We start from the raw sequence: 93730 nt of genomic DNA, 5'->3' as shown, positions 1-93730 counted from the left end.
TCCGCGATCCTCGAAGCCGCCGAGGAACACCGCGCCGACGTCATCGGAATGTCCGGCCTCCTCGTCAAATCCACCGTCATCATGAAGGAGAACCTCCAGGAACTGAACCAGCGCGAGCTGGCCGCCCGGTACCCGGTGATCCTCGGCGGCGCCGCCCTCACCCGGGCCTACGTCGAACAGGACCTCCACGAGATCTACCAGGGCGAGGTCCGCTACGCCCGGGACGCCTTCGAAGGCCTGCGCCTCATGGACGCCCTGATCGCCGTCAAGCGGGGCGTCCCCGGAGCCGTACTCCCTCCGCTCAAGCAGCGGCGGGTCGCCAAGCAGGACACGGCCGTCCTCCAGGTCGCCGAGCCCGAGCCCGGCGGCCGCTCGGACGTCTCCGTCGACAACCCCGTGCCCACCCCGCCGTTCTGGGGCACCCGGGTCGTCAAGGGCATCCCGCTGAAGGACTACGCCTCCTGGCTCGACGAGGGCGCCCTCTTCAAGGGGCAGTGGGGCCTCAAGCAGAACCGGGCCGGTGACGGCCCCAGCTACGAGGAACTGGTCGAGACGGAGGGCCGCCCCCGGCTGCGCGGCTGGCTGGAGCGCCTGCACACGGAGAACCTCCTGGAAGCGGCCGTCGTCCACGGCTACTTCCCCTGTGTCTCCAAGGGCGACGACCTGATCCTCCTGGACGAGGCGGGCAACGAGCGGACCCGCTTCACCTTCCCCCGCCAGCGCCGGGGCCGCCGCCTCTGCCTCGCGGACTTCTTCCGCCCCGAGGAGTCCGGCGAGACCGATGTCGTCGGCCTCCAGGTCGTCACGGTCGGCTCGAAGATCGGCGAGGCCACCGCCGAGCTCTTCGCCTCCGACTCCTACCGCGACTACCTCGAACTCCACGGCCTCTCCGTACAGCTGGCCGAGGCCCTCGCCGAGTACTGGCACGCGCGCGTCCGGGCCGAGCTGGGCTTCGCGGGCGAGGACCCGGCCGACGTCCGGGACATGTTCGACCTGAAGTACCGGGGAGCCCGCTTCTCCCTCGGCTACGGCGCCTGCCCCGACCTGGAGGACCGCGCGAAGATCGCGGAGCTGCTGCGCCCCGAGCGGATCGGCGTGCACCTCTCGGAGGAGTTCCAGCTCCACCCGGAGCAGTCCACCGACGCCATCGTCATCCACCACCCCGAGGCGAAGTACTTCAACGCACGCTGACACGGGGCCGTGCGGGCGCGGACTCCCGACGGAGGCGCGCCCGCCGACCCCGGGACGGACGCGCACGGGTCGCTCCCGGGCCGGGTGTACGTGCGCCGACGCCCGGCCCGACGCCCGGCCCGACGCCCAGCCCGACGCACGCGGGACGGCTCCGGGCCGGGCGGGCCCACGCCGGTCCCGGGCCGGACGGGCACGAGCCGACTCCGGCCCGGCGCGCACGTACCGGCACGGGGTCGCGCGTCCGCGCGCCGACCCCCGGCCGCAGGCACCTCCACCGACCCCGGCCGGACGTACGCGCACCGGCCGGACGGGCCTGTCCGCACCTGCCGGACGGGCCTGTCCGCACCTGCCGGACGGTGACCGCCCGACCCTGGCCGGAATCAAATCCGCGCGCCTTCGGTGATCCGGACGTACACTGGTCGGTCCAGTGCAGGCCGGTCTCCCTCCCCGTACCGGGGAAGGGGGCCGGCCTTCTCGTCCCCCATGGAGGTGTGCCGGATGACCAGTACGGTCCCCGCTTCCCTTGTCCGTACCGACGGCAGCTCCGCCCTGCAGGCGGTCTTCCTCGACATGGACGGGACCCTCGTCGACACCGAGGGCTTCTGGTGGGACGCGGAGGTCGAGGTCTTCGCCGACCTCGGACACCGGCTGGACGAGGCCTGGCGGGACATCGTCGTCGGCGGTCCGATGACCCGCAGCGCGGGCTACCTCATCGAGTCCACCGGCGCCGACATCACCCTCGACGAGCTGACGGTCCTGCTCAACGAGAAGTTCGAGCAGCGCATCGCCCGCGGTGTCCCGCTGATGCCCGGCGCCGAGCGGCTGCTCGCCGAGCTGGCCCGGCACTCCATCCCGACCGCCCTGGTCTCCGCCTCGCACCGGCGGATCATCGACCGGGTCCTGCACTCCCTCGGCCACGACCGCTTCACGCTCACCGTCGCCGGGGACGAGGTCACCCGGACCAAGCCGCACCCCGAGCCGTATCTGACGGCCGCCAGGGGAGTGGGCGCGGACCCGGCGCTCTGCGCCGTCGTGGAGGACACGGCGACCGGTGTCGCGGCGGCCGAGGCGGCGGGCTGCCGGGTCGTGGCGGTGCCCTCCGTCGCCCCGATCGCCGCCTCTCCCGGCCGGGTCGTCGTCCGCTCCCTCGAAGAGGTCGACGTGCCGTTCCTGCGCACATTGATCACCAGGATCTGAGGATTCCCCCGCCTTCCCGGAGGAATGCCTTTTCCGCCGGGAAAGGGATCAGGCCATTCACCGAAAAGCCCCCTGGGTGACCTTGGTCACCCAGAGTGCTCGCCGGTGGGTGGCCTTCTTCTTGCCCCATACCCGGAACGCCCCGATATCGGTGCCCTCATGTGTCCCGATTCGATCACTGATGTCCGCATCCCCCGACGCATGACTATCGAATCCCACGCATTCATCATCACTCTGCGATTACCCCTCCGTACGGTCCAGAACCGCTTCCCGTACGGAAATGGCGACGCCGCCCACTAATCTTTCGCGAGTACTTCGCCGCATCACCACGCGCACCGGCGCACACCCGGGCCGCCGTGCGCGGGACCGATCGTGACAACGGCCCGGTCGTCCCCGCCCCGACCCGGCGGCCCCCGGCGAAGCCCGACCGCCGCACCCCGTGCCGGATGAGGAGATCGTCCCTGATGAACCGCAAGACCCTGGTGCTGCCGGCCGTGGCCGGAATGCTCGCCCCCCTCCTCACCGCCTGCGGCGGCACGGAGAAACAGGGCGCGATCGTCGTCGGCACCACGGACCAGTTCATCGCCACCGCGAACTCGCCCGCCCCGCTCGACCCGGCCTTCGCCTACGACACCGGCACCTGGAACATCCTGCGCCAGACCGTCCAGACCCTGCTGTACGTGCCCCGCGGCGGCGGCGAGCCCGTCCCCGAGGCCGCCGAGAGCTGCGGATTCTCCGACAGGGCCAGCGAGAGCTACCGCTGCACGCTCCGCCCCGGCCTCACCTTCGCCGACGGCACGCCCCTCACCGCCGAGGACGTGAAGTTCTCCGTCGACCGCGTCCTGAGGATCAAGTCGGACAACGGCACGGCCGCCCTCCTCTCGAACATCGACACCGTCGAGACCCAGGGCTCCGACCAGGTCGTCTTCCACCTCAAGGCGCCCGACGCCACCTTCCCGTACAAGCTCTCCACCCCGGTCGCGGGCATCCTCAGCAAGGACAAGTACGCCCCGGGCAAGCTCCGCGAGGGCTTCGACGTCGACGGCTCCGGCCCGTACACCGTGAAGACCGAGCGCGACGGCGGGAAGGCCACCCGCTTCGTCTTCACCAGGAACCCCGCCTACAAGGGCGACATCACCCCGCGCAACGACAAGGTCGAACTGCGCTCCTTCGCCGACGCGGGCGCCATGGGCAAGGCCCTGGAGAGCAAGGGCATCGACATGATGGCCCGCTCCCTCTCCCAGCGGCAGATCAAGGACCTCACCGAGAAGCCCCGGGAAGGCATCGAGCTGGTCGAGGTCCCCAGCCTGGAGATCCGCTACCTCGGCTTCGACACCAAGGCCCCCTCCGTCCGGGAGAAGGCCGTCCGCCAGGCCATGGCCGCCGTCATCGACCGGGGCGCCCTCGTCAACCTGGTCTACGGCCCCACCGCCGAACCGCTCTACTCGCTGATCCCCTCCAGCATCACCGGCCACGCCACCCCTTTCTACGACAAGTACGGCGAGCCCGACCGCGACCGCGCCGCAGAGATCCTCAAGGACGCGGGCGTGCGGACCCCGGTGAAGATCACCCTGAACTACACCACCGACCACTACGGCGCCGAGACCGCCCAGGAGTTCCAGACGCTCAGGAAGCAGCTCGTCGCCAGCGAACTCTTCGACGCCACCGTCAAGGGCGCCGAGTGGTCCACCTTCCGCCCCGCCCAGAAGCGCGGCGACTACGCCGTCTACGGACTCGGCTGGTTCCCGGACTACCCGGACCCGGACAACTACATCGCCCCGTTCCTCGGCCACGACAACTTCCTCAACACCCCGTACGTCAACAAGGTCGTCCGCGACCAGCTCATCCCGCGCTCGCGCCGCGAGGCCGACCGCCCCGCCGCGACCGAGGTCTACCAGCGGATCCAGAAGATCGTCGCCGAGGACGTCCCCGTCCTGCCGCTCTGGCAGGGCAAGCAGTACGTCGCCGCCCGCGACGACCTCAACGGAGTCGAGTACTCCCTCAGCACCTCCTCCGACCTGCTGCTCTGGGAGCTCGGCCGGGGCACCGTCTGACCCGCTCCGACAGGGCGCCCGCACCGGCGCCGGTCGACGGGGCGAGGACCCCCCCACCCGACTCTGCCCCACCCCGCCCGGCCTCCGGCCGGTACGACGAAGGGGGGCCCGGCACCCGCCGGACCCCCCTCCGCCACCACCGCTACTGGCCGTTCGCGCCGGGCCGCACCAGACCGCTCTCGTACGCGTACACCGCGGCCTGCACCCGGTCCCGCAGCCCCAGCTTCGTCAGCACATGCCCCACATGCGTCTTCACCGTCGTCTCGCTGACGAACAGATCCGCCGCGATCTCCGCGTTCGACAAGCCCCGCGCCACCAGCTTCAGGACCTCCACCTCACGGTCCGTCAGGGTGTTCAGCGTGTCCGGGACCTGCTCCTCGCCCGTCGGCAGATGCGCCGAGTACTTGTCCAGGAGCCGACGCGTGATCGACGGCGCCAGCATCGCCTCACCCGCCGCCACCACCCGGATCGCCTGCACCAGCTCGTTCGCCGGGGCGTCCTTCAGGAGGAAGCCGCTCGCCCCCGCCCGCAGCGCCTCCACCACGTACTCGTCCAGGTCGAAGGTCGTCAGGACCAGCACCTTCGCCGGACCGTCCCGCCCCGGACCGGTGATCTGCCGGGTCGCCTCCACCCCGTCCATCCGGGGCATCCGGATGTCCATGAGCACCACGTCCGGCTGGAGCGCCCGCACCTGGTCCTGCGCCTGGAGACCGTCCCCGGCCTCACCCACCACCGCGATGTCCTGCTCCGCCTCCAGAATCATCCGGAAGCCGGTGCGCAGCAGCGGCTGATCGTCGACCAAGAGGACGCGGATCGTCACAAGGGCTCCTTCAGGGGACTCTGCTCACGAGGACGCCGGGGCCACTAGACCACCGGCGGGGCCGGGTCCATTCTGCCCTGCCCCGATTCGCCCGACTCCGCCGGGCGCGCAGAAACGATCTTCAACGGATAGACCGGGGGAGTCCCCCCGAACTCCGGACACACCGCCCGGTGGTCGCACCAGCCGCACAGCTTCGTCGGACGCGCCCGCCAGTCACCCGACTCCGTCGCCGACGAGATCGCCTCCCACAGCGCCAGCACCTTCCGCTCCACCCGACGCAGATCCGCCTCCACCGGGTCGTACGTGAGCACCTCACCACTGCCCAGGTACACCAGCTGCAGACGGCGCGGGATCACCCCCCGCAGCCGCCACACCACCAGCGCGTAGAACGTCATCTGGAACAGCGCGCCGTCCCGGTACTCCGGCCGCGGCGCCTTCCCCGTCTTGTAGTCGACGATCCGCACCTCACCCGAGGGCGCCACGTCGATCCGGTCGATCACCCCGCGCAGCCGCAGCCCCGAATCCAGCTCCGTCTCCACGAACAGCTCGCGCTCGGCCGGCTCCAGACGCGTCGGGTCCTCCAGCGTGAACCACCGCTCGACCAGCCGCTCCGCCTCACCCAGCCACTCCGCGAGCCGCGTCCCGCCCAGATCCTCCGCGAACAGCTCGCCCAGCTCGGGCCTGGCCTCCAGGAGCCGGTCCCACTGCCGCGGCACCATCGCCCGCGCCCGCGGCGCCGTCCGGTCCACCGCCGGATCGTCGAAGAGCCGCTCCAGCACGGCGTGCACCAGCGTCCCCCGGGTCGCCGCCTCGCTCGGCCTCTCCGGCAGCCGGTCGATCACCCGGAACCGGTACAGCAGCGGACACTGCATGAAATCGCTCGCCCGCGACGGCGACAACGACATGGGTGCCCGGGGCTCCGGGGACACCTGCTCGCTCGTACTCATGACGAAGACCCTACGACCCGCCACCGACAACCGGCGGCATACCATCGACCTGGGACCCCGTCGCGCCTCATGATCGAACCGTGACGCACCGACGTGGTCACACCATGCGACGAAAGGAACCCGTGAACCAGGACGAGCCCAAGCCGCAGCGGACCGGAGAGCCCGGCGGAGGCATCCTCATGGGCCGCCCCTTCGGCGTGCCCGTCTACGTCGCCCCCAGCTGGTTCCTCGTCGCCGCCCTCATCACCTGGGTGTTCGGCGACCAGATCCAGCGCGTCCTGCCCGAACTCGGCGCCGCGCGCTATCTCGTCTCCCTCTTCTTCGCCATCGCCTTCTACGCCTCCGTGCTCGTCCACGAACTCGCGCACACCATCGCCGCGCTCCGCTTCAAGCTCCCCGTGCGCCGCATCCAGCTCCAGTTCTTCGGCGGCGTCTCCGAGATCGAGAAGGAGACCGAGACCCCCGGCCGCGAATTCGTCCTCGCCTTCGTCGGCCCCCTCCTCTCCCTCGTCCTCGCCGGTGTGTTCTACCTCTCCCTCTACGCCGTCGAGCCCGGCACCGTCCCCGGTGTCCTCGTCGCCGGACTGATGATCTCCAACCTGATCGTCGCGGTCTTCAACCTGCTCCCCGGCCTGCCCCTGGACGGCGGCCGGATGCTCCGCGCGGTCATCTGGAAGATCACCGGCAACGCCATGACCGGCACCGTCGCCGCCGCCTGGGTCGGCCGCGCCCTCGCCGTCCTCGTCCTCATCGGCCTGCCGCTGCTCACCCGCACCGGCTTCCTCGGCAACTCCACCGCCGACATCGGCGGCTTCGAGACCGTCACCGACGCCCTGCTCGCCGCGATCCTCGCCGCGATCATCTGGACCGGCGCGGGCAACAGCCTCCGCGTGGCCCGGCTGCGCGAACACCTCCCCGAGCTCCGCGCCCGCAGCCTCACCCGCCGCGCCATCCCCGTCGAACCCACCACCCCGCTCTCCGAGGCCCTCCGCCGCGCCAACGAGTCCGGCGCCCGCGCCCTCGTCGTCGTCGACGGCCACGGCGACCCCACCGGCATCGTCCGCGAGACCGCCATCGCCGCCGTCCCCGAGCACCGCCGCCCCTGGGTCGCCGTCAGCACCCTCACCCAGGACCTCGCCGACGGCATGAGGGTCCCCGCCGAACTCACCGGGCAGCCCCTCCTCGACCACCTCCGCGCCAGCCCCGCCACCGAGTACCTCGTCGTCGAGCAGACCGGCGAGATCTACGGAGTCCTCTCCACCACCGACGTCGAGCGGGCCTTCGTGCAGGCCATGGCGCGACCCTCCTCGTAACACCGGTACTCTGGTCGAATGTCTGAACCGACCGGTGCCGCCCGCCGTCGCGGCCCCTTCAAGGTCGGGGACCAGGTCCAGCTCACCGACCCCAAGGGACGCCACTACACGTTCACGCTCGAGGCCGGGAAGAACTTCCACACCCACAAGGGTTCCTTCCCCCACGACGAGCTGATCGGTGCTCCCGAGGGCAGTGTTGTCCGTACCACGGGAAACGTCGCCTACCTCGCGCTGCGCCCCCTGCTCCCCGACTACGTCCTGTCCATGCCCCGCGGCGCCGCCGTGGTCTACCCGAAGGACGCGGGGCAGATCCTCGCCTTCGCCGACATCTTCCCCGGCGCGCGCGTCGTCGAGGCGGGCGTGGGCTCCGGATCGCTCAGCAGCTTCCTGCTCCGCGCCATCGGAGACAGCGGCATGCTGCACTCCTACGAGCGCCGCGAGGACTTCGCCGAGATCGCGAAGGGCAACGTCGAGCGCTACTTCGGCGGCCCGCACCCCGCGTGGCAGCTGACCGTCGGCGACCTCCAGGACAACCTGTCCGACACCGAGGTCGACCGGGTCATCCTGGACATGCTCGCTCCCTGGGAGTGCCTGGAGGCCGTCTCCAAGGCGCTCGTCCCCGGCGGCATCCTCTGCTGCTACGTGGCGACCACCACCCAGCTCGCCCGCACCGTGGAGTCCATCCGCGAGTTCGGCTGCTACGCCGAGCCGCAGCCGTGGGAATCCATGATCCGCAACTGGCACGTCGAGGGCCTTGCCGTCCGCCCCGATCACCGCATGATCGGCCACACCGGCTTCCTCGTCACCGCCCGTCGCCTCGCGGACGGGGTCGAGCCCCCGATGCGCCGCCGCCGTCCCGCCAAGGGCGCCTACGGCGAGGACTACGAAGGCCCCAACAAGGGCTGACGTCCCGACATCCACGGCACGCCGCCGTCGAGTTCCCCGCCCCGCGCGCGGAGACCCGACGGCGGCGTCCTCACGTTCCGGCCCCTGAGCGGAACGGTCCCCGCCGGGCGGGAGACCGTCCCCGCCGGGCCCCACCCCGGATGTTCCGTCCCCCTGTGACGTGTGGCACGATGCCGGGAAACCGCCGCACACCCCCTCAGGAGACGTCTCGCGTGCAGCCCTCCGCCGCCCCGGACCTCGCGGACCTCGCCCACACCCGCGCCCGGCCGGCCCACTGGCTGGCCACCGCGACCGTGACCGCCGCGGTCGTCGCCCTCGCCGGACTGCTCCAGCCCGGTTCCGCCGGAGCGGGCACCGCCCCCGCGGCCCCGCGCCCGGCGCCCGCGCCGCAGGCCGCCGGAGTCTCCTACCCGCTGGAGTGCCGGGGCGCCGCCCACACCGTCGCCCGGCAGGCGTCCGGGGACCTCGACGGGGACGGCGACCCCGAGACCGTTGCGGTCGTGCACTGCGAAGCGGGCTCCGGCACCCCGCCGAGCGGCGTCTACGTCCTCACCCGGGGCAAGGGGGCGGGAGCACCCGCGCGCGTGGTGGCCACGCTCGTCGCGCCGGGACTGCACAAGAGCGTCGCCCGGCTCGCCGTACGCGACGGGGCTGTCCACGCCACCCTGCTCGGATACTCGTCCCTCGACGTCCCCAGCTGCTGCCCCGACGAGGAGGAGCAGGTCAGCTGGCGCTGGAAGGGCGGCGCCTTCGTGCGCTCCGGACCGGCCGACGCGTACGGCGCCTGACCCTCACTCCGCGTCGGGGCCGTACACCTCGACCCGGTCCGTGACCCGGCGCACATGGATGCAGTCGCCGGGACACTCCTTCGCGGAGTCCACCACGTCCTGGAGCAGGGTCAGCGGCACCGGGGTGGTGGCGCCCACGTCCTGGAGCAGTTCGTCGTCCGCGCTCTTCACATAAGCGAGCCCGTCGATGTCCAGCTCGAAGACCTCGGGAGCGTACTGCGCACAGATCCCGTCCCCGGTGCACAGGTCCTGGTCGATCCAGACCTCCAGCGCCTCCTCGGCGTCCGTGGACGGAACCTCGTGCTGCACGGTCATATCTCCTGCCGTTTCTGCTTCGCGTTCTGCTTCTCGCGGGTAAGTCGGGCCGACCCGGAAGGGTGTTGACCTACGACGACGATACAACCGCCCGCTTTCAAGCCGCGAAGGGTGGGTATTCCCCTGGCGAGAGGGGAAGCGCAAGGGTGAAGATCGGACACTCCTCAGAGTCTTTTTGATCTAGGGGTTTCAATCACCACCCACGCAGGTAGGGTCAGGAAGCGTCCAGCTCCCCTTGGAGGAGGTGAGGACCGTGGCAGCCCACGACGACGACATCAACCGCGGCATCCGGCCGGGGCGGGGGTCTGAGGACCCCGCCGGCCAGGTTGCCTATCTCGAGCAGGAAATCGCCGTCCTGCGCCGCAAGCTCGCCGACTCTCCGCGTCATACGAGGATTCTCGAAGAGCGGATCGTCGAGCTGCAGACGAGTCTGGCCGGTGTGTCCGCGCAGAACGAACGACTCGCGAACACGCTTCGTGAGGCCCGCGACCAGATCGTGGCCCTCAAGGAGGAGGTCGACCGGCTCGCACAGCCGCCGGCCGGATTCGGTGTCTTCCTGCAGGCCAATGAGGACGGCACGTGCGACATCTTCACCGGGGGCCGCAAGCTCCGGGTGAACGTCAGCCCGAGCATCGAGCTCGATGAGCTCAGGCGCGGCCAGGAAGTCATGCTCAACGAGGCGCTCAACGTGGTCGAGGCCATGCAGTTCGAGCGTGCCGGGGACATCGTCACCCTCAAGGAAGTCCTTGAGGACGGCGAGCGGGCCCTGGTGGTGGGGCACACCGACGAGGAGCGGGTGGTGAGGCTCGCCGAGCCTCTGCTGGACGTCACCATCCGCCCCGGCGACGCCCTGCTGCTCGACTCCAGGTCCGGCTACGTCTACGAGGTGGTCCCCAAGAGCGAGGTCGAAGAGCTCGTTCTGGAAGAGGTCCCGGACGTCGACTACGAGAAGATCGGCGGCCTGGGCAACCAGATCGAGCTGATCCGCGACGCGGTCGAGCTGCCCTACCTCCACCCGGACCTCTTCAAGGAGCACGAACTGCGGCCGCCGAAGGGCATCCTGCTCTACGGACCGCCCGGCTGCGGCAAGACGCTGATCGCGAAGGCCGTGGCCAACTCCCTGGCCAAGAAGGTCGCCGAGGTGACCGGACAGCCCGCGGGGAAGTCGTACTTCCTCAACATCAAGGGACCCGAGCTCCTCAACAAGTACGTCGGCGAGACCGAGCGGCACATCCGCCTGGTCTTCCAGCGTGCCCGGGAGAAGGCGAGCGAGGGCACCCCCGTCATCGTCTTCTTCGACGAGATGGAATCGCTCTTCCGGACCCGTGGCTCCGGTGTCAGCTCGGACGTGGAGAACACCATCGTCCCGCAGCTGCTCGCCGAGATCGACGGCGTGGAGGGCCTGGAGAACGTCATCGTCATCGGCGCCTCCAACCGCGAGGACATGATCGACCCCGCGATCCTGCGGCCCGGCCGTCTCGACGTCAAGATCAAGATCGAGCGTCCGGACGCGGAGGCGGCGAAGGACATCTTCGCCAAGTACCTGACGGCCTCCCTGCCGCTCCACCCGGACGACATCTCCGAGCACAGCGGCTCGAAGGCGGCCGCCGCCCACGGAATGATCCAGTCCGTCGTGGAGCAGATGTACGCGGAATCCGAGGAGAACCGCTTCCTCGAAGTCACGTACGCCAACGGCGACAAGGAAGTCCTGTACTTCAAGGACTTCAACTCCGGCGCGATGATCCAGAACATCGTCGACCGGGCCAAGAAGATGGCCATCAAGGCCTTCCTCGACCACAACCAGAAGGGCATCCGGGTCTCCCACCTCCTCCAGGCGTGCGTGGACGAGTTCAAGGAGAACGAGGACCTGCCCAACACCACCAACCCCGACGACTGGGCCCGGATCTCCGGAAAGAAGGGAGAGCGGATCGTGTACATCCGCACTCTCGTCACCGGAAAGCAGGGCGCGGACACCGGACGCTCCATCGACACGGTGGCCAATACCGGCCAGTACCTGTAGAACGCCCACCGGCTGCGGATGTCCGGAAACCGGGCATCCGCAGCCGTCGCATTTCCCCTCCGGCAATTCCCGCCGGTCCGGAAAACACCGCAAGTGATCTCCACACAGGCGCGGAGCCGTTCTAGGCTCTTCGGTGAAGCCGAGCCGCGCACAGTGAGCGCCGCCGGGCAAGGAGGGCCGCATGACCGTACGGCGAGTGATGGGCATCGAGACGGAGTACGGGATCTCCGTCCCGGGACACCCGAACGCCAATGCCATGCTCACCTCGTCCCAGATCGTCAACGCCTACGCGGCGGCGATGCACCGGGCGCGCCGCGCCCGCTGGGACTTCGAGGAGGAGAACCCGCTGCGGGACGCCCGCGGCTTCGACCTCGCCCGCGAGGTGGCCGACTCCAGCCAGCTCACCGACGAGGACATCGGCCTGGCCAATGTGATCCTCACCAACGGGGCCCGGCTCTACGTCGACCACGCCCACCCCGAGTACAGCTCGCCCGAGGTCACCAACCCGCGCGACGCCGTCCTCTGGGACAAGGCGGGCGAGCGGATCATGGCCGAGGCCGCCGAGCGCGCCGCGCAGCTCCCCGGCGCCCAGCCGATCCACCTGTACAAGAACAACACCGACAACAAGGGCGCCTCGTACGGCACGCACGAGAACTACCTGATGAAGCGGGAGACCCCCTTCTCGGACATCGTGCGCCACCTCACCCCCTTCTTCGTCTCCCGCCAGGTGGTGACCGGCGCGGGCCGGGTCGGCATCGGCCAGGACGGCCGGGAGGACGGCTTCCAGATCAGCCAGCGCGCCGACTACTTCGAGGTCGAGGTGGGGCTGGAGACCACCCTGAAGCGGCCCATCATCAACACCCGGGACGAGCCGCACGCCGACGCGGAGAGATACCGCCGCCTGCACGTGATCATCGGCGACGCGAACCTCTCGGAGATCTCGACGTACCTGAAGCTCGGCACCACGGCGCTGGTCCTGTCGATGATCGAGGACGGGTTCATCACCGTGGACCTCGCCGTCGACCAGCCCGTACGCACCCTCCACCAGGTCTCGCACGATCCGTCGCTCCAGTACCTGGTCACGCTCCGCAGCGGCCGGACGCTCACCGCCGTACAGCTTCAGATGGAGTACTTCGAGCTGGCCAGGAAGTACGTGGACGAGCGGTACGGTTCGGACGCCGACGAGCAGACCAAGGACGTCCTGACCCGCTGGGAGGACACGCTCAACCGGCTGGAGAACGACCCGATGAGCCTGGCGGGCGAGCTGGACTGGATCGCCAAGCGGGAGCTCATGGAGGGCTACCGGCGCCGGGACGGCCTGGACTGGGACGCGGCCCGGCTGCATCTGGTCGACCTCCAGTACGCGGACGTGCGTCCCGAGAAGGGCCTGTACAACCGTCTGGCGGCCCGGGGGCGGATGAAGCGGCTCCTGGACGAGACCGAGGTGGAGCGGGCGGAGACGGCGCCTCCGGAGGACACCAGGGCCTACTTCCGGGGCCGCTGCCTGGCGCAGTACGCCGATGACGTCGCCGCGGCCTCCTGGGACTCGGTGATCTTCGACCTGCCCGGCCGGGACTCGCTCCAGCGCGTGCCGACCCTGGAGCCGCTGCGCGGCACCAAGGCCCATGTGAAATCGCTCCTGGACCGCTGCCGGACCGCTGAGGAACTGGTCCGCGTGCTGTCGGGCGGATGATCGGGAGCCGGAATCGGGCCTGAAAGGACCCGGTCCTGGGAATCATGGAAGCAGTGCCCGGACGTTGTGGAAACTGCGGGGCCGATGTCGGACCCGCCCTATAGGGTCTGATCTTGAAGGACTCGACCGAGCGGGCCGATTCGAGCGGGGTGAGGGATATGGCGACCAAGGACACCGGCGGCGGACAGCAGAAGGCGACGCGTTCCACGGAGGAGGCCGAGGAGACCACCACGGAGGTGAGCTCCGACCTCCAGGAGCGCCAGGAGAAGCTCAGCGACGACGTGGACTCCGTCCTGGACGAGATCGACGACGTCCTCGAGGAGAACGCCGAGGACTTCGTCCGGAGCTTCGTGCAGAAGGGCGGCGAGTAGCCGCTCCACGCGCCTTGTGGTCCTCCGTCCCCGGAGCCGCGGTGAAAGCCGTGGCTCCGGGGACGGATGACAAGCGGTGGCACGGGTAAGGTCCGTGCACAGCAATCAAGATCGGCCGGCGCACTCACACGGCGGGCCGACTCTCCCACCCGGAAGGAATCGCGTGGAAGCCAATTCTCGTACCACCGGGCGTCTGCCGGCGGCCTTCCTGACGCCGGGCTCGTCCTCGTTCATCGACTTTCTGGCGGACCACTCGCCGGAGCTGCTGCCGGGCGGCAGGAAGCTCCCGGAGGGGATCGTCGAGGCCCCGCACGGGACGACCATCGTGGCGGCCACGTTCGCCGGTGGTGTGGTGCTCGCCGGTGACCGCCGGGCCACCATGGGCAACATGATCGCGCAGCGGGACATCGAGAAGGTGTTCCCGGCCGACGAGTTCTCCGCCGTCGGCATCGCCGGCACCGCCGGTCTCGCCGTGGAGATGGTCAAGCTGTTCCAGCTGGAGCTGGAGCACTTCGAGAAGGTGGAGGGCGTCACGCTCTCCCTGGAGGGCAAGGCGAACCGTCTCTCCACCATGATCCGGGGCAATCTGGGCATGGCCATGCAGGGGCTCGCCGTCGTCCCGCTCTTCGCGGGCTGGGACGAGGCCAAGGAGAAGGGCCGGATCTTCTCCTACGACGTCACCGGCGGCCGTTCCGAGGAACACGGGTACGCCGCGACCGGCTCCGGTTCGATCTTCGCCCGCGGGTCGATGAAGAAGCTCTACCGCTCCGACCTGACCGAGGAGCAGGCCACCACCCTGGTCGTGCAGGCGCTCTACGACGCGGCGGACGACGACTCGGCGACCGGCGGTCCCGACCTCGCGCGCGGGATCTTCCCCATCGTCACGGTCATCACGGAGGACGGATACCGCAGGCTCACCGAGCCGGAGTCCTCGGCACTGGCCCGGTCGGTCACCGAGCGGCGCCTGGAGCAGCCCGACGGGCCGCGCGCCGCCCTGCTCTGACCACCCGCCGCCCGACAGCAGCCCAGAAGAAAGGGACGGACCGCCGGTGTCCACTCCGTTCTACGTCTCACCCCAGCAGGCCATGGCCGACCGGGCGGAGTACGCCCGCAAGGGCATCGCCCGAGGCCGCAGCCTGGTCGTCCTCCAGTACACCGACGGGATCGTCTTCGTCGGCGAGAACCCGTCGCGCGCGCTGCACAAGTTCAGCGAGATCTACGACCGGATCGGCTTCGCGGCCGCCGGCAAGTACAACGAGTACGAGAACCTCCGGATCGGCGGCGTCCGCTACGCCGACCTGCGGGGCTACACCTACGACCGGGACGACGTGACCGCGCGCGGCCTGGCCAACGTCTACGCCCAGACGCTGGGGACGATCTTCTCCAGCGCGGGGGAGAAGCCGTACGAGGTGGAGCTGGTCGTCGCCGAGGTCGGCGCCGAGCCGGACGGGGACCAGATCTACCGGCTCCCGCACGACGGCTCGATCGTGGACGAGCACGGTTCGGTCGCCGTCGGCGGCAACGCGGAGCAGATCAGCACCTTCCTGGACCAGCGGCACCGGGACGGGATGTCGCTGGCCGAGGCCCTGAAGCTGGCCGTGCAGGCGCTGTCCCGCGACACCAACGGCACGGAGCGGGAGATTCCCGCCGAGCGCCTGGAGGTGGCGGTCCTGGACCGCACGCGCCCGCAGCAGCGCAAGTTCAAGCGGATCGTCGGCCGTCAGCTGAGCCGTCTCCTGGAGGCGGACAACGCGGCGGCGACGAAGACGGACGAGCCCTCGGACGAGGCTCCCGAGGAGTAGACGCTCCCCTTCGGAGGGCCCCGGTGCGCCTGTGCGGACCGGGGCCCTCCGGCGCGCCCGGCCCGTCGCTGGAGCCGTGCCGTGCTCCTTCCGGCCGCCGGGAGCCCGCTCGGACGTCCGGTGGCCGAGGCGCTCAGAGAGCCGGTGCGGGCCCCGAGGAGCCGCGCGGGACCAGGGAGACCGGCAGGAGGTCGGGACGGGCCGGTTCGCCCGCCAGGACGGCGAGGAGGGCCGTCATGCCCCGCTCCCCGATGTGCTCGGCGGGCAGCCCCACGGTGGTCAGCTCGGGCTCGACGGCGGTGGCCAGGGCCAGATCGTCGAAGCCGGTGACCGAGACGTCCTCGGGGACGCGCAGCCCCAGCCGCCGCAGGGCCTTGCAGGCTCCGGCGGCCAGGATGTCGTCGTCGCAGACCAGGGCGGTGGGCCGGGGTCCGGGACCGTCGAAGGCACGCTCGACGGCGGCCATCGCGCCGTGCACGTCGAGCGGGGCGCGGACGGTCCGCACCGACACGTCCGCGAGGCACTCCGCGAGCGCGGCGGCGCGGACGTCGAAGGTCCACGACGGCACGGCCGAGGCGAGGTGGGTGAAGCGCCGGTGGCCGAGGGCCAGCAGGTGCGCGGTGACCTGGCGCATCCCGTCGGCGACGTCCAGGTTGACGTGGGCGGCGGCAGCGGCGTCCGCCGGGTCGCTGTCGAGCATCACCAGGGGCAGGTCGGTGCCCCGGAAGGCCTTGAGGGCGTCTGTGGCCATGGACGAGGCGATGACGCCGTCGAGGGCGGCGCGGGCCGAGGCGAAGGGGTCCCTCGCGGGGCCGACGCCGTCGGGGGAGGGGTACAGGACCACGCCGAAGCCGTGCCGGGCGGCGACGGTCGCGGCCCCGGTGTAGACCCGGGCGAAGAACTCGTTGGTGAGGGCGGGGACCACCAGCAGGGCCGTACGCGTGCGGCCCAGCCGCAGATTGCGGGCGGCGAGGTTGGGCCGGTAGCCGAGGGTTCTGGCGGCCTCCCGCACCGATGCGGCGGTGCGCTCCGAGACCCGGCCGCGCCACTTGTCGCCGAGCACCAGGGAGACGGTGGCCTGCGAGACGCCCGCGGTCCGTGCCACGTCCCGGCTGGTGGGGCGGGCGCCGCCGAACGGCTCCGGGGTCTGCGGCTCCGGGATCTGCACACAAGCCTCCGCGTCGGACGTGCCGGGTCCCGGGAGGACCCGGCCCGGTCGCGGGGTGGACCCCCGTACAGCCGACATGGTACGTATGACGTCGGACGTTATACGTAAAACCTCGGAGGGATCCGGGGCGAGGGGAGACCACATGGCCACCGAGGCCACGCCACGGGGCGGCTATCTCGACATACTCCGGGCGCCCCACGCGGCCCGGCTGCTGGCCGGCACGCTCGTGGGGCGCCTGCCCAACGGCGTCGGCCCCATCGCCCTCACGCTCTTCGTCCGCGACCAGGGCGGCAGCTACACCCTGGCCGGCGGCCTCATCGCCGCCTACGGCGTCGCCACCGCCGTCGGCCAGCCCCTCCTCGGCCGCGCCGTCGACCTCAAGGGCCAGCCCCGGGTGCAACTGCCCGCCGCCGTCCTGTCCGCCCTCGGCATGGTCCTGCTGGCCCTCACCGGCATCGGGAACCTGCCCCTCGCCTACGTCGCCGTCGTCGTCGCCGGGCTCTTCACCCCGCCCCTGGAGGGCGGACTGCGCGCCCTGTGGCCGAGCGTCCTGGGCCGCGAGGACCGGGTCCACCGGGCGTACGCCCTGGACGCGGTCGCCCAGGAACTCATGTTCACCGTCGGCCCGCTGCTCCTGACCCTGCTGGTCTCCCTGTGGTCGCCCGCCGCCGCCCTCCTCGTCGTCAACGCCCTGGGCGTCCTCGGCGCCCTCGTCGTGGTCCTCTCCGAGCCCTCCAGGACCTGGCGCTCCGGGACCCGCGAGGCCCACTGGCTGGGCGCCCTGCGCTCCCCGGGCCTGCTGGCCCTCCTCGGCTCCTTCTTCTTCGTCGGGCTCGCCCTCGGCTCCATCACCGTCTCCGCCGTCGCCTACGCGGACGACCGGGGCACCCCGTCCGTCTACGGCTGGCTGATGGCCGCCCTCGGACTCGGGGCGCTCCTCGGCGGCGTCGCCTACGGAGCCCGCCAGTGGGCCGGGACGCCCGAGCGGCGGCTGCGCGTGCTCGTCCTGCTCCTCGCGGTCTGCTACCTGCCGCTGGCGCTCACGCCGGGCCCGGTCGCCATGGCGGGCCTCTCGGTGCTCTCCGGCGTCTTCCTCGCCCCGGTGCTGGCCTGCGCGTTCATCGTGGTCGACCGGCACGCCCCGCGCGGCACCGTCACCGAGGCCTTCTCCTGGCTCGTCACCACCTTCGGCGTCGGCTCGGCCCTGGGTTCGGCCGCGGCCGGACCCGTCGTCGAACTCGCCGGAACGGCGAGCGGGTTCGCCGTCGCCGGAGCGGGCGGTCTCGCCGCCCTCCTGGTCCTCCTCGCCACCGGCCGGGTCCTCGGCGCCGCCACGGTGCCCCCGGTCACCGCCGACACCCCCGGGGACGAGGGACGACACGCCGTGACGGCGGGCGCCCCCGCCTCCGTACACACCGAAAAGAACACGCACTGATCAGAAAATGATCGAAACGGGAACCTCCAACCCGGTTTCAGCACACCTCCTCAGGCGTAATGTTCAGACATGGACCGCCGCATTTTCGGGCTGGAGAACGAGTACGGCGTCACGTGCACGTTCAGGGGACAGCGCCGACTGTCACCTGACGAAGTGGCGCGCTACCTCTTCCGCCGTGTCGTGTCATGGGGCCGCAGCAGCAATGTCTTCCTGCGGAACGGCGCCCGCCTGTACCTGGACGTGGGATCGCATCCGGAATACGCAACGCCGGAATGCGACAACGTGACCGAACTGGTCACTCACGACAAGGCGGGCGAGCGCATTCTCGAGGGTCTGCTCGTCGACGCCGAACGCCGCCTGCACGAGGAGGGAATCGCGGGCGACGTCTACCTCTTCAAGAACAACACGGACTCGGCCGGAAACTCCTACGGCTGCCACGAGAACTATCTCGTCGCCCGCCACGGGGAGTTCTCCCGGCTCGCGGACATCCTCATTCCGTTCCTCGTCACCCGGCAGCTGATCTGCGGCGCGGGAAAGGTCCTCCAGACCCCCCGTGGCGCGGTGTTCTGCGTCTCCCAGCGCGCCGAGCACATCTGGGAGGGCGTCAGCTCCGCCACCACCCGCTCACGGCCCATCATCAACACACGGGACGAGCCGCACGCCGACGCCGAGCGCTACCGCAGGCTGCACGTCATCGTCGGCGACTCCAACATGTCCGAGACGACCATGCTGCTCAAGGTCGGCGCCACCGACCTGGTGCTGCGCATGATCGAGGCGGGCACCGTGATGCGCGACCTGACCCTGGAGAACCCGATCCGGGCCATCCGCGAGGTCAGCCACGACATCACCGGACAGCGCAAGGTCAGGCTCGCCAGCGGCCGCGAGGCCTCCGCCCTGGAGGTGCAGCGCGAGTACTACGACAAGGCCGTCGACTTCGTGGACCGCCGGGGCATCCGCTCCGGCACCGTCGCCCAGGTCCTGGAACTGTGGGGCCGTACGCTCGACGCGATCGAGAGCGAGCGGCTCGACAGGATCGAGACCGAGATCGACTGGGTCATGAAGCACCGGCTCATCGAGCGCTACCGGGCCAAGCACAACATGACCATGTCGAACCCGAGGGTCGCCCAGATAGACCTCGCCTACCACGACATCCACCGCCGCCGCGGGCTGTACTACCTGCTGCAGAAGAACGGGCAGGCGGCCCGTATCTGCAACGACATGAAGATCTTCGAGGGCAAGTCGGTGCCCCCGCAGACCACCCGGGCCCGGCTCCGCGGCGACTTCATCCGCCGCGCCCAGGAGCAGCGGAGGGACTTCACCGTCGACTGGGTCCACCTCAAGCTCAACGACCAGGCACAGCGCACCGTGCTCTGCAAGGACCCGTTCCGCTCCGTCGACGACCGGGTCGAAAAGCTGATCGCCGGAATGTAGGCACCTCGTACGTCCGACCGGGCCCCGCGCCATCGGCGTGCGGGGCCCTCGTCGCGCCCGCACGGTCCCCTAGAGTGTCGGCACAACTACTGTGCCGTCTGAGATCTGAGGAACACGTGCGCCGACTTGCCGGCCTTCTCGTCGTCCCGCTGCTGCTGCTCTCGACAGCGGCCTGCGGCAGCGACGACAAGGGCTCCGATTCCGCTTCGATGAAGAACGGACTGCCCGCCATCACCGCCGGGCAGAAGTTCGGGGAGAAGCCCACACTCGCCAAGGGCGAGGGAGACCCGCCCAAGGAACTCAAGGTTGAGGTCGTCAGCGAGGGCAAGGGTCCGGTGACGAAGAAGGGCGACGCGCTCCAGGTGAACTACCTGGGCCAGTCCTGGGACTCCACCAAGCCCTTCGACAACAGCTTCGACCGGGGCCAGCCCTTCGACGTGACCCTCGGCGCCGGCCAGGTCATCAAGGGCTGGGACCAGGGCCTCGAAGGCCAGAAGGTCGGCAGCCGCGTCGAGATCGGCATCCCGCCGGAGCTCGGCTACGGAGCCCAGGGCCAGGGCGACATCAAGCCCAACGCCACCCTCGTCTTCGTCGTGGACATCCTGAAGGCCGTCACCATCCCGAAGTCCGCCTCCGGCACCTCGGTCGCCCAGGACGACAAGAACCTGCCCAAGGTCGGTACCAACACCGACGGCAAGGCACCCACGGTGACCGTCCCCAAGACCGACCCGCCCACCAAGCTCGTCTCGAACTACATCATCGAGTCCAGCGGTGAGACCGTGAAGGCCACCGACACCGTCGTGGCCAGCTACGTCGCCACCCTCTGGAAGGACGGCAAGGTCTTCGACTCCACCTACACCGCGGGCAAGCCCGCGAACTTCCCGCTCCCGCAGCTCACGCTGAAGGGCCTCAAGGACGGTCTCGTCGGCAAGAAGGTCGGCAGCCGCGTCCTCATCGTCGCCCCGCCGTCCGAGGCCTTCGGCGACGAGGAGAAGCAGGGCATCCCGAAGAACTCCACCCTGGTGTTCGCCGTGGACATCCTGACGAAGATGTAAGACTGTCCCGATCGCGTAGTTCATCAGTATGAGGAGCAGTTCAGTGAGCATCGAGAAGCCCGAGATCGACTTCCCGGGCGGCGAGCCGCCGAAGGACCTGGAGATCAAGGACGTCTGGGAGGGCGACGGCGAGCTCGCCGAGGCCGGCGACTTCGTCAAGGTCCACTACGTCGGTGTCTCCTTCGACTCCGGCGAGGAGTTCGACGCCTCCTAGAACCGGGGCGCCCCGCTCGACTTCAACCTCGGCGCCGGCCAGGTCATCCAGGGCTGGGACAAGGGCGTGCAGGGCATGCGGGTCGGCGGCCGCCGCCAGCTCGTCATCCCCGCGCACCTCGCCTACGGCGACCGGGGCGCGGGCGGCAAGATCGCCCCGGGCGAGACGCTGATTTTCGTCTGCGACCTCGTGGGCGTCACCAAGCGCTGACCCGACGCCGGGCCGGGCACCGTACCGGCCCGTCACGGTCCTCCGAGGGCCCCCGCCGCAACCGGCGGGGGCCCTCGGCTTTGGTGCCCGACACCCCGGGGCGGTACGGTCGGACGTCGGAACGGGATCGGGCGGAAGAGGTGCAGGGCTTCGATGGCGATTGCCAAGTCCGAGCGGCTGATGAATCTCGCGCTGTGTCTGCTCGGGACGCGCCGCCCCCTCAGCAAGCGGGAGCTCCGCGGCTCCATCGAGGCCTACCTCGAAGCGAGCGGCGACGAAGCCTTCAACCGCATGTTCGAGCGTGACAAGGACGACCTCCGCGAGCTCGGCCTCGTCATCGAGACCGTCGAGAACCTGGAGGGCGAGACCGGCTACCTCGCCCGCCGGGACTCCAACCGGCTGCCGCCCATCACCCTCGACGCCGAGGAGGCCGCCGCGCTCGGCCTCGCCGCCAAGGTCTGGCAGCAGGCCCGCCTCGCCGGAGCCGCCAGCGGCGCCCTCCAGAAGCTCCGCGCCGCGGGAATGCCCGAGGCCGGGGACTCGTACGACACCCAGCCCAGCGCCCTCGAACCGCGCATCCCGGTCCACGAGACGGCCTTCGAACCGCTCATGCTGGCCTGCCGCGACCGGCGCCCCGTCGTCTTCGACTACCACAAGGCCAACTCCGCCCGACCCGAGAGCCGCCAGGTCGAACCCTGGACCCTCGAATGCTGGCGCGGCCACTGGTACCTGGCCGGCTGGGACCGCGAGCGCCGCGCCGAGCGAGTCTTCCGCCTCTCCCGCATCACCGGCAAGGTCCGCTCCCGGGCCGGTGCCTTCACCGCGCCCGTGCCCGACGTCGTCACCGTCCGCGAGACCGTGGAGAGCTGGGCGGGCGAGACCGCCACCCGCTCGGCCCGCATCCGGCTCCGCACCGGCTGCGGCTATCCGCTGCGCGCCCGCGCCCAGTCCCTCCACGAGGGCACCGACGGCTGGGACGAACTGGAGATCCCGTACGGGCACGGTCTCGACGCCTGGCTCGTCGAGTTCGGTCCCGACGTCGTCGTACTGGAACCGGCCGACCTGCGGGCCGACGTGGTGGACCGGCTGCGCGCCGTGGCCAAGGGCTGAGGGGAAGACGTACCGCATGGCTGCCAACGCGATCGACCAGACGAGGCGGATGCTCTCGCTCGTCACCTACCTCCGCGAGCGACCCGGGGCGCACGTCGCCGACGTCGCCCGTGCCTTCGGGATCACCGAGGACGAGCTCATCTCCGACCTGGACGTGCTGCCCATGTGCGGCACCAGCTTCCGCGGCGGGGACCTCCTCGACATCGACACCGACGGCGACCGGATCTGGTGGCACAACCCGGACGACGTCGCCGCGCCCCTGCGGCTCGCCGCCGACGAGGCCACCGCCCTCCTGGTCGCCGCCCGCGCCGTCGCCACCCTGCCGGGGCTCCGCGAGAGCGACCGGGAGGCCCTGCTGCGCGCCACCGCCAAGCTGGAGACCGCCGCGGGCGAGGCCGCCGGTGCCAGCTCCCGGCTCTCGGTGACCTTCGAGTCCGAGGGCGGGGTCTTCGCCGAGGTGGACCGGGCGATCTCCGAGCGCCGCCGCCTCTGGGTGCGCTACTACTCGCCCGCCCGCGACGAACTGACCGAGCGCGAGGTCGACCCGATCCGCCTCTTCGCCGTCGGCCACACCTACATGGAGGCGTGGTGCAGGCTCTCCGAGGCGCGCCGCACCTTCCGTCTCGACCGGGTGGCCGAGATCCGCATCCTCGACGAGCACGCGGCGCCGCCGGAGCTGGAACTGCGGGACCTGTCCGCCGCTCTCGTCCAGCCGTCGCCCGACGACCCCGAGGTCGTCGTCGAGGTCGGACCCGGTGGCCGCTGGGTCGCCGAGTACTACCCGCACGACCTGTCCGAGGAACTGCCCGACGGCGGGATGCGGGTCACCCTGCGGACGCCCGACCCGGCCTCGCTGCGCAGGCTCGCGCTCCGGCTGGGCAGCGACGGCCGGATCGTCGCCCCGCCGGAACTGGCCGAAAGTGCCCGCTCGGCGGCGTCGGCCGCGCTCGCCGCGTACGGGAACGAGTGACATTCCCGGCCCGGGAGACGCAGTAACCGATGTGACGGGAGTCAACGTACAGGGTGCGTGAAACCGGGAACGCGCCTACACGGTGCGCGAAACCCCCAGCACGCACGCGCGTGAACCGGCACGACGTACGCACGCACCCACCCGTGAACCGGAACCACGCACCTGAGCGGTGCGAGAGCACGGTGGCCGAGAGACGAGGGAGACGTCCATGACGCACGGCATGACGGCGACAGTGGGCCCGGTCCTCTTCAAGGCCGCCTGCCCCGACTGCCGCTCCCGCTTCGAGCTCGCCGCGAGCGCCATCCGGCTCGCCATCGGCGCGAGCCGCCGCACCACCTTCTACTCCTTCACCTGCCCCGAATGCGGCAGCCCGGTCCGCAAACCGGCCGGGGAACGCATCGTCGAACTCCTCACCGGCGGCGGAGTCCGCACCCTGCGCCTCCACACCGGAGTCTGAGCGTCCCACCGGGCTGCGCCGCTCCCGCCGGGTGGTCCGGCGGGCTCTGTGTCCCCTGGGTCGTCGCGGTCCGCCGGGCCGCACCATCGCACCGGGCTCCGCACCGGGCCGCACCCAGCTCCACACCGGGCCGGTCCGTCGGCCGTACCGTCGGCGTCTAGGCTCATCACATGTTCTGGCCCATGCTCGCCATCGCCCTCGGATTCCTCGGCCTCGTCGTCCTCGGCGTCCTCGCCGTCCGGGTCTTCCTGGAGGTCCAGCGCCTAGGCCGCCAAGTGGCGCACACCACGGAACGGATCACCAGGGCCGCCGAGGAACTGGAGACCGCCGCCGTCGGACTCGCCCGAACCGGCGAATCCCTGCGCTGAGCCCGTGCCGTACGCTGCACGAAGAAGCCCCGCACCGGGCTCGCGGGCCGCAATCGGGAGTATGCACGGGCATTGCCTCGCGTTTACTCCTGCGGGTTACGATCGCAGGCAGCGCGGTGGCCGGACGCATGTCCGACCCGCCGGGCCCCGCAACTCCATGTCGCCTCGGTGAAGAAGGTAAACAGCTATGGGTAGGCTCGGCCCCACCGAGATCATTCTCATCCTCGTCGTCGTCATCCTGCTGTTCGGCGCCAAGAAGCTTCCGGACATGGCCCGCTCGCTGGGCAAGTCGGCCCGCATCCTCAAGAGCGAGGCCAAGGCCATGAAGTCGGACGACCAGCAGAGCGCCCCCGCCGACCCGTCGCAGGCCGCGACCGGGACGACCGCCCCCGCCCAGGACCAGAGCGCCCCGCGCACCATCCAGGCCGCCCCCGGCGACGTGACCAGCGCACGTCCCGTGGCCGAGCCGTCGGACACCACCAAGCGCTGACCCGGTCCGCCGCGGCCGCCGCACCGTGCGGCGGCTGCCGCACGAGATGAGGACGTGGGTTGCTCAAGTCTGCCCGCAAGCAGGAGAAGGATCCCGAGGGCCGGATGCCCCTCGTGGAACACCTGCGCGAACTCCGCAACCGCCTGGCGAAGGGCCTTCTCGCCATCGCAGCGGTGACGATCGTCGCCCTCGTGTACAGCGAGGAGCTGATGCAGTTCCTGACGAAAACCGTGCCCAAATGCGCGGAGGGCGTCACCAGCAACGGCGGAAACTGCGCGATCGTCTCCTTCAACACGCTGATGGCCCCCTTCAGCACGACGATCCAGCTGTCCCTGACGACCGGTCTCGTCGTCGCCAGTCCCGTCTGGCTCTACCAGCTGTGGGCCTTCATCGCACCGGGCCTGCACAAGAACGAGAAGAAGTACACGTACGCCTTCGTCGCCGCCGCCGTACCGCTCTTCTCCGCCGGCGCCTACCTCGCGTACCTCATCCTCCCCATCAGCGTGAAGGTGCTCATCAGCCTCACGCCCGAGGGGTCCGCGAACATCCTCTCGCTCGGTGACGTCCTCGACTTCACCCTGCGCATGGTGCTCGTCTTCGGTCTCGCCTTCGAGCTGCCGCTCGTCCTCGTGATGCTGAACCTGACCGGAGTGCTCAGCGGCCGCCGCATGGCCGGCTGGTGGCGCGGCGTGATCATGGGCGTCTTCGTCTTCGGCGCTGTCATCACCCCCACCACCGACCCCGTCGGCATGATCGCCCTCGCCGGACCCATCACGGTCCTCTACTTCGGGGCTGTCGGCTTCTCCCTCCTCAACGACCGGCGGCGCAGGCGGGGCAACCCCGACGCCGAACTCGACGACGACGAGGCCTCCGCCCTGGACCTCACCCCCGAGGCCGTCGGATCGATCGACCCCGTCGGTGCGCCCCGGGCCCTGCCCGAGCAGTCCACCGGCGCGCACGGCGGGAGCGCCGCCCACCGCGTGAACGGTTACGACGACATCACCTGATCTTGTAGGGTCCCCCCAGACTCCGTCCGGGGGGACCCCCAATGACCAGCGACATCACGCTCTTCGTCAACCCGACCGCGGGGCGCGGACGCGCCGCCCGCGCCGCCGGACCCGCCGCCAGGGCCCTCAGGGAGGCCGGACACCGGGTCCGCACCGTCCTCGGGCACGACGCCGACGACGCCCTGCGACGCGCCCGCGAAGCCGTCGCCGCGGGCACCGGCGCCCTCGTCGCCGTCGGTGGCGACGGCATGATCTCCCTCGCGCTCCAGGCCGTCGCCGGGACCGGAACACCCCTCGGAATCATCGCCGCGGGCACCGGCAACGACTTCGCCCGCACCTTCGGACTGCCCGTCGGCGACCCGGCCGCCGCCGCCCGCGTCGTCGACCGCACTCTCGCCGCCAGCGGCGCCCGGGCCGTCGACCTCGGTCTGATCGAGCGGGGACCGGCCGCCCCCGCCCGCTGGTACGGCACCGTCCTCGCCTCCGGCTTCGACTCCCGTGTCAACGACCGGGGCAACCGGATGCGCATACCCGCCGGACGCTTCACGTACGACCTCGCGATCCTCGCCGAACTCGCCGCCTTCCGGCCCGTCCCGTACCGCCTCACCCTCGACGACGGGCGCGTCGTCGACACCGAGGCCACCCTCGTCGCCGTCGGCAACGGCACCTCCTACGGCGGCGGCATGAGGATCTGCGCCGACGCCCGCACCGACGACGGACTCCTGGACGTCACCGTCGTCGGCGACTGCGACCGCACGACCCTGATCAAGGTCTTCCCCCGCGTCTACAAGGGCACGCATCTCAGCCACCCCAAGGTCACCACCCACCGGGTCCGCTCCCTCACCCTCGACGCCCCCGCCACCACCGGATACGCCGACGGCGAGCCCCTCGGACCGCTGCCCCTCACCGTGACCTGCGTCCCCGGCGCCCTCCGCCTCCTCGCCCCGCCCCAGGAACAGCACCCCCGAACCACCCCCTCCGCTTCCCGTCGATAAAGATCGCGTCACTGTCGGAGGCGGCGGGTAGGCTCGAAGACAAGATGACAGAGGACCTCACACCCGCCCAGGCGTACGCGGCCGCCCGCGCCCGCAACGCCGAGCAGGCCACCGCACTGGCCCCGTTCCGCGAGATGTACGAATTCGGTCTGGACCCCTTCCAGATCGAGGCATGCCAGGCCCTGGAAGCGGGCAAGGGCGTACTCGTCGCCGCGCCCACGGGCTCCGGCAAGACGATCGTCGGCGAGTTCGCCGTCCACCTCGCCCTCACCCAGGGCCGCAAGTGCTTCTACACGACCCCCATCAAGGCGCTGTCGAACCAGAAGTACGCCGACCTCGTCAAGCGGTACGGCAACGACAAGGTCGGCCTGCTCACCGGAGACAACAGCGTCAACGGCGACGCGCCGATCGTGGTGATGACCACCGAGGTCCTCCGCAACATGCTGTACGCGGGCTCCCAGACCCTCTCCGGCCTCGGCTACGTCGTGATGGACGAGGTCCACTACCTCTCCGACCGCTTCCGCGGCGCCGTCTGGGAGGAAGTGATCATCCACCTCCCCGCGTCCGTGACGCTCGTCTCGCTCTCCGCGACCGTCTCCAACGCCGAGGAGTTCGGCGACTGGCTCGACACCGTCCGGGGCGACACCGAGGTCATCGTCTCCGAGAGCCGCCCCGTCCCCCTCTGGCAGCACGTCCTCGCCGGACGCCGGATGTACGACCTCTTCGAGGAGGAGACCGACCACGGCGGCCGGGGCGCCTCCCGCCGCGAGGTCAACCCCGACCTTCTCCGCCTCGCCCGCACCGAGAACACGCGCACGTACAACCCGCGCGACCGCCGCCGCGGCAAGATGGTCCGCGAAGCCGACCGGGAGCGCGAGCGCCGCCAGCGTTCCCGCATCTGGACCCCCGGCCGCCCCGAGGTCATCGAGCGCCTCGACGCCGAAGGACTCCTGCCCGCCATCACCTTCATCTTCAGCCGCGCGGGCTGCGAGGCCGCCGTCCAGCAGTGCCTCTACGCCGGACTCCGGCTCAACGACGACGAGGGCCGCCGCCGGGTGCGGGAGATCGTCGAGGAGCGCACCGCCGCCATTCCCGACGAGGACCTCCACGTCCTCGGCTACTTCGAATGGCTCGAAGCGCTGGAGCGCGGCATCGCCGCCCACCACGCGGGGATGCTCCCGACCTTCAAGGAAGTCGTCGAGGACCTCTTCGTCCGCGGCCTCGTCAAGGCCGTCTTCGCCACCGAGACGCTCGCCCTCGGCATCAACATGCCCGCGCGGACCGTCATCCTGGAGAAGCTCGTCAAGTGGAACGGCGAGCAGCACGCCGACATCACCCCCGGCGAATACACCCAGCTCACCGGCCGCGCGGGACGCCGGGGCATCGATGTGGAGGGCCACGCCGTCGTCCTCTGGCAGCGCGGACTCGACCCCGAGCACCTCGCCGGACTCGCGGGCACCCGCACCTACCCCCTGCGCTCCAGCTTCAAGCCCTCGTACAACATGGCGGTCAACCTCGTCGACCAGTTCGGCAGGCACCGCTCCCGAGAACTCCTCGAAACCTCCTTCGCCCAGTTCCAGGCCGACCGCTCGGTCGTCGGCATCTCCCGCCAGGTCCAGCGCAACGAGGAAGGAATCGAGGGCTACCGCGAAGGCATGACCTGCCACCTCGGAGACTTCGAGGAGTACGCGCGGCTCCGCCGCGACCTCAAGGACCGCGAGACCGAACTGGCCCGGCAGGGCGTCGCCCAGCGCCGCGCCCAGGCCGCGAGTTCCCTGGAGAAGCTCAAGCCCGGCGACATCATCCACGTCCCCACCGGCAAGTTCGCCGGCCTCGCCCTCGTCCTCGACCCCGGCATCCCGGCCGGACGGACCAACGGACACCGGGGCTTCGAGCAGCACGACGGGCCGCGGCCCCTCGTCCTCACCGCCGAGCGGCAGGTCAAGAGGCTCGCCTCCATCGACTTCCCCGTCCCGGTCGAGCCCCTGGAGCGGATGAGGGTCCCCAAGTCCTTCAACCCGCGCTCCCCGCAGTCCCGCCGCGACCTCGCCTCCGCCCTGCGGAGCAAGGCCGGACACATCGACCCCGGACGGCACCACAAGCAGCGCGCCGTGGCCGCCGACGACCGCGAGATCGCCCGGCTGCGCACCGAGATCCGTGCCCACCCCTGCCACGGCTGCGCCGAGCGCGAGGACCACGCCCGCTGGGCGGAGCGCTACCACCGGCTCCAGCGCGACACCCAGCAGCTGGAACGGCGCATCGAGGGCCGCACCAACACCATCGCCCGCACCTTCGACCGGATCGTGGCACTCCTCACGGAGCTCGACTACCTCCGGGGCAACGAGGTCACGGAGAACGGCAAGCGCCTCGCCCGGCTCTACGGCGAGCTCGATCTGCTGGCCAGCGAATGCCTTCGTGACGGTGTCTGGGAGGGTCTCACCCCGCCCGAACTCGCCGCCTGCGCCTCCGCGCTGGTCTTCGAGGCACGCCAGTCCGACGACGCCGTCGCACCGAAGCTGCCCAGCGGCGCGGCCAAGGCGGCGCTCGGTGAGATGGTGCGGATCTGGGGCAGACTCGACGCCCTCGAAGAGGAGTTCAAGATCAATCAGGCGGAGGGGGTCGGCCAGCGGGAGCCCGACCTCGGGTTCGCCTGGGCCGCGCACCAGTGGGCCTCCGACAAGAGTCTCGACGAGGTGCTGCGCGAGGCGGAGATGCCCGCCGGTGACTTCGTCCGCTGGTGCAAGCAGGTCATCGACGTCCTCGGTCAGATCGCGGCGGCGGCGCCCAGGGAGAACAGCACCGTCGCCAAGAACGCCCGCAAGGCGGTCGACTCCCTGCTGAGGGGTGTCGTGGCCTACAGCTCCGTGGGCTGACGGACTCGCTGTCCTCTCTCCGGAGGGCGGACTCTCTGGTTCCTGTTTCCGGGGGACGGGCCTTCCGTCTCCTGGTCCGGGGCGGTCGCTCCGTCTCCTGGCCGGGGGCGGTCGCTCCGTCTGCTGTCCCCCTGTCCCCGATCTGGTGCCCGTGGCGAACACGCCACGGGCACCAGGCGTTCCACCAGCAGGGGCTGCCTCCTCCGTACGGGTGGGTTTCGGTGACGTTGTCCACAGGCCGTTGTCCACAGGGGTGGCGGGCGGGGGACGGTTCCGCTTGCATGGACCCACCGGCAGGAACGGCGAGTTGGGGAGGGGACGTTCATGACCACGCAGGCAGGCCATCCGCAGGCCGGGGTACCGGGCGAGGGGCGATCGCGGGGGGAGGGCGCCGGATCGGCCCCGGAGGGCGCGGCGGCTGCGGAGGGCAGGGCGGTTCCGGGGGGCGGGGCGGCTCGGGGGGAGCGGGCGGCTCCGGGGGACGGGGCGGCGCCGAAGACGCCCCCGGTCGTCGTCGACGGGCCGCGCGGCGTGCCGTTCCTCGGGAACCTTCCGGCCTTCGGCAGGAACCCGCTCGTCTTCTTCGAACAGCTCCGGGACCGGGGCGACTTCGTGCGCTGGCAGTTCGGCGGCAAGCCCTGCCTCTTCGTCGCCCACCCCGACGCCGTCGGTGAGCTCCTCACCGAGGTCGAGCGCACCTTCGACCAGGCGGACCTCGGCATCGCCTTCCGCACCCTGCTCGGCGACGGCGTCATCGTCTCCAGGGGAGCCGACTGGCGGCGCAAGCGCTCCCTGGTGCAGCCCTCGGTCCGGCCCAAGCAGGTCCGTTCCTACGCGGCGACCATGACCGAGTGCGCCGTCGCCCTCGCGGACCGCTGGACCGGCGGACAGCGGGTGGACATCAAGAAGGAGATGGCCGCCCTCACCCAACTCATCGCGGTCCGCACGATCTTCGGGGTCGACACCGCTGCGGACGCCGATGCCATCAGCAGTGCCATGGACATCGCGCAGAAGGAGATCGGGGCCGAGTTCAGCGGCATCGGAGCGGTGCTCCCCGACTGGTTCCCCACTCCGGGGCGCGCCCGGATCAAGCGGGCGGCCGCCGTGATCGACGCCGAGGTCTCCCGTGTCCTCTCACAGCAACGCGACGCCAGGAGTGAGCGGGACGACCTGCTCAGCCGTCTCCTGGCGGCCACCGACGAGACCGGTTCGTCCCTCTCGGACCAGGAGATCCGCGACGAGACCGTCACGCTCTACGTCGCCGGTCACGAGACCACCAGCTCCACCCTGGTCTGGGCCTGGTACCTGCTCTCCCGCAACCCCCATGTCCGGGACGCGCTCACCGAAGAGCTCGACCGGGTCCTCGCCGACCATGAACCGGGGTACGAGGACTACGCGTCCCTGACCTACACCCAGGCCGTCATCAAGGAGACCCTCCGGCTCTACCCCACGATCTGGCTGATCACGGGCCTGGCGAAGGAGGGAGCCACCCTGGGCGGTATGCCGGTGCCGGTCGGCACCCGCGTCTGGTCCAGCCAGTGGGTGACCCAGCGCGACCCCCGCTGGTTCGGCGACGCCGAGACGTTCCGCCCCGAGCGCTGGCTGGAGAAGGAGGACGGGTCGGCCGAGGAGATGCACGAGTATGCGTGGTTCCCCTTCGGCGGCGGCCCGCGCGTCTGCCTCGGCACTCGATTCGCCCTGGTGGAAGCGGTCCTGATCCTCGCGGTCCTGTCCCGCCGCTACCACCTGGACGTCACGGCCGACGAGATCCACCCGGTCCCGAGCCTCACCCTCCAGCCGGACAGAGACGTGCTGGCGACGGTGCGGGCCCGTGCGTGACGCCTGGAGGAGTGCTGGCCGGGAGGTGAGGATTCGGGGGTGACGGCCTGGGGCGGGGACTCGGAGTGAGGGCCTGGGAAGGGGAGGCGCAGCGCCGGGTCGGGCGGTCGGGTGGTGTCCGGGGGTAGCGGCTTCGGTTCGGCACCGCCGCTCAGCGGGGTGACGTGGACGCCAGCGCCGTCGCGAGAGCCCTGAGTTCTTCCGCACGCAGTACCCGGCCGTCGAACCCGGGCAGCGGGACATGGAGGGAGGAAGTCCAGCGGGCGGGGATCGCCGAGGCTCCGTACACGGCGCCCGCCAGCGTCCCGGTGACGGCGGCCACGGTGTCGGTGTCACCGCCCAGGTCCACCGCCGCCACCAGGGACTCCTCCAGGGAGGCGGTGGTGCGGAGCGCCCAGACGGCCGAGCCCAGGCAGGGCCACACCGCGCCGTTGAACTCGGTGGCGCGGTCCGGGTGCCAGTCGGGTGCGAGGACCGTCGCCCAGCGTTCCCGGTGGGCCGGTGCGACTTCGGCGAGGGTGGCGGGCAGGGCGGTGAGCGGGTCCTCGCCGAGCAGGGAGACACGGACCAGTTCGTGGAGGACGGCTGTTCCCTCCCAGGCGGCGCCGTCGCCATGGGTCAGGGCACTGATCCGTCGCCCCGCGTCCATCGTGGCCGCGCGTCCGTGGGCCGCGAAGCGCACGGCGGAGGTGGAGGCCCGCATCAGGGCGCCGTTTCCCGCGCCCCGGCCGTTGACCTGGAAGTGCAGGGCGGCCGCCAGGTCCCAGGGGTCCTCGCCGAGGAGCACCTGTTCGGTGAGGAGGCCGATGTCCTTGGGGTCGGCCGCCGCCCAGCGGCGGAACCGGGCGAAGAGGTCCGGCAGATCGAGGCCGCCGCGTTCCAGCAGGGACTCGCCGACGAGGACCGCCATCTGTGTGTCGTCCGTCGCCTCGCCCGGCTCCCAACCGCCGCCTCCGCACAACTCCCCGGCACCGTCGGGGAAACGCTCCCGGAAGGCGCCGGGAAGGCCGAACTCGAAGGGGGCGCCGAGAGCGTCGCCCACGGCCGAGCCGAGGACGGCGCCCACGGCGCGGTCGGTGCTGAGCATCCGGTCAGCGTAGTGGGACCGCCGACGGACGCGTCGTGGAGTTTCTGGTCGTCCGTACCGCGCGGACGATCAGGAAGAGGGGGAGGCCGAGAGGGGAGAGGAAGATCGTCAGGAGGAGCAGCGGGGACATGAGGAGGGGAGGGACGGCGAGGCGGCGGGCCTCGCGGTACATCCACTGGCCGATCAGCAGGTCCCAGGCGAGGATCTGCGCCCAGATCGCCCCGGCGCCGTTCCCGAGGGCGGCCAGGTCGCGGAAGGCGTCGAGGTTCGGGCTGCTGACCGCCGACCACAGTTCGGGCAGGACGGGTACGGCGAGGACCGCCCAGAGAATCAGGATCGGTACGACGGTGAGGGGTGAGGCCGCGACGCGTTCGGTGATCCGCCAGGTCGGTGCGAGGACCATCAGCAGCCAGACGGGCGCCACCAGGTAGAAGGCCAGGTCGAAGAGGGGGCCGGTCATGCCGGGATCTCCTCGGTGCGGGCGGGTGCCGGGGCGGGCGCGGGAGTGCCGGTCGGCAGCCGGAGCGAGAGGGCGGTGGCGGCGGCGCCGAGCAGTGCGATCGTGACTGCGGCCGCCAGCGTCGTGGCGTCGGGGGAGAGCAGGGCCTGGCCGCGCAGTGCCTGCCAGGTCAGCAGGACGAAGGTCGCCGTGTAGGCGCCCGCCGCCGTGAGGGTGAGCCGGAGCCGGACCCGCTCGTCGGCGAGGCGGGTGAAGCGCGGGGCGAGGGCCGCGAGGACGATCAGGAGCAGCGGGAGCAGTTGCAGCGCGTGCATTCCGAAGAAGTGCGCCACCCGCAGGTCGCCGCCGGTGTCGGCCCAGCCGGTCAGCGGCATGGAGGGTCCGCCGTCCGGGACGCCGACGGAGTGGGCGCCCACGATGGGGGAGTCGGGCCGGGCCAGCTGTTCCGGGGTCGGTTGCACCATCAGGAAGCCCACGGCGGCACCGGCCAGGGCTATCAGGGAGGAGAGGCGGACGGCCCAGGCCATGGCCCGGTCGAGTATTCGGGCCCGGAGCAGCAGGACCGCGATGACCAGGGCGCTGAGCCACAGTACGGCGACGGTGGCGCCCATGAACTGGAAGACGGCGTTGTCGAAGGAGGTGGCCTGGTTGAAGTGGCTCTGGGTGCCCCGGATCACCTGGAGGGTGATGAGGACCATCTCGGTCGTGCCGGCGATGACCACCACCGTCCCGGCCCACCAGCCGACCCGTCGGCCCCGGGGGAGCAGCGACAGCATCCAGGCCAGCGAGAGCCCGTAGGCGATGAAGGAGACGGAGAACTTGAAGGGTTTGGTCCAGATCGGCACCCCGACCAGGACGCGGTCGTCGACGAGGATGCCGATGGCGGAGACGAGGGCGAGGACGCCCATCGAGGCGGCGAACCAGGTCAGTGGCCGGTGCAGCCGGGTGACCGGGACGAGCGAAGGCATAGAGATCCCCCCGTGGGAAACTATGGATAGCGGCACTTGCCACTATCTGATAGCGCCACTATCTATGATGGGGATGCCGGTCGGCAAGGCCGGAGCACGACCTGAAAGGTGAACACGCTTTGCGCATCGGAGAGTTGAGTCGTAGGGCCGGGGTGTCGGTGCCGACGATCAAGTTCTATGTACGGGAAGGGCTGCTGCCGGCCGGGGAGCTGACGAGCCCGAACCAGGCCTCGTACGGAGAGACGCACGTACAGCGCCTCCGCCTGATCCGGGCACTCCTCGATGTGGGCGGCCTGTCGGTCGCGGCCATCAGGGAGGTGATCGTCGCCGTCGACGACGTCGAGAAACCGGTGCACAAGCTGCTCGGCACGGCGGCCAGTCGCATGGTGCCGCGTTACGACCGTGAACCGGGTACCGGCATGGACGAGGCGCGGAAGTCGGTCGCCGACCTCATCGAAGCGCGCGGCTGGCGTGCTCATGCGGACAGCCCGGCAGCCGAGTCGTTGGCGACGGCCCTCGCGGCCCTCGAAGAGGTCGGACACGGAGCCTTCGCCGAAGTCCTGGGCGCCTACGCCGACGCCGCGGAAGGCGTGGCGCGGGCCGATGTCGACTACGTGGCCCACCACGTCGCACGCGAGGAACTCGTCGAGAGCGTCGTCGTCGGCACGGTCATCGGCGACGCGATCTTCTCGGCCCTGCGCCGCCTGGCCCAGATGGACGTCTCCAACCGCGCCTTCGGTCCGGCGACTTAGCGGCGGGAGCCGAGGGGAAGGAGAAGGAGGAGGAGCGGGCGCCCCTGAGCGGGTGGGTGCTGAGGGGGCGACCGAGGGCGGGAGGGAGCGACCCCCGGGGGTGTCAGGGCCCGGGAGTCGACGGAGCCCAGAGGGAGGGGGCGGGCTACGGCCCCCGGGGAAGTGGTGCGCTGGCGGCGTGGCCCGGAGGGGCGGGGCCGCGAGGGTGACGTGCCCCAAGGGTGGGGTGACGTGTCCCGGGAGCGGTGAAGCGCTGTGGGCCGGGTGGCCGGGGATCGCCTGGGGTGATCCAGGGCGGGCGGCCACCTGGGGTGCGCGAGCCTCGTGGGTGTGGGTGTGGGTGTGGGTGTGGGTGTGGGTGTGGGTGGGCGGGGAAGGGGAGGGGGAGGGGGGAGGCCCCCTCCCCGGTCAGTTCTCCTGCTCCTGCTCCACCTGGTCGTTCCACTCGCGCTTGATTGCTCGCCAGGCCTCGTCCGACTTGCCCAGGCGCCAGTAGCCCGAGATGGACAGGCGTTCGCGGGGGATCTCGCGTTCCAGGCGCAGGTGGTGGCGGAGTTCCTTCACAAGCCCCGCTTCCCCGTGTACAAAGGCGTGGACGTCACCCATAGGGAAGTCCAGGGACCGCACCGCCTCGACGAGCGCCTGGCCCGCGGGGCGTTCGCCCCGGTACAGCCAGGTGACGTGGATGCCGTGCTCCGTGGCGAACTTCTGCTCCTCGGCGGTGTCCGAGATCTCCACGAAGGCGTGGACCCGCGCACCGGCGGGCATCGCCTCCAGGGCCACCCCGATCGCCGGGAGCGCGCTCTCGTCGCCCACGAGGAGGTGCCAGTCGGCCGCCGGGTCCGGGGCGTAGCCGCCGCCGGGGCCGAGGAAGCGCACCGTTTCGCCCGCCGTCGCCCGCGCGGCCCACGGGCCGGCGAGGCCCTCGTCGCCGTGCACGACGAAGTCGATGGTCAGTTCCCGGTGGACCTGGTCCCAGGCGCGCACGGTGTACGTCCGCGTGGTCGGCCACTGGTCCCGGGGGAACTCCGCCCGGATCCGCTCCATGTCGAACGGCTCCGGGTAGGAGACCCCCTCGGGGGCGAACAGCAGTTTCACGTAGTGGTCGGTGTGGGTGCCGATCTCGAACGCGTCGAGTCCGGGGCCGCCGAGGACGACCCGCACCATGTGCGGGGTGATCCGCTCGGTGCGCACCACGCGCGCTTCGGTGGCCTTCGGTGCCTTGCGGGGCTGCTCCGCCACGGGGGCCTCCTGACTCGACTCACTTAGGTATGCCTAAGACTTAGGTATGCCTAAGCTAGCATCTCCAGGCTACGTCGCCACAGTGCGCCCCGCGAGGCTCAGTGCCCCAGCACCGGCAGCAGGCGTCCCACCGCCCCGCCCAGCCCCCAGCGCTTCACCAGCGCGTCCAGTGCGGCCGGGTCGTGCGGGGCCTTGGGCAGGGCCGGGTCGAACGCGGGCAGCGGTACGTCCCGGGCGACCCGCACCACCGTCGGCGCCACGTCCAGATAGGCGGCGGCCTCCACGATCCCGCGCCGCTTGGCCGGGGTCAGCTTCGACGTGCGGTCCTCGGCGGCGGCCCGGACGCCCGCCAGATCTCCGTACTCCGTGATCAGCTGGGCCGCGGTCTTCTCGCCGATGCCCTTCACGCCGGGCAGGCCGTCGCTGGCGTCCCCGCGCAGGGCGGCGAAGTCCGCGTACCGGTCGGGTTCCACGCCGTACTTCTCGCGGATCAGCCGCGCGTCGACCAGGTCGCAGTCGCCGACCCCCTTGCGCGGGTACAGCACGCGCACGCCCCGCTCGTCGTCGACGAGCTGGAACAGGTCCCGGTCGCCGGTGACGATGTCCACGGGCCCCCCGGCGCGCGCGGTCAGCGTGCCGATCACGTCGTCCGCCTCGTACCCGGGCGCCCCGATCCGGGCGATGCCCAGTGCCGCGAGGACCTCCTCGATCACCGGCACCTGCGGGGACAGGGTGTCCGGGACCTCCTCCTCGTCCGGGCCGGTCTCCGTCTCGACGGCGACCCGGTGCGCCTTGTACGAGGGGATCAGGTCCACCCGCCACTGCGGTCGCCAGTCGTCGTCCCAGCAGGCCACCAGGTCGTCCGGGCGGTGGTCCTGGACGAGCCGGGTGATGAAGTCGAGCAGTCCGCGCACGGCGTTGACGGGAGTGCCGTCGGGGGCGCGGACCGAGTCCGGCACACCGAAGTAGGCGCGGAAGTAGAGGCTTGCGGTGTCGAGGAGCATGAGGCGTCGAGTCACCTCCCCTATTTTATGGCGCGGACCGACAGCGGACGCCGGAGCCGTGCCGCCGCGGGTCCCCGTGCCGCCGTGGACCCGGGGCCCTGCTCCCTCGGCGCCCCCGCCTTCCGTGGAGCCACCATCCGCGGTCCCCGCTCCCACCGCGCCCTGCCTGTGGCTCCCCGCTTCCGCTGAACCCTTGCTTGTGGCCCCTGCTCCCACCGCGCCCTGCCTGTGGCTCCCCGCTTCCGCTGAACCCCTGCCTGCGGCCCCTGCTCCCATCGAACCCTCACCCCCGAGTGACCCACATCACCTTTGCGTTTGCGCCCTGTGAAGGCGGGCAGGCGCGAGCCCGGAGCGGAACCCGGTACGGGATTCAACCAAGGAATCCCCGTACGTGACGGGCCCGCGGGCCGATCCCGCCCGCTCCACGGCCCGGCCGCGCGGGGGTGGCGGGCCGTTCTCGTCGCTACCCGTGAGGTTTATGTGTCCAGGCTCCAGGCCGACCACCTGTTCAAGGTGTTCGGCAGACGACCCGACGAAGCCGTCCGCAGGCTCGTCGACGGTGCCGACCGCGAGGAACTGCGCGCCGAGGGGACGACAGCAGCCGTCGTGGACGCCGGATTCACCGTCGAGCCCGGCCAGATCTTCGTCGTGATGGGGCTGTCCGGATCGGGCAAGTCCACCCTGCTCCGTATGCTCAACGGCCTGCTCGAACCCACCGCGGGCCGGGTCCTCTTCGATGGACGCGATCTGACCGCACTGTCCCCCCGCGACCTGCGTGCGGTCCGCTCCACCAAGATCAGCATGGTTTTCCAGCACTTCGCTCTGTTCCCGCACCGGAACGTTCTGGAGAACGCCGCCTACGGCCTGGAGGTGCAGGGCGTCCCGCGCGCCGAGCGCGAGACCCGCGCCACCGAGGCCCTGGAGCTGTGCGGTCTGGCCGGCTGGGAGAAGTCCTGGCCCGATGAACTCTCCGGCGGGATGCAGCAGCGGGTCGGCCTGGCCCGCGCGCTCGCCACCGACGCCGACCTGCTCCTGATGGACGAGTCCTTCAGCGCGCTCGACCCGCTCATCCGGCGGGACATGCAGGACCAGTTGCTCGTCCTCCAGCAGCGGCTGAAGAAGACCATCGTCTTCATCACCCACGACCTCAACGAGGCCATGCGCCTCGGTGACCGCATCGCCGTCATGCGGGACGGCCGGATCGTGCAGCTCGGCACCGCGGAGGACATCCTCGTCCGCCCCGCCGACGACTACGTGGCCTCCTTCATCCAGGACGTCGACCGCTCCCGGGTGCTCACCGCCGCCGCCGTCATGGCCGACGGCGCGGTCCCCGCGGAGTGCCCCGCCGACTGCCCCTGCCGTCCCGTCGGACCGGACACGCTCGTCGCCGACCTGTGCGCCGTGGCCGCCCGCACCCCGCACCCCGTGACCGTCGAGGACGCCGACGGCGCCGTTCTGGGAGTCGTCCCCACCGAACGCCTCCTCGGCGTCATGGGCGGTCTCGGCGCCGCCGACATCCCGACGGGTCCCCGTACGGGTTCCCTGACACGTAAGGGCAGGGGCGCGGAGACGAGCGCGTCCCCGCGCCCGGCCCGCACGAGCCCCACCGGACCGGCGAGGAACGCGGACATCGCGAAGAACACCCGCCCCGCGGAGGGCACCGGTCCCGCGAAGAGCACCCGCGACACGTCCGGTGCCCGGCGGACCGCGACCGCCGGGGACGCCCGGAACCAGGAGGAGGTGACCGCCCGTGCCTAGGCTCCCCCTCGGAGAGTGGGTCGACAGCTCGGTCGACTGGCTCCAGGCCCAGTTCTCCTGGCTGTTCGACGCCATCAGCTCCGGTGTCACCGGCCTCTACGACGGCATCGACGCCGTCCTCTCCGCGCCGCACCCGCTCCTCTTCGCGGGCATCCTGGCCGTCGTCGCCTGGTGGCTGCGCGGCCTCGCCGCCGGTGTCCTCGCCTTCGCTGGCTTCGTGCTCGTCGACTCGGTCCAGCTCTGGGACGAGGCCATGGCGACGCTCTCCCTGGTGCTCGTCGCCACCCTGGTGACCCTGGTCATCGCCGTGCCGCTGGGCATCTGGGCGGCCCGTTCGAAGACCGTCAGCGCCGTCCTGCGGCCCGTCCTCGACTTCATGCAGACCATGCCCGCGATGGTCTACCTCATCCCCGGCATCATCTTCTTCGGCGTCGGCGTCGTCCCCGGCATCATCGCCACCATCGTCTTCGCGCTGCCCCCGGGCGTGCGCATGACCGAGCTGGGCATCCGTCAGGTCGACGGCGAACTCGTCGAGGCCGCCGAGGCCTTCGGCACCACCCCGCGCAACACGCTGCTGCGCGTGCAGCTCCCGCTCGCCCTCCCGACGATCATGGCCGGTGTCAACCAGGTCATCATGCTGGGCCTCTCCATGGTCGTCATCGCGGGCATGGTCGGCGGCGGCGGACTCGGCGGCGCCGTCTACCGGGCCATCGGCAACGTCGACATCGGCCTCGGCTTCGAGGCGGGCGTCTCCATCGTCGTCCTCGCCATGTACCTGGACCGGATGACCGGCGCGCTCGGCCGCCAGGTCTCCCCGCTGGGCCGCCGCGCCGCCGCCAGGGCCCGCGCCGCGGCGAGCGCCAGGCGCCCCGGCGCGAAGCTCTGGGCCCACCGCCCGCAGCCCGTCACCGCGCTCGTCGGTGTCGTCGTCCTCGCCCTGGTCGCCGGTGGCACGAGCCTCTTCGGCGGCCCCGCGGGCGGCACGGGACCGAACGGCGCCGACGGCAAGAAGATCAGCATCGGATACATCCCCTGGGACGAGGGCATCGCCTCCACGTACCTCTGGAAGGAACTCCTGGAGCGCAAGGGCTACGAGGTCGACACCAAGCAGCTGGAGGCGGGCGCCCTCTACACCGGTCTGGCCGGTGGCCAGCTCGACTTCCAGACCGATGCCTGGCTGCCCGTCACCCACGCGCAGTACTGGGAGAAGTACCAGGACGAGCTGGAGGACCTCGGCTCCTGGTACGGGCCCACGTCGCTGGAGCTGGCCGTCCCCTCCTACGTCGACGGCGTCGACTCCCTCGCCGACCTCAAGGGCAAGGGGGACCGGTTCAAGGGCCGGATCGTCGGCATCGAGCCCAGCGCCGGAATGATGGGCATCCTGAAGGACAAGGTGCTCAAGGAGTACGGACTGGAGGGCGAGTACGAGGTCGTCGACGGCTCCACGCCCGGGATGCTCGCCGAACTCAAGCGCGCGTACGAGCGCAAGGAACCGGTCGTCGTCACCCTCTGGTCCCCGCACTGGGCCTACTCCGCCCACGACCTGAAGAAGCTCGACGACCCCCGGGGCACCTGGGGCGAGGGCGATGGCGTCCACACCCTCGCCCGTAAGGGATTCACCGGGGACAACCCGGAGGTCGCGGCCTGGCTCAAGGACTTCGAGCTGACCGAGAAGCAGCTCACCGACCTCGAAGCCGTCATCCAGGAGACCGGCAAGAGCAAGGAGCAGGAGGCCGTCCGCACCTGGCTCGACAGCGAACCGGGCCTCGCGGAGAAGCTCACTCCGTAGCGCCCCCGGGCCGGACCGCTCGCCGTCGCGCGGAGCGGTTCCTGTCCGAAAAGGGGTGGTCGCCGAGCGTGTCCGGCGACCACCCCTTTTCGGCACGACGCGAAACCCCGCCCCAAAGCTGCGTAAGGTTCAGGTAACCGCCCGGTACGGGTACGCGCGAGGCACGAGGGAGGGAGCCGACATGGACGAGAAGGAATCACCACGAGTGGGCGCGGCCGTCAAGAGGCGACGCAGAGCGCTCCAGCTCACCCTGGCCGTCGTCTCCTCCCGCAGCGGCCTGTCCGTGCCCTTCCTCAGCCAGGTCGAGAACGACCGGGCCCGGCCGAGCCGCCGCTCCCTCGAACTCGTCGCCGGTGCCCTGGAGACCACGTCCGGCACGCTCCTCGCCGCCGCCGAGGCCGCCCGCACCGTCGACGTCGTACGGGCCGACGAGCGCTCCGCCGCACTGCCGCCCGGCGTCCGGTCCCTGGTCAGGGGCCGCCACCAGCTGCACGCCCTGGAGTTCACCGGGGAACAGGACGCGGGCCGCGAGTTCCAGCACCGCAACGACGAACTGCTCTACGTCGCCGACGGCGCCGCCGAGGTCGAGGCCGAGGGCCGCGCCCACCGGCTGGGCCGCGGCGACACCCTCTACCTCTCCGGCGGGGTCCGCCACCGCTGGCGCGCCACCGAACCGGGCACCCGGCTGCTCGTCGTGGCGATCGCCGAACACGTCGAGGCCGAGGAGGAGTGATCCGGGGCCGGGGCCGGGGCCGAGGGAGGGGCAGGGACCGGGCGAAGGCACCCGGCGGTCGGACCGACCGGACCGGCCGGACCGTCGAGAGGCACCCCGGGGACGCCGTGAAGGCCGTCCGGGCCGTTCCCTCGCGCGGACGCCGCGGGACGACGTCATGAGGACGACCTCACCCAGGACCGTCTCCCCCGAGATCGTCTCCCCCCGGATCGTCTCCTCCGGCATCGTCTCGCCCTCAGGGGCACCACGGGGGACGTCATGAGGGTCGTCTCCCTCGTGCCCTCGCTGACCGAGGCCGTCGCCGTCACCGTGCCCGGGGTCCTCGTCGGGGCCACCGACTGGTGCGTCCGGCCCGCCGGACTCGACGTCGCCCGCGTCGGTGGCACCAAGAACCCCGACGTCCCCGCGATCCTCGCCCTCCGCCCCGACCTCGTCCTCGCCAACGAGGAGGAGAACCGCGCCCCCGACCTCGCCGCGCTGCGGGCGGCGGGCACCGATGTCCTCGTCACCGAGATCCGGACCCTCGCCCATGCCCTGGACGAACTCGCCCGCGTCCTCGCCGCCTGCGGCTCGCCCCGGTCGCCCCGCTGGCTGGACGAGGCCGCGGCCGCCTGGGCCGCCGTCGTCCCGGAGGAGCCGCGCACCGCCGTCGTCCCGGTCTGGCGACGGCCCTGGATGGTCCTCGGCCGTGACACCTTCGCCGGTGACCTGCTCGCCCGGCTCGGCGTGCGGAACCTGTACGCCGACCACCCCGAGCGCTATCCGCAGGTCCCGCTCGACGCGCTCCGTGCCACCGCCCCCGACCTCGTCGTCCTGCCCGACGAGCCCTACCGCTTCACCCGCGAGGACGGCCCCGAGGCCTTCCCCGGGACCCCTGCCGCGCTCGTCGACGGACGGATGCTCACCTGGTACGGGCCGTCACTGGCCGAGGCTCCGGGAGAGCTGGCGCGGGCCCTGCGGGCAGCGCGCCGCTGACGAGCCCGCGCAGGGTGTGCGTCCCGGCCAGCAGCCACGCGGCGACGAGGAGCACGTACAGGCCGACGGCCAGCCACCGGAAGGCGGCGAGCCCGGTGTGCTGGGCGAGTCCCTCGGCGCCGGTCACACAGGTACCGAGGGGGAAGGTGAACGCCCAGAACGTCATCGCGAAGCCCATGCCCTGCCGCCGCGCCCGCAGCACCATCGCCGAGGACAGCGCGAGCCACAGCAGCGCGAAGCCCATCACGGGCACGCCGTAGAGGACGGCGAAGGAGGCGAAGCCCTGCGCGTACGGGGCGGGCAGCACGCCCGGGGCGACGTCGGCGAACTTGTTCGCGGCGGTCGTCGACTGGCCGAGGGGGCCGAGGACCAGGAAGAGCGTGGGGGTCAGCGCGAGCGGCAGCGGCCCGCCGGTCACCAGACGGCCGAACACCAGCGGCAGCATGACGAGGGTCGCGAGCAGACTGACGCCGAACATCGCCCAGCAGGCGATCAGCAGGGTCTGCTGGGCCTGCCCGGCCGGCAGATGGGGCACGAGCAGCGGGCCGAGGGCGGCGGAGACCATCGGCGCGACGACCGGCAGCAGCCACACCGGGGACGCGCTCTCGATCCGGTGGTGCACCACCATCAGGTACGGCACCGCCACCGCCGCCGCCAGTCCGACGGCCGTCCCCACGGTGAACAGGACGGTGTCGAGGGCCACGGCCGCCGGGAGCCCTATCCAGTCCCGGCCCACGATCATCGCGCCGCCGCCGACCGCGAGCAGCGCCATCGAGAGGCAGCCGTAGAAGGGGGCCATCGCCGGGTCGAGGAGATGGGCGCGGGCCTGGTCGCGGTGGCGGACCCAGTGGGTCGCGCGGGCGGCGAGGAGGACGAGCAGCATCGCGAGGGAGAGCGCCCAGACCGCCGCGCAGGCCGTACGGAGACCGGGACCGGCGGCCGGGAGTCCGGCGCCCGCGTTGGCCACGATGGCCGTGCCCATCACGGAGGCGTACCAGTTCGGGCCGAGGTGCCGGACGGAACGGGCGGGGGACGCGGTGGGCCGGGCGCCGTGGACGGCGGGGAGGGCGGGACGGGAGGGTGCGAGGCTTGCCATGTCTCCACCGTCGCCCCCTTCCACCGCCCCCACCAGGGATCATGCGGCTATGACGCCATAAGCTGGCTTTATGAGTGCGAACGGGGAGACGCGGAGCGACGGAACGCACGACGGCGGGACGCCCCTCACGGGGGTGCCCAGGGCAGGGACGCCCATGACAGGGACGCCCGCCAAGGAGGCGGCCGCCATGGAGACGCCCTCCGGGGGGACGGCCGGGGCGCGGGCCGCCGACCGGCGGGCCGGGACGTACGGCGGAGCCCACGACGAGGGGGCCGGGCCCCAGCTCCACCACCGGGTCCCGGACCTCGGCGCGCTCGAACTGCTCCTCGCCGTCGCCCGGCACGGGAGCCTCGGCGCCGCGGCCCGCGAGGTCGGCATCACCCAGCCCGCCGCGAGCAGCCGCATCCGCTCGATGGAACGGCAGCTCGGCGTCGCCCTGGTGGACCGCTCGCCGCGCGGCTCACGGCTCACCGACGCGGGCGCCCTCGTCACCGACTGGGCGCGCCGGATCGTCGAGGCGGCGGAGGCGTTCGACGCGGGCGCCCAGGCCCTGCGCGGGCGAAGGGACTCCCGGCTGCGGGTGGCCGCGTCCATGACGATCGCGGAGTACCTGCTGCCGGGCTGGCTGATCGCCCTGCGCGCCGAGCGGCCCGACACGGCGGTGTCGCTCCAGGCCGGGAACTCGGCGGTGGTCGCGGAACGGCTCCTCGGGAACGAGGCGGACATCGGCTTCGTCGAGGGGCTCGCCGTCCCCGAGGGCCTGGACGGGGTGGTCGTCGCCCACGACCGGCTCGCGGTGGTGACCGCCCCCTCGCACCCGTGGGCCCGTCGGCGCGGTCCGCTGCTGCCCGCGGAACTGGCCGCGACCCCGCTGGTCCTGCGGGAGCGCGGCTCGGGCACCCGGCAGGTCCTGGACGCGGCGCTGTCCGCCCACGGCGGTCTGGCGCGCCCGCTCCTGGAACTGGCCTCCACCACGGCGGTGAAGGCGGCGGCGGTCAGCGGTGCGGGGCCCGCCGTCCTCAGCGAACTGGCGGTCGCCGAGGAACTGGCCTCCCGCCGTCTGGTCGCCGTCCCCGTCGAAGGGGTCCGGCTGAGCCGTGACCTCCGCGCGGTCTGGCCGACGGGCCACCGCCCCACCGGCCCGGCCCGCGACCTCCTGTCCCTGACCCGGGCCAGGCCGACGGGCTGACGGGCTGGCGGGGCCTCCCCGAGAGGCTGAGGGGTTTCCCGGGGAGGGACCAGCCCCGCCGCACCGCCTCCGGACCGTTCCCCCTCCGGACCGTTTCCCCTCCCTGGACCGTTTCCCCTTCCTGGACCGTTCCCCCTCCGGATCGTTTTCCCTCCCTGGACCGTGCTCCCCTTCCCGGACCGTGCTTCCCGTGGACGCACGGTCCGGGAAGGCCCTCTCAGATCTCCCGCGCCCGGTGCGTGATCCGGCCGTCCAGGACCGTGAGCAGTACCGGCAGCTCCGGCAGGTCCGTGGCCGCCGTGGTGAGCGGGTTGTCCGCGAAGACCGTGAGGTCGGCGCGGTGGCCCACCGCGAGCCCGCCTGCCGTCGCCTCCTCGCCCGCCGCGTACGCCGGTGCCGTCGTCATGCCCCGCAGCGCCTCCAGAGGTGTCAGCGCCTGCTCGGGGCCGTGCGGCGGACGGCTGAGGTCGCGGCTCGGGCGCCGGTGCCGTGCCCCGGCCATCACGGCCAGCGGCGGGAACGGCGCGATGGGCCAGTCGGAGCCGAGGACCACGGTGGCCCCGGAGTCGGCCAGGTCACGGCAGCGCCACGCGTGCGAGGCCCGCTCCTCGCCGAGGCGGCGGGACCAGTTGTCGGTGTGGTCGGCGCGGGTGAAGTCGCAGCAGTGGGTGGGCTGCATGGAGGCGAGGACGCCCAGTTCGGCGAAGCGGCGCAGGGTGTCGTCGGGCACGGTCTCGATGTGCTCGATCCGGTGCCGTACCGTCCCGCCGTCGCTCGCGCGGGCCTGCTCCACGGCGTCCAGCGCGTGCCGGACGGCCGCGTCGCCGATGGCGTGGGTCGCGGTCGGTACGCCCGCCCGGTGCAGCTCCCCGATGACACGGGTGTACGCGGCCGGGTCGGGCCAGAACGCGTGCGTGGACTCGCCGTGGCAGTCGGGGCGTTCCAGCCACGCGGTGCCGTTGTCGATGGTCCCGTCCATGAAGAGCTTCACGCCCGTGACCCGCCACAGGTCCCCGCCCGTGCCCTGCTGCTCGATGAGGGCCCGTACCCCGTCGGTGTCCGTGCCGGGCTGGCACCAGGGCGCCACCCGGAGCCGCAGCGGCAGTTCGCCGGCCGCGTCGAGCTGTCCGTACAGCGCGAGGCTCTCGCCGTTGGCGTCCATGGCGTGGCCGCCGGTGAGTCCGGCCGCGGCCATGGACCGCAGGGCCGCCGCGAGCCGCTCCCGGCTCTCCTCGGGGGTGGGGCGCGGAGCGATCCGCTCGACGAGTTCGCAGGCCGCGTCCTCCTGGAGCAGTCCGGTGGGGCGTCCGTCGGTGTCGCAGACGACCTCGGCGGACGCCTGGTCGAAGGTGCGGGGGCCGTCGACCCCGGCGAGTTCGAGGGCGCGGCGGCTGGCGAGCGCCGAGTGGGCGTCGAAGAGCAGCAGGAAGGCCGGTACGCCGTCGAGGACGGCGTCGAAGGGGGCGATGCCGACGGGCCCGCCGCCGAAGACGTTCGGGTCGAGGCCCCAGCCGAAGAGCCAGTCGCCCCGGCCGAGTTTCCGCACCTCCCGGGCGAGGGCCTCGCGGACGTCGTCGAGGTCGGCGCAGTACGACAGGTCCAGGCCGTGGGTGAGCTCGGCGCCCGTCACCGGGTGGAGGTGTCCGTCGACGAGCCCGGGGGTGACCACGGCTCCCCCGAGGTCGACGACGGTGGTCGCGGGGTCCGCGAGCGCGCGGATCCCGCGGTCGTCGCCGAGGGCGGCGATCCGGCCGTCGTCGGAGACGGCGAGCGCGGTCTCCGGCAGGACCGCTCCTGTGCCGGGGTCGAGCAGACGGGCGGAGAGCAGGACGAGTCGAGTGCGCACGAGTACTCCAGGAGGGGGACGCGGGGACGTTCTCAGAGGATCGGGGCGAGCCGGAAGGCGGAGGGAGCGGCCGGACCGGAGGGACGGGGCGGCCGAGCCGGAACACCGGGAGAGGCATACGGAGGAGGGAAGGGGAGGGGATGGGGCCAGGCCAGGTCAGGCCGTCGGGGGCTCCTCCGGCAGCGCCAGATCGGTGAGCGTGCCGTGCGGCAGGCCCAGGGCCTGTTCCGCCGTGGTGACGGGCAGCCGGGCCACGGCGTCCGGCCGGTCGGTCCGGTCGGTGTTGGCGTGGGCGCCGAGGCCGTCGAGCACCACCAGGATCTTGATGGCGGTGGTGCGCGGGTCGTCGGTGTGGAACTCGCCGAGTGCGACGCCCTCGCGGATGAGCTGTTCGAGCCGGTCGTCGGAGGCGAGTTCCTGTTCGGTGACCCGGGTGCGCAGGACCGGCCGGTAGCGGCTGAGGTGCCGGGCGTTGATCCAGAGGCGGCTGATGTCGTCGTACGCCTCGCCGCCCGAGAGGGCGAAGTAGCGCGCGAGGTACTGCGCGGGGGTCCCGTGGGGGCGTTCGGCGGGCAGCAGGGCGTTGAGTTCTCCGGTGGCGGCCACGCTGAACGCCTCGCCCACCAGCTCCTCCACCGAGGGGAAGTAATGGCTGATCAGACCGGGCCGGACGGACAGCTCCTCGGCCGTCCGCCGCAGGGTCACGCATTCGAGCCCCTCGGTGAGGGCCACGCGTGCGGCGGTCTCCACGATCTCGGCCCGACGGGCCTCGGGGGATTTCCGAACTCTCTTCTGCGGAACGCTTGACGGCATACCCGGGATGCTATTGAGTGTGCGACCAATAAGCAACAAGGTGGGCACCACACGCACCCGGAGGGCCGCATGGCTTCCACGATCCCCGATCCGCTCCCACGCAGCCAGGGCGCTCCGGTCGATCCGTCCGCCGCCGGCCGGCCCGGCCGGATCGAGGCCCACGGCATCGACCGCATCCCCGACTCCGAACGCCACGGACACCCCCGTGAGCTGTTCCCGGTCTGGGCGGCGGCGAACGTCAACTACCTCAGCCTCGTCATCGGCGGCACCCTCGTCCTGATGGGGCTCAGCCTCTGGCAGGCCCTCGCCGTGATCGTCGTGGGCAATCTCTTCTGGCTGCTCACGGGCCTGCTCGCCACCTCGGGCCCGGCCGCGGGCGCCCCCAGCGAAGTGATCACCCGGGCGGTCTACGGCGTCCTCGGCAACCGCGTGAACAACGCGATAGGCGGCTGGCTCGTCTCCGTCTGCTACTTCGCCCTCAACCTCGCCGCCGCGGCGACCGCCGCCTTCGCGCTGGTCGAGAAGACCGGTGTCACGGCCACCACCCCCGTGAAGACGGCCGTGATCGTGGTCATCGCCGCGCTGACCCTCGTCATCAGCGTCTACGGGCACGGTCTGATCATCAGGTTGTACCTGCCGATCACCCTGGTCCTCGCCGGGGCGTTCACGGTCGTCGCGTTCGCGGTCCTGCGGCACGCCGACTTCTCGTACGCCCCCGCCGGACGGGTCTCCGGGACCGCCCTCTGGGCCCTGCTCCTCGGCGGCGTCACGATGATCGCCTCGGGCCCCCTCTCGTACACGACGAGCGCGGACTTCTCCCGCTATCTGCCCCGGACCGCGTCGAAGCGGGCGATCGTCGGCTGGACCGCGCTCGGCGCCTTCCTGCCCAGTGTCGTCGTCTGTTCCCTCGGCGCCCTGGCGGCCACCGTCGTCGACATGAGCGACCCGCAGACCGGACTCCAGGAGATCCTGCCCGGCTGGTTCGCACCGGTCTTCCTGCTCGCCCTGGTCCTCGGCACCATCGCCATCAACGCCCTGACCGCGTACAGCGCGGGACTCGCCCTCCAGGCCGTCGGCCTCCGCGTCCGCCGCTCCGTCAGCGTCCTCTTCGACGGGACCGTGGCCGTCGCCCTCACCCTGTACGGGCTGCTCGTCTCCGACTTCCTGGACACCGTCAGCAACGCCCTCCAGGTGATCACCGTGCTGAGCGGCCCCCTGATGACGGTGTACGCCACCGACATCCTGCTCCGCCGGGGCCGCTACGACGGTGCCGCGCTCTCCGACGAGACCCGCTCCGGCCCCTTCTGGTACACCGCCGGAGTCAACCCCGCCGGTGCCCTCGCCGTCATCGCGGGCGTGACCACGGCGGCCCTCTGCGTCGACACCGTCTACACGGGCCCGGTCGCCGCCGCGCTCGGCGGCCTCGACCTCTCCCTGCCGGTGGGCATGGCGGTCTCCGCCGTCGTCTACGTCCTCCTGATGCGCGGCGAGCCCACCCTGCGCGCCGCCCGCGCGACGACCTGAGCCGTACGACCTGAGCCGTACGGCTCGGCCACCCGACCGGCGAGGCCCACGGCCCACGGCCGCGCGACCCGTCCGGGGCAGGTCACCCGGCCCGCAAGGCCCGCAAGGCCCGCAAGGCCCGCGCGTCACCCGGCCCGGACGGTCCCGCCCCCGTCCGGGCCGCTACCGCACCGCCCCCGAGGCCGCCGTGACCAGGCCCCGCATCACCCGCGGGTCCTCGCCCAGCTCCGGGTGCCACTGCACACCGAGGACCCAGGCGGGGGCGGCCAGTTCCACCGCCTCCACCGTGCCGTCCTCCGCGTGCGCCGAGGGCGCGAGCCCCGCGCCCAGCCGGTCCACGGCCTGGTGGTGGTAGGTAGGCACCTCGGCGACCTCCGGCACCAGCGAGCCGTACAGGCTCCCCGGCACCGGCTTCACCGTGTGCCGCCCGATCACCCCGACCGCCTCCGCGTGCCCGTCCAGGTGCTGCGTCAGCGTGCCGCCCCGGGCCACGTTGAGGAGCTGCATCCCCCGGCAGATGCCGAGCAGCGGGGTCCCCGAGGCGAGGGCCGCGTCGATCAGGGCCAGCTCCCAGGCGTCCCGCTCCCTGGCCGGCGGGCCGGTGCGCGGATCGGGCTCGGCCCCGTACCGCACCGGTTCGACGTCCGCCCCGCCCGCGACCACGAGGCCGTCGAGCCGGGCCACCACCGCCGCCGCGGCCCCGGGGACGTCCGGCGGCAGCATCACCGCCAGGCCCCCGGCGGCCCGGACGAGCCGGGGGTACCGCTCCGGCAGCAGCGCGGCCCGCATCTCCCACACCCCCCAACGGGCCCGGTCCAGATAGGTGGTGACGCCGATGAGCGGCTGGGACACGTGCTTCCTCCAGGGGTACGGGACGGCCTCGGGCCGGTACGGCCTCCGGGCGGTACGGCCTCGGGTCAGTCGCGGTCGAGTTCGGCCTCGGCGGCGGCGAGCGCCGCGAACTCCTCCTCCGGGGCCTTGGCCACCAGACGGTGCCGACTGTAGAACGCGAAGTAGGCGAGGGCGATCACGTACACCCCGAGCGCCATGAACGCGGCCGTCCGGTCCACCAGGAAGGTCGCCACCAGGGCGGACAGCGCGAGCACGAAGGCCACCGACGAGGTCGCCGTCCCGCCGGGCGTGCGGTACGGCCGGTGCAGCCCCGGCTCGCGGCGCCGCAGCACGATGTGCGAGAGCGCCATCAGGGCGTACGAGATGGTGGCGCCGAACACCGCGATGTTCAGCATCCGGGCCCCGTCTCCGGTCCCGGCGGCCAGCGCGAAACCGATCGCGCCGGGGATCAGCAGTCCCAGGTACGGCGACTTGCGGCGGCTGGTCAGGGAGAGGAACCGGGGCAGGTAGCCCGCCCGGGAGAGGGCGAAGAGCTGGCGCGAACCGGCGTAGATGAGGGAGAAGAACGACGCCACGAGACCGGCGAGGCCCGCGTAGTTCACGAAGCGGCTGAGCGCGGTCGGCTCCCCGTCCCCCTGGAGCGCCACCACCAGCGGATTGCCCGCGTCCTGTACCGCCGCCGCGCCGCGCGCGCCCGTCGCGGCGAGGAAGGTCACGACCGCGAGCAGCACCAGGACGCCCATGGCCGTGGCCAGCGCCCTCGGCATCGACCGCACCGGGTCCTTCGCCTCCTCGGCGGCGAGCGGCACGCCCTCCACGCCCAGGAAGAACCACATGCCGAAGGGGAAAGCGGCCCAGATCCCGAGGAGTCCGAACGGCAGCCAGGAGTTCGCGCCGAACGCCCCCTCGTCCACCGGGATGTCGTTCAGCCCGTCGAGACGGAAGTCGGTGAGGGCGCCGAGCGCGAAGACGACCAGCGCCGCCACCGCGATCGCCGTCACGACCAGACTGAACCGCAGGGCCTCGCCCACGCCCCACAGATGGATGCCGATGAACAGCGCGAAGCACACCAGCTGGACCGGCCAGCCGGACTCCAGACCGAAGAGGCCGAGGGACTCGACGTAGTCACCGATGAAGATCGAGATCGCGGCGGGCGCCAGGATGTACTCGATGAGGATCGCGGTCCCGGTGAGGAACCCGCCCCAGGTGCCGAGCGCCCGCCGGGCGAAGCCGTAACCGCCGCCCGCGGTGGGCAGGATGGCGGAGAGCTCGGCCAGCGCGAAGACCAGACAGGCGTACATCGCGCCCATCAGGACGGTGGCGACGGCGAGACCCCCGAAACCGCCCTTCGACAGACCGATGTTCCAGCCGGAGAAGTCCCCGGAGACGACATAGGCGACGCCGAGCCCGGTGAGCAGCAGCCAGCCCGCGCTGCCGCGCCGCAGCGCCCGGCGGGCCAGGTACTCGTCCTGCGGCGGTGCCGTGCTTCCGGTCGTGCTCCCGGAGGTTTCGTCGAGCGTCATGGCAGCGTCAGCTCCCCGTAACGGGCCCAATGGATCCCAATGGATTGGAGGCATACCTTTGCGTCGGCCGCCGGGGGAGCGCAAGCCCCGTGCGCCACTTTCGGGTGACACGGGCCGGGTCCGCGGCGCGCCTCGCGGTCCTCGTGGTCCGCGCGGGGCCGGGTCCGGCCCGATGCCCGGTCGGGGCAGGGTCGGGACAGGGTCGGGAGTCGGGTGGGGGCAGGGGCAGGGCCGGAGTCCAGGGCCGGAGTCCAGGGCGGGGGTGCAGGGCCGGAGTTCAGGGTGGGGGTGCGGGGCCGGGGTTCGGGCCGGGGTCAGGTCAGGAAGCCCCGCAGCAGCGCCGCCGTGCCCGAGCAGTGCTCCCGCATCACCTCGCGCGCCGCGTCCGCGTCCCCGTCGAGCACCGCCTCGACCGCGGCGGTGTGCTGGTGCTGGGAGTGCTCCAGGTTCCGCACCAGCAGCGGGATGCAGTCGAGCAGGTCGTTCACGGTCGCCCGGACGGCCGCGTACCGGGCGGTGAGCGTCGGCGAGCCGGACAGCTCGGCGAGCGTGAGATGCAGCAGGGTGTCCTGGCGGCGGTAGTCGGCCAGCGGCGCGTCATGGGTCGCCGCGAGCGCGGCCCGCAGCCGCCCGGCGCCCGCCGCGTCGAGCCCGTGGGCCGCGCACAGCCCCGCCGCGCCCACCTCCAGGACTTCACGGAAGCGGAGGGTGTCCTCCATGTCGACCGAGGCGATCCGGCGGCGCAGCTCGCCCTCGTCGGCCGTCCGGGCGCGCGCGAGCACGAACGTCCCGCCGTACCGGCCGCGTCTGCTCTCCACCAGCCCCTGCTCCTGGAGGACCTTCAGGACCTCGCGGAGCGTCACCCGGCTGATCCCCATCCGGTCCGCCAGCTCCCGCTCGGCGGGCAGCCGTTCCCCGCCGGGCACCAGGCCGAGCCGTACCACCTGGAGGATCTGCTCCAGGGCCTCCTCGAAGCCGTTGCCCGCCCGCACCGGCCGCAGCACGGGCGTCAGCCGGTCCGCCGATTCACTCGTACTGGCCACCTTCGCGTTTCCCCTTCTCCCACACTTCCCAAGTAATGGTCTCACCCAATACCTTATGGCTTCCGGCAGGCCGAAGGAGGAGCAATCCCGTGGCAGACCGCACACCCCCGCTCGGTGTCGAGGAGCTCAGGGCCCTCGTCGCGAGCGGCGAGATCGACACCGTCGTCCTGGCCTTCCCCGACATGCAGGGGCGCCTCCAGGGCAAGCGGTTCGCCGCCCCGTTCTTCCTGGACGAGGTGCTCGACCACGGAACCGAGGGCTGCAACTACCTCCTCGCCGTCGACACCGAGATGAACACCGTCGACGGCTACGCCATGTCCTCCTGGGACCGCGGCTACGGCGACTTCGCGATGCGCCCCGACCTCACCACCCTCCGCCGCCTCCCCTGGAACGACGCCACGGCCATGGTGACCGCGGACCTCGCCTGGAGCGACGGCACCCCCGTCGTCGCCGCCCCCCGCCAGATCCTCCGCCGCCAGCTGGAGCGCCTCGCGGAACACGGCCTCACCGCCCACGTCGGCACCGAGCTCGAGTTCATCGTCTTCAAGGACAGCTACGAAGAGGCCTGGGACGCGAACTACCGGGGCCTCACCCCCGCCAACCAGTACAACATCGACTACTCCGTCCTCGGCACCGGACGCATCGAGCCCCTCCTGCGCCGCATCCGCAACGAGATGACCGCCGCCGGACTCACCGTCGAGTCCGCCAAAGGCGAGTGCAACCCCGGCCAGCACGAGATCGCCTTCAAGTACGACGAAGCCCTCGTCACCTGCGACCAGCACGCCGTCTACAAGACGGGCGCCAAGGAGATCGCCGCCCAGGAGGGCCACTCGCTCACCTTCATGGCGAAGTACAACGAGCGCGAGGGCAACTCCTGCCACATCCACCTCTCCCTCCAGGACGCCGACGGCGACAACGTCATGGCGGGGGACGACGAACACGGCATGTCCGCGACCATGCGCCACTTCCTCGCCGGACAGCTCGCCGCCCTCCGCGACTTCTCCCTCCTCTACGCCCCCAACATCAACTCCTACAAGCGGTTCCAGCCCGGCTCCTTCGCGCCCACCGCCGTCGCCTGGGGCCACGACAACCGCACCTGCTCGCTCCGGATCGTCGGCCACGGCCGCTCCACCCGTTTCGAGAACCGGCTGCCCGGCGGCGACGTCAACCCCTACCTCGCCGTCGCCGGACTGGTCGCCGCCGGTCTCCACGGCATCGAGCAGCGCCTCGAACTCCCCCCGCCCTGCACCGGCAACGCCTACACCGCCGACTACGCGCATGTCCCCCGCACCCTGCGCGAGGCCGCCGAACTCTGGGAGACCAGCGAGATCGCCAAGGCCGCCTTCGGCGACGAGGTCGTCGCCCACTACCGCACCATGGCCCGCGTCGAACTCGACGCCTTCGACGCCGCCGTGACCGACTGGGAACTCCGCCGCTCCTTCGAACGCCTGTGAGGAACCCACCCGTGACACCGGAGAGGAACGCAGTGCTCCAGGTACTGAACCCGGCGACCGAGGAGACGGTCGCCACCGTCCCCGCCGCCACCCCCGCCGACGTCGACGCCGCCGTCACCCGGGCCGCCGCCGCCCAGCGCGGCTGGGCCGCCGCCGCCCCCGCCGACCGGGCCCGGCTGCTCCGGCGCTTCGCCGCCGTCGTCGACGCCCACGTCGAGGAACTCGCCCGCCTGGAGGTCACCGAGGCAGGACACACCATCGGCAACGCCCGCTGGGAGGCGGGCAACGTCCGCGACCTGCTCGACTACGCGGCCGGGGGAGTGGAACGCCTCAACGGACGCCAGATCCCGGTCGCGGGCGGCCTCGACATCACGATCCTCGAACCCCTCGGGGTCGTCGGCGTCATCGCGCCCTGGAACTTCCCCATGCCGATCGCCGCCTGGGCCACCGCCCCCGCCCTCGCCGCGGGCAACGCCGTCCTCCTCAAGCCCGCCGAGACCACCCCGCTCACCGCGCTCCGCCTCGCCGAGCTCGCCCTGGAGGCGGGCCTCCCCGAAGGGCTCTTCCAGGTCCTCCCCGGCCACGGCCCCGTCACCGGCCACGCGCTCGTCACCCACCCCGGCGTCGCCAAGATCGTCTTCACCGGCTCCACCAAGGTCGGCAAGTCCCTCATGGCCGCCTGCGCCGACCAGGTGAAACGGCTCACCCTCGAACTCGGCGGCAAGAGCCCCAACATCGTCTTCGCCGACTCCGACCTGGAGGCCGCCGCCGCCGCGGCCCCGATGTCCTTCCTCGACAACAGCGGCCAGGACTGCTGCGCCCGCACCCGCATCCTGGTCGAGCGGAGCGTCCACGACCGCTTCCTCGCCCTCCTCGCCCCCGCGATCGAGGAGATCACCGTCGGCGACCCCAGCGACGAACGCACCCGGATGGGCCCGCTCATCTCCCGCGCCCAGCTCGACCGCGTCCGCTCCTACGTCCCCGACGAGCTCCCCGGCATCCGGGGCAAGGCCCCCGAGGGCCCCGGCTTCTGGTTCCCGCCGACCGTCCTCACCGACGTGCCCGCCGACGCCCCCCACGCCGTCGAGGAGATCTTCGGACCCGTCGCCGTCGTCCTCCCCTTCGACGACGAGGCCGACGCGGTCCGCCTCGCCAACGCCACCGAGTACGGCCTCTCCGGCTCGATCTGGACCCGGGACATCGGCCGTGCCCTGCGCGTCTCCCGCGCGGTCCGGGCCGGGAACCTCTCCGTCAACTCCCACTCCAGCGTCCGCTACTGGACCCCGTTCGGCGGCTACCAGCAGTCCGGCCTCGGCCGCGAACTCGGCCCCGACGCCCTGACCGCCTTCACCGAAACCAAGAACGTCTTCATCAGCACGGAGGCCTGAACCGTATGACCACCGAAGAGATCATCTGCCGCCGCCTGGCCGGCCGTACCGCCGTCATCACCGGAGCGGGCAGCGGCATCGGTCTGGCCACCGCCCGCCGGCTCGCCTCCGAAGGCGCCCACGTCGTGTGCGGCGACATCGACGAGACGGCGGGCAAGGCCGCCGCGGAAGAGGTCGGAGGCCTCTTCGTCCAGGTCGACGTCACCGACCCCGAACAGGTCGAAGCCCTGTTCAGGACCGCCTTCGAGACCTATGGCTCCGTCGACGTCGCCTTCAACAACGCGGGCATCTCGCCCCCCGACGACGACTCCATCCTGGAGACCGGCCTGGAGGCCTGGAAGCGGGTCCAGGACGTCAACCTCACCTCCGTCTACCTCTGCTGCAAGGCGGCCCTCCCCTACATGCGCCGCCAGGGCAAGGGCTCCATCATCAACACCGCCTCCTTCGTCGCCCTCATGGGAGCGGCCACCAGCCAGATCTCCTACACCGCCTCCAAGGGCGGCGTCCTCGCCATGTCCCGCGAACTCGGCGTCCAGTTCGCCCGCGAGGGCATCCGCGTCAACGCCCTCTGCCCGGGCCCCGTCAACACGCCCCTGCTCCAGGAACTGTTCGCCAAGGACCCCGAGCGCGCCGCCCGGCGCCTCGTCCACATCCCCGTCGGCCGCTTCGCCGAACCGGAGGAGATCGCCGCCGCCGTCGCCTTCCTCGCGAGCGACGACTCCTCCTTCGTCAACGCGAGCGACTTCCTCGTGGACGGCGGCCTCTCCGGCGCGTACGTGACACCCCTCTAGGCCCACCGGACCCACCAGTCCGTTCAGCCCCACATGCCCCACCGGCCGCCGGACACCCGGCGGCCGGACCGGCGCGGAGGACCGGGCCCTAGAGGAACGTGCGGCCCTCGCCCCGGTACGTCGGCACGGTCGCCGTGACCCGGTCGCCCTCCACGAGCCGCAGACTGTCGAACCGCTCGCACAGCTCACCGGCCTTCGCGTGCCGGAACCACACCTTGTCGCCGATCCGCAGATCGTCCGCGGGCGAACCGAGCAGCGGCGTCTGCACCTCGCCCGGCCCCTCCTGCGGGTCGTAGCGCAGCCCCTCCGGCAGATACGGCACCGGCAGCCGGTCCGCCCCGGCCACCCCGGACGCCGGATAGCCGCCCCCGAGGACGGTCACCACCCCGACCCCCGGCCGCCGCACCACGGGCTGCGCGAAGAGCGCCGCCGGACGCCCGCTGAACGAGGTGTAGTTGTCGAACAGCCTCGGCACGAACAGCCCCGAACCCGCCGCGATCTCCGTCACCGCGTCCTCCGCCGCCGTGTGCTGCACACTGCCCGTGCCGCCGCCGTTCACGAACTCCAGGTCCGGCGCCACCGCCCGCACGGCCCGCACCACCGCCGCCCGGCGCTCCGCCAGCTCCCGGCGCGCCGCCGACTGCATCAGCCGGATCGCCCGCGACCGCAGCGGACGCCCCGCGACCGCGTCCCCGACCCCCGCCACATGCCCCTCGTACGCCATGATCCCGACCAGCCGGAAACCCGGCCGCCGGACCACCGAACGGGCCAGCTCCGCCAGTTCGGCGGGCTCCCGCAGCGGGGAACGACGGGCCCCGACCCTGATCCGGCCGCCCAGCAGGCTCAGCGCGGTGTCCAGCTCCAGACAGACCCGGACCTCCTCCGCACCGCCCGCCCGGGACGCGTCGACCAGATCGAGCTGCGCCACGTCGTCGACCATCACGGTCACGGCGGCGGCCAGCTTCGGATCGCGCGCCAGCTCCCCGAAACCCGCCCGGTCCGCCGACGGGTACGCGAGCAGCACGTCCTCGAAACCGGCTCGGGCCAGCCACAACGACTCGTCCAGGGTGAACGACATGATGCCCGCGAAACCCTCCCGCGCGAGCACCCGCTCCAGCAGCGCCCGGCACCGCACGGACTTGCTCGCCACCCGGACCGGCTTGCCCCCGGCCCGTCGTACGAGGTCCTCCGCGTTCGCGTCGAAGGCCTCCAGATCGACGATCGCCACGGGCGCGTCGAGATGAGCGGTGGCCCGGTCGTAGCGGGCCCGGTCGGCGGCACGGGGAGTCATGGCCCGAGCTTGCCAGACAGGTTTACGGGTGGGTAGCCCCTGGGTTCCCGCACCAGGGGGAACAGCCCGTAGAGTGACGGGCATTGTCGACACCAGCAGGGGGACGGGCATGACCGGCGAGCACCGCCCCACGCCCTCCCGCATCACGGACGCGCTGCTCCCCGCCCCGGAACCGGCCGAAACGGAGACGACCGCCCGGCTCCGCGCGGTCCGCCCCGCCGATCGCCCGACGGCACCGGACGCCCGGACGAAGCCCCCCGGCCCCACCCGCCCGGCCCCGGGTCCCGCCCGCCCCGGCCCGACGAAGCCCCCGGCGCAGGCGTCCCCGAGCACGTCCCCGGAACGGGCTTCCACCGCCTCCGCCGCGACACGGGATCCCCTCGGTTCCGCCCCGGCCTCTCCCGGCACCGGCCCGGCACCGGCTCCCCCCGGCCCCGCCCCGGCGCGGCCCTTCACCGGTTCCGCCCCGGCGCAGCTCTCTCCGGGCTCGCCCCCGGTACCGGCTCCCGTCGGCGTCGCCCCCACGGAGCCCCCGGCAGGCCCGCCCCCGGAACAGTCTCCTCCGCCCTCCGCGCCCTCGCGGACACCGGTCGGCCCCGCCCCGGCGCGGCCCCCCGCCGCCGGTCGCCCCGCTCCGAACGGTGGCGCCCCCGCGCCCGTAGAGCCCCGCACCGACGCGGCCGTCGAGTCCGGCGACCTTCGGGGCGGCCCCGTGCCCGTACGGCCCGCCGTCCCGCCCCGGCCGCACACCGCACCCGCCGTCCCGCCGTCCCCCGCGACCGCCGGGGCCTCCGGCACCGCGCTCTCCCGGACCCCAGCGCCTTCCGGTCCCGCGCCTTCCCGGCCTTCCGGTCCCGCGCCTTCCGGTCCCTGGGCCGCGCGGCCCTCCCCGCCCCCGTCCGGTGCGGCCCCGGCCCCCACCGCTCCCCGGCCCCTGCCCGTACCCGGTCCCGTCCTTCCCGGGCGCCCGTCCCCTTTCCCGTACGGACACGGTCAGGACGCTGCTCCGGGGACTCACATCGGCCAGGGCCCCCACACAGGCCACTCGGGTCCCACTGGTCACGAAAGCCCCACCAGCCACGGAACACCCACTGGTCCCACTGGTCCCCAAGTCCATGCCAGCCACGCCAGCCACGACGCTCACCCGGCTCACAACACCCCCGTAGCCCCCAGCAACCACGTGCCCCCCACCTACCTCGCCCCCACCCCCCAGCGGGAGCGGAAGGCCGGGCGGACCGTGGCGGTCGTCGCCTGCGCCGTGCTCGGCGTCGGGCTCATCGGCGGGGCCCTCGCCGGAACCTGGCTCGCCGCCAACGAGCCCGGCGCCCCCGCCGAACCGGTCGGGTACGCCGAGGCCGAGGAGCTGTGGCACAACGCCCCGGTGGACACCCTCTTCCCCCGCACCCTCGCCGGGCCCGGCGCCGGGCCCGGCGGCTCCGCCCGCACCTGGACCAGGATCGTCGTCGCCCCGGACGCCCCCTGCTCGCCCGCCGTCCTCGCCCGGGGCCTGCTCGCCACCCTCCGGCCGTTCGGCTGCGAGCGGGTGCTGCGCGCCACCTACACCGACGCCACCGCCAGCGGCGTCATCACCGTCGGCCTCGTCTTCACCCGCGCGGAGCCCGCCGCGCAGCGCACGCTGGGCCCCGGCCTCACCACCCGCCTCGGCCAGGACGTCCCGCCCGCCCTCTCCGGCCCCGGCACCGTCGCGGCCCGCTTCGGCGCCCCCCAGCGCGCCAGCTGGTGGCTGAACGCCCCCGCCGACCTCCCCGTCGTCGTCACCGCCGTCTCCGGCTTCGCCGACGGCCGCCCCGTCGCCCGCCCCCAGTCCGCCGCCGGTGCCATGGCCCCGGGCCGTACCGACGCCACCGCCCAGTCCGGCCTCGGCCACGAGGCCAAGGGCATCACCCTCCGCTTCGAGAAGCTGCTGCGCACCACCGCCACCGCCGCGGCGAAGGAGAACGCCCGGTGATCCGCGCCGCCCGCCTCCGCGCCCCCGCCGTCCTGCTCGCCGCCGCCTTCTGCGTCCTGCCCGCCCTCACCACGCCCGCGTACGCCGACTCCATCCGGGCCCGCCAGTGGGGGCTCGAAGCCCTCCACACCGAGGAGGCCTGGCGCACCACCCAGGGCGGGGGCATCACCGTCGCCGTCCTCGACACCGGGGTCGACGCCGAACACCCCGACCTGACCGGCTCGGTGCTGCCCGGCCATGACCTGGTCGGCTTCGGCGCCTCCCGGGGCGACCGCGCCTGGGCCCGGCACGGCACCGCCATGGCGGGCATCATCGCCGGTCACGGACACGGCCCCGGCCGCGGGGACGGGGTCCTCGGCATCGCCCCCGAGGCCAGGATCCTCCCCGTACGGGTCATCCTCGAAGGCACCGACAAGGCCCGCGACAAGGCCCGCAAGACCCGGGGCACCGCCCTCGCCGAAGGCATCCGCTGGGCCGCCGACCACGGCGCGGACGTCATCAACCTCTCCCTCGGCGACGACTCCGAGTCCGCCCACGCCGACGCGGGCGAGGACGCCGCCGTCCAGTACGCCCTGGCCAAGGGCGTCTCCGTGGTCGCCTCGGCGGGCAACGGCGGCGAGAAGGGCGACCACATCTCCTACCCGGCCGCCTACCCCGGTGTCATCGCCGTCACCGCCGTCGACCGCTACGGCACCCACGCCTCCTTCTCCACCCGCCGCTGGTACGCCACCGTCAGCGCCCCCGGCGTGGACATCGCCATCGCGGACCCCGACCAGCGCTACTACGAGGGCTGGGGGACCAGCGCCGCCGCCGCGTTCGTCTCCGGAGCCGTCGCCCTCGTCCGCGCCGCCCACCCCGACCTCACCCCGGCACAGATCAAGAGGCTGCTCGTCGACACCGCCCGGGACCGCCCGAAGGGCGGCCGGAGCGACTCCAAGGGGTACGGGACCGTCGACCCGGCCGCCGCCATCACCGCGGGCGCGAAGATCGAGGGCGGCGACCCCAAGGCCGTGACCGCCGGCTACCCGGGCCGCCACTTCGGCCCGGGACCGCTGCCCGCCGCCGAGGAGGACGACCCGGTCGGTCTGCTCGCCCCGCTGGCCGGGGGCCTCGGCGTCCTCCTGCTCCTGACCGCCGTGCTGCTGCGCCGCACCGGCCGCACGACCGCCTGAGGACTTCCGCCGGAGACCGGCGGCCCGGGACCGATCGCCCGCAGCGCACGCCGGAGGCCATGACCCGGCGGCCGTACCTCTGCGGTCGTACCCCGGCGGGCCGGGTGCCCCGCCCGGCCCGTTAGGCTCGTTCCGTGGCGCTCAAGAACATTCCGGACCCCGGTTTCTCCGACGACGACGGCACCGCCGACCCGAGGCTCACCGAGGCCCTCGCGGCCTGGGCCCTGGACAGGACGGCCCACGGCCCGGTCCTGGAGGCACTCGGCGGCGCCCGGCTCCTCGTCCCCGTCGTCGCCGTCCTCGGCGAGGTCGAGACCGACGAGAACGGCCTGCGCCGCGAGAAGACCAGCGACATGGCCGTCCCCACCCTCACGGCGGGCGACCGGCGCGCGCTCCCCGCCTTCACCTCCACCGCCTCGCTCGCCCGGTGGGACCCGGCGGCCCGGCCCGTGGCAGTCCCGCTCCACCAGGCGCTCCAGGCGCTCGCGCACGAGAAGGCGGACACGCTCGTCCTGGACCTGGCGGGCCCCGTGCCCTACCAGGTGACGGGCCCGGCGCTGCTCGCGCTCGCCGAAGGCCGCTCCAGCACCGACCCGCTCGCCGACCCCGCCGTACGGGAGGCGGTCCGGGCCGTGGTCGCCGCCGACCCCGCCGTGCTCCGCGCACATCTGGGGCCGGGCGCCGCCGACGGGACGCTCGCCCTGGTCCTGGCGGGGGACGGCTCGCCCGCCGAGGCCGCCCAACGGGTGGCCCGCGCCCTGGCCGCCGACGACACCCTGCGGGCCCGCCTGGTGCGGGGCCTCGACCTGGCGCTGCTGCCCGCCTCGGCCACCCCGCCGGGCGAGCCCCTCCACGTCAAGGGGCCGGAGACGCCCTGAGCTGGGCGTCTCCGGCCCCGACCGGAAAGAGGACGGTGTACGGCCTAGCCGTACACCGGCCCGGTGTACTTCTCGCCCGGTCCCTGGCCCGGCTCGTCCGGGACCAGCGAGGCCTCGCGGAAGGCGAGCTGGAGCGACTTCAGACCGTCCCGCAGGGGAGCGGCGTGGAAGGAGGAGACCTCCGTCGCACCCGCGTCGAGCAGACCGGCGAGGGCGTGCACCAGCTTGCGGGCCTCGTCGAGGTCCTTGTACTTGTCGCCCTCCTCGGTGAGCCCGAGCTTCACCGCGGCGGCGCTCATCAGGTTGACGGCGACGGTCACGATGACCTCGACCGCGGGGACCTCCGCGATGTCACGGGTCATGGCTTCGAAGTCGGGGGAGTCCGAGGAGTCCGGGGACTCGTTCTGGGGCGTCTCGCTCATGCCTCATACGATATGCCGGTCCTCGGTTAGCGCTGACCCCCGGGTCCTGCTAACCTTGTGTAACGACCGGCCGGACACCTGTGTGCCCGGCCCACAAGTGGAGGCTCCGCTCTCCCACCTGACCACCCTCACGGGTGGCGGGTCACCGGTCAGGTGGTCCCCATCGTTCCGTACGGACGATGGAACTGCCCGATGTGCGCCCCGCGGTTGATCGCGGCGGTGTTCCGGTTTTCCATGGAGCCCCGCTTGTGTCCCGTCCGGGGCTTTTTTCATGTTCCGGCTCGGTTGGTCTCAGCAAACAGACGTTGCGTGTCCGTCCGCCAGGCGGTCGCGTGGTGCTACCGAGGAGGATCCATCAGCGCCGAGCCCCGCATCAACGACAGGATTCGCGTTCCCGAGGTGCGACTTGTCGGACCCAGCGGCGAGCAGGTCGGGATTGTTCCGCTTGCCAAGGCCCTGGAGCTCGCACAGGAGTACGACCTCGACCTGGTCGAGGTAGCGGCGACCGCCCGTCCGCCCGTGTGCAAGCTCATGGACTACGGGAAGTTCAAGTACGAGTCGGCCATGAAGGCCCGTGAGGCGCGCAAGAACCAGGCGCACACGGTCATCAAGGAGATGAAGCTCCGGCCGAAGATCGACCCGCACGACTACGACACCAAGAAGGGTCACGTCGTCCGGTTCCTCAAGCAGGGCGACAAGGTCAAGATCACGATCATGTTCCGTGGTCGTGAGCAGTCCCGCCCCGAGCTTGGATTCCGGCTGCTGCAGCGGCTGGCTTCGGACGTCGAGGAGCTCGGCTTCATCGAGTCCAACCCGAAGCAGGACGGCCGGAACATGATCATGGTTCTCGGTCCGCACAAGAAGAAGACCGAGGCCATGGCCGAGGCGCGTGAGGCCCAGGCCGCACGCAAGGCCGAGCGCCAGGGCATCACCGTCGACGAGACGGCCTCCGCCGAGGAGACCGCGCCCGCCGCCGAAGCCCCGGTCGTCGCCGAAGCCCCGGCCGAGACCTCCGTCGAGACTCCGGCCGAGACCCCCGAGGCGTGACCCGAGGGGCTGCCACCCAGGCAGCCCCGGGCCCCGCCCGGAACCACCACACGAAGAATTGACGCTCCCCGGCAAAGGTGCCCGCACCGGGGGAGCGCCACTGACGAGGAGATACGGCGCGATGCCGAAGAACAAGACGCACTCCGGTGCCAAGAAGCGCTTCAAGGTCACCGGCTCCGGCAAGATCCTGCGCGAGCGCGCCGGCAAGCGCCACCTGCTCGAGCACAAGTCGTCCAAGCTGACGCGTCGCCTCTCCGGCAACGCCGAGATGGCCCCGGGTGACGCCGCCAAGATCAAGAAGATGCTGGGCATCTGAGTTGATCTCCCGCCCTCGGCGACGAGGGCATCCGGCCGAGACCGGGTTCCATCCGTTTTCCGGGTCGTGTGAGGACACCCACGACCCCGCTGCAAGGAGTTAACAAGTGGCACGCGTCAAGCGGGCAGTCAACGCCCACAAGAAGCGCAGGGCGATCCTCGAGGCGGCCTCCGGCTACCGCGGTCAGCGCTCGCGCCTGTACCGCAAGGCCAAGGAGCAGGTCACCCACTCGCTGGTCTACAACTACAACGACCGCAAGAAGCGCAAGGGCGACTTCCGTCGGCTGTGGATCCAGCGCATCAACGCCGCCGCCCGCCAGAACGGCATGACGTACAACCGCCTCATCCAGGGTCTGAACGCCGCCAACATCGAGGTGGACCGCAAGATCCTCGCCGAGCTGGCCGTCAACGACAGCAACGCGTTCGCCGCGCTGGTCGAGGTCGCGCAGAAGGCCCTCCCGGCCGACGTCAACGCCCCGAAGGCCGCTGCCTGATCTTCCAGGCCGCAGTACTTCCGTCCGGACCCGCAGGCGCGCACGCGCCTGCGGGTCCGGGTGCTTCCGCCCCCTGAGGCACCCCCTGAGGCCCGGCCCGCCGGGACACCTCCCCGCCGGGCCCTGTCCGCCGGGCGCCGAGCCCCGTACCAGTGGGTCCGACGTCCGCACCGCCCGCCCGGCCCGCAGCCGTCCGGCCCCGAAGAGAGAACCGCCGCACCCCATGGTCACCCCCGAGCTGATCTCCCCGCGTTCCCCGCGCGTCGTCGCCGCCCGGCGGCTCGCCAAGCGCGCCTTCCGGGGCAAGGAGCGCCTCTTCATCGCCGAGGGCCCGCAGGCCGTCCGCGAGGCCGTCGAGCACCGGGGTCCCGGCGGAGAGCCCACGCTCGTCGAGCTCTTCACCACCGTCGAGGCCGCCGAACGGTACGCCGCCATCGTCGAGGCCGCCCACGCGGCGGGCGCCCGCGTCCACCACGCCTCCGACGCCGTCCTCGCCGAGGTCTCCCAGACCGTCACCCCGCAGGGACTCGTCGGCGTCTGCCGCTTCCTCGACTCGCCCTTCGAGCAGATCGTCGCGGCCCGCCCCAAGCTGGTCGCCGTCCTGGCCCACGTCCGCGACCCCGGGAACGCGGGCACGGTGCTGCGCTGTGCCGACGCCGCCGGAGCCGACGCCGTCGTCCTCACCGACGCCTCCGTGGACCTCTACAACCCCAAGTCCGTACGGGCCTCCGTCGGCTCGCTCTTCCACCTGCCGGTCGCCGTCGGCGTCCCCGTCGAGCAGGCCGTCGCCGGACTCCGGGCCGCGGGCGTCCGCGTCCTCGCCGCCGACGGAGCGGGACAGGACGACCTCGACGACGAACTCGACGCGGGCACCATGGGCGGCCCCACCGCCTGGATCTTCGGGAACGAGGCCTGGGGGCTCCCCGAGGAGACCCGCGCCCTCGCCGACGCCGTCGTCCGCGTCCCGATCCACGGCAAGGCCGAGAGCCTCAACCTCGCCACCGCCGCCGCCGTCTGCCTCTACGCCTCCGCCCGCGCCCAGCGCCCCCGAACCTCTCCCTGAGGGATCCGCTCCGCCTCCCGCGCCCAGTAGAGTGACCGACTCGGGGCCCACAGCGGCCGCGCGGAGGGGTGGGAAACGGGAATGACGGTCGGCACGGACGGTCCCGCACAGACACGGAGCGCCGCCCGGCACGCCCCGGAACCGCCCGGCCCCCCGGACCGGCGGCCACCCGGCGGCACCGGCCTCCCCGGCATCCATCCCGACGACCTGCCCGACGGTCTCGTCGTCGCCGACGAGACCGGCCGCGTCGTCTGCTTCAACGCCGCCGCGGGCCGCATCACCGCCGTCCCCGCCCACCGGGCCCTCGGCCTCCCCCTCGACCGGGCGCTGCCCCTCGAAGACCTCAAGGGCCGCCGCTGGTGGACCCTGACCGACCCCTACGGCGGACTCGCCACCCGCAGCGGCCAGCCCGAGCGCAACCTGCTGCTGCCCGGCGGCCGCGAGGTCCTCGTCTCCGCCCGGTACGTCCGGGAGCACCCCACCGGCCCCGTCCGCCGGGTCGTGGTCAGCCTGCGGGGCACCGAGGCCCGCCGCCGCACCGAACGCAGCCACGCCGAGCTCATCGCCACCGTCGCCCATGAACTGCGCTCCCCGCTCACCTCCGTCAAGGGCTTCACCGCCACCCTCCTCGGCAAGTGGGAACGGTTCAGCGACGACCAGAAGCGCCTGATGCTGGAGACCGTCGACGCCGACGCGGGCCGCATCAAACGGCTCATCGCGGAACTCCTCGACATCTCCCGGATCGACTCCGGACGCCTCGAAGTGCGCCGCCAGCCCGTCGACATCGCCGCCGCCGTCGGCCGCCACGTCCAGGTCCACACCACGGCGGGCCAGCCCCCGGACCGCTTCTTCGTACGGATCAGGCCCGAGCTGCCCCCGCTCTGGGCCGACCCCGACAAGATCGACCAGATCCTCGGCAACCTGCTGGAAAACGCGGTGCGCCACGGCGAGGGAACCGTCACCATCGAGGTGGCACCCACCACCGGCCGCGACGACGGAGAAGAAGGGACGGAGGTCACCGTGAGCGACGAGGGCCCCGGCATCCCCGAGGAGTCGATGAACCGCGTCTTCACCCGCTTCTGGCGGGGCAGCAAGCGCGGCGGCACCGGACTCGGCCTCTACATCGTCAAGGGCGTCGTCGAGGCCCACGGCGGCACCATCACCGTCGGAAGGGGCCCCCGGGGCGGGGCCGAGTTCCGATTCATCCTGCCGGTCGGCCTCCCGGCCCACCTCGTCTGACGCGAACGGACGAGATCACGGAGCCGCCCGGCCGCCCACGGGCTCATGTGTGTCCCCCCGCCCCGTTAGACTCGTCCTTTGGCACGTTTGCGCCCTTGACGTCGAAGCGGGGCCGCCCAGCCAAGCCAACGGAAGCACGGGAAGAGATGTCCGCACCCAATAAGTCGTACGACCCGGTCGAGGTCGAGGCGCTGAAACCCGAAGAGATCGAGCGCATCCGGGACGAGGCGCTCGCCGCCTTCGCCGCCGCGGGCGACCTCGACGCGCTCGCGCAGGCGAAGACCGCGCACACCGGCGGCACCTCGCCGCTGGCGCTCGCCAACCGGGAGATCGGCGCCCTGCCCCCGCAGGCCAAGGCCGCCGCAGGAAAGATCGTGGGTCAGGCCCGCGGTCTCGTCTCCAAGGCGCTCGCCGCCCGGCAGACCGAGCTGGAGGCCGAGCGCGACGCGCGGGTCCTCGTCGAGGAGGCCGTCGACGTCACCCTGCCGTACGACCGCGTCCCGGCCGGCGCCCGCCACCCGCTGACCACGCTCATGGAGCGCGTCTCCGACGTCTTCGTCTCCATGGGGTACGAGGTCGCCGAGGGTCCCGAGGTCGAGGCGGAGTGGTTCAACTTCGACGCCCTCAACTTTGTACCGGACCACCCGGCGCGCCAGATGCAGGACACCTTCTTCGTCCAGGGCCCCGAAGGCGCCACGGGCGACGAGTCCGGTGTCGTGCTCCGCACCCACACCTCGCCGGTGCAGGCCCGTACGCTCATCGACCGGGAGCCCCCGCTCTACGTCGTGTGCCCCGGCCGCGTCTACCGCACCGACGAGCTCGACGCCACGCACACCCCGGTCTTCCACCAGATCGAACTGCTCGCCGTCGACGAGGGCCTCACCATGGCCGACCTCAAGGGCACCCTCGACCACATGGTCCAGGCGCTCTTCGGCCCGGACATGAAGACCCGGCTCCGCCCGAACTACTTCCCGTTCACCGAGCCGTCCGCCGAGATGGACATGCTCTGCTACGTCTGCCGCGGCGAGTCCGTCGGCAACCCCGACCGCCCCTGCCGCACCTGCGGCAGCGAGGGCTGGATCGAGCTGGGCGGCTGCGGCATGGTCAACCCGAAGGTGCTCGTCGCCTGCGGAGTGGACCCCGAGAAGTACAGCGGATTCGCCTTCGGGTTCGGCATCGAGCGGATGCTGATGTTCCGCCACAACGTGGAAGACATGCGAGACATGGTCGAGGGTGACGTCCGGTTCACCCGGCCGTTCGGGATGGAGATCTGATGCGGGTCCCGCTTTCTTGGCTGCGGGAGTACGTCGACCTGCCGGCGACGGTGACCGGCCGCGACGTACAGGCCAAACTCATTTCGGCGGGCCTCGAGGTCGAGTCCGTCGAGCAGCTCGGCGCGGGCCTCAGCGGCCCGCTGGTGGTCGGCAGGGTCCTCACCGTCGAGGAACTGACCGAGTTCAAGAAGCCCATCCGCTTCTGCACCGTCGACGTCGGCCGGGCCAACGGCACCGGCGAGCCCCAGGAGATCATCTGCGGCGCCCGGAACTTCGCCGTCGGCGACAAGGTCGTCGTGGCCCTCCCCGGCGCCGTCCTCCCCGGTGACTTCCGCATCGCCGAGCGCAAGACCTACGGCCGGGTCTCCCGCGGCATGATCTGCTCCGGCGACGAGCTCGGCATGGGCGACGACGGCACGCACGGCATCATCGTGCTGCCGCCGGAGCACGAGATCGGCACTGACGCCACGGTCCTCCTGGAACTCTTCGACGAGGTCCTCGACATCGCCGTCACCCCGGACCGCGGCTACTGCCTCTCGATGCGCGGCGTCGCCCGCGAGACGGCCACCGCCTACGGGCTCCCGCTGCGCGACCCGGCCCTCATCGACGTGCCCGCGCCCAACTCGTACGGCTACCCGGTCCAGATCGCCGACCCCTTCGGCTGCGACCGCTTCACCGCGCGCACCGTCGTCGGCCTGGCTCCCGAGGCCCGCTCCCCGATCTGGCTCCAGCGCCGCCTCCAGAAGGCCGGCATGCGCCCGATCTCGCTGGCCGTGGACGTCACCAACTACGTGATGCTGGAGCTCGGCCAGCCGCTGCACGCCTACGACCGCGGCAGGCTCGACGGCCCCATCGGCGTCCGCCGCGCCGAGGCCGGGGAGAAGATCACCACCCTCGACGGCACCGTGCGCGTCCTGGACGCCGCCGACCTGGTCATCACCGACAACCGCGGCCCCATCGGCATCGCGGGCGTCATGGGCGGCGCCAACACCGAGATCGCCGACCCGGTGACCGACCCCGTCACCGGCGCCGTCACCGGCACCTCCGAGGTCGTCATCGAGGCCGCGCACTTCGACGCGATCTCCATCGCCCGCACGGCCCGCCGCCACCGGCTGTCCTCCGAGGCGTCCAAGCGCTTCGAGCGGGGTGTCGACCCGCAGGCCGCGGCCGCCGCCGCGCAGCGCACCGTCGATCTGCTCGTGCTGCTCGCGGGCGGCACCGCGGAGGCAGGCGTCACCGAGATCAGCGCCCCGTCCGCGCCGCGCACCATCGCCCTCCCGGCCGACCACCCGGACAAGGTCGCGGGCGTCGGCTACGGCCGGGAGACCGTCGTCCGCCGCCTCCAGGAAGTCGGCTGCGACGTCTACGGCCAGGACCAGCTCGTCGTCACCGTGCCCTCGTGGCGCCCCGACCTCAACGAGCCGAACGACCTCGCCGAAGAGGTCATCCGGCTGGAGGGCTACGAGAACCTGCCCTCCACGCTGCCGAAGCCCCCGGCCGGCCGCGGCCTCACCGAGCGCCAGCGCTTCCACCGCCGGGTGGGCCGCGCCCTGGCGGGCGCGGGCTACGTCGAGGCACTGAACTACCCGTTCATCGGCGCGGGAGCCCTCGACCATCTCGGCCTCGACGCGGACGACCCCCGTCGCCACGTCGTCACCCTGGTCAACCCGCTCTCCGACGAGGAGCCCGCGCTCCGCACCACGCTCCTCCCGGGCCTCTTCACCGCGCTCCGCCGCAACGACAGCAGGGGCAGCCACGACCTGGCGCTCTTCGAGACCGGCCTGGTCTTCCGCCCCGAGGGCGAGCCCGGCACGGCCGTCCGGCTGCCCGTCGACCGTCGCCCCAGCGACGAGGAGATCGCCGGGATCAACGCCGCGCTGCCCGCGCAGCCGCGCCGCGCCGCCGTCGTCCTCGCCGGGGCGCGCGAACAGGCCGGCTGGTGGGGCAAGGGCCGTCCGTCCGACTGGGCGGACGCGGTCGAGGCCGCCCGCACCGTGGCCGCCGAGGCCGGGGTCGAGCTGATCATCAGCGCCGACCAGCACGCCCCCTGGCACCCGGGCCGCTGCGCCGCGCTGCACGTCGGGACCGACGGCGAGAAGGTCCTCGTCGGCCACGCGGGCGAACTCCACCCGCGCGTGGTCAAGGCCTTCGGCCTGCCGGCCCGCAGCTGCGCGATGGAGATCGACCTGGACCTCCTGGAGCAGGCGGACGGGGGGCCCGTGAAGGCCCCCCGGATCTCCCTCTTCCCGGTCGCCACCCAGGACGTCGCCCTGGTCGTCGCCGCCGACGTCCCGGCCGCCTCCGTCGAGGCCGCCCTCCACGAGGGCGCGGGTGAACTCCTCGAGGCCGTCCGGCTGTTCGACGTCTACACCGGCGACCAGCTCGACGAGGGCACCAAGTCCCTGGCGTACGCCCTGAGGTTCCGCGCCCCGGACCGCACCCTCACGGTCGAGGAGGCCACCGCCGCCCGCGACGCGGCCGTGGCCCTGGCGACGGAGCGCACCGGAGCCACCCTCCGCGGCGCCTGACCACCCCGCCACCCCGCCGAAGGGCCGCCCCGACACCCCGGGGCGGCCCTTCGCCGTCTCCCCGGCCGGGACCCGTACGCACACCGCGGAGTCGTGCGTAGGTGCCCGTGGCGAAGCCCCGGCGGGCGGTCGTGGGAGACGGGTGATCACTCCTTCGGGTGAGATCGCCGGGGGAGGTTCCGTGGTGGGGCGCGCGGTCGGCAGAATCGACGCGGCTGCGGGGGCGGACCTGTGGGTCGCAGGCCTCCGGGCGGTGTCGGGGCTCGGGAAGGGCCGTACATGATCCGTACGAGGTCGTTGGTCTCCGGTGGCTCCCGGCTCCGCCGGCTGGCCCCCTTCGCGTTTCCCGCCGGGTGGGGCGTGATCGCCGTGGCCTGGAGGTTCGGCTGCCCGCTGGCCCGGCATCAGGGGCTGCCCATGAGGATCACCACCAGCGTCGTCTTCCTCACCGTCGGCATCGGCCTGCTCGTCGCCGCCCGCCGCCGTCTCGTCCGGAAACTGGCGAGGGCGCGCGCCGTCGCCGCTGCCACCCAGCAGGTGCTGCTGCGCCCGCCGCCCGCGCGGCTCCACGGACTCGTACTGGCCGCCGGACAGCTGTCCGCCTCCCGGGGGGCCACCGTCGGCGGCGACCTGTACGAGGCGGTCGCCACGCCCCACGGGGTGCGGATGGTCATCGGGGACGTCCGGGGCCACGGCCTCGCCGCGCTCGGCGCTGTCGTCGCCGTCCTCGGCAGCTTCCGCGAGGCCGCCCACGACGAACCCGAACTCGGCGGGGTGCTGCGCCGGCTGGAACGGGCGCTCGAACGGCATCTGCGGGAGCGGGCGCGGGACGAGCACCCGGCGCGCGCCGGGACGGCGCCCGAGCATCCGGTGGCGGAGGAGTTCGTGACGCTGCTGCTCCTGGAGGTGCGGCCGGACGGACGGCTCGCGGTGTTCAACTGCGGTCACCCGGGCCCGTACCGCCTCGGCGCGGGCGTGGAGCGGCTCCCGGTCGGCGAGCCGCTGCCCCCGCTCGGGGTCCTGCCGCTCCCCGCCGTCCTCACCCCGTACACCGGGGCCCGGCTGCTGCCCGGCGAGACGCTGGTGCTGCACACCGACGGAGCCGAGGAGGCCCGGGACGGACGCGGCCGGTTCTTCCGGCTCGACACGGCCCTGGCGGGGCCGCCGGGCGAGGCACCCGCCGCTCTCGTCCGGCGCGTCCACACGGAGCTGCTGCACCACACGGGCGGCAGGCTCGGTGACGACGTCGCCCTGCTCGTCGTACGGAACGACCGCGTCCGGGTGCCGGCGCAGCCCGCCGAACCCGGGCTGCGCCGCCCCCGGCCCGCCCCCTCCTCCCATCGCTGAGCGGAGGGGACCCGGGCCGCCGCCGCCCACTCCGCCACGGAGCGTCGGGCAGAACGGCGGGCGGGCGGCGTGGACCGGGCGGCCGTCCGTACGAGGGGGAGACGGCGGCCCGGTCGTCGCCTCACGGCGAGAAGCACAGTCAACCGGCACGGCGACGGGCGCGGCAGAGCGCACGGACCGGAAGAACGGGTACTCGGTTCACACCCCGTGCGAAACCGTCCGGCGCGGTGACCGATCCGCCGGAGCCCGTCCCGCCGGTCCGTCCCGTACGAAATCGGTCACCGCTACGCTGAGTTCACCGAGCGACCGGAGCGGCCATGCAGCCCAACACCTTGCTCGACGCCCTGCTGGACGAGGCGGGCGTCTCCCACGCCGGACTCGCCGCCCGGGTGAACCGGGCCGGCCGGGCCAGGAGCCTCGCCCTGCGCTACGAACACACCGCCGTGGCCCGCTGGCTTAAGGGCCAGCGCCCGCGCGGGCAGGTGCCGGACCTGATCTGCGAGGTGCTGGCCGCGCGGCTGGGCCGCCCGGTGACCCTGGACGACATCGGCTTCGGGGTGCCGGGCGGCCCTTCGGACGCCACCGGTTCGCCGCTGTCCGGGTTCGTGGAGCGGGCGGCGGCGCTGTGGCGTTCGGACGAGCAGCAGCGGCCGCACATAGTGGGCGCGCCCGCCGTGACGGGGACCCCCGCGGTGATGCCGGTGTGGGAGTGGGAGAACCCGCCGGAGGACATCGACGTGTCGCGGAGCGGCCGGACGGCGGTGTCACCGGCCGACATCGTCGTGCTCACGGCCGCCCGCACCCACTACGAGCAGATGTACCGGAGGGCCGGGGGAGTGGCGACCCGGGCCCGGATCGTCGGCTTCCTCACGGCCGAGACCGCGCCGCTGCTGCGGGGCTCGTACGGCGACGCGCTCGGGCGGCGGCTGCACCGGGCCACCGGCGGTCTGGTCGCGGTGGCGGGGATCTGCGCGTACGACGCGGACGCCCACGGGCTCGCCCAGCGCTACTTCCACCAGGCGCTGCGGCTCGCCAAGGCGAGCGGTGACCGGGGCCTCGGCGCGTACGTGATCGCGCTGCTGGTCAACCAGTCGCTGTTCATGGGGGAGTACCGGCAGGCGGTGGCGTTCGCGGAGGCGGCGCTGCGGGCGGCGGGACCCCGGATCACTCCGGCGCTCGCCGCGGACCTGACGGCGATGCAGGCGAAGGCGTACGCGCGGCTCGGCGACCGGCCGGCGGCCCTCGCGTGCATCCGGCGGGCCGAGGCGGCGGCGGAGCGGATCAGCCCGGGGGAGGAACCGGCCGAGACGGGCTACGTCCAGCCGGGGTTCGTCAACGTCCAGGTCTCCGGGGCGCTGCTCGGTCTGGGGGACTTCGCCGCCGCCCACGAGCACGCCTCGGTGGCGGTGCGCACGCCCTCGCACGACCGGGGCAGGGTGCACCGGCTGGCGACGCTGTGCCAGGTCGAGCTGAGCCTCGGGGAGCAGGACGCGGCGGCGCGGACGGCCGTGGAGATGACGGAGTGGGTGCGGGGGATGGAGTCGCGGCGGCTGCGGGACCGGCTGCGGCAGGTCCGGCGTCAACTGCTCGCGAGCGGCGGGAGCGAGGCCAGGGAGGCGGCGGAACTCATCGAAGGGACGCTGTGCGTTCCCTTGTGAACCCGAAGGGCTGCGATATTGCCATCAGGCGAGCACCGACCAGGCGGAAGGTGGCAAGAACGTGCAGTGGACGAAACTGAGTGAACGCTCCGTCTATGAGAACCGCTGGTTCCGGGTGAACCTCGCGGACGTCGAACTCCCCGACGGCCGACGCCTCGATCACTATCTGATCCGGCTCCGCCCCGTCGCCGTCGCGACGGCCGTCAACGACGCCGACGAAGTCCTGATGCTCTGGCGCCACCGCTTCATCACCGACAGCTGGGGCTGGGAACTCGCCGCGGGCGTCGTCGAGGACGGCGAGGACGTCGAGGCCGCCGCCGCCCGGGAGATGGAGGAGGAGACCGGCTGGCGGCCCGGACCGCTGCGCCACCTCCTCACCGTCGAACCCTCCAACGGTCTGACCGACGCCCGCCACCACCTCTACTGGAGCGAGCGGGCCACCTACACCGGACCCCCCGAGGACGCCTTCGAATCCTCCCGCCGGGCCTGGGTCCCGCTGGGCCGGGTCCCGGACCTCATCGCCCGGGGGAAGGTCCCCGCGGCGAACACGGCCGCGGGACTGCTCCTGCTCCACCACCTGCGCCTGGGCCGAGCACGCGGGCCCGGCCCAGGCGCAGGTGGTGGAGGACGCCGCAGGGGTGACGGAGGCGGCGGGACAGGGGGTGACGGGTGGCGGGACATGACGGACGGCCCGTACCCGTGCGGGTGTACGGGCCGTCCGGAGAACGGGCGGGCGGAGAGCCGCCGGGAGGATCAGGGGTACGGGTAGAAGCCCGAGCCCGACTTCCGGCCGAGCCTGCCCGCGTCCACCATGCGCTGGAGCAGCGGGGGAGCGGCGTACAGCGGCTCCTTGAACTCGGTGTACATCGAGTCGGCGATCGACGCGATCGTGTCCAGACCGATGAGGTCCGACAGCTTCAGCGGACCCATCGGGTGGGCGCAGCCGAACTCCATGCCGTTGTCGATGTCGTCACGGCTCGCGATGCCCGACTCGAACATCCGGATCGCGGACAGCAGGTACGGCACGAGCAGCGCGTTCACCACGAAACCGGAGCGGTCCTGCGCACGGATCGCGTGCTTGCCGAGGGTCTTCTCCGCGAAGGCCTGCGCCCGGCTGATCGTGCCCTCGGAGGTGGTGAGGGCCGGGATCAGCTCGACGAGCTTCTGCACCGGGGCGGGATTGAAGAAGTGGATGCCGATGACCTGGTCCGGGCGGGAGGTCGCCACGGCCAGCCGCACCAGCGGGATGGAGGAGGTGTTCGAGGCCAGGATGGCGTCCGGGCGGGTCATCACCTGGTCGAGGATCTGGAAGATCTCGGTCTTGACCTGCTCGTTCTCCACGACCGCCTCGATGACGAGATCGCGGTCGGCGAACTCGCCCAGGTCGGTGGTGAAGCTGAGCCGCGCGAGCGCCGAGTCCCGCTCGTCCTCGCTGATCTTGCCGCGTTCGGCGGCCTTCGCCAGCGAGTTGGTGAGCCGCGTGCGCCCGATCTCCAGCGCCTCGCCGGTGGTCTCGGCGACCTTCACCTCAAGGCCGCTCCGGGCACACACCTCTGCGATGCCCGCGCCCATCTGGCCGCAGCCCACCACTCCGACGCGCTCAATGTCGGCCATGGAGTCCGTCACCTCGTGTCTTCTGCTCTTCTCTGGCGGCGGGGCCCGTGTGATTCCGGTGCGTCCGCCCCGACCCCACGACGTTACCGCTCATTAACCGATGATCGATCGCCCGGGGCGGTCATGCTGTCCGGGTGCGTGTGACGTATCCGACACGGAAGGGGTACAAGTGCGGCCTATCGGCAGAAGAGGATTCGTGACCGGGGCGGCCGGGACGGCGCTGGCGGCCACCGGCGCGGGAGCGCTCGCGGGCGCGGGAGCCGGGACGGCGTCCGCCACCGGAGCCGGGCCGGGGAGCGCGTCCGGAGCCGGATCGGGGAGCGGGACCGGAGCCGGATCGGCGGACGGGACCGCGCCGGGGAAGCGGACCGGCCGCGCTCCGAGACCGGGGCGCCGCCGCCAGTTCCGGGGTGTGTGGATCGCCACCGTCACCAACCGCGACTGGCCGTCCCGCGCGGGCCTGAGCGCCGGTGAGCAGCGCGCCCAGCTCCTCGCCCACCTGGACACCGCCGTCGAGCGCAGACTGAACGCGGTCGTCCTGCAGGTCCGGCCCACCGCCGACGCCCTCTGGCCCTCGCCGTACGAGCCGTGGGCGCAGTGCCTCACCGGGGTCCAGGGCCGTGACCCCGGCTGGGACCCCCTCGGCACGGCCGTGAAGGAGGCCCATGCCCGGGGACTGCAACTGCACGCCTGGTTCAACCCGTACCGGGTGGCGAACCACACCGACCCCACCCGGCTCGTGGCGAACCACCCGGCCCGGCTCCATCCCGAGTGGGTGCTGCCCTACGGCGGCAAGCTCTACTACAACCCGGGGCTTCCCGAGGTCCGGCGGTTTACCCAGGACGCGATGCTGGACGCGGTGCGGCGCTACGACATCGACGCCGTCCACTGGGACGACTACTTCTACCCGTACCCGGTGGCCGGACAGGTCTTCGCCGACGACGAGGCGTACGCGCGGTACGGCGGCGACTTCCCCGACAGGGCGTCCTGGCGGCGCCACAACACCGACCTGCTGGTCTCCTCGACCGCCGCCCGGATCAAGGAGATCGACCGGCACGTGGACTTCGGCATCAGTCCCTTCGGGGTCTGGCGGAACATCGCCACCGACCCGGAGGGCTCGGACACCCGCGCGGGCGTCCAGACCTACGACGACCTGTACGCCGACACCCGCAAGTGGATCAGGGAGGGCTGGATCGACTACGTCGTCCCCCAGCTGTACTGGAACATCGGCCTGCCCGCCGCCGACTACGCCAAGCTGCTGCCCTGGTGGGACGCGGTCGTCCGGGGCACCGGCGTCCGTCTCCACATCGGCGAGGCGCTCTACAAGGCGGGCGACCCCGCCCAGCCCGCCGCCTGGCAGGACCCGGGGGAACTCTCCCGGCACCTGGACCTCGCCGCCCGGTATCCGTCGGTCTCCGGGCACTGCTACTTCGCGGCCAAGGAGGTCGCGGCGGACCCGATCGGAGCGATGGCCACCGTGGTGGCCGACCACTACCCGACCAGGAGCCGCCCGCCGAGATGAGGGGGACGGGTGAGGGGCGGCCGCCCCTCACCCCGTACGGCCGCCTCGCCGGGGGCGGGGGCGGGGGTGGAGTGGGGGCCTACGGGCATGCCTGCGGAGGGGCGGGCGTCGGGCGGGAGTGTCGGCGGGCGCGCGGGCCGCAGGGCCCGCCGTCGGAGGGCCCGTGTCGCAGGCCCCGTGGCGGCTCAGTAGACCGGGCCGACTTCCGTCCCGGGCCGATGGCGTACGACGGTGTCGGGGCCCGGCGACATCAGTGCCTCGTGACCGTCGTCCTCGAACTTCACGCGGTACGGGGGCAGTCCGTTCTCGCCCAGTACCTGAAGGACCGCGGCCGTACGGTCGTGGTGACCGACGGTCCGGCCGTGCACCAGCAGTGTGTCGCCCACGTTCGCCTGCATCGGGATACCTCCCTCGCGAGCGGGCCTTTCCTCATCAGAGCCTACGCCTGTCCCGGTGCCGCGTCGCGTCCCGGAGCGGCACCGGGACCGGCGTCCCCCGGCCCGGCGGTACCCGGGTCAGGGGGGCGCTCGGGGCCTCCGGTGTCCGGGCTCTCAGCTCTTGGCCCGCTGGGTCACCGCGATGCAGACCAGGACGGCTCCCGCCGCGAGCGGGGCGGCCAGCGGCAGCTCCTCGCCGAGGAGGGAGACCGACCAGAGGAGCGTCAGCAGCGGCTGCGCCAGCTGCAACTGGCTCGCCTTCGGGATCCCGATCGACGCCATGCCCCGGTACCAGACGTACAGGCCGAAGAAGGTGGAGCCCACGGCCACCCACACCAGCCCCACGATCCCGTGGACGCTCAGCCGTACCGGTTCCACGGTGAGGGCGACGGCCGAACCGGCCACCATCAGCGGCAGGCACAGGATCAGCGCCCACCCGATGACCTGCCAACCGGGCATCAGCCGCGCGAGCCGTCCGCCCTCCGTGTAACCGGCGGCGCACACGAGCAGCGCCCCGAACAGGTACAGGTCACCCTGCGACAGGGCCCCGCCGCTCTGCTGGAGCGTGAAGACGATCACCACCACCGCACCGGCCACGGCGGCGCACCAGAACGTACGGGACGGGCGGCGCCCCGTCCGCAGGGCGGCGAAGACCGCGGTGGTCAGCGGCAACAGGCCCACGACCACGGCGGCGTGCGAGGTGGTGGACGTCCGCAGGGCCAGGGTCGTCAGGAGCGGGAAGCCGACGACGACGCCCCCGGCCACCACGGCGAGGCCCGCCCAGTGCCGCCGGTCCGGCAGCGGAACCCGGCCCACCAGGAGGAACACGCCCGCGATGAGGGCGGCGAGCGACGAACGCACCGCCACCAGCGACCAGGGACCGAAACTCTCCAGACCCCACACGGTCGAGGGGAAGGTGAGAGAGAAGGAGACGACGCCCAGGACGGCGAGCAGGGTGCCCCGGCGGACCGGGTCGACGGTCGGCGGAGTGCTTGCGGGAGTGCTCTCAGGGGTGCTCTCAGGCGTGCTCGCGGAGGAAGCGTCCTCGGCACCGGTGGCGGTGGCCGCGCCGGTCGTGGCCGGGTCGCTCGGGCGGGGAGTGTCCGTGGTGCTCGGTGTGGAGGTACCCGGGGCCGGGGCGTCCTGGACGCTGGCGGTGGCCGGGGGAGCGGCCGGGGCCGTGGCGAGGGAGACGGCCGGGTTCCCGCCGGTGGTGCTTTCGCCGCCGACCGTGACCGCTATCGTCGAAGGGGCGGTAGCGCTATTGTGTGTTCTCATGAACGAGCGTAGCAGTGTCGCGGAATTGGCGCAGTCCCTGCGTTCCGAGCTCAACCGCTACTCACCTGGTGGAAAGCTGCCGTCGAGTCGCGCACTGGTCGAGCGCCACCGGGTCTCCCCGGTGACCGTCGCCCGCGCCCTCGCCCAGCTCGCCGCCGAGGGGCTCGTCGTCACCCGCCCCGGCGCGGGCGCCTTCCGCACCGAACCCCGCACCGCGAACCCCGCCGCGGGGGACACCTCCTGGCAGGAGGTCGCCCTCAGCGCCGACGCCGCCACCGAACTCGTCCCTCGGGCCGTCGACGCCTCCGGGGTCCTCGTCACCCTCGCCGCGCCACCGCCCGGTGTGATCGAGTTCAACGGCGGCTACCTCCACCCCGCCCTCCAGCCCGAGCACGCCCTCGCCGCCGCCCTCGCCCGTGCCGGGCGCCGCCCCGGAGCCTGGGGCCGCCCCCCGACCGACGGCCTGCCCGAACTGCGCGAGTGGTTCGCCCGCGAGATCGGCGGCGGCGTCACCGCCGCCGAGGTCCTCATCACCGCGGGCGGCCAGTCCGCCATCACCACCGCCCTGCGCGCCCTCGCACCGCCCGGCACCCCCGTCCTGGTCGAGTCGCCGACCTACCCCGGGATGCTCGCCGTCGCCCGCGCCGCCGGGCTCCGGCCCGTCCCCGTCCCCGTCGACACCGACGGAGTCCGCCCCGAACTCCTCGAAGCCGCGTTCCGGGCCACCGGAGCCCGTGTCTTCGTCTGCCAGCCCCTCTTCCAGAACCCCACCGGAGCGGTCCTCGCCCCGGAACGGCGCCACGAGGTCGTCCGCATCGCCCGCGCCGCCGGAGCCTTCGTCGTCGAGGACGACTTCGCCCGCCGTCTCGTCCACGCGGACGCGCCCCCGCTGCCCGCCCCGCTCGCCGCCGACGACCCGGACGGCGTCGTCGTCCACGTCTGCTCCCTGACGAAGATCACTTCGCCCAGCCTCCGGGTCGGCGCCCTCGCCGCCCGTGGACCCGTTCTGGAGCGCCTGCGCGCCATCCAGGTCGTCGACAGCTTCTTCGTGCCCCGGCCCCTCCAGGAGACCGCGCTCGAACTCGTCGGCGCACCCGCCTGGCACCGGCACCTGCGGGCCGTCTCCCAGGAGCTCAGGAGCCGCCGGGACGTCCTCGCCGCCGAGGCCGCCCGGAGCCTGCCCTCCCTCGCCCTGCCCCAGGTGCCCCACGGCGGCCAGCATCTCTGGCTCCGTCTCCCCGACACCCTGTCCGAGCCCGCGCTGCTCGCCGCCGCCCTGCGGACCGGCGTCTCCGTGGCCCCCGGCCGCCCCTACTTCTGCGCCGAACCACCCGCCGGCCACATCCGGCTGAGCTTCGCGGGTGTCGCGGGCCCCACCGAGATCGCCGAAGGCGTCCGCCGCCTGCGCGCGGCGATCGAAGAACTCACCCCCTGACGGCCGGTGCCTCCCGTCAGGGCCCGCCCCCGTCCGCCCACGCCAGAATGTCCGCCGCCCCCCTGCGGACGGTCTCCTCCGGGTCCCGGGCCAGTTCCCCGCAGATCGCCGCGAGGTCCGGAACCGGAACACCGGGCGGTTCCGCCAGCACGTCGTGCAAGCCGGTCCACAGCCAGTCAGACTGTTGATCGTCGGCCAAGGAGACCGCGCGAGCCACCAGCCTGACGGCGGCCACCGTCCCCGTCCGGGCCAGCGCTTCCGCCGTGGCCCGGGTCACCGCCGTGTCACTGTCGTCCAGCAACAGCCCCACCAGCGCCTCCGCGACCCGGGGAATTCCGGCCAAGGGCGCGAGATCGCGCCCCGCCCGGACCCGCCGCACCCACGAAGCGGAAGACGCCCCGGCCAGGGCCGCCTCCCCCTCACTCGTCATCTCCACCACACCCGGACGATTTCACGCCTCGTCGAGGAACCTGACGTCTCCTGGCACCGCCCCCGGACGCCCTCGGGGCCACCCGCCCCGACATCCCCCGGGGCCCCCGTCCCTCCCCCGTAAATTCACCTGACAAGCCGCGTAGGCGCTGGGAGTCTTCGGCCATGAGCGACTGCGCGACCACGGGTGTCCCCGTCATGCACGGGGTGTACGAGATCTCGGCCGACGCCGGGAGGATCGACGCCGAACGGGTCCATCACTGGCTGTCGACGGACGCCTACTGGGCCCTCGGGCGGCCGAGGGAGACGCAGGACCGGGCCATCGCGGGCTCGCTCAACCTCGGCGCCTATCACCACGGGACCGGTGAGATGGCGGCCTACGCCCGTGTCGTCACCGACTACGCCACCTTCGCCTGGCTCTGTGACGTTTATGTGGACCGGGCCGCCCGCGGCACCGGTCTGGGCACCGCGCTCGTCGGCGCGGTCCGCGACCACCTGGCACCGTACGGGCTGCGCCGGATCATGCTCGCCACGGCCGACGCCCACGGTGTGTACGAGAAGATCGGTTTCACGCCGCTTCAGAATCCGGACAAGTGGATGGCTCTCGGGCAGCAGTGACCCGAAGGCCCCGCCTTCCCCGGGGGACGACCCCTTGACCCGTGATCCCCCGGTCTCACGATCGCGCCCATGCGTCTCGGGGTGACGCTCGTCACGGCGGCACGCGGCTCCTCCCCGCTCACCGAACGCTTCGACGACGACCGGCCTCTCGACCAGGCGGGCGGGTACGACGTCCAGCTCGCCGCGCCCGCGCTCATCCCGCTCGGCGCGGCCGAACCGAACCGCGCTACTGCCCGCCGACCCCGCGCAGCCGCGCCACTGGCACCGCGCAGCCGCGCCACCGACCCCGCCCTCGGCTACGCGCCCCTCGCCCAGCCCGCCCTGCGGGAGTGCGGCATGGGCGTGTTCCGAAAGTCCCGCCTGCCTGGCAGTGCCCGACACGCACGCTCGCGGGCCGCCGGCGCGGACCGACCCTCGCCGAGGTCGCCGCCCTCGGACCGGGCGCCGTCGACGCCTGGCTCACCGACGCCCGTACCGCCCCGCACGGCGGCGAACCCCTCCTCGCCTTCGTCACCCGGACAGGGAACTGGCCCGGCCCCCGTCCCGCCGACGACTGCGCCGTCGTCGCCGTCGCCGAGCCCTTCGTCGTGCGCGCCGCCCCTCGTCCACGCCCTGAAAGCGACTCCCGCCACCTACGGAAACGTCGGCGTACACCCCCTCTTCACCCTCACCCCCATCGGACGGCCCGTGCCCCTGGCACCTCCAGCTCGACGCCGTCCTGCGCCGGCGGAACGCCGCGACCGGCTAGCCTGAGGGCACGATGAACCGTCTGACCACGCCATGGGGAGCCTTCACGCTCACCCGTCACCCCGAGGACCCGCGCGACCAGCTCCGAGCCTGGGACGCGTCCGACGAGTACCTCCTCGACCATCTGGCCGAGAGCGGCACCGACCTGTCCGGCTCCGTCGCCGTCCTCGGCGACCGCTGGGGAGCCCTCGTCACCGCCCTCCACGCAGCCGGTCCCGGCGAGCTCGTCCAGATCTCCGACTCCTACCTGGGCCGCCGCGCCACCCGGACCAATCTGGCGCGCGCCGGAGCCGTCCGGGACTCCGTCCGGCTGCTCACCACGCAGGACCCGCCACCCGAGCGGATCGACGTCCTCCTCGTCCGCGTCCCCAAGAGCCTCGCTCTCCTGGAGGACCAGCTGTACCGGCTCGCACCCGCCGTGCACGAGGACACCGTGATCATCGGCACCGGCATGGTCAAGGAGATCCACACCTCCACCCTCCGGCTCTTCGAGCGGATCCTCGGTCCCACCCGCACCTCCCTCGCGGTGAAGAAGGCCCGGCTGATCCACACCACCCCGGACCCCGCGCTCACCCCCCGCCCCAACCCCTGGCCGCACCGGTACGACCTCCCGGCCGACACCCCCGCGCCCGGCCTCCCCGGTCTCACGGTCACCAACCACGCCGGTGTCTTCTGCGCCGACCGCCTCGACATCGGCACCCGCTTCCTCCTCGCGAACCTCCCCGGGAACGTGGGCGGCGCCAGGGTCGCCGACCTGGGCTGCGGCAACGGTGTCGTCGGTCTCGCCGTCGCCCTCCACGAACCCGACGCGGAACTGGTCTTCACCGACGAGTCGTACCAGGCGGTCGCCTCCGCCGAGGAGAACTTCCGCACCCACATCGGTGCGGGCCGCAAGGCGGAGTTCCTCGTCGGCGACGGCCTCGCCGACGTCCCGAGCGGCTCCGTGGACCTCGTGCTCAACAACCCGCCGTTCCACACCCACCAGGCCACCACCGACCGCACGGCCCGCCGCATGTTCACGGACGCGCGGCGCGCCCTGCGGCCGGGCGGCGAACTGTGGGTCATCGGCAACCGGCACCTCGGCTACCACGTCACCCTGCGGCGGATCTTCGGCAACAGCGAACTCGTCGCGAGCGACGCCAAGTTCGTCGTCCTCCGCGCCGTGCGCAAGCGGTAGTCCCGCCGCCCGGGGAGCGGGGCGCGTGCGGGGGCCGGACCCCCGCACGCGCCCCGCACCCGTATGTTCCGGACGCGCCCGTGGTGGATGACAGCCCGGTCCGTCCGGCGCATCGCCCCCTCGGTCCCGGCGCGGCGGCCTTCGGAGGGTCGTCACCCGCCCGCCGCCCGACCCCGGAAACGGCCGAAGGCCGACTCGGCACGGGGAGTGTCGAGTCGGCCTTCGGCTTCCGGTTCCGCGGGTCCGGGCCCGTCGGATCAGTCGTTGCCGAGTTCCATCGCGGCGCGGTCGAGCAGCTCGTCGTCGTCGGAGACCTCGCCACGGGAGGCGATGGCCTCCGCGCCGCCCTCCGGCATGCTGCCGATCAGACCGGTCGCGGCGGCCTGGGCGGCGCCGATGGCCGGGTTGGAGGTGCCGATCAGGCCGAGGCCCGCGTACTGCTCCAGCTTGGCGCGGGAGTCGGCGATGTCCAGGTTCCGCATGGTGAGCTGGCCGATCCGGTCGGACGGGCCGAAGGCCGAGTCCTCGGTGCGCTCCATGGACAGCTTGTCCGGGTGGTAGCTGAACGCCGGGCCCCGGGTGTCGAGGATCGAGTAGTCCTCGCCGCGCCGCAGCCGCAGCGTCACCTCGCCGGTGACGGCCGTGCCGACCCAGCGCTGCAGGGACTCGCGGACCATGAGCGCCTGCGGGTCCAGCCACCGGCCCTCGTACATGAGGCGGCCGAGACGCCGTCCCTCGTTGTGGTACTGGGCGAGGGTGTCCTCGTTGTGGATCGCGTTGACCAGCCGCTCGTAGGCGGCGTGCAGCAGGGCCAGGCCGGGGGCCTCGTAGATGCCCCGGCTCTTGGCCTCGATGATCCGGTTCTCGATCTGGTCCGACATGCCCAGACCGTGACGGCCGCCGATGGCGTTGGCCTCCATCACGAGGTCGACGGCGGAACCGAACTCCTTGCCGTCGATCGTCACCGGGCGGCCCTGGTCGAAGCCGATCGTGACGTCCTCGGTGAGGATCTCGACCGACGGGTCCCAGAAGCGGACGCCCATGATCGGCTCGACGGTCTCCACCCCGGTGTCGAGGTGCTCCAGGGTCTTCGCCTCGTGGGTGGCGCCCCAGATGTTGGCGTCGGTGGAGTACGCCTTCTCGGTGCTGTCGCGGTACGGCAGGCCGTGGGCGACCAGCCACTCCGACATCTCCTTGCGGCCGCCCAGCTCGGTCACGAAGTCCGTGTCCAGCCAGGGCTTGTAGATCCGCAGGTGCGGGTTGGCGAGCAGACCGTAGCGGTAGAACCGCTCGATGTCGTTGCCCTTGTAGGTGGAGCCGTCGCCCCAGATCTGGACGTCGTCCTCCAGCATCGCCCGGACGAGGAGCGTGCCGGTGACGGCCCGGCCGAGGGGCGTGGTGTTGAAGTAGGCGCGGCCGCCGGAGCGGATGTGGAACGCCCCGCAGGTGAGTGCGGCAAGGCCCTCCTCGACCAGCGCCGCGCGGCAGTCGACCAGGCGCGCGATCTCGGCGCCGTAGGCCTGGGCCCGGCCGGGCACCGAAGCGATGTCGGGCTCGTCGTACTGGCCGATGTCGGCGGTGTAGGTGCAGGGGACGGCGCCCTTGTCGCGCATCCATGCGACGGCGACGGAGGTGTCGAGGCCGCCGGAGAAGGCGATGCCGACGCGCTCGCCGGCGGGCAGGGAAGTGAGGACCTTGGACATGGGAAGAGTATGCATCATCTCGCATGGTCATGCAAAGGCCGATTCTCATGCGATTCACTCGCGGTGCCCGGGCGGAGCGAGCGACACGGCGCCGCCCGGGGCTCCGGCTCCACCGGGAGGCCCTGCCCGGCGGGGCTGTCGAGGTCGGCCGAAGCGGCCTGGTCGGGCGGACTCGGGGGCGGATCGGAGGGGGCCGGGTCGGGCCCGGGGGTGAGCCGGGACCGGACAGGAGTGAAGCGGACCGAAGTGAAGCGGGGGCGGACCCCGCACGAAAGCCCCGCCCTCCTGGCCGCCCCCGCCCCCGCTCCACTGGAAGCCGCCACCCGGCGCTGCCCTCGGGAGGAGCGTCGCCGCAGGATCCGGTCGGCGCGCGCCCCGGCCGCCCGACCCCGAATGCGGCTGCCGCGAGAGTGCCCCCCATCCACTCGATTGCATAAATCTGCAACCGCACGTATAGTCATGCCATCCATGAGGAGGGTACTTCGATGACGGTACGGGTAGCAGTGGCGGGTGCGAGCGGATACGCGGGCGGAGAGCTCCTGCGTCTTCTGCTCGTCCATCCCGGGGTGGAGATCGGCGCGCTGACCGGCCACTCCAACGCGGGTCAGCGACTCGGGGCCCTCCAGCCCCATCTGCTGCCGCTCGCCGACCGCGTCCTCGTGCCCACCACCGCCGACGAGCTGGCCGGGCACGACGTCGTCTTCCTCGCCCTGCCGCACGGGCAGTCCGCCGCCGTTGCCGACCAGCTCGGCCCGGACGTCCTCGTCGTCGACATGGGCGCCGACTTCCGGCTGCGGAACCCCGCCGACTGGGAGACGTACTACGGCTCCCCGCACGCCGGGACCTGGCCGTACGGCCTCCCCGAGCTGCCGGGTGCCCGCGCCGCGCTGGAGGGGGCCAAGCGGGTCGCCGTGCCCGGTTGCTACCCCACCGCCGTCTCGCTCGCCCTCTTCCCCGCGTACGAGAACGGACTCGCCGAACCCGAAGCCGTGATCGTCGCCGCCTCCGGCACCTCCGGCGCGGGCAAGGCCGCCAAGCCCCACCTGCTGGGCAGCGAGGTCATGGGCAGCATGTCCCCGTACGGCGTCGGCGGCGGTCACCGGCACACCCCCGAGATGATCCAGAACCTCAGCGGTCCGGCCGGGGAGCGGGTCACCGTCTCCTTCACGCCCACCCTGGCGCCGATGTCCCGGGGCATCCTCGCCACCTGCACCGCCACCGCGAAGCCGGGCGTCACCGCCGAGACCGTGCGCGCCGCGTACGAGAAGGCCTACGCCGACGAGCCCTTCGTCCACCTGCTGCCCGAGGGCCAGTGGCCCGCGACGGCGTCCGTCCTCGGGTCCAACGCCGTCCAGATCCAGGTCACGCACGACCCGGCGGCGAACCGGATCATCGCGATCAGCGCCATCGACAACCTGACCAAGGGCACCGCGGGCGGCGCCGTGCAGAGCATGAACATCGCCCTCGGACTCCCCGAGGACACCGGACTTCCCATGACGGGCATCGCCCCGTGAGCGACCTCCGCGGGGCCACCGGCCCACGGACGACGACGAAGCCAGCCCCCGCGCACCGCGCGGGCGGAGAAGCGATCGGAGAAGAAGAGTGAGCGTCACCGCAGCGAAGGGGTTCACGGCGGCGGGCATCGCCGCCGGGATCAAGCAGAACGGCAACCCGGACCTGGCCCTCGTGGTCAACACCGGGCCGCGCCGCGCCGCCGCGGGCGTCTTCACCTCCAACCGCGTCAAGGCCGCCCCCGTCGTCTGGTCCCAGCAGGTCCTCGCCGACGGCGAACTGACCGCCGTCGTCCTCAACTCCGGCGGAGCCAACGCCTGTACCGGCCCCCAGGGCTTCCAGGACACCCACGCCACCGCCGAGAAGGTCGCCGAGGTCCTCACCGCCCGGGGCACCGAGACCGGAGCGGGCGAGGTCGCCGTCGCCTCCACCGGCCTCATCGGCCTCCTGCTCCCCATGGACAAGCTCCTCCCCGGCGTCGAGAAGGCCGCCGCCGGACTCTCCGAGCACGGCGGCGAGAAGGCCGCCATCGCCATCAAGACCACCGACACCGTCCACAAGACCTCGGTCGTCACACGGGACGGCTGGACCGTCGGCGGCATGGCCAAGGGCGCGGGGATGCTCGCCCCCGGCCTCGCCACCATGCTCGTCGTCCTCACCACCGACGCCGACATCGACGCCACCGGTCTCGACGGCGCCCTCCGGAGCGCCACCCGGGTCACCTTCGACCGGGTCGACTCCGACGGCTGCATGTCCACCAACGACACCGTCCTCCTCCTCGCCTCCGGCGCCTCCGGCGTCATCCCCGGACAGGACGACTTCGCCGAGGCCGTCCGGACCGTCTGCGACGACCTCGCCCGCCAGCTCATCGGCGATGCCGAGGGCGCCAGCAAGGACATCCGGATCGAGGTCGTCAACGCGGCCACCGAGGACGACGCCGTCGAGGTCGGCCGTTCCATCGCCCGCAACAACCTCCTCAAGTGCGCCATCCACGGCGAGGACCCCAACTGGGGCCGGGTGCTCTCCGCCATCGGCACCACGGCCGCCGCCTTCGAGCCCGACGAGCTGAACGTCGCCATCAACGGCGTCTGGGTCTGCCGGAACGGCTCCGTGGGCGAGGACCGCGACCTCGTCGACATGCGCTACCGGGAGGTCACCATCACCGCCGACCTCGCCGCGGGCACCGAGTCCGCCGTCATCTGGGCGAACGACCTCACCGCGGACTACGTCCACGAGAACAGCGCGTACTCGTCATGACCGGGAACCCGAACGACGACCCGGCCGAGAGCACGACCGGGAACACGACCGGGAACACGACCGGGAACCCGGGCGACGGCGGAGTGGCCGAGGACTCCGCCGACGACTCCACGAACCGGACGCGGAGGCACACCGCGCTGCCCAAGGCGCAGATCCTCATCGAGGCGCTGCCCTGGCTGACCCGGCACCACGGCAGGACGGTCGTCATCAAGTTCGGCGGCAACGCCATGATCGACGAGGACCTCAAGGCCGCTTTCGCGCAGGACGTCGTCTTCCTGCGCCACGCCGGCCTCAAGCCGGTCGTCGTGCACGGCGGCGGCCCCCAGATCAGCGCGGCGCTCGACCGCCACGGCATCGTCAGCGAGTTCAAGGCGGGCCTGCGGGTCACCACCGAGGACGCCATGGACGTCGTACGGATGGTCCTCGCCGGACAGGTCCAGCGCGAGCTGGTCGGGCTCCTCAACCAGCACGGCCCGCTCGCCGTCGGTCTCACCGGCGAGGACGCCCACACCATCACCGCCACCCGGCACCGCCCGTTCGTCGGCGGCGAACAGATCGACATCGGCCGGGTCGGTGAGATCACCGCCATCGACACCGGTGCCATCCAGGCGCTCCTGGAGGACGGCCGCATCCCGGTCATCTCCTCCATCGCCCGCTCCCAGGACGACGGACATGTCTACAACGTCAATGCTGATACGGCGGCTGCGGCACTCGCTGCGGCGCTGGGTGCCGAGACCCTGATGGTCCTGACCGACGTCGAGGGCCTCTACGAGAACTGGCCCCACAGCGACGAGGTCATCAGCAGGCTCACCGCGAGCCAGCTGGAGAAGCTGCTGCCCGAGCTCTCCAGCGGCATGGTCCCCAAGATGGAGGGCTGTCTGCACGCCGTGCGCAACGGGGTCACCACGGCCCGTGTCATCGACGGCCGCGTACCGCACTCCATCCTGCTGGAGATCTTCACCGACGAGGGCATCGGCACGATGGTCGTGCCGGACGGACAGGGGGAAGCATGAGCAACGACGAACTGACCCAGCGGTGGCAGGGCTCGCTGATGGACAACTACGGCACCCCCCGGCTGCCCCTCGTCCGAGGTGCGGGCGCCACCGTCTGGGACGCCGAGGGCACGGAGTACCTGGACTTCGTCGGCGGCATCGCCGTCAACGCCCTCGGCCACGGCCACCCGGCGGTCGTCGAGGCCGTCACCCGGCAGGTCCGGACCCTCGGCCATGTCTCCAACCTCTTCGTGGCCGAACCGCCCGTCGCCCTCGCCGAACGCCTCCTCGGCCTCTTCGGCCGCCCCGGCAAGGTCTTCTTCTGCAACTCGGGCGCCGAGGCCAACGAAGCCGCGTTCAAGATCGGACGGCTCACCGGCCGCACCCACATGGTCGCCACCCAGGGCGGCTTCCACGGCCGGACCATGGGCTCCCTCGCGCTCACCGGCCAGCCCGGCAAGCAGACCCCGTTCCTGCCGCTCCCCGGCGACGTGACCCATGTCCCGTACGGCGACGCCGAAGCGCTGCGGGCCGCGGTCACCGAGGACACCGCACTGGTGATCATCGAGCCGATCCAGGGCGAGAACGGTGTCGTCGTCCCGCCCCCCGGCTACCTCGGGGCCGCCCGGGAGATCACCCGCGCCACCGGCACCCTCCTCGTCCTCGACGAGGTGCAGACCGGCATCGGCCGCTGCGGCCACTGGTTCGAGCACCAGGCCCACGAGGGCGTCGAGCCCGATGTCGTCACCCTCGCCAAGGGGCTCGGCGGCGGGCTCCCGCTCGGCGCGACCGTCGCGTTCGGCCCGGCCGCCGAGCTCTTCGCGCCCGGACACCACGGCACCACCTTCGGCGGCAACCCCATCGCCTGCGCCGCTGGCCTCGCCGTCCTGGACACCCTCGGCGCCGACGCGGCCCTCGACCACGTCAAGGCCGTCGGGGAGCGGCTGCGGCAGGGAATCGAGGCGCTGGACCACCCGCTGGTCTCCCACGTCCGTGGCGCGGGCCTCCTGCTGGGTATCGTGCTCACGGAGCCCCTCGCGCCCCAGGTGCAGCAGGCGGCTCAGGACGCCGGCCTCCTGGTGAACGCGCCCGCCCCCGACGTCGTACGGATCATGCCTCCGCTGGTCCTCACCGACGCCGAGGCGGACACGTTCCTCCAGGGCCTGCCCGGGGTCCTCGACGTGGCGAACGGGAAAGCACGAACCGGAGAATGAGACGACGATGACCGACGCGCAGGAGAACGAGCACGGAGGGCCGTCGGTTCCACAGACCCGTACCGCCCGTCACCGGAGGATCGTCGACATCCTCAACCGGCAGCCGGTGCGCTCGCAGAGCCAGCTCGCCAAGCTCCTCGCGGACGACGGACTGAGCGTCACCCAGGCGACGCTCTCCCGCGACCTCGACGAGCTCGGCGCGGTGAAGATCCGCAACACCGGCGGCGAGCTGATCTACGCGGTCCCCAGCGAGGGCGGCTTCCGCACCCCGCAGGCACCGCTGGGCGAGTCCGCCAAGGAGGAGCGGATGCGGCGCCTCTCCGGCGAACTGCTGATCTCCGCCGAGGCGTCCGCGAACCTGGTGGTCCTGCGGACCCCGCCGGGCGCCGCCCAGTTCCTCGCGTCGGCCATCGACCAGGCCGAGCTCCACGCGATCCTCGGCACCATCGCGGGTGACGACACCCTCCTGCTCATCAGCCGTGACGCCACCGGTGGCCAGGCCCTCGCCGACCATCTGCTCCGCCTCGCGCAGAAGGACCGCTGACCCTCCCCGTCAGCCCTCCCCGGCCCCGCGCGCCCGACCGTCCACGACGGCTCCGGCGTCCGGGGCCGCGCCAGTGGCGCGGCCGGCGGGCAGCGGAGGCAGGGGGAGCGGGAGCGCGGGCAGCCCGTCGAGGCTGGTGGCGATGTGCTCCTTGCGCTCGCAGTACGCGTTGAACTCCTCGTCCGTCTTCCGGTTGAAGTACTCGGCGTGCATCGACCGGTCCTCCCGGTACTCCATCAGCGGGACGGCGAACCCGCAGGCGTCGCTGATCCGCCGGGCGCGCACCACCACGACGGCCCGCGCACTGCCCTGCCCCTCGACCGCCTCGGCCGGGAAGCGGGCGAACAGCCCCTCCCAGCGCGGATCGTCCCGGAGGACGGCCTCCCCGGTCCCGTGCACCCGTACGACGGTCGGCGGCCCGGAGAACGCCGTCCACATGAGGGTGATGCGCCCGTTGCCGGGCTCCCGGAGGTGGGCGAGGGTCTCGGCGCCGCTGCCGCCGAAATCGACGTAGGCGAGGGTCAGTTCGTCGAGCACGACGAGGGTGCCCCGGCGGCCCTTGGGGGAGAGGTTGACGTGCCCGTCGCCGGAGAGCGGCGCGGTCGCGGTGAAGAAGACCGGTTGCTCCTCGATGAAGGCCCGAAGCCGCCCATCGATACGTTCATATGTCTTTCCCATGCCTCCATCCTGCGCGAGCTCCGTCCGCGAGGAAGCGCCGATCCCGCCCGACGGCGGTCACCCGCCGGAGGCGGGTAGTGGCCCGGCGCCCGCCCGGCCCACCGGGACCGCCACCGAACCCCGGACGCCCCTCACCCCACCCCACATTGACAAAACATACGGAGGATTGCATAGTTATGCTGTCGTCGACGTCCTCGCTCCCATGAGGGCGGCGGCACCACCCACCCTCCCGAGGAGCAGCAGCTGTGAGCAGCAACAACGGTGACGTCCGGCTCTGGGGCGGACGGTTCGCGGACGGGCCCGCCGAGGCCCTGGCGAAGCTGTCCGCATCGGTCCACTTCGACTGGCGTCTCGCGCCGTACGACATCGCCGGTTCCCGCGCCCACGCGCGCGTGCTGCACAAGGCCGGGCTGCTCACCGAGGACGAGCTGACCCGCATGATCGCCGGGCTCGACCTGCTGGAGACGGCCGTCGCCGACGGCTCCTTCGTCGGCACCGTCGCCGACGAGGACGTCCACACCGCCCTGGAGCGGGGCCTCCTGGAGCGCCTCGGCCCGGACCTCGGCGGCAAGCTGCGCGCGGGCCGGTCGCGGAACGACCAGGTCGCCACCCTCTTCCGGATGTACCTGCGCGACCACGCCCGGATCATCGGCGGTCTCGTCGCCGACCTCCAGGACGCCCTCGTCGGCCTCGCCGAGGCCCACCCGGGCGTCGCCATGCCCGGCCGTACGCACCTCCAGCACGCCCAGCCCGTGCTCTTCGCGCACCATGTCCTGGCCCACGCCCAGTCCCTCTCCCGGGACGCCGAGCGGCTGCGGCAGTGGGACACCCGTACGGCGGTCTCCCCGTACGGCTCCGGCGCCCTCGCCGGTTCCTCCCTCGGGCTCGACCCGGAGGCGGTCGCCAAGGACCTCGGCTTCGAGCGCGGCTCGGTCGGCAACTCGATCGACGGCACGGCCTCCCGGGACTTCGTCGCCGAGTTCGCCTTCATCACCGCGATGATCGGCATCAACCTCTCGCGGATCGCGGAGGAGATCATCATCTGGAACACGAAGGAGTTCTCCTTCGTGACCCTGCACGACGCCTTCTCCACCGGCTCCTCGATCATGCCGCAGAAGAAGAACCCCGACATCGCGGAGCTGGCCCGGGGCAAGTCCGGCCGTCTCATCGGCAACCTCTCGGGGCTGCTCGCCACCCTGAAGGCCCTCCCGCTGGCCTACAACCGGGACCTCCAGGAGGACAAGGAGCCGGTCTTCGACTCCTGCGACCAGCTGGAGGTCCTGCTGCCCGCCTTCACCGGCATGATGGCCACGCTCACCGTCAACCGCGAGCGCCTGGAGGAGCTGGCCCCGGCCGGATTCTCGCTGGCGACGGACATCGCGGAGTGGCTGGTCAGGCAGGGCGTCCCGTTCCGGGTGGCGCACGAGGTCGCGGGCGAGTGCGTGAAGGCTGCCGAGGCCGAGGGCAAGGAGCTGGACGAGCTGACGGACGAGCAGTTCGCGAAGATCTCCGAGCACCTCACCCCCCAGGTCCGCACCGTGCTCGACGTGCCCGGTTCCCTCGCCTCCCGTGACGGGCGGGGCGGCACCGCCCCCTCCGCCGTCGCCGTCCAGCTGGTCGAGGTCAAGGCGGACCTGGTGATCCAGCACGCCTGGGCCACCGCCAAGCAGAAGTAGCCGCCAGGAAATCCCCCGTCACAGCGCCGCCGCCCACTCCGCGAGCGCGTCGAAGTCCGGCCGGGTCAGCCCGATCCGTTCGTCGACGCGCAGCAACAGGGCGGCGGCGAGGTGGTTCCGCTCCACGTACTCGCGGTCGTACGGGGTGATGTCGTCGTCGATCCAGGCGAACGGGCGCCCCGCCGCGTACTCCAGGAGGTACTGCGTCTTCCAGAAGGTCCCGGCGGGCGCCCTCCCGTGCATCCGGGGCCAGTCGACGAACGGCAGCTCGGGCAGTCCGAGCCGGGGCCCTATCCAGCGGTTGGCCTCGTCCTTCCAGGTCGTCGCCCAGACCAGCTCGTACGCCCCGGCCAGCGCGAGCAGCTCCTCCCCGTGGCCGGGATGGAGCCAGACCCGCAGCGGCTTCGCCCCCGTCCACTCGGTGGGCCTCATCCGGTGGGTTCCGTACCCGGCGGGACGCCGCTCGCGCTGTGCCGCGTACGGATTGAGCGGTCCGTCGACATCGATGAGCAGCAGTGGCTTGGTCATGCGCACACCTTCCCCCTCACCCCCTGGGTGAGGCATTCGAATATCGAATGAGACATCAACGTCTCATTCGGTGTATGGTTGTCTCATGTCAGTCGATCGCACCCAGGTGCTCCGCGCCGCCGCGGCCCTGCTCAGCCGCAAGGCGACCGCCACCATGGACGAGGTCGCCCGCGCGGCGGGCATCGGGCGGGCCACCCTGCACCGGCAGTTCGCCGGGCGGGACGCGCTCGTACGGGCGCTCGAAGACCTCGGCATCCAGGAGATGGAGCAGGCCCTCGAACGGGCCCGGCTCGGCCAGGAGCCCGAGGACGAGGCCCTGCGCAGGCTCGTCGCCGAGGTACAGCCCGTCGCGCCCCTGCTGTCGTTCCTCGTCACCGAGAACCAGCTCTTCGAGGGCGACCAGCAGAACGAGGGCTGGGAACGCCTCGACGAGGAGATCGCGGCCTTCTTCCGGCGCGGCCAGGAGCACGGCGTCTTCCGGATCGACCTGACACCCGCCTGGCTCGCCGAGGCCCTCTACGGGCTCATCGGCTCCGGTGCCTGGGCCGTCGCGGACGGCCGGGTCGCCGCCAAGGACTTCCAGTACATGATCGTCGAGCTGCTGCTCGGCGGAGCACGCAGGAGCGTGGAGAAGTGACCACCAGCACCCTCATGAGCAAGGACCATACCGAGGGCGTGCGCCGCCCCGGCCGGTGGCTCGCCCTTGCCGTCCTCGTCCTGGCCGTCCTCCTCGTGGCGGTCGACGCGACGGTCCTGGGACTCGCCACCCCCTTCCTCTCCGAGGACCTGAAGCCCACCGGCAACCAGCTGCTCTGGATCGGCGACGTCTACTCCTTCGTCATCGCCGGACTCCTGGTCTCGATGGGCAGCCTCGGTGACCGCATCGGGCGCAAGAAGCTGCTCCTGATCGGTGCCACGGCCTTCGGTGCCGTCTCCGTCCTGAACGCCTACGCCACGACCCCCGAGATGATGATCGTGGCCCGTGCGCTCCTCGGTGTCGCCGGTGCCACCCTGATGCCGTCCACCCTGGCGCTCATCCGCAACCTCTTCCACGACCCGCGCGAGCGCAGCCTCGCCATCGGTGTCTGGGGCGCCATGGCCTCGGCCGGTGCCGCCGTCGGACCGGTCGTCGGCGGATTCCTGCTCGAACACTTCTGGTGGGGCTCGGTCTTCCTCATCAACCTGCCCGTGATGGCCGTCCTGGTCTTCGTCGGCATCAAGCTGATCCCCGAGTCCAAGAACCCGAACCCGGGCCCCTGGGACCTGCCGAGTGTCCTGCTCTCCCTCGTCGGCATGATCGGCATCGTCTACGCGATCAAGGAACTGGCCTCGCACGGCCCGTCCCTCGACGCGGGTCTCGCCGCTCTCGCCGGTGTGGGCGCCCTGACCTGGTTCATCCGCAGGCAGCTGACCCTGCCCGCGCCGCTCCTGGACATGCGCCTCTTCCGCAACCGGGGCTTCTCGGGCGCCGTCCTCGCCGATCTGCTGACCATCCTCGGCCTCTCCGGCCTGGTGTTCTTCCTGTCCCAGTTCTTCCAGCTGGTCCAGGGCCGCCAGCCGCTGGAGGCGGGTCTCGCCGAACTGCCCGCCGCCGTCGGCGCGGTCACGGCCGGTCTGATCGCGGGCCTGGTCGCCCGGCGCTTCTCCGTACGGGCCGTGGTGGCCGGTGGCCTCGCGGCGGTCGGCCTCTCGCTGGCCGTCCTGACGACGCTCGACAAGAGCACCGGCTACCCACTGCTCGGCGCCGCCCTGCTGGTCGTCGGTGTGGGTGCGGGCTTCGCCTTCACGGTCACCGCCGACGTGATCCTGTCCAGCGTCCCGAAGGACCAGGCCGGTTCGGCCTCGGCGGTCTCCGAGACCGCGTACGAACTGGGCGCCGCGCTCGGCATCGCCGTCCTCGGCTCGATCGTGACCGGCGTCTACCGGGGCTTCACCGCCCCGGTGGGCATCCCGTCCGACGTCGCCTCGGCGGCCCACGAGTCGCTCGGCGGCGCGGTCGAGGCCTCCGGAGCCCTGGCCCCGGAAACGGCGACGGCCCTGGTGTCGGCCGCCCAGGAGGCCTTCGTCGAGGGCCTGCGGATAGCGGCCGGGGTCGGCGCCGTGGTCCTCCTGGTGACGGCGGTCGCCGCCTGGTTCCTGCTCAAGGGCCAGAAGCTGGAGGAAGGCGTCGAACACTGACGCCCCTCGGCGGAGACGTCCTGACGCCTTCACACGGCGACGGACCGGCTCCCCTGCCCGGAGAGATGCTGACGCATCTCCCCGGAACGGGGGGGGGGGGGGGGGGGGGGGGGGGGCGGCGGGCGGGCCGGGGGGGGCGGGGGGGGGGGGGGGGGGGGGGGGGGGGGA

81 protein-coding genes and 2 pseudogenes are annotated in these 93730 nt (G+C 72.4%); 59 read left to right on the top strand and 24 right to left on the bottom strand.

The genetic code is table 11. The annotated features are described in order from the left end of the window. From ACIRQY_RS22415 to ACIRQY_RS22405, 3 genes are all read left to right on the top strand, one after another. A partial coding sequence (locus tag ACIRQY_RS22415) for a vitamin B12 dependent-methionine synthase activation domain-containing protein (RefSeq protein ID WP_403928274.1) occupies positions 1 to 1191 on the top strand: 1191 nt, incomplete at its 5' end. Between the two features lie 498 nt (positions 1192 to 1689). After that, positions 1690 to 2388: an HAD family phosphatase gene (locus ACIRQY_RS22410; protein ID WP_351792295.1), complete on the top strand. Its 699-nt coding sequence runs from the start codon at positions 1690 to 1692 to the stop codon at positions 2386 to 2388. Between the two features lie 464 nt (positions 2389 to 2852). Next, positions 2853 to 4442 (top strand): ABC transporter substrate-binding protein, encoded by a 1590-nt coding sequence (locus ACIRQY_RS22405; RefSeq protein WP_403928271.1) that lies wholly within the window; start codon positions 2853 to 2855, stop codon positions 4440 to 4442. A gap of 142 nt (positions 4443 to 4584) precedes the next feature. On the opposite strand, the gene ACIRQY_RS22400 is transcribed toward ACIRQY_RS22405, so the two are convergent. Further along, positions 4585 to 5262 (bottom strand): response regulator transcription factor, encoded by a 678-nt coding sequence (locus ACIRQY_RS22400; RefSeq protein ID WP_073915076.1) that lies wholly within the window; start codon positions 5260 to 5262, stop codon positions 4585 to 4587. A 44-nt stretch (positions 5263 to 5306) separates the two neighbouring features. Continuing rightward, a complete protein-coding gene (locus ACIRQY_RS22395; protein ID WP_403928269.1) occupies positions 5307 to 6209 on the bottom strand; it encodes a RecB family exonuclease in 903 nt (300 codons plus the stop codon). A gap of 104 nt (positions 6210 to 6313) precedes the next feature. Between ACIRQY_RS22395 and ACIRQY_RS22390 the strand changes: the two genes are divergently transcribed. From ACIRQY_RS22390 to ACIRQY_RS22380, 3 genes are all read left to right on the top strand, one after another. Next, positions 6314 to 7522, top strand: coding sequence for a site-2 protease family protein (locus tag ACIRQY_RS22390; protein WP_351792309.1), 1209 nt, complete (start codon positions 6314 to 6316; stop codon positions 7520 to 7522). Between the two features lie 18 nt (positions 7523 to 7540). Next, positions 7541 to 8428: a tRNA (adenine-N1)-methyltransferase gene (locus ACIRQY_RS22385; RefSeq protein WP_351792286.1), complete on the top strand. Its 888-nt coding sequence runs from the start codon at positions 7541 to 7543 to the stop codon at positions 8426 to 8428. Positions 8429 to 8598: 170 nt separating this feature from the next. Beyond that, positions 8599 to 9216 (top strand): hypothetical protein, encoded by a 618-nt coding sequence (locus tag ACIRQY_RS22380; RefSeq protein ID WP_403928265.1) that lies wholly within the window; start codon positions 8599 to 8601, stop codon positions 9214 to 9216. A 3-nt stretch (positions 9217 to 9219) separates the two neighbouring features. Here ACIRQY_RS22380 and ACIRQY_RS22375 read toward each other — a convergent pair whose 3' ends face one another. Beyond that, a complete protein-coding gene (locus ACIRQY_RS22375; protein ID WP_351792280.1) occupies positions 9220 to 9531 on the bottom strand; it encodes a ferredoxin in 312 nt (103 codons plus the stop codon). Positions 9532 to 9784: 253 nt separating this feature from the next. Between ACIRQY_RS22375 and arc the strand changes: the two genes are divergently transcribed. The 5 genes from arc to prcA all read left to right on the top strand — a co-directional run bounded on the left by arc (position 9785) and on the right by prcA (position 15417). Next, complete coding sequence (gene arc, locus ACIRQY_RS22370; protein WP_403928260.1) at positions 9785 to 11551, top strand: proteasome ATPase; 1767 nt, start codon at positions 9785 to 9787, stop codon at positions 11549 to 11551. 181 nt (positions 11552 to 11732) lie between these two features. Continuing rightward, entirely contained in the window at positions 11733 to 13244 is a 1512-nt protein-coding gene (gene dop / locus ACIRQY_RS22365) for a depupylase/deamidase Dop (protein WP_403928258.1), read from the top strand. Between the two features lie 158 nt (positions 13245 to 13402). Beyond that, entirely contained in the window at positions 13403 to 13615 is a 213-nt protein-coding gene (locus ACIRQY_RS22360; RefSeq protein WP_351792306.1) for a ubiquitin-like protein Pup, read from the top strand. Between the two features lie 163 nt (positions 13616 to 13778). Beyond that, positions 13779 to 14618, top strand: a complete 840-nt coding sequence (gene prcB / locus ACIRQY_RS22355; RefSeq protein WP_351792272.1) for a proteasome subunit beta — start codon at positions 13779 to 13781, stop codon at positions 14616 to 14618. A 46-nt stretch (positions 14619 to 14664) separates the two neighbouring features. Next, positions 14665 to 15417 (top strand): proteasome subunit alpha, encoded by a 753-nt coding sequence (prcA, locus tag ACIRQY_RS22350; RefSeq protein ID WP_351792269.1) that lies wholly within the window; start codon positions 14665 to 14667, stop codon positions 15415 to 15417. Between the two features lie 133 nt (positions 15418 to 15550). Here the strand turns inward: prcA and ACIRQY_RS22345 are convergent, their stop codons facing one another. Then, complete coding sequence (locus tag ACIRQY_RS22345; protein WP_403928254.1) at positions 15551 to 16585, bottom strand: LacI family DNA-binding transcriptional regulator; 1035 nt, start codon at positions 16583 to 16585, stop codon at positions 15551 to 15553. Positions 16586 to 16727: 142 nt separating this feature from the next. On the opposite strand from ACIRQY_RS22345, the gene ACIRQY_RS22340 reads away from it, so the two are divergent. The 13 genes and pseudogenes from ACIRQY_RS22340 (at position 16728) to ACIRQY_RS22280 (ending at position 31039) form a co-directional block, all read left to right on the top strand. Next, on the top strand, positions 16728 to 18020 hold the full coding sequence (locus ACIRQY_RS22340; RefSeq protein ID WP_403928251.1) for an MFS transporter: 1293 nt from the start codon (positions 16728 to 16730) through the stop codon (positions 18018 to 18020). A gap of 69 nt (positions 18021 to 18089) precedes the next feature. Further along, entirely contained in the window at positions 18090 to 19451 is a 1362-nt protein-coding gene (gene pafA, locus ACIRQY_RS22335) for a Pup--protein ligase (protein WP_351792260.1), read from the top strand. Positions 19452 to 19567: 116 nt separating this feature from the next. Beyond that, entirely contained in the window at positions 19568 to 20506 is a 939-nt protein-coding gene (locus ACIRQY_RS22330; RefSeq protein ID WP_403928248.1) for an FKBP-type peptidyl-prolyl cis-trans isomerase, read from the top strand. A 43-nt stretch (positions 20507 to 20549) separates the two neighbouring features. Next, positions 20550 to 20930 (top strand): annotated as a pseudogene (locus ACIRQY_RS22325) (FKBP-type peptidyl-prolyl cis-trans isomerase). Between the two features lie 153 nt (positions 20931 to 21083). Then, a complete protein-coding gene (locus tag ACIRQY_RS22320; RefSeq protein ID WP_351792252.1) occupies positions 21084 to 22040 on the top strand; it encodes a WYL domain-containing protein in 957 nt (318 codons plus the stop codon). A 16-nt stretch (positions 22041 to 22056) separates the two neighbouring features. Next, complete coding sequence (locus ACIRQY_RS22315; protein ID WP_351792249.1) at positions 22057 to 23010, top strand: WYL domain-containing protein; 954 nt, start codon at positions 22057 to 22059, stop codon at positions 23008 to 23010. 208 nt (positions 23011 to 23218) lie between these two features. Beyond that, on the top strand, positions 23219 to 23467 hold the full coding sequence (locus ACIRQY_RS22310) for a hypothetical protein (protein WP_351792247.1): 249 nt from the start codon (positions 23219 to 23221) through the stop codon (positions 23465 to 23467). A gap of 170 nt (positions 23468 to 23637) precedes the next feature. Further along, complete coding sequence (locus ACIRQY_RS22305; RefSeq protein ID WP_351792244.1) at positions 23638 to 23835, top strand: hypothetical protein; 198 nt, start codon at positions 23638 to 23640, stop codon at positions 23833 to 23835. Positions 23836 to 24022: 187 nt separating this feature from the next. After that, positions 24023 to 24325 (top strand): Sec-independent protein translocase subunit TatA, encoded by a 303-nt coding sequence (tatA, locus tag ACIRQY_RS22300; RefSeq protein WP_366442365.1) that lies wholly within the window; start codon positions 24023 to 24025, stop codon positions 24323 to 24325. 104 nt (positions 24326 to 24429) lie between these two features. Beyond that, positions 24430 to 25332 (top strand): twin-arginine translocase subunit TatC, encoded by a 903-nt coding sequence (gene tatC, locus ACIRQY_RS22295; protein ID WP_403928295.1) that lies wholly within the window; start codon positions 24430 to 24432, stop codon positions 25330 to 25332. A gap of 41 nt (positions 25333 to 25373) precedes the next feature. Then, a complete protein-coding gene (locus ACIRQY_RS22290) occupies positions 25374 to 26327 on the top strand; it encodes a diacylglycerol kinase (protein ID WP_403928242.1) in 954 nt (317 codons plus the stop codon). Positions 26328 to 26371: 44 nt separating this feature from the next. After that, positions 26372 to 29200, top strand: a complete 2829-nt coding sequence (locus tag ACIRQY_RS22285) for a DEAD/DEAH box helicase (protein WP_351792232.1) — start codon at positions 26372 to 26374, stop codon at positions 29198 to 29200. Between the two features lie 324 nt (positions 29201 to 29524). Then, positions 29525 to 31039, top strand: coding sequence for a cytochrome P450 (locus tag ACIRQY_RS22280; RefSeq protein WP_403928239.1), 1515 nt, complete (start codon positions 29525 to 29527; stop codon positions 31037 to 31039). 151 nt (positions 31040 to 31190) lie between these two features. Here the strand turns inward: ACIRQY_RS22280 and ACIRQY_RS22275 are convergent, their stop codons facing one another. Genes ACIRQY_RS22275 through ACIRQY_RS22265 form a run of 3 tightly spaced genes read right to left on the bottom strand, consistent with a single transcriptional unit; the run spans position 31191 to position 33554 of the window. Beyond that, complete coding sequence (locus ACIRQY_RS22275) at positions 31191 to 32126, bottom strand: ADP-ribosylglycohydrolase family protein (protein ID WP_403928237.1); 936 nt, start codon at positions 32124 to 32126, stop codon at positions 31191 to 31193. 4 nt (positions 32127 to 32130) lie between these two features. Continuing rightward, positions 32131 to 32586: an ABA4-like family protein gene (locus ACIRQY_RS22270; RefSeq protein ID WP_403928234.1), complete on the bottom strand. Its 456-nt coding sequence runs from the start codon at positions 32584 to 32586 to the stop codon at positions 32131 to 32133. Continuing rightward, complete coding sequence (locus ACIRQY_RS22265) at positions 32583 to 33554, bottom strand: hypothetical protein (protein WP_403928231.1); 972 nt, start codon at positions 33552 to 33554, stop codon at positions 32583 to 32585. The genes ACIRQY_RS22270 and ACIRQY_RS22265 overlap by 4 nt, the downstream gene beginning before the upstream one ends. A gap of 119 nt (positions 33555 to 33673) precedes the next feature. Between ACIRQY_RS22265 and ACIRQY_RS22260 the strand changes: the two genes are divergently transcribed. After that, a complete protein-coding gene (locus ACIRQY_RS22260) occupies positions 33674 to 34306 on the top strand; it encodes a MerR family transcriptional regulator (protein WP_403928229.1) in 633 nt (210 codons plus the stop codon). Positions 34307 to 34714: 408 nt separating this feature from the next. Here the strand turns inward: ACIRQY_RS22260 and ACIRQY_RS22255 are convergent, their stop codons facing one another. Together ACIRQY_RS22255 and ACIRQY_RS22250 are read right to left on the bottom strand one after the other, a co-directional pair. Beyond that, a complete protein-coding gene (locus ACIRQY_RS22255; protein WP_403928227.1) occupies positions 34715 to 35548 on the bottom strand; it encodes a siderophore-interacting protein in 834 nt (277 codons plus the stop codon). A gap of 98 nt (positions 35549 to 35646) precedes the next feature. Continuing rightward, positions 35647 to 36552 carry a 5'-3' exonuclease H3TH domain-containing protein gene (locus ACIRQY_RS22250; protein WP_403928292.1) on the bottom strand — a complete coding sequence of 302 codons (906 nt, stop codon included), beginning with the start codon at positions 36550 to 36552 and terminating at the stop codon, positions 35647 to 35649. A gap of 480 nt (positions 36553 to 37032) precedes the next feature. Here ACIRQY_RS22250 and ACIRQY_RS22245 point away from each other — a divergent pair, with 480 nt between their 5' ends. The 4 genes from ACIRQY_RS22245 (at position 37033) to ACIRQY_RS22230 (ending at position 41807) form a co-directional block, all read left to right on the top strand. Next, entirely contained in the window at positions 37033 to 38310 is a 1278-nt protein-coding gene (locus ACIRQY_RS22245) for a glycine betaine/L-proline ABC transporter ATP-binding protein (protein WP_403928225.1), read from the top strand. Then, on the top strand, positions 38303 to 40099 hold the full coding sequence (locus tag ACIRQY_RS22240) for an ABC transporter permease/substrate binding protein (protein ID WP_403928222.1): 1797 nt from the start codon (positions 38303 to 38305) through the stop codon (positions 40097 to 40099). The genes ACIRQY_RS22245 and ACIRQY_RS22240 overlap by 8 nt, the downstream gene beginning before the upstream one ends. A gap of 181 nt (positions 40100 to 40280) precedes the next feature. Next, positions 40281 to 40832 carry a cupin domain-containing protein gene (locus ACIRQY_RS22235; protein ID WP_351792207.1) on the top strand — a complete coding sequence of 184 codons (552 nt, stop codon included), beginning with the start codon at positions 40281 to 40283 and terminating at the stop codon, positions 40830 to 40832. 258 nt (positions 40833 to 41090) lie between these two features. Continuing rightward, entirely contained in the window at positions 41091 to 41807 is a 717-nt protein-coding gene (locus tag ACIRQY_RS22230; RefSeq protein ID WP_403928219.1) for a helical backbone metal receptor, read from the top strand. On the opposite strand, the gene ACIRQY_RS22225 is transcribed toward ACIRQY_RS22230, so the two are convergent. After that, a complete protein-coding gene (locus ACIRQY_RS22225; RefSeq protein ID WP_403928216.1) occupies positions 41734 to 42903 on the bottom strand; it encodes a TDT family transporter in 1170 nt (389 codons plus the stop codon). The two genes, ACIRQY_RS22230 and ACIRQY_RS22225, sit on opposite strands and share 74 nt — an antisense overlap. Positions 42904 to 43057: 154 nt before the next feature. Between ACIRQY_RS22225 and ACIRQY_RS22220 the strand changes: the two genes are divergently transcribed. Beyond that, the gene (locus ACIRQY_RS22220) at positions 43058 to 44092 is read left to right on the top strand and encodes a LysR family transcriptional regulator (RefSeq protein WP_403928214.1); all 1035 of its coding nucleotides are present in this window, start codon (positions 43058 to 43060) and stop codon (positions 44090 to 44092) included. A 217-nt stretch (positions 44093 to 44309) separates the two neighbouring features. On the opposite strand, the gene ACIRQY_RS22215 is transcribed toward ACIRQY_RS22220, so the two are convergent. Then, entirely contained in the window at positions 44310 to 45938 is a 1629-nt protein-coding gene (locus tag ACIRQY_RS22215) for an amidohydrolase (RefSeq protein ID WP_403928212.1), read from the bottom strand. Between the two features lie 156 nt (positions 45939 to 46094). Then, the gene (locus ACIRQY_RS22210; protein WP_403928210.1) at positions 46095 to 46751 is read right to left on the bottom strand and encodes a TetR/AcrR family transcriptional regulator; all 657 of its coding nucleotides are present in this window, start codon (positions 46749 to 46751) and stop codon (positions 46095 to 46097) included. Positions 46752 to 46820: 69 nt separating this feature from the next. Between ACIRQY_RS22210 and ACIRQY_RS22205 the strand changes: the two genes are divergently transcribed. Then, positions 46821 to 48275 carry a purine-cytosine permease family protein gene (locus tag ACIRQY_RS22205; protein WP_403928208.1) on the top strand — a complete coding sequence of 485 codons (1455 nt, stop codon included), beginning with the start codon at positions 46821 to 46823 and terminating at the stop codon, positions 48273 to 48275. Between the two features lie 162 nt (positions 48276 to 48437). Here the strand turns inward: ACIRQY_RS22205 and ACIRQY_RS22200 are convergent, their stop codons facing one another. From ACIRQY_RS22200 to ACIRQY_RS22190, 3 genes are all read right to left on the bottom strand, one after another. Further along, positions 48438 to 49127 (bottom strand): gamma-glutamyl-gamma-aminobutyrate hydrolase family protein, encoded by a 690-nt coding sequence (locus ACIRQY_RS22200; RefSeq protein ID WP_351792188.1) that lies wholly within the window; start codon positions 49125 to 49127, stop codon positions 48438 to 48440. Positions 49128 to 49192: 65 nt separating this feature from the next. Next, a complete protein-coding gene (gene eat, locus ACIRQY_RS22195; RefSeq protein WP_351792185.1) occupies positions 49193 to 50650 on the bottom strand; it encodes an ethanolamine permease in 1458 nt (485 codons plus the stop codon). A gap of 314 nt (positions 50651 to 50964) precedes the next feature. Further along, positions 50965 to 51693 (bottom strand): FCD domain-containing protein, encoded by a 729-nt coding sequence (locus tag ACIRQY_RS22190; RefSeq protein ID WP_366442384.1) that lies wholly within the window; start codon positions 51691 to 51693, stop codon positions 50965 to 50967. Between the two features lie 89 nt (positions 51694 to 51782). Here ACIRQY_RS22190 and ACIRQY_RS22185 point away from each other — a divergent pair, with 89 nt between their 5' ends. Genes ACIRQY_RS22185 through ACIRQY_RS22175 form a run of 3 tightly spaced genes read left to right on the top strand, consistent with a single transcriptional unit; the run spans position 51783 to position 55326 of the window. Next, positions 51783 to 53147 (top strand): glutamine synthetase family protein, encoded by a 1365-nt coding sequence (locus ACIRQY_RS22185; protein WP_351792179.1) that lies wholly within the window; start codon positions 51783 to 51785, stop codon positions 53145 to 53147. A 32-nt stretch (positions 53148 to 53179) separates the two neighbouring features. Further along, entirely contained in the window at positions 53180 to 54535 is a 1356-nt protein-coding gene (locus ACIRQY_RS22180) for an aldehyde dehydrogenase family protein (RefSeq protein ID WP_403928205.1), read from the top strand. A 5-nt stretch (positions 54536 to 54540) separates the two neighbouring features. Then, the gene (locus tag ACIRQY_RS22175; RefSeq protein WP_384859069.1) at positions 54541 to 55326 is read left to right on the top strand and encodes a 3-oxoacyl-ACP reductase; all 786 of its coding nucleotides are present in this window, start codon (positions 54541 to 54543) and stop codon (positions 55324 to 55326) included. An 88-nt stretch (positions 55327 to 55414) separates the two neighbouring features. Here the strand turns inward: ACIRQY_RS22175 and ACIRQY_RS22170 are convergent, their stop codons facing one another. Next, positions 55415 to 56617 (bottom strand): amino acid deaminase/aldolase, encoded by a 1203-nt coding sequence (locus tag ACIRQY_RS22170; protein WP_351792171.1) that lies wholly within the window; start codon positions 56615 to 56617, stop codon positions 55415 to 55417. Between the two features lie 1180 nt (positions 56618 to 57797). On the opposite strand from ACIRQY_RS22170, the gene ACIRQY_RS22165 reads away from it, so the two are divergent. The 3 genes from ACIRQY_RS22165 to ACIRQY_RS22155 all read left to right on the top strand — a co-directional run bounded on the left by ACIRQY_RS22165 (position 57798) and on the right by ACIRQY_RS22155 (position 60636). Then, positions 57798 to 58586: a hypothetical protein gene (locus ACIRQY_RS22165; RefSeq protein WP_403928201.1), complete on the top strand. Its 789-nt coding sequence runs from the start codon at positions 57798 to 57800 to the stop codon at positions 58584 to 58586. Continuing rightward, on the top strand, positions 58583 to 59758 hold the full coding sequence (gene mycP, locus ACIRQY_RS22160; protein WP_403928198.1) for a type VII secretion-associated serine protease mycosin: 1176 nt from the start codon (positions 58583 to 58585) through the stop codon (positions 59756 to 59758). Before ACIRQY_RS22165 ends, mycP begins: the two co-directional genes overlap by 4 nt. A 134-nt stretch (positions 59759 to 59892) precedes the next feature. Further along, a complete protein-coding gene (locus ACIRQY_RS22155; RefSeq protein WP_403928195.1) occupies positions 59893 to 60636 on the top strand; it encodes an SseB family protein in 744 nt (247 codons plus the stop codon). Positions 60637 to 60680: 44 nt separating this feature from the next. On the opposite strand, the gene ACIRQY_RS22150 is transcribed toward ACIRQY_RS22155, so the two are convergent. After that, positions 60681 to 61058, bottom strand: a complete 378-nt coding sequence (locus ACIRQY_RS22150; protein ID WP_351792159.1) for a DUF1844 domain-containing protein — start codon at positions 61056 to 61058, stop codon at positions 60681 to 60683. Positions 61059 to 61367: 309 nt separating this feature from the next. Between ACIRQY_RS22150 and infC the strand changes: the two genes are divergently transcribed. The 10 genes and pseudogenes from infC to ACIRQY_RS22100 all read left to right on the top strand — a co-directional run. Next, positions 61368 to 62105, top strand: coding sequence for a translation initiation factor IF-3 (gene infC, locus ACIRQY_RS22145; RefSeq protein WP_403928193.1), 738 nt, complete (start codon positions 61368 to 61370; stop codon positions 62103 to 62105). 121 nt (positions 62106 to 62226) lie between these two features. Next, the gene (gene rpmI / locus ACIRQY_RS22140) at positions 62227 to 62421 is read left to right on the top strand and encodes a 50S ribosomal protein L35 (protein WP_366442398.1); all 195 of its coding nucleotides are present in this window, start codon (positions 62227 to 62229) and stop codon (positions 62419 to 62421) included. A gap of 106 nt (positions 62422 to 62527) precedes the next feature. Further along, on the top strand, positions 62528 to 62914 hold the full coding sequence (gene rplT / locus ACIRQY_RS22135) for a 50S ribosomal protein L20 (RefSeq protein WP_187622715.1): 387 nt from the start codon (positions 62528 to 62530) through the stop codon (positions 62912 to 62914). A 223-nt stretch (positions 62915 to 63137) separates the two neighbouring features. Next, positions 63138 to 63977 (top strand): RNA methyltransferase, encoded by an 840-nt coding sequence (locus ACIRQY_RS22130; protein ID WP_351792152.1) that lies wholly within the window; start codon positions 63138 to 63140, stop codon positions 63975 to 63977. 81 nt (positions 63978 to 64058) lie between these two features. Next, on the top strand, positions 64059 to 65216 hold the full coding sequence (locus ACIRQY_RS22125) for an ATP-binding protein (RefSeq protein WP_403928188.1): 1158 nt from the start codon (positions 64059 to 64061) through the stop codon (positions 65214 to 65216). A 146-nt stretch (positions 65217 to 65362) separates the two neighbouring features. After that, entirely contained in the window at positions 65363 to 66490 is a 1128-nt protein-coding gene (gene pheS / locus ACIRQY_RS22120; RefSeq protein WP_351792147.1) for a phenylalanine--tRNA ligase subunit alpha, read from the top strand. Then, the gene (gene pheT / locus ACIRQY_RS22115; protein ID WP_403928185.1) at positions 66490 to 69018 is read left to right on the top strand and encodes a phenylalanine--tRNA ligase subunit beta; all 2529 of its coding nucleotides are present in this window, start codon (positions 66490 to 66492) and stop codon (positions 69016 to 69018) included. The genes pheS and pheT overlap by 1 nt, the downstream gene beginning before the upstream one ends. 279 nt (positions 69019 to 69297) lie before the next feature. Beyond that, positions 69298 to 70365 carry a PP2C family protein-serine/threonine phosphatase gene (locus tag ACIRQY_RS22110; RefSeq protein ID WP_403928182.1) on the top strand — a complete coding sequence of 356 codons (1068 nt, stop codon included), beginning with the start codon at positions 69298 to 69300 and terminating at the stop codon, positions 70363 to 70365. A gap of 317 nt (positions 70366 to 70682) precedes the next feature. Then, a complete protein-coding gene (locus ACIRQY_RS22105; RefSeq protein WP_403928179.1) occupies positions 70683 to 72023 on the top strand; it encodes a transcriptional regulator in 1341 nt (446 codons plus the stop codon). A 61-nt stretch (positions 72024 to 72084) separates the two neighbouring features. After that, positions 72085 to 72612 (top strand): annotated as a pseudogene (locus tag ACIRQY_RS22100) (NUDIX domain-containing protein); the annotation flags it as partial. Positions 72613 to 72776: 164 nt separating this feature from the next. Here the strand turns inward: ACIRQY_RS22100 and ACIRQY_RS22095 are convergent. Then, entirely contained in the window at positions 72777 to 73637 is an 861-nt protein-coding gene (locus tag ACIRQY_RS22095; protein WP_351792135.1) for a 3-hydroxybutyryl-CoA dehydrogenase, read from the bottom strand. Between the two features lie 196 nt (positions 73638 to 73833). Between ACIRQY_RS22095 and ACIRQY_RS22090 the strand changes: the two genes are divergently transcribed. Further along, positions 73834 to 75159, top strand: a complete 1326-nt coding sequence (locus ACIRQY_RS22090; RefSeq protein WP_403928176.1) for a glycoside hydrolase family 10 protein — start codon at positions 73834 to 73836, stop codon at positions 75157 to 75159. Positions 75160 to 75344: 185 nt separating this feature from the next. Here ACIRQY_RS22090 and ACIRQY_RS22085 read toward each other — a convergent pair whose 3' ends face one another. After that, a complete protein-coding gene (locus tag ACIRQY_RS22085) occupies positions 75345 to 75557 on the bottom strand; it encodes a DUF1918 domain-containing protein (RefSeq protein WP_351792130.1) in 213 nt (70 codons plus the stop codon). 153 nt (positions 75558 to 75710) lie between these two features. Then, entirely contained in the window at positions 75711 to 76550 is an 840-nt protein-coding gene (locus ACIRQY_RS22080) for a DMT family transporter (protein WP_403928289.1), read from the bottom strand. Between the two features lie 322 nt (positions 76551 to 76872). Between ACIRQY_RS22080 and ACIRQY_RS22075 the strand changes: the two genes are divergently transcribed. Continuing rightward, entirely contained in the window at positions 76873 to 78309 is a 1437-nt protein-coding gene (locus tag ACIRQY_RS22075) for a PLP-dependent aminotransferase family protein (protein ID WP_403928173.1), read from the top strand. Between the two features lie 16 nt (positions 78310 to 78325). Here the strand turns inward: ACIRQY_RS22075 and ACIRQY_RS22070 are convergent, their stop codons facing one another. Beyond that, positions 78326 to 78739, bottom strand: coding sequence for a hypothetical protein (locus ACIRQY_RS22070; RefSeq protein WP_403928286.1), 414 nt, complete (start codon positions 78737 to 78739; stop codon positions 78326 to 78328). Positions 78740 to 78903: 164 nt separating this feature from the next. Between ACIRQY_RS22070 and ACIRQY_RS22065 the strand changes: the two genes are divergently transcribed. After that, on the top strand, positions 78904 to 79356 hold the full coding sequence (locus tag ACIRQY_RS22065) for a GNAT family N-acetyltransferase (RefSeq protein WP_403928171.1): 453 nt from the start codon (positions 78904 to 78906) through the stop codon (positions 79354 to 79356). Between the two features lie 760 nt (positions 79357 to 80116). Next, positions 80117 to 81280 (top strand): methyltransferase, encoded by a 1164-nt coding sequence (locus ACIRQY_RS22060; RefSeq protein WP_403928169.1) that lies wholly within the window; start codon positions 80117 to 80119, stop codon positions 81278 to 81280. Positions 81281 to 81537: 257 nt separating this feature from the next. On the opposite strand, the gene argG is transcribed toward ACIRQY_RS22060, so the two are convergent. After that, positions 81538 to 82983, bottom strand: a complete 1446-nt coding sequence (gene argG, locus ACIRQY_RS22055) for an argininosuccinate synthase (RefSeq protein ID WP_351792119.1) — start codon at positions 82981 to 82983, stop codon at positions 81538 to 81540. A gap of 485 nt (positions 82984 to 83468) precedes the next feature. On the opposite strand from argG, the gene argC reads away from it, so the two are divergent. The 5 genes from argC to ACIRQY_RS22030 all read left to right on the top strand — a co-directional run bounded on the left by argC (position 83469) and on the right by ACIRQY_RS22030 (position 88502). Then, positions 83469 to 84497, top strand: coding sequence for an N-acetyl-gamma-glutamyl-phosphate reductase (gene argC / locus ACIRQY_RS22050; protein ID WP_403928166.1), 1029 nt, complete (start codon positions 83469 to 83471; stop codon positions 84495 to 84497). A gap of 88 nt (positions 84498 to 84585) precedes the next feature. Continuing rightward, positions 84586 to 85752, top strand: a complete 1167-nt coding sequence (gene argJ, locus ACIRQY_RS22045; protein WP_403928164.1) for a bifunctional glutamate N-acetyltransferase/amino-acid acetyltransferase ArgJ — start codon at positions 84586 to 84588, stop codon at positions 85750 to 85752. After that, positions 85749 to 86765 (top strand): acetylglutamate kinase, encoded by a 1017-nt coding sequence (gene argB / locus ACIRQY_RS22040; RefSeq protein WP_403928162.1) that lies wholly within the window; start codon positions 85749 to 85751, stop codon positions 86763 to 86765. The genes argJ and argB overlap by 4 nt, the downstream gene beginning before the upstream one ends. Then, positions 86762 to 87958, top strand: a complete 1197-nt coding sequence (locus ACIRQY_RS22035; RefSeq protein ID WP_403928159.1) for an acetylornithine transaminase — start codon at positions 86762 to 86764, stop codon at positions 87956 to 87958. The genes argB and ACIRQY_RS22035 overlap by 4 nt, the downstream gene beginning before the upstream one ends. A gap of 7 nt (positions 87959 to 87965) precedes the next feature. Further along, positions 87966 to 88502, top strand: a complete 537-nt coding sequence (locus ACIRQY_RS22030) for an arginine repressor (RefSeq protein ID WP_351792096.1) — start codon at positions 87966 to 87968, stop codon at positions 88500 to 88502. 9 nt (positions 88503 to 88511) lie between these two features. On the opposite strand, the gene ACIRQY_RS22025 is transcribed toward ACIRQY_RS22030, so the two are convergent. Continuing rightward, positions 88512 to 89180, bottom strand: coding sequence for a pyridoxamine 5'-phosphate oxidase family protein (locus tag ACIRQY_RS22025; RefSeq protein ID WP_351792093.1), 669 nt, complete (start codon positions 89178 to 89180; stop codon positions 88512 to 88514). A 245-nt stretch (positions 89181 to 89425) separates the two neighbouring features. Here ACIRQY_RS22025 and argH point away from each other — a divergent pair, with 245 nt between their 5' ends. Beyond that, entirely contained in the window at positions 89426 to 90856 is a 1431-nt protein-coding gene (gene argH, locus ACIRQY_RS22020) for an argininosuccinate lyase (protein WP_403928157.1), read from the top strand. 18 nt (positions 90857 to 90874) lie between these two features. Here argH and ACIRQY_RS22015 read toward each other — a convergent pair whose 3' ends face one another. Continuing rightward, positions 90875 to 91384, bottom strand: coding sequence for an HAD domain-containing protein (locus ACIRQY_RS22015; RefSeq protein ID WP_403928154.1), 510 nt, complete (start codon positions 91382 to 91384; stop codon positions 90875 to 90877). Positions 91385 to 91469: 85 nt separating this feature from the next. On the opposite strand from ACIRQY_RS22015, the gene ACIRQY_RS22010 reads away from it, so the two are divergent. Together ACIRQY_RS22010 and ACIRQY_RS22005 are read left to right on the top strand one after the other, a co-directional pair. Continuing rightward, entirely contained in the window at positions 91470 to 92021 is a 552-nt protein-coding gene (locus tag ACIRQY_RS22010; RefSeq protein WP_403928151.1) for a TetR/AcrR family transcriptional regulator, read from the top strand. A 14-nt stretch (positions 92022 to 92035) separates the two neighbouring features. Next, positions 92036 to 93562, top strand: coding sequence for an MFS transporter (locus ACIRQY_RS22005; protein ID WP_403928283.1), 1527 nt, complete (start codon positions 92036 to 92038; stop codon positions 93560 to 93562). Positions 93563 to 93730: the final 168 nt, after the last annotated feature.

The organism is Streptomyces sp. NPDC101490, from assembly GCF_044767145.1.
Lineage (GTDB): Bacteria > Actinomycetota > Actinomycetes > Streptomycetales > Streptomycetaceae > Streptomyces.
Note: the sequence above shows the minus strand (reverse complement) of the source record. Positions and strands in the feature narration are given on the sequence as shown.

Bases quoted from the DNA above. Each gene is read 5' to 3' on its own strand.
- ACIRQY_RS22015 (WP_403928154.1), bottom strand. From the start codon at position 91,384: ATGACCAAGCCACTGCTGCTCATCGATGTCGACGGACCGCTCAATCCG.
- ACIRQY_RS22385 (WP_351792286.1), top strand. From the start codon at position 7,541: ATGTCTGAACCGACCGGTGCCGCCCGCCGTCGCGGCCCCTTCAAGGTC.
- ACIRQY_RS22230 (WP_403928219.1), top strand. From the start codon at position 41,091: ATGAGGGTCGTCTCCCTCGTGCCCTCGCTGACCGAGGCCGTCGCCGTC.
- ACIRQY_RS22060 (WP_403928169.1), top strand. From the start codon at position 80,117: ATGAACCGTCTGACCACGCCATGGGGAGCCTTCACGCTCACCCGTCAC.
- ACIRQY_RS22270 (WP_403928234.1), bottom strand. From the start codon at position 32,586: ATGACCGGCCCCCTCTTCGACCTGGCCTTCTACCTGGTGGCGCCCGTC.
- ACIRQY_RS22320 (WP_351792252.1), top strand. From the start codon at position 21,084: ATGGCGATTGCCAAGTCCGAGCGGCTGATGAATCTCGCGCTGTGTCTG.
- pheS (WP_351792147.1), top strand. From the start codon at position 65,363: ATGTCCGCACCCAATAAGTCGTACGACCCGGTCGAGGTCGAGGCGCTG.
- ACIRQY_RS22110 (WP_403928182.1), top strand. From the start codon at position 69,298: ATGATCCGTACGAGGTCGTTGGTCTCCGGTGGCTCCCGGCTCCGCCGG.
- ACIRQY_RS22390 (WP_351792309.1), top strand. From the start codon at position 6,314: ATGCGACGAAAGGAACCCGTGAACCAGGACGAGCCCAAGCCGCAGCGG.
- ACIRQY_RS22005 (WP_403928283.1), top strand. From the start codon at position 92,036: ATGAGCAAGGACCATACCGAGGGCGTGCGCCGCCCCGGCCGGTGGCTC.
- ACIRQY_RS22065 (WP_403928171.1), top strand. From the start codon at position 78,904: ATGAGCGACTGCGCGACCACGGGTGTCCCCGTCATGCACGGGGTGTAC.
- ACIRQY_RS22170 (WP_351792171.1), bottom strand. From the start codon at position 56,617: ATGACTCCCCGTGCCGCCGACCGGGCCCGCTACGACCGGGCCACCGCT.
- ACIRQY_RS22285 (WP_351792232.1), top strand. From the start codon at position 26,372: ATGACAGAGGACCTCACACCCGCCCAGGCGTACGCGGCCGCCCGCGCC.
- ACIRQY_RS22225 (WP_403928216.1), bottom strand. From the start codon at position 42,903: ATGGCAAGCCTCGCACCCTCCCGTCCCGCCCTCCCCGCCGTCCACGGC.
- ACIRQY_RS22290 (WP_403928242.1), top strand. From the start codon at position 25,374: ATGACCAGCGACATCACGCTCTTCGTCAACCCGACCGCGGGGCGCGGA.
- ACIRQY_RS22360 (WP_351792306.1), top strand. From the start codon at position 13,403: ATGGCGACCAAGGACACCGGCGGCGGACAGCAGAAGGCGACGCGTTCC.
- ACIRQY_RS22405 (WP_403928271.1), top strand. From the start codon at position 2,853: ATGAACCGCAAGACCCTGGTGCTGCCGGCCGTGGCCGGAATGCTCGCC.
- tatC (WP_403928295.1), top strand. From the start codon at position 24,430: ATGCCCCTCGTGGAACACCTGCGCGAACTCCGCAACCGCCTGGCGAAG.
- ACIRQY_RS22125 (WP_403928188.1), top strand. From the start codon at position 64,059: ATGACGGTCGGCACGGACGGTCCCGCACAGACACGGAGCGCCGCCCGG.
- ACIRQY_RS22175 (WP_384859069.1), top strand. From the start codon at position 54,541: ATGACCACCGAAGAGATCATCTGCCGCCGCCTGGCCGGCCGTACCGCC.
- ACIRQY_RS22310 (WP_351792247.1), top strand. From the start codon at position 23,219: ATGACGCACGGCATGACGGCGACAGTGGGCCCGGTCCTCTTCAAGGCC.
- ACIRQY_RS22340 (WP_403928251.1), top strand. From the start codon at position 16,728: ATGGCCACCGAGGCCACGCCACGGGGCGGCTATCTCGACATACTCCGG.
- rpmI (WP_366442398.1), top strand. From the start codon at position 62,227: ATGCCGAAGAACAAGACGCACTCCGGTGCCAAGAAGCGCTTCAAGGTC.
- ACIRQY_RS22105 (WP_403928179.1), top strand. From the start codon at position 70,683: ATGCAGCCCAACACCTTGCTCGACGCCCTGCTGGACGAGGCGGGCGTC.
- ACIRQY_RS22095 (WP_351792135.1), bottom strand. From the start codon at position 73,637: ATGGCCGACATTGAGCGCGTCGGAGTGGTGGGCTGCGGCCAGATGGGC.
- ACIRQY_RS22030 (WP_351792096.1), top strand. From the start codon at position 87,966: ATGACCGACGCGCAGGAGAACGAGCACGGAGGGCCGTCGGTTCCACAG.
- ACIRQY_RS22380 (WP_403928265.1), top strand. From the start codon at position 8,599: ATGCCGGGAAACCGCCGCACACCCCCTCAGGAGACGTCTCGCGTGCAG.
- argG (WP_351792119.1), bottom strand. From the start codon at position 82,983: ATGTCCAAGGTCCTCACTTCCCTGCCCGCCGGCGAGCGCGTCGGCATC.
- ACIRQY_RS22315 (WP_351792249.1), top strand. From the start codon at position 22,057: ATGGCTGCCAACGCGATCGACCAGACGAGGCGGATGCTCTCGCTCGTC.
- eat (WP_351792185.1), bottom strand. From the start codon at position 50,650: ATGACGCTCGACGAAACCTCCGGGAGCACGACCGGAAGCACGGCACCG.
- ACIRQY_RS22280 (WP_403928239.1), top strand. From the start codon at position 29,525: ATGACCACGCAGGCAGGCCATCCGCAGGCCGGGGTACCGGGCGAGGGG.
- dop (WP_403928258.1), top strand. From the start codon at position 11,733: ATGACCGTACGGCGAGTGATGGGCATCGAGACGGAGTACGGGATCTCC.
- ACIRQY_RS22070 (WP_403928286.1), bottom strand. From the start codon at position 78,739: ATGACGAGTGAGGGGGAGGCGGCCCTGGCCGGGGCGTCTTCCGCTTCG.
- ACIRQY_RS22250 (WP_403928292.1), bottom strand. From the start codon at position 36,552: ATGCTCCTCGACACCGCAAGCCTCTACTTCCGCGCCTACTTCGGTGTG.
- ACIRQY_RS22150 (WP_351792159.1), bottom strand. From the start codon at position 61,058: ATGAGCGAGACGCCCCAGAACGAGTCCCCGGACTCCTCGGACTCCCCC.
- ACIRQY_RS22025 (WP_351792093.1), bottom strand. From the start codon at position 89,180: ATGGGAAAGACATATGAACGTATCGATGGGCGGCTTCGGGCCTTCATC.
- ACIRQY_RS22075 (WP_403928173.1), top strand. From the start codon at position 76,873: ATGAACGAGCGTAGCAGTGTCGCGGAATTGGCGCAGTCCCTGCGTTCC.
- ACIRQY_RS22085 (WP_351792130.1), bottom strand. From the start codon at position 75,557: ATGCAGGCGAACGTGGGCGACACACTGCTGGTGCACGGCCGGACCGTC.
- argC (WP_403928166.1), top strand. From the start codon at position 83,469: ATGACGGTACGGGTAGCAGTGGCGGGTGCGAGCGGATACGCGGGCGGA.
- ACIRQY_RS22395 (WP_403928269.1), bottom strand. From the start codon at position 6,209: ATGAGTACGAGCGAGCAGGTGTCCCCGGAGCCCCGGGCACCCATGTCG.
- ACIRQY_RS22220 (WP_403928214.1), top strand. From the start codon at position 43,058: ATGACAGGGACGCCCGCCAAGGAGGCGGCCGCCATGGAGACGCCCTCC.
- ACIRQY_RS22130 (WP_351792152.1), top strand. From the start codon at position 63,138: ATGGTCACCCCCGAGCTGATCTCCCCGCGTTCCCCGCGCGTCGTCGCC.
- argB (WP_403928162.1), top strand. From the start codon at position 85,749: ATGACCGGGAACCCGAACGACGACCCGGCCGAGAGCACGACCGGGAAC.
- ACIRQY_RS22305 (WP_351792244.1), top strand. From the start codon at position 23,638: ATGTTCTGGCCCATGCTCGCCATCGCCCTCGGATTCCTCGGCCTCGTC.
- pafA (WP_351792260.1), top strand. From the start codon at position 18,090: ATGGACCGCCGCATTTTCGGGCTGGAGAACGAGTACGGCGTCACGTGC.
- ACIRQY_RS22375 (WP_351792280.1), bottom strand. From the start codon at position 9,531: ATGACCGTGCAGCACGAGGTTCCGTCCACGGACGCCGAGGAGGCGCTG.
- tatA (WP_366442365.1), top strand. From the start codon at position 24,023: ATGGGTAGGCTCGGCCCCACCGAGATCATTCTCATCCTCGTCGTCGTC.
- ACIRQY_RS22410 (WP_351792295.1), top strand. From the start codon at position 1,690: ATGACCAGTACGGTCCCCGCTTCCCTTGTCCGTACCGACGGCAGCTCC.
- ACIRQY_RS22275 (WP_403928237.1), bottom strand. From the start codon at position 32,126: ATGCTCAGCACCGACCGCGCCGTGGGCGCCGTCCTCGGCTCGGCCGTG.
- ACIRQY_RS22035 (WP_403928159.1), top strand. From the start codon at position 86,762: ATGAGCAACGACGAACTGACCCAGCGGTGGCAGGGCTCGCTGATGGAC.
- ACIRQY_RS22210 (WP_403928210.1), bottom strand. From the start codon at position 46,751: ATGCCGTCAAGCGTTCCGCAGAAGAGAGTTCGGAAATCCCCCGAGGCC.
- ACIRQY_RS22010 (WP_403928151.1), top strand. From the start codon at position 91,470: ATGTCAGTCGATCGCACCCAGGTGCTCCGCGCCGCCGCGGCCCTGCTC.
- ACIRQY_RS22235 (WP_351792207.1), top strand. From the start codon at position 40,281: ATGGACGAGAAGGAATCACCACGAGTGGGCGCGGCCGTCAAGAGGCGA.
- ACIRQY_RS22205 (WP_403928208.1), top strand. From the start codon at position 46,821: ATGGCTTCCACGATCCCCGATCCGCTCCCACGCAGCCAGGGCGCTCCG.
- pheT (WP_403928185.1), top strand. From the start codon at position 66,490: ATGCGGGTCCCGCTTTCTTGGCTGCGGGAGTACGTCGACCTGCCGGCG.
- ACIRQY_RS22265 (WP_403928231.1), bottom strand. From the start codon at position 33,554: ATGCCTTCGCTCGTCCCGGTCACCCGGCTGCACCGGCCACTGACCTGG.